The following is a 111653-nucleotide window of genomic DNA, read 5'->3' as shown; positions in this document are numbered from 1 at the left end:
GGTCGCGCGGCAGCAGCCGGGCGTCGACGGTGCTGCCCTCCAGGCCCAGCTTGGCCGCGACCGCGCCCACGGAGACGGCGTTGTCCCCGGAGATGACCTTGGCCCGGACGTTCTGCTCGGCGAAGTAGCGCAGGGTGTCACCGGCGTCGGGCCGCAGCCGCTGCTCCAGGACGACCAGCGCGGCCGGCTTGGCGTCCACGGCCGGCTCGGAGTCGTCCAGGTCGCGTGCCGTGCGGGCGAGGAGCAGGACGCGCAGGCCCTGTTCGTTGAGCCGCCCGGTCTCGGCGAGGGCGCCGTCGTCGGGGGCGAGCAGCACATCGGGCGCCCCCAGCAGCCACGTACTGGACTCGCCGTTGCCCTCGCTGAAGGTGGCGCCGCTGTACTTGCGGGCGGAGGAAAAGGGGAGCGACTCGGTGCAGCGCCAGTCCTGGGTGTCGGGGTAGGCGTCGATGATCGCCTGGAGGGAGGCGTTGGGGCGCGGGTCGGACTCGCCGAGGGCGCCCAGCACCTTGCGTATGTACTCCTCGTCATGGCCGCCGAGGGGTCTCAGCTCGGTGACGTCCATGCCGCCCTCGGTGAGGGTGCCGGTCTTGTCGAGGCAGACGGTGTCGACGCGGGCGAGGCCCTCGATGGCGGGGAGCTCCTGGACGAGGCACTGTTTTCGGCCAAGTCGGATGACGCCGATGGCGAAGGCGACGGAGGTGAGCAGGACCAGGCCCTCGGGGACCATGGGGACGATGCCGCCGACGGTCCGGGCGATGGAGTCGTCGAGGTCCTTGTCCTTCACCACGAGCTGGGTGACCACCAGGCCGAGCGCGGCCGGGATCATCATCCAGGTCACGTACTTGAGGATGGTGGAGATGCCGGAGCGCAGCTCGGAGTGGACGAGGGTGAACCGGCTGGCCTCCTCGGCGAGCTGGGCGGCGTAGGCCTCGCGGCCCACCTTGGTGGCCTGGAAGGCGCCGCCGCCCGCGACCACGAAGCTGCCGGAGAGGACCTGGTCCCCGGGGCGTTTGACGACCGGGTCGGCCTCGCCGGTGAGCAGCGACTCGTCGATCTCCAGGCCGTCGGCCTCGACGCACACGCCGTCCACGACGGCCTTGTCGCCCGGTCCGATCTCGATCAGGTCGTCCAGCACGATCTCGGCGGTGGTCACCTCGGCGGCCACCCCGTCGCGCCGGACGGTGGGCCGGGCCTCGCCGATGACGGCGAGCGAGTCCAGGGTCTTCTTGGCGCGCCACTCCTGGACGATGCCGATGCCGGTGTTGGCGAGGATGACGAAGCCGAACAGGCTGTCCTGGATCGGCGCGACGAACAGCATGATCAGCCAGAGCACGCCGATGATCGCGTTGAACCGGGTGAAGACGTTGGCCCGGACGATCTCGACCATGGACCGGCTGCTGCGCACCGGGATGTCGTTGACCTGCCCCCGCGCGACCCGCTCGGCCACCTCGGCGGCGGTGAGCCCGCCGGTACCCACCGGAGCGGGCAGCGCGTGTTCGGAATCGACTTCGGTGCCCGCGTCGATGTGCGTCATGCATTCGACGGTACGTGCGGATTTACGGCTTCACCCGCCGAGTGCGCGGAAGATCCGACCTGGGGAGGACGGGCAACGGGGCGAAATGGTGCCGTGGTTGTACGCCGTGGCTACTGGGACGCGGCGGCGGCCCGCTTGATGGCCGCGTCCCGCTTGCGGACGTACCAGATGCCGATCAGGCCGAGACCGGCGCCGGCCAGGCAGGTCCACAGCCACCAGGTGTGCCCATGGTCCTCGAACCAGCCGTAGAACGGCAGCTGGACCAGGAAGAGGACGAACCAGATGATCGTGCCGCCGACGATGGTGGGAACGACGGGCCCCTCCAGGGGCTCGGGCGCCTCGTGCTTGATGGGTCCCGTGAAGAATCCGGCCATGGGGGACAGCTTACGAGTCCGTACGACTCCTTTCGGTCTACGCGCGGAGATGGCTGTTCGGAGCTTTATATGTTCATACTGAAACGGTTTGTGTCTGACCACTTCTCTTCGTAGGAACCACCAAGCACATGCCCGCATCCGGCGCCCTCGACCGCTACTTCAAGATCTCCGAACGCGGCAGCACCCTGCCCCGTGAGATCCGTGGCGGCTTCGCCACCTTCTTCGCGATGGCCTACATCATCGTGCTGAACCCGATCATCCTGGGCAGCGCGAAGGACATGTACGGCCACCAGCTCGACAACGGTCAGCTGGTCACCGCCACCGCGCTGACGGCGGCCTTCACCACCCTCCTCATGGGCGTCATCGGCAATGTGCCGATCGCGCTGGCCGCGGGCCTGGGGGTGAACTCGGTGGTCGCGCTCCAGCTCGCGCCCCGGATGTCCTGGCCGGACGCCATGGGCATGGTGGTGCTGGCGGGCTTCGTGGTGATGCTGCTGGTCGCCACGGGTCTGCGCGAGCGCGTGATGAACGCGGTGCCGTTCGGGCTGCGCAAGGCGATCTCGATCGGTATCGGCCTGTTCATCATGCTGATCGGCCTGGTGGACTCCGGCTTCGTCTCCCGCATCCCGGACGCCGCCCAGACCACCGTCCCGCTCCAGCTCGGCAGCGACGGTCACCTCAACGGCTGGCCGGTGCTGGTCTTCATCGTGGGCACGCTGCTGACGTTCGCGCTCATCGTGCGCAAGGTCTCCGGCGCCATCCTGATCTCGATCGTCACCATGACCGTCCTCGCGGTGATCATCGAGGCGGTCGCGGACATCCCCGCCTGGGGTCTGACCACCCCGAAGTGGCCCGGCAACCCGGTCGCCACCCCCGACTTCGGCCTGGTCGGCGAGGTCAGCCTGTTCGGCGGCTTCGACAAGGTTGGGATGCTGACCGGCATCCTGTTCGTCTTCACGGTCCTGCTGTCGTGCTTCTTCGACGCGATGGGCACGATCATGGGCGTCTCCGACGAGGCCAAGCTGACCGACGCCCAGGGCCAGATGCCCGGCATCAACAAGGTCCTCTTCGTCGACGGCCTCGCGGTCGCGGCGGGCGGTGCCAGCTCCTCCTCGGCCACCACGGCCTTCGTGGAATCCACGGCCGGCGTCGGCGAGGGCGCCCGCACCGGCTTCGCCAACCTCGTCACCGGCGGCCTGTTCACCGCGGCGCTGTTCCTGACGCCGGTCGCCACCATGGTCCCGTCGCAGGCGGCCACTCCGGCGCTGCTCGCGGTCGGCTTCCTGATCCTCGCGAACTCCGTCAAGGAGATCGACTGGGCCGACTACACGATCGCGATCCCCGCCTTCATCACGATGGTGATGATGCCGTTCACCTACTCGATCACCAACGGCATCGGCATGGGCTTCATCACCTTCGTGGTGCTGCGGCTCGCGGCCGGGCGCGGCAAGGAGATCCCCGCCGCGATGTACGTGGTCGCCGCCGTCTTCACCTTCTACTACCTGATGCCGGCGCTGGGCCTGACCTGAGCCGCGGGCGTCAGGTGACGCCGTAGAACTTCTCCGTCTCCTCGACGGCGGTCTGGAACCGCTCGTCGAAGTCGTCCCGAATGAGCGTCCGGACCACATAGTCCTGGACGCTCATTCCTCTTTTGGCCGCATGGTGCCGGAGCCGTTCGAGCAGCTCCCCGTCCATCCGCAGGCTGAGCACGCTGGTCCCCATGGAACGAGGGTCACCTCACGCGGCCGGGCCGCGGGTCACTTTCCGGAATCGGCTCACTCGTATGGGTGATGCCAGGATTCAGTGGCCAGGGTCACGGGCATTCTGGCGTACCCCGAGTGGTCTTTAGTCAGGGTAATGAGTTAACCTAAAGAACATGTCGGACCTTACCCATGGCGACGACGCTGCCGCCGTGAACTCCCTGCGATCCGCTGTCATGCGGCTGTCCCGCCGGCTCAAGCACCAGCGGGTCGACGAGTCGCTGAGCCCCACTGAGATGTCGGTGCTCGGCACCCTGTCCAACTGCGGCCAGGCCACCCCGGGCGAACTCGCCCGCAAGGAGCATGTCCAGCCGCCGTCGATGACCCGCATCGTCGCCTTGCTGGAGGCCAAGGGGCTGGTCCGGCTGGAGCCGCACGCCGAGGACCGGCGCCAGAAGGTCGTCACGAAGACGGAACAGGCCGAGGCGATGCTCGCCGAGAGCCGCGCCAAGCGCAACGCCTTCCTGGCCGCCCTGGTCGACGGCCTGGACGAGGACGAGTGGGCGAAACTCCGCGCCGCCGCCCCCGTACTGGAGAAGCTCGCGCACCTGTAAGCAAGGCCCACGAAGGAGGCGACCCCCTTTGAGTACGGGATCCGGAGCAGCTTCCGCCCCCGCACCGACCGCCCTCGACACCCCCCGCAAGTCCTCGATGTTCAGCTCGCTGAGCGTCCGCAACTACCGCCTGTTCTTCATCGGGCAGGTCGTCTCCAACACCGGCACCTGGATGCAGCGCATCGCCCAGGACTGGCTGGTGCTCAGCCTCACCGGCTCCGCGACGGCCGTCGGCATCACGACGGCCCTCCAGTTCCTCCCGATGCTGCTCTTCGGCCTCTACGGCGGTGTCCTGGTCGACCGCCTGCCCAAGCGCCCCACGCTGCTGGTCACGCAGACGGCGATGGCGCTCACGGGCCTGGCGCTGGCCTTCCTCACCCTCACCGGCCATGTCGAGGTCTGGCACGTCTACGTCGCCGCCTTCGCCGTGGGCCTGGCGACGGTCATCGACAACCCGGCCCGGCAGACCTTCGTCACCGAGATGGTCGGCAGCGACCAGCTCCAGAACGCGGTCAGCCTGAACTCGGCGAACTTCCAGTCCGCGCGGCTGGTCGGCCCCGCGGTGGCCGGCCTGATGATCACGGGGGTGGGCACCGGCTGGGCCTTCCTCTTCAACGGCCTGTCCTTCGTCGCGCCCATCGCCGGCCTGCTGCTCATGCGCGCCCGCGACCTGCACGTCGTCGAGCGCGCACCCCGCGGCAAGGGCCAGCTGCGGGAGGGGCTTCAGTACGTCGCCGGGCGCCCGGAGCTGATCTGGACCATCGTCCTGGTCGGGTTCGTCAGCACCTTCGGCTTCAACTTCCCCGTCTACCTCTCGGCCTTCGCCGACGACGTCTTCCACGCGGGCGCGGGCTCCTACAGCCTCTTCAACACCCTGATGGCCGTGGGCTCCCTGTCCGGCGCCCTGCTCGCCGCCCGCCGCGGCACAGCGCGATTGCGGGTCCTGGTAGCGGGTGCGGTGGCCTTCGGCACCCTGGAGATAGTGGCGGCCCTGGCCCCATCCCTGTGGCTGTTCGCCCTGCTCATGGCCCCGATCGGCATGTTCGGCATGACGGTCAACGTCACCGCCAACAGCAGCGTCCAACTCAGCACGGACCCGGCGATGCGGGGCCGGGTGATGTCCCTGTACATGATGGTCTTCATGGGCGGCGCCCCCTTGGGGGCGCCCATCGCGGGCTGGATCACCGACGCGTACGGCGTCCGGGCGGGCCTGGCGGCGGGCGGCGCGATCGCCGCTCTGGCGGCGGTCGTGATCGGCCTGGTCCTGGCCCGGGTCGGCAACCTCCGCCTGACGGTGGGCTGGAACCACGGGCATCCGGTGGTGCGCTTCGTGCCGAGGGAGCGGGAAGAGCTCGCGACGGTGGCGTAGGAGCGCGGCGGTGAGACTGGGGGTATGAGACTCTTCGCCGCGCTGCTCCTGCCGGAGGATGTTTCCCGTGAACTCGCAGCCGAGGTGGACCGGCTGAAGCGGCTGCCCGGCGCGGATGCGCTGCGCTGGACCGGCCGCCCCGGGTGGCACTTCACCCTCGCCTTCTACGGGGAGGTCGACGACGGGCTCGTAGAAGGGCTGTCGGACCGGCTGGCACGGGCCGCACATCGCACCGCGGCCTTCCCGCTGGCCCTTCACGGGGGCGGGCAGTTCGGGCACGGGCGGGCGTTGTGGGTGGGGGCCGAGGGGGAGCCGGACGTGCTGCGGCTGCTGGCCGACCGGGCGGAGGCCGCGGGGCGTAAGGCGGGGGTGGCGATGGGGGAGCATCGGCGGTACAAGGCGCATCTGACGGTGGCGCGGAGCCGGAACGCGGTGGACGTGAGGCCGTGTGTCGAGGCGCTGGGCGCTTTCCGCAGCGATGGCTGGACCGTCGGGGAGCTGGTGCTCGTGCGGAGCCATCTGCCGCGCTCCGGGGTGCGGGGGGAGGAGCCGCGGTACGAGGCGGTCGCCCGTTGGCCGCTCGGGGCGGCCGGTTAGGCTCGTGGTGTGGACCCGAAAACCCGGAACCGGATCATGGCCGGTGCGCTTGTGCTGATGTTCGTCGTCGTGGCTGTTGCGGCGGCGCTCGGCAGGTAGGTGCTTGGTGGGGAACTGCGGTCGGCTTCCGGCCGCGGGCCGGTGGGGGCTGGTCGCGCAGTTCCCCGCGCCCCTCAGGGAGTCTCCCTCACCTGCGTTACCAGGCGAAGGCCTCCGGAGACGGCCCCGGACCAGGGAAGATCTCGTCCAGGCCCGTCAGCAGTTCCTCGCCCAGTTCGAGCTCCGCTGCCCGCAGTGCCGAGGCGAGCTGGTCCGCCGTACGCGGGCCGACGATCGGGCCCGTGACGCCGGGGCGGGTGAGGAGCCAGGCCAGGGCTGCCTCGCCGGGCTCCACGCCGTGCTTGTCCAGCAGGTCCTCGTAGGACTGGAGCCGGGCGCGGGCCGCCGGGTCCGCGAGGGTGTCGGCGGCTCGGCCAGAGGCGCGTCGGCCGCCCTCCGCCTCCTTCTTGAGCACCCCGCCCAGCAAGCCGCCGTGCAGCGGCGACCAGGGGATCACCCCGAGCCCGTAGTCCTGCGCGGCCGGGATGACCTCCATCTCGGCGCGCCGCTCGTACAGGTTGTACAGGCACTGCTCGCTGACCAGCCCGTACGAGCCGCGGCGGGCGGCCGTCTCGTTGGCCTGGGCGATCTTGTAGCCGGGGAAGTTCGAGGACCCGGCGTAGAGGATCTTGCCCTGCTGCACCAGGACGTCGATGGCCTGCCAGATCTCCTCGAACGGGGTGTCCCGGTCGATGTGGTGGAACTGGTAGACGTCGATGCGGTCCGTGCCCAGCCGCTTCAGCGAGGCGTCCACGGCCCGGCGGATGTTCAGCGCCGAGAGCTTGTCGTGGTTGGGCCAGGCCGGGCCGTCGGCGCCCATGTTGCCGTACACCTTGGTGGCGAGGACGACCTTGTCGCGGCGGTCGCCGCCCTTGGCGAACCAGCTGCCGATGATCGACTCGGTGCGGCCCTTGTTCTCGCCCCAGCCGTACACATTGGCGGTGTCGAAGAAGTTGATCCCCGCGTCCAGCGCCGCGTCCATGATGGCGTGGCTGTCCGCTTCATCGGTCTGCGGTCCGAAGTTCATGGTGCCGAGGACGAGCCGGCTGACCTTGAGTCCCGTGCGTCCGAGCTGCGTGTACTTCATGGTCCACCAGCCAACGGCGTGGAGTGGACTCTAGGCAAGCGGATACCGGCCGCCACGCCGCCTGGCCTGCCCGGGGGTGCACCGCAGCAGCCGCACGACGCTGAGCCGGCCGCCGCGCAGGGCGCCGTAGCGGTGCAGCGCCTGGACCGCGTACGTGGAACAGGTCGGTGTGTAGGGGCAGCGGGGCGGGGTGGTGGGGCTGATCTCGCGGCGGTAGCGGACGACCGCGGAGTAGAGGAACCGGGCCGCACGACCCCGGGGTGCGGGGGCGCTGGGGTCGGGGTGGCGGTCCGTGAACAGGGTCAGCGGCATCAACAGCGCTGTCAGCGCGGCGACTTCACGGCAGGGCGCGGTGACGGTGGACCACCACAGATGGGTGTCGAGACACCCTTCGAGACAGCCGCAGCAACGATTCTTCCGTCGCTTCATTCGGACCCGGGCCGCAGAACGGCGAACACGGCCCGTGCGCGGGTGCCGTCCGTCGCGGTCCAGTGCCCGGAGACATGCCCGAGTGCGTCGGAGGGCGGAAGGTCGGACCCGCCGAGCCGCCGGTTCAGACGCAGCACGGAACCGTCGGCGGTGGTCAGTTCGGTGCCGCTCTCGTCGTCCACGGCCCCTCCGTGCGCCCGGAGTTCGCCGGTACCCGCGTAGGAGCGGGCGATCTCATGGTCCGGGGTGTTGTCGACGCTCTGCGCCTGCGCCTGGGCGCGGCCGTCGACCAGGGCGAACAACTCGGCGACCAGCACCGGGTCATGGATGCCGTCGTAGGCCCATCGCTGCCCCAGCACCCCGTGCTCCATGGTCCCGATGAGCGCGTCCTCGGCGCCTTCCAGCGGGGCGCCACGGTAGGTGAGGGGGACGAGATAGGCGACCCCGTCCCCATCGACCGCCACCATGAACTCGATCCCGACCTCACCCGCCGGATCGTCCAGCCGGAAGCCACCGGCCTTCGTCAACTCCGGTGTGCCGTCCCCGACATACCAGGGGCGGGTGGGCAGCCACTCGGTGAGCAGCTCGACCTTGGAGGGCTTGAGAGTCGTGTGATGGATGATCGCCATGCTGCGGATTCTGTCAGTCAGCCGCGGGGGAACTCATCGGTCTTCAGGGTGAGGCCGAGGGGTGTGGTGGACATGTCTACGTCCGAGCCGAAGGTGACGGAAGTTTCGGTGAGGTATTCGCCGTCCTTGGGCTGAGTGTAGAGATGGCACTTGCCCTGGTAGGGATCGGCGATGAGGTAGACGAGGACGTCGGCGAGGGCGTAGGCGGTCTTCTTGGGGCCGTAGTCGTTGTGCGCCGTCCCTTTCGAGATGACCTCGGCCACGAACTCGACGTCCTCGCAGTTCCACAAGCCCTTGGGGCCCTTCTCGGCGGCCTCCTTGACGAGCGTCACGTCGGAGGCGAAGCCGTTGAGATGGCCCGGGTAGTCGACCCGGACGTCCGACTTCACGCGCTTGCGCGGGTACTTGGTGCGCAGTTGCTCGACGATGTCCAGGATGATTTCCCAGTGGGTGTCCCGCTGTGGCGACATGAAGATGGCCCCCTCGACGATCTCGACCTTGTATCCCTCGGGGGTGGTCCGCTCAAGCGACTCGAACAACTCGTCCAGAGTCAGCTCGCCGTCTTCCTCGGCCATCTCGATCCTGTCTTGTACGACGGTCATCGTGGCGCTCCTCCCCGGCTGCCCCACGGAAAGGTGCAGCCGCGCAGTACAACGATACGCACGGTGACCAAGAGACGCCCGGAATCGGTCAACCTGTTCCGGCCACGTACGTCTGTCCGATCCCCCACGCCTCCCACATCGCCCCCGCGAACGCCCCGGCGATCCGGTGTTCACCGCTCGCGTTGGGGTGGGTGCCGTCGTAGGTGTCGAGGTTGATGTCGTACGACGAAGGCGGTGAGGTCAGCAGCAGCGGTGAGCGGGGTTCGTCCAGGTCCGCCACCGCCTTCGCCAGGAGTTCGTTGAAGAGGGTCACCTGCTCGCCGAAGTCCGGCTCGTCCACGGCGCGGATGTTCGGGATGACCGGCAGTACCGCCATGCGGACGCGCGGGTTGGCCTCGCGGGCGTTCGCTATGAAGAGGCGTACGTTCTCCGCCGTCTGCTCGGCGTTGGTGTAGAAGCCGAGGTCGATCAGACCCAGGGCGACCAGGAGGACATCCGCGCGGCAGGAACGGGTCGCCTCGCCGATCAGGGGTGCCATGTGGAGCCAGCCCTCGCCCCAGCCGGCCAGGTGGGCGCGGGGGAAGTCGGGGTCGGCGTACTCGTACGACGTCGCCGTGTCCGTCGCCTTGTCGTACAGCTCCTCGCGCGGGCCGACCAGCGTGAAGGGGCCGCCGTACGTATCGCGCAGGTGCTGCCACAGCCGGTAGCGCCAGGTGTGTTCGCCCGCGCTTCCGATCGTCTGGGAGTCACCGACGGGCATGAACCTGAGCATCCGCTCATGATGGACGATCGGTGGGGCGGGCGGGAGCCGGTGCGGTGTGAGGCCGGACACGCCCCGCCGAACTCCGGGCGGGATGGCAGGCTTGACGGCATGCGCCGACCCTTCGCCGTACTCGCCGCCGCCCTTCTCGTGGGCGCTTTCGCCGTGCCCGCCTCCGCCGCCGACGGCGACGACGGCTTCACCATCAAGGACCCGCGCATCACCGAGTCCAGCGGACTCGCCGCCTCCCGGCAGCACCCGGGCATCTACTGGACCCACAACGACAGCGACGACGGCGCCTATCTCTACGCCGTCGACAGCGCCACCGGCGAGACCGTCGCCACCGTCACCCTGACCGGCGTCGGCACCCCGCGCGACGTCGAGGCCATCTCCGTCGGTCCGGACAACGAGCTCTGGGTCGGCGACATCGGCGACAACCTCGGCGGCACCTGGCCGCACGTCTGGATCTACCGGCTTCCCGAGCCCAAGGAGCTGCGGGACCGGACGGTCCGGGCCACCCAGTACGTCGTGCAGTACCAGGGCGGGGCGCGGGACGCCGAGTCGCTCGTCGTGCATCCCAAGACCGGGCGCGTCTACATCGCCGACAAGAAGGAGGAGGGCGGGCAGCTCTTCGAGGGGCCCGCCGAGCTCTCCGCCTCGGGTACGAATGTCTTCAAGCCCGTCGCCCGCATCGACAACCTCCAGGCCACCGACGCCACCCTCTCCCCGGACGGCCGCAAGCTCGTCGTCCGCAGCTACTTCGGCGCCTTCGCCTACGACTGGAACAGCGGCGACATCAAGAAGACCGGCCGGCTGAGCGTGCCGTTCCTGGGGCAGGGCGAGTCCGTCACCTATACCGCCGACGGCGGCAGGCTCATGTACGGCGCCGAGGGGGCGGAGAGTTCGGTGGAGCCCGAGGACGCGCCCGACAGCGGCGGGTCCTCGGGCTCGGACTCGTCCTCGGGGGAGGGGAGTTCCGCCGCCGGTGACGGCGGATCGGGCGGGGGCGACGGGAATGTCAGGACCGGGGCTCTCGCGGTCGCCGCCGTCCTGGCCGCCCTCTTCGGCGTCAGCCGCCTACGACGTCGTAGCCGCTAGTCCTCCTGCGCGCGGCGCTGTGCGACCAGCACCTCCAGCCCGTCCAGGATCCGTTGCAGGCCGAACTCGAAGTGGTCGAAGCCCGGACCCCACGTGTCCTCGTGCAGGGCGGACAGCAGCGGGAAGCGTTCGGGCGTCATGACCTTCTCCAGCATGGGCGTCTGCGCCTGCCAGAACTCCGTGTCGGTCAGGCCCGTCCGGCGCTCCGCCTCCTGCTGGTACAGCTGGGTGCGGGCGGCGCCCACGACGTAGCCGTCGATCATGATGACGGCCGAGACCGTCTCCGGGTCGCTCAGGCCCATCGGCTTGATCCGGGCGAGGATCTTCTCCATGCCGTCCAGGGCGCTCGGGCCGAGGAGCGGGCGGGACTGGTTGACGTGCAGCAGCCAGGGGTGGCCGCGGTAGAGCGCGAGGGTCGCGCGGGCCAGCGCCTCCAGGGTGGAGCGCCAGGTGCCGTCGCCGAAGTCGCCCGGGTTCTCGGAGGGGCGCTGGACGCGGTCCAGCATCAGGTCCAGTAGTTCGCCCTTGCCGGGGACGTAGCGGTACAGCGACATGGTGCCGGTGCCCAGCTCGGCGGCGACCCGGCGCATGGAGAGCGCCTCCAGCCCTTCGCTGTCCGCGACCCGGACGGCGGCTTCCACGATCCGGTCGAGGCTCAGGGTCGGCTTGGGGCCGCGGCTGGGGCGCCGACCGGTGTCCCACAGCAGCTCCATGGTGCGGGCGATGTCCCCGCTGCCACTGGTCTCCGTACCGTCCTTGCCGCTCGTCATGGTGCTCAGCTTAGGTCCTCCGGAAAAAACTGGGTACGTCGTACGCGTAATCGGGTACGGTGTACTCAGTTACCGAGAAGGGGGACCCATGAGCGACGGATACGCCGTACGGGCCGAGGCCCTGGAGAAGCGCTACGGCGACAAGCGCGCCCTCGACGGCTTCGACCTGGTCGTCCGCGAGGGCACCGTGCACGGACTGCTCGGCCCGAACGGCGCGGGCAAGACCACCGCCGTGCGCATCCTGTCCACACTGCTGAGGCTGGACGGCGGACACGCCACCGTGGCCGGGCTCGACGTCGCCCGGCAGCCCCGGGAGGTCCGGGCCCGGATCGGGCTCACCGGGCAGTACGCCGCCGTGGACGAGGTGCTCACCGGGCGGCAGAACCTGGAGATGTTCGGCCGGCTGTTCCACCTCGGCGGCCGGCGCGCCAAGTCCCGCGCCACCGAGCTGCTGGAGCAGTTCGACCTCACCGACGCCGCCGAGAAGGGCGTGGGCAAGTACAGCGGCGGTATGCGCCGCCGTCTGGACCTCGCCGCGTCGATGATCCTCGCCCCGTCCGTCCTCTTCCTCGACGAGCCGACGACCGGGCTCGACCCCCGCAGCCGGGGCGAGGTCTGGGAATCGGTGCGGGCGTTGGTGGCGAGCGGCACCACCGTATTGCTGACCACGCAGTATCTGGAGGAGGCTGACAAGCTGGCCTCGCGCATCACCGTCATCGACCAGGGGCGGTCCATCGCCGACGACACCCCGGACGGGCTGAAGAACCGCGTCGGCGGCGACCGCGTCGAGGTCGTCGTCGCCGAGCGGTCCGACATCGCCCGGGCGGTCAAGGTCGTCGCCCGCGTCTCCGACGGTGAACCCGAGGCGGACGAGGCCGAGTTGCGGGTGCACGCCCCCGTCACCGACCGGGTCGGCGCGCTCACCGAGGTGGCGCGCACCCTCCAGGACGAGGGCGTCCCGGTGGAGGACATCGGACTGCGCAGGCCGAGCCTCGACGACGTCTTCCTGCGCCTGACCGGACACCGCACCGAGAAGGAGACGGCGGCATGAGCACGGTGGAATTCGACGCGGGGCACAGCCGGGCGTACTGGGCGCTCGCCGATGTCTGGAACATCGTCCGCCGCGGCCTCACCCACTACCAGCGCCAACCGGTCAACATCGCCTGGCAGTTGGGCTTCCCCATCCTGTCCGTCCTGCTCTACGGCTATGTCTTCGGCAGCGCGATGACGGTGCCGGGCGGCGGGGACTACAAGGACTTCCTGATGCCGGGCATGTTCGTGATGACCATGGCCTTCGGCTTCATCAACACCGCGACCCTGGTCGTCTACGACTCCACCAAGGGCGTCATCGACCGGTTCCGCTCGATGCCGATGGCCTCCTCCGCGGTGGTCGCCGGACGCGGGGTGACCGATCTCCTCGCCGCCTGCGCCGAGTTGGCGATCATGATGCTCACCGCGATCGCCATGGGCTGGCGTCCGGACGGCGGCCTCGGTTTCCTGGCCGCGTTCGGGCTGCTGCTGTGGCTGCGGTTCGCGCTGATCTGGCTCGGGGTGTGGCTCGGCCTTCTCGTGCCCAACCCGGAGGCGGCGGGCGGTCTGTTCGCGGTCGCGTTCCCGCTGACGATGATCTCCAGCATCTTCGTCGCGCCGCAGCTGATGCCCGACTGGCTGGGCTGGGTCGCGGCCTGGAACCCGATCTCCTCCACCGCCGCGGCCACCCGCGACCTGTTCGGCACCCCGGTCGGCGGCGGCGACTCCTGGGTCGAGAACCACGCCCTGCTGATGGCGGGCGTCTGGCCGGTCGTCCTGACCGCGATCTTCCTGCCGCTGGCGGTACGGAGGTTCCAGAAGCTCAGCCGGTGAGAGCCGGTGGCAGTCGGTGGCATGGAAAAGGGCGCCCACTTCGCGTGGGCGCCCTTCATCGTCGTACGGAAGCCGTACGGATGCCGCCTACAGCTTCTCGATCACGTAGTCGACGCACTTCGTCAGCGCCTCGACGTCCGCCGGGTCGATCGCCGGGAACATCGCGACGCGCAGCTGGTTGCGGCCGAGCTTGCGGTAGGGCTCGGTGTCGACGATGCCGTTGGCGCGCAGCGCCTTGGCGACGGCGGCCGCGTCGATCTCGTCCGAGAAGTCGATCGTGCCGATGACCTGCGAGCGCTTGGCCGCGTCGGTCACGAACGGCGTCGCGTACTTCGACTCCTCCGCCCAGCCGTACAGCCGCGTCGAGGAGTCCTTCGTCCGGGCCGTGGACCAGGCGAGCCCGCCCTGGCCGTTGATCCACTCCAGCTGCTGGTTGAGCAGGAAGAGGGTGGCGAGGGCCGGGGTGTTGTACGTCTGGTTCTTGCGGGAGTTGTCGATCGCCGTCGGCAGGCTGAAGAACTCCGGGACATGGCGGCCGGAGGCGTGCACCCGCTCGGCCCGCTCGATGGCGGCCGGGGAGAAGACGCCGATCCACAGACCGCCTTCGGAGGCGAAGGACTTCTGCGGGGCGAAGTAGTAGACGTCCGTCTCGGCGATGTCCACGGGCAGACCGCCGGCGCCGGAGGTGGCGTCGACCAGGACCAGGGAGCCCTCGTCGGCACCGGCCACGCGCTCGATGGGCATCGCGACACCGGTGGAGGTCTCGTTGTGGGTGAACGCGTAGACGTCCACGCCCGCCTCGGCCCGCGCCTCGGGGTGGGTGCCCGGGTCGCTCGCGATGACCGTCGGCTCGGCGAGCCAGGGAGCGAGCTTGGCGGCCTTGGCGAACTTCGAGCTGAACTCACCGAAGTTCAGGTGCTGCGACTTGTTCTCGATCAGGCCGTGCGTCGCGACGTCCCAGAACGCGGTGGAGCCGCCGTTGCCGAGGACGACCTCGTAGCCCTCGGGCAGGGAGAACAGCTCGGAGATGCCCTCACGCACCTGGCCGACCAGGTTCTTCACCGGTGCCTGGCGGTGGGAGGTACCGAGCAGAGACGTACCGGTCGCGGCCAGCGCGTCCAGCGCTTCCGTCCGCACCTTGGAGGGGCCCGCGCCGAAACGACCGTCGGCGGGCTTGATGTCAGCGGGAATCTGGATCTCAGCCACGGAGGTGAGATTAGCCGGTGCGGGAAACCTGGTCGAAATGCAGTCCGTCGGCTGAGACGCGACGTTTGGAATGCTGTCCGTATGACGGATCTAGAGGCTGATCTGCGCAAGGCCGTCCGGGGCGAGGTCGGTTTCGATGTCACCGCCCGGGCGCTGACCACCATGGACGCCTCCAACTATCGGCGTGTCCCGCTCGGCGTGGTCGCGCCGAGGGACGCCGATGACGTGGCCGCGGTGCTAGACGTCTGCCGTAGCCATGGCGTGCCGGTCGTCCCGCGCGGGGGCGGTACCTCCATCGCCGGACAGGCCACCGGAACGGGTGTCGTCCTGGACTTCACCCGGCACCTGAACCGTCTGCTCTCCCTCGACCCGGAGACCCGAACGGCCGTCGTCCAGCCGGGGCTCGTGCTGGACCGCCTCCAGGAGGCCGCCGCCCCGCACGGACTCCGCTTCGGCCCCGACCCCTCCACCCACAGCCGCTGCACGCTCGGCGGGATGATCGGCAACAACTCCTGCGGCTCGCACTCGGTGGCCTGGGGGACGACCGCGGACAGCGTGCGCGAGCTGGACGTCGTCACCGCGCGGGGAGAGCGGCTGCGGCTGGGAAGGGGCTGGGCCGGGGCGCCGGAGGGGCTGCGGGCGCTGGTGGAGGGGGACCTCGCGCTGCTGCGGACCGGATTTCCCGAGCTGCCCCGCCGTATCTCCGGATACGCGCTGGACGCGCTGCTGCCCGAGAACGACGTGCAGGTGGCCCGCTCCTTCTGCGGCTCCGAGGGCACGCTCGGGGTGCTGACCGAGGCGGTCGTGGACCTGGTGGCGGCACCACGCGCGCGTGCCCTCGCGGTGCTGGGGTACGCCGACGAGGGCGCGGCAGCCGAAGCCGCGGCTGGGCTGCTGCCGTACGGCCCGCTCACGGTGGAGGGCATGGCCGCCGACCTGGTGCCCTCGCCGGTGGCACTGCCCAGGGGCGGTGCCTGGCTGTTCGTGGAGACGGGCGGGGAGTCGGCCGCGGAGGCACGCGCGCGTGCGGAGGAGATCGTGCGGGCCGCCGACGTCGTGGACGCCCGGATCGTCACCGACCCCGCCGGACAGCGCGCCCTGTGGCGGATCCGCGAGGACGCCAGCGGTACGGCGACCCGGATGCCGGACGGCAGCGAGGCCTGGCCCGGCTGGGAGGACTGCGCGGTGCCGCCCGCCCGACTCGGCCCGTACCTACGGGACTTCCGCGCCCTGCTGACCGCACACGGCCTGCGCGGCACGCCGTACGGCCACTTCGGGGACGGCTGCATCCACGTCCGGATCGACTTCGATCTGCTCACGTCGGCGGGCGTCGGCCGCTTCCGCAGCTTCTCCGAGGAGCTGGCGGATCTGGTGGTGGCCCACGGCGGCTCGCTCTCCGGAGAACACGGGGACGGACAGGCGCGGGCGGAGCTGCTCCCGAGGATGTACGGCTCGGAGCTGGTGGGCCTGTTCGAGCGGGCCAAGGCGGTATGGGACCCGGACGACCTGCTGAACCCGGGCATGCTGGTCCGCCCGGCCCCCCTCGACGCGAACCTCCGCTTCTCGGTCCTCCCCCGGGAACCGGTCGACGTGGCCTTCGGTTACCCCGCGGACGGCGGCGACTTCTCCGCGGCCGTCCGCCGCTGCGTAGGCGTAGCCAAATGCCGTACGACATCTGCGACCGGCCCCGCCGTCATGTGCCCCTCCTTCCGCGCGACGGGCGAGGAGGAGCACTCCACGCGCGGGCGCGCGCGCCTGCTGCACGAGATGCTCGCGGGCGAGGTGGTGACCGACGGCTGGCGCTCCCCGGAGGTCCGCGACGCTCTCGACCTGTGCCTGTCCTGCAAGGGCTGCCGCTCGGACTGCCCGGTCGGCGTCGACATGGCCACGTACAAGGCGGAGTTCCTGCACCACCACTACGCCGGGCGCCGCCGCCCGGCCGCCCACTATGCGATGGGGTGGCTGCCGGTGTGGCTGCGGTGGGTCTCGCGGACGAGGGCGGCGGGGCTGGTCAACTCCCTGGCCTCTGTGGGCGTATTGGCGTCCCTGGGCAAGCGGTTGGGCGGGATCGCGGCGGAGCGGGGGATTCCGCGGGTGGCGGGGGAGACGTTCAGCCGATGGTGGCGGCGTCGGGGCGCGCGGCCTGCTGCTGACGGCCCTCTGGTGGTGCTGTGGCCGGACACCTTCACCGAGCATCTCTCGCCCTCCGTCGGCCGGGCGGCGGTACGGGTGCTGGAGGCGGCGGGGTTGCAGGTGACGCTGCCGCCGACGCTGCGGTTGCGGGGGCGGCCGGTGGGGGACGGCCGTACGCGATCGGCGGCCTCGCTTCTGCTCGCCGGCCGGGGCAGGGTGTGCTGCGGTCTGACGTACATCTCCACGGGCCAGTTGGACCGCGCCCGCACGGTCCTGCGCCGGACGCTGGACCTTCTGGAGCCGGTACTGGCCACGGACGCGTATGTGACGGTCCTGGAGCCGAGTTGCGCGGCTGCCCTGCGCGCGGACCTTCCGGAGCTGCTGCACGACGACCCTCGCGCGGCTGCTCTGGCGGCTCGGGTCCTGACCTTCGCGGAGACGCTGGAACGCCTGGCCCCGGAGTGGAATCCACCGGTCGTGGACCGCCCGATCACCGGCCAGACCCACTGCCACCAGCACGCGGTCCTGGGCGACGCCGCCGACCGCCGACTGCGTCAAGCCACTCTGCTCTCCGGCGAACCGAGCGGCGGGTGTTGCGGTCTCGCCGGTAACTTCGGCTTCGAGAAAGGGCACTTCGAGGTGTCGAAAGCGTGCGCGGAGGAGCAGTTGCTGCCCGCGGTGCGGGCGGCGGGCGAGGACGCGGTGGTCCTGGCGGACGGGTTCTCGTGCCGGACCCAGCTGGAGCAGCTGGCGGGGGTGCGGGGGCGCCATGCGGCGGAGGTGTTGGCGGATGAGCTGCGAGGAGATGGAGGAGATGGCTGAACCGGTCCGGGTGGCCGTCCTCTCCGACATCCACGGGGTGCTGCCCGCGCTGGAGGCGGTGCTGGCGGAACCGGAGGTGGCGGACGCGGAGCGGATCGTGGTGCTGGGGGACACGGCGGCGGGACCCCAACCGGCCGAGGTCCTGGACAGACTGGTGGCCGAGGGCGACCGGGTGCGGTGGATCTCGGGGAACGCCGACCGTGAACTGGTCGAGTACCGCAGGGGCGAGCGGACCGGGATCCCGGACCCGATCGGCCCGTACGCGGCGGAACGGCTGCGCGCGGACCAGGTGGACTTCCTCGCGGCCCTCCCCAGGACCCTGACACTGAGGGTGCGTGGTCTGGGCGAGGTCCTCTTCTGCCACGCGACTCCCCGGGACGACGAGGAGACGGTCCTGGTCGACTCCCGCCCGGCCCGCTGGGCGGAGGTGTTCTCCGACCTCACCGACAGCACCCGCACAGTGGTGTGCGGCCACACCCACATGTCCTACGCCCGCCTCGCCCACGGCCGCCTGGTCGTGAACCCCGGCAGCGTCGGCATGCCCTACGGCCGCCCGGGCGCCCACTGGTGCCTCCTCGGCCCCGGCACCGACCTAAGGGTGACGGCGTACGACATCCCGGCGGCGGTACGGGGGCTGGTGGCGGAGTGCGCGTACCCGGAGATCGCGGAGTGGGCCGACTACTACCTGCACGCGCGTGCGACGGACGGGGAGGCGCTGGAGGCGCTGGGGGCGTCAGGGCCTAGGGACGGGCGCTGACCGCTCTCGGGCTCCCGCTTCTCACTCCGTGGGACAGCTCCGAAACGGGTTCACACACCTGACTGAGTCCATTACCCTGAACTCGGAAGTACATCGCGATGCACGAAAACGAACCTCAGGACCGCCAGTGAGCACCCCCGACACCGCTGTCTCCGCCTCAGCAGTTGCATCCGTGCCGGTCGGCGCGCCGCCGCACCGCTGGGGCTCGCTCGGTCCGGTCGGCCTGGTCTTCGCCGGCGGGATCTCGGTGCAGTTCGGCGGAGCCCTCGCGGTGAGCCTGATGCCGAGGGCGGGCGCGCTGGGCGTGGTGACCCTGCGGCTGCTGGTGGCGGCGGCGGTCCTGCTCGTGGTCTGCCGCCCCCGCCTGCGCGGCCACTCCCGCACGGACTGGGGGACGGTCGTGGTCTTCGGCATCACCATGGCCGCGATGAACGGCCTCTTCTACCAGTCGGTGGCCCGCATCCCGCTGGGCCCGGCGGTGACGCTGGAGGTACTGGGCCCACTGGCGCTGTCGGTCCTTGCCTCCCGTCGGGCGGTCAACCTCATCTGGGCCGGTCTGGCCCTGGCGGGCGTCTTCCTCCTCGGCGGGGGCGGCTTCAGCAGCCTGGACCCCACAGGCGTGGCCTTTGCCCTGGCTGCCGGAGCCATGTGGGCGGCCTACATAGTCTTCAGCGCCCGCACGGGCCGCCGCTTCCCCCAGGCCGACGGCCTGGCGCTGGCCATGGCGGTGGCGGCGGTGCTGTTCCTCCCGCTGGGCGTGGTGGAGTCGGGCGGCAAGCTCCTGGACCCGGTGACGATCGCCCTGGGCGCGGCGGTGGCGATCCTCTCCTCGGTGCTCCCGTACACCCTCGAACTCCTCGCGCTACGCCGCCTCCCCGCCTCCACCTTCGCCATCCTCATGTCCCTGGAACCCGCCATCGCGGCAACAGCAGGCTTCCTCATCCTCGACCAGGCCCTCTCCACCACCGAGGCCCTGGCCATCGCCCTGGTCATCGCGGCCAGCATGGGAGCGGTCCGCACCCAGATAGGCCGAGGCAAGGCAAAGGCTCCGGGCGTGGCGCCCGAGGCGTGACGGTTGTCGGAGCGCGGTGAGGTGGGTTGAGGCTAGAGTCGGACGCGTGCCTGTGAAGGGAACGGCGACATGAGTCTCCAGCACACGGAACCAGAGGGCGACCGGCCTTTGATCCCCCGTCCGGAGCGCACTCCAGATGCCTTGCGTGCCGCCTGTGCTGTTGTCGCCCCCCGGCTTCTGACCGCATACGACCAGGCCAAGGACAGGGCGCTGGCGGAGGCCGTGGAGCACGGCTCGCTCAAACCCGTCCACGCCTACCTCGATCACTGGGCCGCGTTGGTCGAGATCGAGCGCTACCCGGAGACGGCCAAGGCGTACCACCACGCCGAATACCTCGCCCACGTGTCGACCACACCCGAGGATGCACGTGGGTATCTGACCACCGCCAGCGGAATCTACCGCGCCGCTGCGGAGGCGGTACGCGCCGAGTGACCTGGCACTGGGAGTACGTTCCGGACGAGGAGTCCGTGGCGGCTGGAGCTCCGCAGGCGTTCATCGCCGAAGTGGAGAAGAAGGCCGACGAACTGGTTCGGGCGGCCGAGGCCCTCCATCTCCACGGGCTTGCCTACGAGGGTGCGGACGAAGGGGCGAAGCACGCGTTCGTGACCGGGGGCTTCTTCGCCTACATGGTCACCCCGCGCTCGCAGCTCGTCACCATCTGGCAGGTCACGTCCGACCCGATGTGACCCCCCAGCGGTGAATCAGGCGGGCAGGGCGTGCAGCTTTTCGCCGTGCAGGGCGAAGACGTGCTTGCCGTCGGTGGCGACCAGCCAGGAGTGGTAGTCGCCGGACTTGTCGTTGAAGGTCCAGAGCAGGTCGCCGGTCTTCGCGTCGATGGCGTGTACGCCGCCCTGTTTGTCGAGGTCGGTGGCCGCGTAGAGGGTGCCGCCCGCCTTGGCGAACTGATGGGGCTCCTGGACGTCCGCGTCGGCCAGGGACGTGGACGTCCAGATCTCCTTGCCGGTCTGTGGATCGACGGCCCAGAGTGTTGTGGCGCTGTCCGCGACGTAGAGGACGTCCTCCAGGACTGCCGGTGCCTTGAATGAGGTGTACTTCTCCGTCTTCAGGGACCACTTCTCGGTTCCGTCGGAGAGGTCGAAGGCCTGGAGCTTCTCGCGCTGCGGGATGATCACCAGACCCTCGTGCACGGCGAAGAAGCCCCAGTTCGTCAGGTCCGTCTTCTGCGTCCACACCTGCTGGCCAGTGGCGGTGTCGCGCACCGTGAGGTTCTTCTTGAAGTCGGTGTAGACGAGGTAGCGGCCCTGCACGACGGCGTGCACACCGTTCTCGCGGGTGCCGAGGTCCCGCTGCTCCTTCCACGCCACCTTGCCCGTACTGCTGTTGAGCGCGGCGATCACGTTGGTGTGGGACGAGTAGTCGTCCTCAAGCACCTCGGCGATGACGTACACCTGCTTCTCGTCCACCGCGACCGGCTTGGGCTGCCGGTACTCCTTGCCCAGGTGACTGCGCCAGGTCTCCTTCCCCGTGGCCGGGTCGTACCCGCGCACCGTCCCGTCGTACATGCCGCTCGCCAGGTACAGCGTGCCGTTGCCGAGCAGGAGCGGCGCACCGGGTGTCGCCCCGTCCTCCTGCGACCACCGCTCCTTGCCGGTCGCCGCGTCGAGGCCGGCGAGCGGATCACCGGTCGCTATGACGACGCCGTCCGTGGCCACGAGTTCGTCGTTGTCCCCGTACGTCTGCGCCGAGGTCGACTTCGTCCACAGCGGCTCGGGTGCCTGCCCGTCCTTCGGCGCGGCCCCCTTGGACGGGGTGCGGCCGTCCGGCGTCTCGGAGTCGTCGCCGACGACCGCGTCCTCCTCACGACAGCCGACGGCTCCGACCCCCAGCGCCGCCAGCGCGAGCGAGCCCCCGGCCAGCCGCAACACCCGCCGCCGGTCGGGCCTCTCGTCCGATGCGCTGTGATTCTTCGTCGACATCCCGTGGTCCCCCGTGGAGTAGTGCCAGCAGTGGAGTGCGTCCTGCGGTTGGGAACCGTAACCGCGGTCAGGCGGCAACCCGTACCTCGGGACCCGACAGGGACAACACTGTTGAACGGCCGGTACGTTGATCGCGCCCCGTGGCGGTCAGGCAGGAACCACTAGGCGGCGAGCATGACGGGCGCGGTCCGGGTGGTCCGCCGCGGCTGCTGCTTCGCGGGGCGGGTGGCGAAGACGCAGAGGCGTAGGACCAGGAAGCGGGCGACTCCGGCGAGGGCGGAGGCGCTGAGGTAGACGATCTGTTCCGTCAGCATTCCGGCGGTTGGCCGGGCCAGGTGCAGGATCGTGACGGCGAGGCTGGTGGCCAGGTAGGCGGCGGTGGCCGAACCCGCCGACTGCCAGTGTTCCCGCCATCCCGCGCGGCGGCCCTTGCCGAAGGTGAAGCGGGCGTGCAGCTCGGTGCAGAGGAGGGTCGAGGCGATGGTGATCAGCGCGTTCGCGGCCACCCATGGCAGCACCCCGGCCAGCAGCGCCACGGCGAGGCTGGAGAGGATTCCGACGCCGCCCCCGAGGGCCACGAACCGTACGAAGGAGGCGACCGGGCCGGGGCCGGCCTGAGTCGCCGCCTCGGACTTCGTCTTACGTGTCGAAGATGAGAGCGGCGACTTCATGGCGGCGTCCTTCCAGGTGGTGGGTGGGGGCGTCGTTCAGAGGCTGGTGGCGGTGATGTCGCCGTAGCTGGTGGTGGCGCGGAAGGTGAGACCGGTTTCGCCGTTGTTCTTCAGCGAGTTGCTGATACGGCCGTATCCGGTCCCGGCGTCGAGCGCGGCGGAGACGCCTCGCGCGGCGCCGACGGTGATGTCGCCCTGCTCGGTGCGGAGGTTGACGTTGCCGGTGGCGGCCTCGGCGATATGGAGGTTGCCGCGCTGGGTGCGGAGTTCGGCGGGGCCGTTGAGGCGGCCGATGGTGATGTCGCCGTCGGCGAGGGTGAGTTGGGCGGTGGCGGCCTCGTCGAGCTTGACCGGGCCCTGGGCGCTGTCGTAGCTGACGTCACCGAGGCGTCCGACGCCGCGCAGTTCGGCGGCGGCGGTGGTGGCCTGGACGGCGGAGCCGGTGGGCAGCTGGACGGTGATCTCGACGGACCCGCTCGGGCCGAGGAGGCGGTTCTTGCTCTCCGGGATCTCGATCCGCAGCACGCCCTCGCTGTAGCCGACCTCGACCTGCTCGGCCGCCTTCACGTCGCGGTTCTTGGACGGGTCGGCGGGGCGGATCTCGACGGTGGTGTCGGTGCGGTCGGCGGCGATGAGCTGGATACGGCCGGCGGGGATGTTCAGGACGGTGGAGATGGCGGAGGGGGTGTCGAACTTCTGCATGGTGGACTCCTGCGGTTGCGTTGTCGCGCTGTTTCCGATGAAAGAAAAGCTACGTTGCGTTCGAGGTTCTGGCAACGAGGTTGTTGCGCGTGGATGACAACTTTGCAGGTGAATGCAGGAAAATCGTTGCAATGGTTTGGAGTTCAATGCAACGCAGGTCGACGGGTCATTGCAATGAGATGGGCGTGAACGCACTGAGGGCCGCCCACTTCCGGGAAGTGGGCGGCCCTCAGCGGGGTGGGTGAGCCACGCCTACGGCAGGAGTGACGTTCGGGCGAACCAGCTCCGCGTCTCCTCTGCGGCCAGGACCCGGACCAGCTCCGCCGTGCCCGGGAGGTGCGGGAAGAACCGGTCGGCGTTCCAACTGCGCTGGTAATCCGGCTCGTCGAGCACAAGCAGGCGGCGTCCCTCCACCACGGGTATGTCGTCGGGCAGGCCCTCGTTCCAGATCCGCTCGCCGTCCGCGGCGAAGAGCTCGAAGGCCCCGGTCGCGATGGTCTGGGTGCGTCCCTGGGCGGGCTCGGGGTCCGTGGCCAGGCGGACGCTCTCCGCCGAAGGCGCAGCGCCGGGCACATGGCCGCCGCCGACGAGCACGTGGGCGAGCAGCGTGTGCAACTGGAAGTTGTCCCCGATGCCGCCGATGCGTACCTCGAACCCGGTCCCGGTGGGCTTGTGCAGCACCACAAGGGGCTCGTCGTCCAGAACCGCCAGCGCGTAGGCCAGGCGCTTGAGGTCGTGCCGCTCCAGGGCCGCAAGGTCGCGGCAGGCAGGAAGCAGTGCGGATGCGTGCCGACGGCGCACCTCGGCACTGCGGCACAGTACGGCCAGCGCGGGCGGCTGCCACTGTTCGAGCGAGCACCAGGCCAGCGCGAGCCGTGTGGCCTCGTACTCGTCGCCGCCGAGGCGGGCCGGCAGCGCGTCGTCAATGATCTTGGTGTCCGGCTCCGGCAGTTCGTCCTCGGCCGCGCCGGTGGCGGTCCAGCGGCGGGCGAACTCCAGGGCGTCGAGCAGGTCCTGGTTGACGCTGTCGAGGATCGGCTCGGCGCACGCCAGCGGATCGGCCCCGCGCTCGACGCAGAAGCCGGCCGCCATCGCCAGCATGGGCCGCGGGCCGACCGGCGGGAAGGCAGGAAGCAGTGCCGCCAGCCGGGGCCCTGCCTCGATACGTTCGCCGTCCGACGCCGACTGCACGTCGTTCATCATGGCGGTGAAGGCCTGTCCAGTGCCCTCGCTGTCACGAGCCGCCACCGCCTCCTCCAGTGCGGACACGGTGGCGGAGAGGTTCGAAGCCTCCGGCTTCCTCTTGAAGAACATCGGCATACCTTAGGCCTGAGGTCTGACAGGCGTCATCAGGCCGAGTTGCCGAGTCAGCCGAAGATGCCGTCGGCGGTCGCGGTGATGAACCGGGCGAAGCTCTCGCGGGAGAGGGTGAGGGCTCCGTGGGTGGGGTTCTTGGAGTCGCGGATGGCTATGTGGGGGGTGGCGTCGGCGACTTCGACGCAATCACCGCCGGTGTCGCCGCTGTACGAAGACTTACGCCAGGTCGCGCCCGTCAGGTTGGTCTCCATAGCGTTCCTCCATCACGCGGGCGATGAGGGCCGCCGAGTCGTCCACGGAGAGGGCGGCCGCTTGCAGATGATCGTAACGGACCGAACCCTCCTTGACTGCTTCAGGATTGGCCGTCATGTGCCCCTGGACGAAGTCCTCGGTGTAGACGATGTCCGGGTCGCTGTCGAAGCGCAGAAGGTTGAACGAGCCCATGAGGCCTGTGTGGGCGCCCGCCTCGAACGGCAGCACCTGGATCTCCAGCCACCGCTGCTTCTGCATGGCCAGGATGTGCGTCAACTGCTCGCGCATGACCTCCAGGCCGCCGACCTTCTGGTGGAGTACCGCCTCGCTCAGCACCACCCATGTCACCGGCGGCTGGTCGCGGTCGAGGATCCGCTGGCGATCGAGCCGGGCGGCAACCTTGCCATCGAGGTCGCCCTCGTCCCGCGTGCCGAGCACTGCCCGCGCGTAGCCCTCGGTCTGGAGCAGTCCGTACACCAACTGTGCCTGGTACGTGCTGATGTACCCGGCCTTCGCCTCCATCTCCGCGTACGGCTGAAACCAACTGGGCAACTGGCTCCGCAAAACCAGCCCCACCAACCGCGAGAACTCCCCGTCCGTCCCCAGCGCCGCATCCACCCGCTCCGAGAACTCCCTCGTCGGCACCTTGAGCGTGGTTTCGATCTGGCCGATCAGTGATCCCGTGCAGAACAGGATCGACCCGAGTTGCGCGAGTGTCAGCCCCGCCGCCTCGCGCCTCCGGCGCAATTCGTAGCCGTAGTAGTCCAGCGGCGACGCGCTCGGATCAAGCTGCCGGATGTTAGACACAGCGACCACCTCCAATCACCGAGCGTAGCCATAAGGCTGCGTACAGAAACCGGAGTTGTGGAAAAAGAAATCATGCAAGCGTGCTTGATTGATTCCTGGCCCGCTGCCATGCTCCTCCCCATGGCCGACCCGACGCCCGTGTTCGACGACCTGCGTGCGGAAAGCGATGAACTCGACCGGCTGGTGGCCGAGTTGAGCCCGGACCAGTGGTCCCTCGCGACGCCCGCGCCAGGGTGGAGCATCGCTCACCAGATCGCCCACCTCGCCTGGACCGATCACGCCGCCCTGCTTGCCGTCACCGATGCCGACGCCTTCGCCAAGGAGGTCGAGAAGGCGCTCGCCTCGCCAGAGAGCTTTGTGGACGACGGTGCGGAGGAAGGTGCCAGGAAGCCGCCCGCCGAGATCCTCGCGGAGTGGCGCACCGGACGTAAGGCACTCGCCGACGCCCTGAGCGCCGCCCCCAAAGGCGCCCGCTTCCCCTGGTACGGCCCACCCATGGCCGCCGCCTCCATGGCCAGCGCCCGTCTCATGGAGACCTGGGCCCACGGCCAGGACGTCGCGGACACCCTGGGTGTGGTCCGCACACCCACCGGTCGCCTCCGGCATGTGGCCCGCATCGGTGTGCGCGCCCGCGACTACGCCTTCGGGGTCAACGGACTCACCCCGCCCGCCGAGGAGTTCCGCGTCGAAGTCGTCGGGCCGGACGGCACGACGTGGGCCTACGGTCCCGACGACGCATCCCAGCGCGTCACCGGCCCCGCCCTCGACTTCTGCCTGCTCGTCACGCGGCGTGCTCATCGCGCCGACCTCGCCGTACGGGCCGATGGTGAGGACGCCGAGCGCTGGCTGGACATCGCCCAGGCCTTCGCCGGCCCACCCGGCGCCGGGCGCGGCGCCAGTGCCGCCAAGGGGGACGGCCAGTGACCCCTCGTACCCTCCGCATCGGCAACGCCTCCGGCTTCTACGGCGACCGTTTCGACGCCATGCGCGAGATGCTCACCGGTGGCGAACTCGACGTCCTGACCGGTGACTACCTCGCCGAACTGACCATGCTGATCCTCGGCCGGGACCGGCTGAAGGACCCCGGCGCCGGGTACGCGCGTACCTTCCTGCGGCAGTTGGAGGAGTGCCTCGGGCTCGCCCACGAGCGGGGGGTCCGGATCGTCGCCAACGCGGGCGGGCTCAATCCCGCCGGACTCGCCGACGCCGTACGGGAGTTGGCTGCTCGCCTCGGTCTGTCCGTCCGCGTCGCGCACGTCGAGGGCGACGACCTCACCGCCGCCCACCCGGGCAGCCTCGCCGCCCACGCCTACCTCGGCGGCTTCGGCATCGCCGCCTGTCTGCGGGAGGGCGCCGACGTCGTCGTCACGGGGCGGGTCACCGACGCCGCCCTGGTCACCGGCCCCGCCGCCGCCCACTTCGGCTGGGCCCCGACGGACTACGACCGGCTCGCGGGCGCCGTCGTCGCGGGGCATGTACTGGAGTGCGGGGCGCAGGCCACCGGCGGGAACTACGCCTTCTTCGGCGAGCGGCCCGTCCGCGAACTCCTGCGGCCCGGCTTCCCGCTCGCCGAGATCCACGAGGACGGCACCGCCGTCATCACCAAGCACCCCGGCACGGGCGGCTTCGTCGACATCGGCACCGTCACCGCCCAGCTCCTCTACGAGACCGGCGGCGCCCGGTACGCCGGGCCCGACGTCACCGCCCGCCTCGATACGGTCCAGCTGTCCTCGGACGGCCCCGACCGCGTCCGTATCGCCGGAGTACGCGGCGAGGCCCCGCCCCCCACCCTCAAGGTCGGCGTCAACCGGCTCGGTGGGTTCCGCAACGAGGTCACCTTCGTGCTCACCGGGCTCGACATCGAGACCAAGGCCGAGCTGGTGCGCGCGCAGATGACCGACGCGCTCGCGCTCGCCAAGTCGCCGCCCGCCGAGGTGCGGTGGGAACTCGTCCGGACCGACCGCCCCGACGCCCCGACCGAGGAACTCGCCAGCGCCCTGCTCCGGCTCGTCGTCCGGGACCCGGACCAGGCGGCGGTCGGGCGGGCGCTCAGCGGAGCCGCCATCGAGCTCGCCCTCGCCAGCTACCCCGGGTTCCATGTGCTCGCACCACCTGGGAAGGGCGCTCCCTATGGGGTCTTCGAGGATGTGTACGTCCCCCATGGCGACGCCGCACATGTGGCCGTACTCCATGACGGGCGGCGGGTAGCTGTGGCGCCGCCCCAGGACACGCTCGTACTCGATGACGTGGCAGAGCCCGACCCGCCCGAGCCGCTCCCCGATGGCCCCTTCACCCGTGCCTTCACCCGCGCCCCGCTCGGCCGCATCGCCGGAGCCCGCAGCGGCGACAAGGGCGGCAACGCCAATGTCGGCGTCTGGGTCCGTACCGACGCGGCCTGGCGCTGGCTCGCGCACGAGCTGACCGTCGACCGGTTCCGCCAACTCCTCCCGGAGTGCGAAGGGTTGACCGTCCGCCGCCATGTCCTCCCCGAACTCCGCGCGCTCAACTTCGTCGTCGAGGGCATCCTCGGCGCCGGAGTCGCCGCACAGCACCGTTTCGATCCCCAGGCCAAGGCGCTCGGCGAGTGGCTGCGCGCCCGGCACCTGGACATTCCGGAGGCCCTCCTGTGACCGTCCTGTCCTCCGCGCTGGATGTGAAGAGCCCGGACCACCGGGCCAACCGCGAGGCCATGCTCGCCAAGCTCTCCGACCTCGACGCCGAGCACGCCAAGGCGCTCGCGGGGGGCGGGGAGAAGTACATCGCGCGGCACCGCAAGCGCGGCAAGCTCCTTGCGCGGGAGCGCATCGAGCTGCTCCTCGACCCGGACACGCCGTTCCTGGAGCTGTCTCCGCTGGCCGCCTGGGGGAGTGACTACGCCGTCGGCGCGTCCCTCGTCACCGGTATCGGGGTTGTTGAGGGTGTGGAGTGTCTGATCACCGCCAATGATCCGACCGTGCGTGGTGGTGCCAGCAATCCGTGGTCGCTGAAGAAGGCCCTGCGCGCCAATGACATCGCGCTCGCCAACCGGCTGCCCTGCATCAGCCTGGTGGAGTCCGGTGGCGCCGATCTGCCGTCGCAGAAGGAGATCTTCATCCCCGGGGGCGCGATCTTCCGGGACATCACGCGGCTGTCGGCGGCCGGGATTCCGACCGTCGCCGTCGTCTTCGGCAACTCCACCGCGGGTGGCGCCTACGTCCCGGGCATGTCCGACCACGTGATCATGGTCAAGGAGCGCGCCAAGGTGTTCCTCGGCGGGCCGCCGCTGGTCAAGATGGCGACCGGTGAGGAGAGCGACGACGAGTCCCTCGGCGGTGCCGAGATGCACGCGCGTGTGTCGGGGCTCGCGGACTACTTCGCCGTCGACGAGCAGGACGCGCTGCGGCAGGCCCGGCGGGTCGTCGCCCGGCTCAACCACCGCAAGGCGTACCCGGATCCGGCGCTCGCCGAGCCGCCCAAGTACGACGCCGAGGACCTGCTCGGCATCGTCCCGGGGGATCTGCGCACGCCCTTCGACCCGCGTGAGGTCATCGCCCGGATCGTCGACGGCTCCGACTTCGACGAGTTCAAGCCGCTGTACGGCGCCAGCCTGGTCACCGGCTGGGCGAGCCTGCACGGCTACCCGGTCGGCATCCTCGCCAACGCCCAGGGCGTGCTCTTCAGCGAGGAGTCCCAGAAGGCGGCCCAGTTCATCCAGCTGGCGAACCAACGGGACATCCCGCTGCTCTTCCTGCACAACACCACCGGCTACATGGTCGGCAAGGAGTACGAGCAGGGCGGGATCATCAAGCACGGCGCGATGATGATCAACGCGGTCTCCAACTCCCGCGTCCCGCACCTCTCCGTGCTCATGGGCGCCTCCTACGGCGCGGGGCACTACGGCATGTGCGGGCGGGCCTACGACCCGCGGTTCCTGTTCGCCTGGCCCAGCGCCAAGTCGGCCGTCATGGGCCCGCAGCAGCTCGCGGGCGTCCTGTCGATCGTCGCCCGGCAGTCGGCCGCCGCCAAGGGGCAGCCGTACGACGACGAGGCGGACGCGGCGCTGCGGGCCATGGTGGAGCAGCAGATCGAGTCCGAGTCGCTGCCGATGTTCCTGTCCGGGCGGCTGTACGACGACGGCGTCATCGACCCGCGCGACACCCGCACCGTCCTCGGCCTGTGCCTGTCCGCCGTCCACACGGCGCCCTACGAGGGCGCGCGCGGCGGCTTCGGCGTCTTCCGGATGTGAGGGACCACCAGTGATCACTTCTGTACTCGTCGCCAACCGCGGCGAGATCGCCTGCCGTGTCTTCCGCACCTGCGGTGAGTTGGGAATCCGGACGGTCGCCGTGCACTCGGACGCCGACGAGAACGCCCTCCACGCGCGCGTGGCCGACGCGGCCGTACGCCTCCCGGGCGCGACGCCCGCCGAGACGTATCTGCGCGGCGACCTGATCGTGAAGGCCGCCGTCGCGGCCGGCGCCGACGCCGTGCACCCCGGCTACGGCTTCCTCTCGGAGAACGCCGACTTCGCGCGGGCCGTCCTGGACGCGGGCCTGGTCTGGATCGGTCCGCCGCCGGAGGCGATCGAGGCGATGGCGTCCAAGACGCGCGCCAAGGAGCTGATGGGGCTCGCGCCCCTGGGCGAGGTCGCGCAGAGCGACCTGCCGGTGCTCGTGAAGGCGGCCGCGGGCGGCGGGGGGCGCGGCATGCGGATCGTGCGCTGCCTGGAGGAGCTCAGCGCCGCCCTGGAGAGCGCGCGCGCCGAGGCCGCGAGCGCCTTCGGCGACGGTGAGGTCTTCGTCGAGCCCTATGTGGAGCGCGGTCGCCACGTCGAGGTACAGGTGCTCGCGGACGCGCACGGCACGGTGTGGGCGCTGGGCACGCGCGACTGCTCCCTCCAGCGCCGCCACCAGAAGGTGATCGAGGAGGCGCCGGCGCCCGGGCTCTCGGAGCGGCTCGCGGAGGAGCTGCGCGCGCTGGCCGTACGCGCCGCGCGCGCCGTGCACTACGTCGGCGCCGGCACGGTCGAGTTCCTCGTCGCCGACGACACGGCGCACTTCCTGGAGATGAACACCCGCCTCCAGGTCGAGCACCCCGTCACGGAGGCCGTCTTCGGCATCGACCTGGTCGCCCTCCAGCTGAGCATCGCCGAGGGCCACCCCCTCGACCCCGAGCCGCCCCACGCGCGCGGCCACGCGGTCGAGGCCCGCCTCTACGCCGAGGACCCGGCCCGCGACTGGGCCCCGCAGACCGGCACCCTGCACCGCCTCGCCGTACCCGACGGCGTCCGCCTGGACAGCGGCTACGGCGACGGCGACGAGATCGGCATCCACTACGACCCGATGCTCGCCAAGCTGATCGCGCACGCCCCCACGCGCGCGGGCGCCCTCCGCCAACTCGCGGGCGCCCTGGAGAAGGCGACGATCCACGGCCCCACCACCAACCGCGACCTCCTCGTCCGCTCCCTGCGCCACGAGGAGTTCACGACGGCGAGTATGGACACGGCCTTCTACGACCGTCACCTCACCACCCTGACCGAACCCGCCCCCGACCCCCACGCCCCCCTGGCCGCAGCCCTGGCCGAAGCCGCCCGCTCCACCTCCCGCTTCGGCGGCTGGCGCAACGTCCCCTCCCAGCCCCAGACAAGGCGCTACGCGCGGGGCGACGAGGAACACGAGGTCCACTACCGCCACACCCGGACCGGCCTGGAGGCGGACGGCGTGCGCGTCGTGCACGCGGCCGCGGATCTCGTCGTACTCGAAGTGGACGGAGTACAGCGCCGCTTCGAGGCGGCGCGCTACGGAGACCAGGTCCACGTCAACACCACGACCCTGACCCAACTGCCCCGCTTCCCCGACCCGACGGCCCAACTGGCCCCTGGCTCCCTGCTGGCTCCCATGCCGGGAACGGTGGTCAGGATCGCCGAGGGACTCACGGCGGGATCCGCCGTAGCGGCCGGAGCCCCCCTCCTCTGGCTGGAGGCGATGAAGATGGAACACAAGATCACAGCACCCGTCACAGGAACGCTCAGCGCGTTGGACGTGGCCACGGGCCAGCAGGTCACGGTCGGCCAATTGCTGGCGGTAGTGGAAGAAACCTGAGGGGCGCGGGGCTGCATCGATATGCGGCTCCGCCGCGCGAGCGCGACCAGCCACGACGAAGGAGCCACATGAGCACGATCGAGACCGAGGAACACAAAGCGCTCCGAGCAGCCGTATCCGCTCTGGGAAAACGCCACGGCCGTAACTACGACCGCGAAGAACTCTGGTCCGAGGCAGCCAAACTCGGCTACCTCGGCGTCAACCTCCCTGAGGCATACGGAGGCGGAGGCGGCGGCATCGCCGAACTCTCCATCGTCCTCGAAGAGCTGGGCGCGGCAGGCTGCCCCCTCCTCATGATGGTCGTCTCGCCGGCCATCTGCGGAACAGTGATCGCCCGCTTCGGAACAGAGGCCCAGAAGCGGGAATGGCTCCCCGCCCTCGCCGACGGCACCCGCACCATGGCCTTCGGCATCACCGAACCCGACGCCGGTTCCAACAGCCACCGCATCACCACCACCGCCCGCCGCGACCCGGACACCGGGGACTGGCTGCTCACCGGCCGCAAGGTCTTCATCTCCGGCGTCGACATCGCGGACGCGACCCTCATCGTCGGACGCACCGAGGACGCCCGCACCGGCAACCTCAAGCCCTGCCTGTTCATGGTCCCGCGCGACGCCGAAGGCTTCTCGCGCCGCCAGATCGACATGGAACTCAACGCCGCGGAGAAGCAGTTCGAGCTGACCCTGGACGACGTACGACTGCCCGCCGAGGCGCTCGTCGGCGACGAGGACGCGGGCCTCCTCCAGCTCTTCGCCGGACTCAACCCCGAGCGGATCATGACGGCCGCCTTCGCGATCGGCATGGGCCGCTACGCCCTCGCGCAAGCGATTACGTACGCCCGCGAACGCACCGTCTGGAAGGCCCCCATCGGCGCCCACCAGGCCATCGCCCACCCCCTCGCCCAGGCGCACATCGACCTGGAACTGGCCCGCCTGATGATGCAGAAGGCGGCCCTGCTCTACGACGCGGGCGACGACGTCGGGGCCGGTGAGGCGGCCAACATGGCCAAGTACGCGGCTGGGGAAGCCTGTGTGAAGGCCGTCGACCAGGCCGTGCACACCCTCGGCGGCAACGGCCTCACGCGGGAATTCGGGCTCGCCCGATTGATAACTGCCGCACGCGTGGCTCGTATTGCACCGGTGAGCCGGGAGATGATTCTCAACTACGTCTCCCACCAGACCTTGGGTCTGCCCAAGTCGTACTGACCGGCACAGCGTTGTGCGAGGAGGCCCCATGTTCCGCAGCGAGTACGCAGACGTGTCCCCCGTGGACCAGCCCATCCACGAGTTCGTCCTGGGCCGCGCCGAGGAGTTCGGCGAGCTGCCCGCCCTGATCGACGGCACCGACGGCACCACCCTGACCTACGCCCAGGTGGACCGGTTCCACCGCAGGATCGCCGCCGCGCTCGCCGAGGCCGGGGTCCGCAAGGGCGATGTGATCGCCCTGCACAGCCCCAACACCGTGGCCTTCCCGACCGCCTTCTACGCCGCCACGCGCGCGGGTGCCTCGGTCACCACCGTGCACCCGCTCTCCACGCCCGAGGAGTTCGCCCGCCAGCTCGGCGACAGCCGGGCCCGCTGGATCATCACCGTCTCACCCCTGCTGGAGGCCGCCCGGCGGGCCGCCGAACTCGCGGGCGGAGTCCAGGAGATCTTCGTCTGCGACAGCGCGCCGGGACACCGCTCGCTGATCGACATGCTCGGCTCCACCGCCCCCGAGCCGGAGATCGACATCGAACCCGGCGAGGACATCGCCGCGCTGCCGTACTCCTCGGGCACCACCGGCGTGCCCAAGGGCGTGATGCTCACCCACCGGCAGATCGCCACCAACCTCGTCCAGCTCGACGCGGCCGTCACCGCGGGCCCCGGCGAACGCGTCCTCGCCGTCCTGCCGTTCTTCCACATCTACGGCCTGACCGCTCTGATGAACGCGCCCCTGCGCAAGGGCGCCACCGTCGTCGTGCTGCCCCGCTTCGACCTGGAGACCTTCCTCGCGGCCATCCAGAACCACCGCATCACCGCGCTGTACGTGGCCCCGCCGATCGTCCTCGCCCTCGCCAAGCACCCGGCGGTGGAGAACTACGACCTGTCGTCCCTGAAGTACCTCATCTGCTCCGCCGCCCCGCTGGACGCCCAGCTCGCCGCGGCCTGCTCCCGGCGCCTGAACCTGCCCCCGATAGGCCAGGCGTACGGCATGACGGAACTCTCCCCGGGCAGCCATGTCGTCCCCCTGGACGCCATCGGCGAGGCGCCCCCGGGCACGGTCGGCCGGCTCATCGCGGGCACCGAGATGCGGATCGTCTCCCTCGACGACCCGGACAAGGACCTCGGCGTCGGCGAGTCCGGCGAGATCCACATCCGCGGCCCGCAGGTCATGAAGGGCTACCTGGGGCGCCCCGACGCCACCGCCGCGCTCATCGACGCGGACGGCTGGCTGCACACCGGGGACGTCGGCCATGTCGACTCAGGCGGCTGGCTGTTCGTCGTTGACCGGGTCAAGGAGCTCATCAAGTACAAGGGCTTCCAGGTGGCCCCCGCCGAACTGGAGGCGCTGCTGCTGACCCACCCGGGCATCGCCGACGCCGCCGTCATCGGGGTGTACGACGACAACGCCAACGAGGTGCCCCGCGCGTATGTCGTCCGCCAGCCGCTCGCCGACGACCTGACCGAGAGCGACGTCATGATGTACGTCGCCGAACGCGTCGCCCCCTACAAGCGGGTCCGCCAGGTCACCTTCATCGAGGGCGTGCCCCGGGCGGCCTCCGGGAAGATCCTCCGGCGCGAGCTCAGGGAGCGCACATGACGCTGATCGGCCGTACCCACGCGCGGGGCGTCGAGATGCTCATCCTCGACTCGCCGGACAACCGCAACGCCCTGTCGGCGGCGCTGGTCGGCGAACTCGCCGACGCGCTGACCGACTGCGCCAAGGACACGGACGTCCGTGCGGTCGTCCTCACCCACACCGGCAACACCTTCAGCGCCGGCGCCGACCTGCGCGACCCGCCGCACCCGGACGCCCTGGTCGGCCTGCTCCGGCAGATCGTGGAGCTGCCCCGGCCGGTCCTCGCGCGGGTCACCGGCCACGTACGCGCGGGCGGCCTCGGCCTGCTGGCCGCCTGCGACATCGCGGCCGCCGCGCACACGGCGAGCTTCGCGTTCACGGAGGTACGCATCGGGGTGGCGCCCGCCGTCATCTCGCTCCCCCTGCTCCCGCGCACCGACCCCCGCGCCCTGGCCCGCTACTACCTCACCGGCGAGCGCTTCGACGCCCCCGAGGCTGCCCGCATCGGCCTGCTCACCGCCGCCGGGGACGACGTCGACGCCGTACTGGAACCCGTCCTCGACGGCCTCAGGCGCTCCGCCCCCGAGGCCCTGGCCGAGACGAAGCGGCTGCTCACGGCTAGGGTGCTGGAATCATTCGACCGGGACGCGGGCCGGCTCACCGCGCTCTCGGCCCGGCTGTTCGCCTCCCCGCATGCCCGCGAGGGGATGACGGCCTTCCTGGAGCGACGGGATCCCTCATGGGTGGTGTGAGTACGGCGGAACGCGACCGCGTTCCCAAGCAGGACCGCAGCCGGGCCACCCGGCAGCGGCTCCTGGAAGCCGCGGTGTCCTGCCTCGCCGAACACGGCTGGGCGGGCTCCACGGTGTCCGTCGTCGCCGAACGCGCGGGCGTCTCCCGGGGCGCCGCGCAACACCACTTCCCGACCCGCGAAGACCTCTTCACGGCGGCCGTCGAGTACGTCGCCGAGGAACGCTCCACCGCCCTGCGCGCCCTGTTCCCGGAAGGCCCCGCCGAGGACCGGCGGGCCGTGGTGGCGGCCCTGGTCGACCTCTACACCGGCCCGCTCTTCCGGGCCGCGCTGCATCTGTGGGTCGCCGCCTCCAACGAGGAGCAGCTGCGCCCGAGGGTGACCGAGCTGGAGGCCCGCGTCGGCCGCGAGACGCACCGTATCGCCGTGGACCTGCTCGGCGCGGACGAGTCCGAGCCCGGCGTACGCGAGACCGTGCAGGGCCTGCTGGACATGGCCCGCGGACTGGGCCTCGCCAACCTGCTGACGGACGACAAGGCGCGGCGCGAGCGGGTCGTGGCCCAGTGGGCCGCCCTGCTGGACCGCACGCTCAAGGACTGAGCGGCCCGCTCAAGGACTGAGCCGCTCCACCCGCCAGCTTCCGTCCGCCTGGGTGACGTACCGCAACCGGTCGTGCAGCCGGTTCTCACGGCCCTGCCAGAACTCCACCGACTGCGGGGCCACCCGGAAACCGCCCCAGTCCGGCGGCACCGGCACCTGCTCGCCCTCCGGGTAGCGGGCGGTCAGCTCGGCGTACGAGGCGTCCAGATCGGCCCGGGTGGGGATCACCGCGGACTGCTCGCTGGCCCAGGCGCCGAGCTGGGAGCCGTGCGGGCGGGTCCGGAAGTAGGCGGCCGTCTCGTCCCGCCCGGTACGCCGCGCGATGCCCTGCACGATGACCTGGCGGGCCATCTGGTGCCAGGGGAACAGCAGCGAGACGTACGGGTTCTCGGCCAGGTCACGCCCCTTGCGGGAGCCGTAATTGGTGTAGAAGACGAAGCCCTGCTCGTCGAACTGCTTCAGCAGCACCGTGCGCGAGCTGGGGTGGCCCTCGGCGTCCGCGGTGGAGACGACCATGGCGTTCGGCTCGAACAGATGAGCCTCGCTCGCGGCCTGCTTGAACCAGCGCGCGAACTGCTCCACCGGAGTGGCGGGCAACTCGTTCTCGGCGAGGCCCGCGGCCCGGTACTGCTTGCGCATCGCGGCGGGATCCGGCGGTACGGCGTCTCGGTCGGTCACGCGGTCATCTTGCCGTATCCGCACGGCCCGTTCGGCACGGTCCGTCCGGCACGGTGTCCTTCATCACTGCGTGGCACTCAGTGCCGCAACTACTCCCCAAAGGTGGCACTCGGGGATATCGTTCTGGTGCCGCCTCGGTTGGGTGACCGCCAGCCGGGAATCACTGGGGTACCGCCCAGGACCGCGAGTCCTTCGAGCCACGACCGCGGATCCACCGGGCGCGAGCCGCCCCTGCCGCACCAGACCCGACACGGTCCGCACCATCCCCCGACAACACCATCTGTCGCACGAATCACGAGGGAGCCGCCTGATGTCCGACTTCGTACCCGGACTCGAAGGAGTCGTCGCGTTCGAGACGGAGATCGCCGAACCCGACAAGGAGGGCGGCGCACTCAGGTACCGGGGCGTCGACATCGAGGACCTCGTCGGCCACGTCTCGTTCGGCAACGTCTGGGGCCTGCTCGTCGACGGGGCCTTCAACCCCGGACTGCCGCCCGCCGAGCCGTTCCCGATCCCGGTGCACTCCGGCGACATCCGCGTCGACGTGCAGTCCGCGCTGGCCATGCTGGCGCCCGTATGGGGCCTGAAACCCCTGCTCGACATCGATGCCGAACAGGCCCGCGACGACCTCGCGCGCGCCGCCGTGATGGCCCTGTCCTACGTCGCCCAGTCCGCGCGCGGACAGGGCCTCCCCATGGTTCCGCAGCGCGAGATCGACAAGGCGCAGTCCGTCGTCGAGCGCTTCATGATCCGCTGGCGGGGCGAGCCGGACCCCAAGCACGTCGCCGCCGTCGACGCCTACTGGACCTCCGCCGCCGAGCACGGCATGAACGCGTCCACGTTCACCGCGCGGGTCATCGCCTCCACCGGCGCCGACGTGGCGGCGGCGCTCTCCGGCGCCGTAGGAGCCATGTCCGGACCGCTGCACGGCGGAGCCCCCTCCCGCGTGCTCTACATGATCGAGGAGATCGAGCGCACCGGCGACGCCGAGGCGTACGTCAAGCAGGCCCTCGACAAGGGCGAGCGGCTCATGGGCTTCGGACACCGGGTCTACCGCGCCGAGGACCCGCGCGCGCGAGTGCTGCGGCGCACGGCGCGCGAGCTGGGCGCGCCGCGGTTCGAGGTGGCCGAGGCACTGGAGAAGGCCGCGCTCGCCGAACTCCACGCCCGCCGCCCCGACCGGGTGCTGGCCACCAACGTCGAGTTCTGGGCGGCGATCGTGCTCGACTTCGCCCAGGTGCCGGCGCACATGTTCACATCGATGTTCACCTGCGCGCGCACCGCGGGCTGGTCGGCGCACATCCTGGAACAGAAGCGGACCGGACGCCTGGTACGGCCGTCCGCCCGCTACATCGGTCCGGGCTCCCGGGACCCCCGGGAGATCGAGGGCTACGGGGACATCGCGCACTGAGAGAGCCGGAAGGGCGCCCCGCCCCGGGCGCCCTTCCGCACACTCACGCGGGCGTCAGCAGCCCCGAGTGATGACGCTCAGCCACCAACGGATGCGCCCGCAGCTTGCCCTTCAGCTCGTTGTAGCCGTACTCCGCGAAGAGCGGGTTGCCGGGGTCGGCGGTGATGCCCGGCGCACTGGAGGCGTACGGGAAGGGAACCGGCTCCACGCGCGCGTCCAGCCGCGGGTTGTAGAAGAACGGCACCGAGAACCGCTCGGTGGCCCCCGGCGGGGAGACGACCCGGTGATTGGTGGCGATGAGATAGCCATGGGTGGCCACCTCCAGCAGCTCACCAAGATTGACGACGAAGGCGCCGGGCAGCGGCGGTACGTCGTGAAAGAACCCATCGGCCCGCTGCACCTGAAGCCCACCGACCTGGTCCTGAAGCAGCAGCGTCAGAAAGCCGTAGTCCTTGTGGGCGCCCACACCCTGATCGCCACCGTCCGAGGCGCTCCCCGGATACCGGACGAGCTTGAGATGCGGGTGGGCGTGCTCGCCGAAGATGGGGTCGTAGAAGTCGGCGGGCGCCCCGATGGCGACGAGCAGCTCACGCAGCAGCCGCTGAGCGACGGCACTGAGCCGCTCGACCCAGGCGAGCGCGGCGGCACGCAGCTCGGGAAGCGCGGCGGGCCACTGATTCGGCCCCTGAAGCCACCAGTACGGCGCGTCTGCGGGCCCCGGAACCCGGGCGGCCCGCTCGGCCCCGATATCGAGCTGATCCCGCCAGTCCCGCGCCCCACCCGTCCGCTCGTCCCCGGTGCGGGTGTAGCCGCGGAAGTGGGGCGAGTTGATGTTGTCGAGCGCGAGCCGCTCGGCCTCGGGCAGGGCGAAGAACCTCCGCATGGCGGACAGAAGCCGCTCGGTCTCCTCGGCACCGACACCATGCCCGACGAGCTGGAAGAACCCCACGTCATGGGCGGCACTGTGCAGCCGCGCATGCAGATCAGGGGCGGTGAGATCAATGATCGGAAGCTGCTGGTACGACGACATGACTGTGTCCCGCGAAGAAGAGAGGGAGGGAAAGGGGCTCTGGATCAGACAGAGCGCCGACAGCCCATGCTCGTGACGCGGACGAAGTCCACGTGGCGGCGTCGAACGAGCGAAATCATGCCCCCAGCGTACTGCGCACCGAAGATTTCCCCGATGGCACACATCACACCCGAAGATCCTCCGCCCCGGGAATGCGGCCGGGAACGCAGACGACCCGCGAGCTCGGGTCCTCCGCCAGGGCGGAAGGGCCGGCCGGACGTACCGGCGAGCTCGCGGGTCGGGTGACTGCTTGGGATTGGGCCGGCTGCGCGCATCTTTCACGCACTGGTCCGGCACCGCACTTGCGGGGTGTCGGGCCGCTAGCCCGCAGCCACCTCACGCGTCCGGTTTCCATACATCTGCCGAACCACCTCCCTTCTTGTGTGCACCACACACTAGGAACCGCCGGCGACCGGATCAACCGCTTTTTCCTGAGGTTGAGGTGTACGCGGCATGGGAAGGTGGCGGGGATGGATGATCTTCGGGTCGAGGTGGTTGCCGGCGAGCGCATGCTGGAGCAGTGGCGGTACGTCCACAACGTCATCGTGCCGCCGGACGAGCTGAGCGCCGATGAGGTGCGGGAGCGCAGTGGGCGGCATCGGCTGGAGAACGCGTATCTCGGGGACGTGCTGGTCGGGTGCTCGACCGTGCGGCCGCCGGATGGGGAGGGTGCGGTCGCGATCGTCATCGCGCGGGTGCTGCCCGAGTTCCGGGGGCGGGGGTTCGGGCACGCTCTGTACGAGCACTGTCTCGCCCATGCGCGGGGGCTCGGGGCGCGGGGGATCCGGACCGTCGTGCTGGCGGCCAACGGTGACGGGGTGCGGTTCGCCGAGGCGCGGGGGTTCGTCGAGGTGGAGCGGTATGTCGCGCCCGAGGACGAGACTGAAGTGTGGCTCACATTCGGGCTTGAGGATTGAGTGGTACGACGTCTCCGGCAAGCAACGATTCCCTCAATCTTGCGGGAAGCCGATGTGCGCTGCGTCACGTTCGAGTTGAATGATTGTTAGTGGGCGAACCGCCGCACCGTATGCGTGCGGACGCGGCTTGGCAGGGGGTCCAGGTGAGTGCTTCCCGGCGTAGTGGGACCACCGACGAGCTGGGGCCGGACGAGCCAGAGGGTCCCGGCCCCGAGGGCTCGGGCGGCTCCGACCTGCTCGCCGCGTTGCTGGACGGCATGGACGCGGCCTTGTGCGCCTTCGACGCGGGCGGCGTCGTCACCCACTGGAACCGTGAGGCCGAGCGCATCCTCGGCTGGACCGCCGCCGAGGCCGTGGGGCGGCAGGGGTTCGCCGACTGGGCCGTGCGCAGTGCCGACGCCGAGGAGGTCGAGGGGCGGCTGATGTCCGCCATGGACGCTCCGGGGCGGCAGGTGCACGAGTTCGCGCTGCTCACCAAGGACGGCGGTCGGGTGCTCGTGCGGACCCAGTCCGCGGCCGTACGCGGGCCCGACGGCAAGCCCGCCGGCGTGTACTGCGCGTTCAGCGAGGTGCACGCCCAGATCGACCTGGAGCGCTCCATCGCGCTCAGTGAGGCCCTCTTCGAGGACGCCTCCTGGGGTGTCGTCCTCGTCGACGCCGACCTGCGTCCCGCCGTCGTCAACGCCCACGCCGCCCGCGCCCTGGGTATCGGCCGTACGTCCGCCCTGGGCCGTCCGCTGGGCGAACTGCTCGCGCAGGGCGTCGAGGAGCTGGAGAGCGCGCTCACCCATGTCCTCGCCGAGGGCGCGCCGCCCGCGCCCGCCGAGATCTGGGTCAGTGTGCGCACCCCGGAGGGCGAACAGCGGCGCTGCTGGCGCTGTGGGTTCGTCCGGCTGGCCTCGCCGCTGGCCGAGGAGCCGGTGCCGCTGGGTGTGGGCTGGCTCTTCCAGGACGTGACCGAGGCGAAGCAGGGCGAGCAGGAGGCGGCGCTGCTGCGGTTCCGCACCAACCAGCTGCACCGGGCCGCGCGGGCCGCGGCGGAGTGCGAGGACCCGGCGGAGGCGGCCACCGTCCACCTGGACTTCGCGCTCGCCGGGTTCGCCGACCACGCCTTGATCGACCGGGTCGCGGGCGGCTCGCTCGGCGACGCGGACGCGGCCGGGCAGGTCCGCCTGGTGAGGGCGGCGGCGACGCCTTCGGGGCCGCCGGGACCCAGCCTGCCGACCGGCGCCGCGGGCCTGCCCGTGCGTTACCCGGAGGGCCATCCGGCGCTCCAGTGCGTGGCCCGCGCGGGGTCGGTCCGGGCCAGTGTCGGCACCGTTCCGCCGGAGCAGGCCCGTCTGTGGGCCGAGGCCCGCCGGTGGCCGTCCGACTCGGTGCACGCCCTGTGCGCGGTCCTGCGCAGCCGGGGCCGGACCCTGGGCGTCGTCACGTTCCTGCGCGGGGGCGGCCGTAGTCCCTTCGAGCGCTCCGATGCGACGTACGCGGAGGATGTGGCGGCGCGCATCGCTACCGCCCTGGACCTGGCGAGCGCTCTGTGAGGGTTCAGCGCTGGTAGAAGATCCGGTCGCCGTACTGCTCCATCACGCGCCCGTTCCACTCGTGGCCGCCGTCCACATTGCCGGAGCGCAGCAGCGGTGGCTCGATGCCGCGGTCGGCCAGGGCGCCGGCGGCCGTGGCCATGACGGCCTGCATCAGGGCGGCGGTGACGACCGTGGACGCGGGGGCGAACGGCGCCGGAACGGTGTCCAGGGTCAGCTCGGCGTCCCCGACGGGGATCTTGGAGTCGAGCACCAGATCGCAGTGGTCCTTCAGGAACGTCCCGGAGACATGCCGCGATTTCGTCTCGGAGGCGTACGCCACCGATGTCACCCCGATGACCTTCACGCCCAGCGCGCGGGCGTTGAGGGCCATCTCCACGGGCAGGGCGTTGCGTCCGGACAGGGAGATGATCACCAGGACGTCTCCCGCGCGGAGCGGTGAGCTGTCCAGTACGGCCGCCGCGAGCCCGTCGACCCGCTCCAGGGCGGAACCGAGCGTGGCGGGCATCACGTCCACGCCGACGACTCCCGGCACGGCCAGGAGGTTCATCAGGGCGAGGCCGCCCGCGCGGTATACGACGTCCTGCGCGGCCAGCGAGGAGTGCCCGGCGCCGAAGGCGAACAGCCGCCCGCCCCCGGCGACGGCGTCGGCGAGCAGCGCGCCGGCCGAGTCGATGTTCTCGGCCTCCTCGTCGCGGACCCGCTGGAGCAGCCCGATCGCGGCGTCGAAGAACTGGCCGGACAGCTTGCGGTCGCTCATGCGCGGGCCCCTTTGCCGTGCGAAGTCCGTTGGTGTTCGGGTGCCGGTCGTGTGCCGGTCGTGATCTGTGTCGCGGATCACCGTGCGGTCTGGACCAGTGCGGTGTCAATACGGCGTGGGGCGCGGGCCGGGGGGCGTGTTCGCGCGCAAGGCGCGGATCGGCGTGGATCGGCGCGGATCGGTGTGGCCGAGCGCGAAACCCCCTGGTTTCAACGGCGCGGCACGGTTGTCAGCGCTATGCGTCAGAATTGAAGCCAGGGCCAGCGCACGCGCCGCGAAGCTGTCGCGCTTCCGGCAGATCTCATCGAGGGGCACGTATGTCCGGACTGATCGACACCACGGAGATGTATCTCCGCACCATCCTCGAACTGGAAGAGGAAGGTGTGGTCCCGATGCGTGCCCGGATCGCCGAGCGGCTCGACCAGAGCGGGCCGACGGTCAGCCAGACGGTGGCGCGGATGGAGCGTGACGGCCTGGTGTCCGTCGCCTCGGACCGCCATCTGGAGCTGACCGACGAGGGCCGCCGCCTGGCCACCCGTGTGATGCGCAAGCACCGGCTCGCCGAGTGTCTGCTCGTCGACGTGATCGGCCTGGAGTGGGAGCAGGTGCACGCCGAGGCCTGTCGCTGGGAGCACGTGATGAGCGAGGCCGTCGAGCGCCGCGTCCTGGAGCTCCTCCGTCACCCCACCGAGTCGCCCTACGGCAACCCGATCCCCGGCCTGGAGGAGCTCGGCGAGAAGGACGGCGCCGACCCGTTCCTCGACGAGGGCATGGTCTCGCTGGCCGAGCTGGCTCCGGGGCTGGAGGGCAAGACCGTCGTGGTGCGCCGGATCGGGGAGCCGATCCAGACGGACGCGCAGCTGATGTACACGCTCCGGCGCGCGGGTGTGCAGCCCGGTTCGGTGGTCAGCGTGACCGAGTCGGCGGGCGGGGTGCTGGTCGGCAGCGGTGGTGAGGCGGCCGAGCTGGAGGCGGACGTCGCCTCGCACGTGTTCGTCGCCAAGCGCTGAGCCCACCGTCACCTCGATGGCAACTCCTGGTGTTCCAGGGGTAGTTGAGGCGACCCCCGGAACGCGCCGAATCCAAGATTCAGTCCGTCGAATCGCAGCGCTCGGGCGCCGCGCGTGCGAGGCTGTCGCGTGAGGCATATGACCTGAGGGGGCGGAGGATGTGCCGCAGACGTGTGGAGGGCCCCGGCGCCTTGCGGCGCCGGGGCCTGTCCTCCCCTGTTCCGACCCGGAGCCCCGAGCTCCCAGGGTCGTTCCCCTCGGACCGTTTTCCCCGAGCGGTCCGCCTCCCGTTGAAGATCTCCCCTCGGCTGCGGTGGTCAATCCTTGAGGGAGGTCACTCGAACGAGGGGTGTTACCCGGCGAGACGGCGTTTTCGAATGGGGGTTCGATAACCTGGGAGTGACGGGTCGCGCGGGACGTGCGCTCAGATAAATGCACACAAAGGCACGGCAGGCGGAGCTAGGGGGGTGCCAGGACCTATGGCGCGGCGCATCGACGTGACCGGGAAGGGCGGGGTACGCCTCGCGGCCTGGGAGTTCGGCGACCCACCCAAGAGCGACCGCCCGCCCGCCGGGGGCGAGCCGGAGCAGTCCGGACACGGCGTGCTGTTACTGCACGGGCTGATGGGCCGTGCCTCGCACTGGGCGGCCACGGCCCGCTGGCTCTCCGAACGGCATCGCGCGGTCGCCCTGGACCAGCGCGGCCACGGCCGCAGCGACAAACCGGCCGAGGCGGCCTTCACCCGCGAGGCGTATGTGGACGACGCCGAGGCCGCCCTCGAACAGCTCGGCCTCGGCCCGGCCGTCCTCGTCGGCCACGCGATGGGCGCGCTGACCGCGTGGCAGCTCGCCGCGAAGCGGCCCGACCTGGTGTCGGGCGTGATCATCTGTGACATGCGGGCGTCGGCGCTGGGTGCCGCCTCGCAGCGTGAGTGGGCGGACTGGTTCAAGTCCTGGCCCGTGCCCTTCGCGACCCTCGCCGACGTCCGGAAGTGGTTCGGGGAGGACGATCCCTGGGTGGAGCGGCCCAACCCCGCGCGGGGGGAGTTCTACGCCGAGGTCATGCAGGAGTGCGAGGACGGGTGGCGGCCGGTCTTCGAGCACGAGCAGATGCTGAAGTCCCGTGAGACATGGGTGTACGACGCGCACTGGGAGGAACTGGCGCAGGTCCAGTGCCCCACGCTGGTCGTGCGGGGGCTGGACGGGGAGCTGGGGCGTGCCGAGGCGCAGGAGATGGTGCGGGTGCTGCCCAAGGGGGAGTACGCGGAAGTCTCCGACGCGGGGCATCTTGTGCACTATGACCAGCCGGAGGCTTGGCGGGGGGCGATCGAGCCGTTTCTTGACGCGGTTCGGTTGGTTTGAGCGGCGCGCTCGGAGGGGTGCGTGACCTTGTGTCGCGGCCGTGGGCGCGTGGGGGCTTGTCGCGCAGTTCCCCGCGCCCCTCAGGGAGTTCCAGCTCCCTCAGCCTCTACTCACCGCCGTCAAGATCTCGGGCAGTCTCGCCGCCGTCCGTGGCGCCGCCAGCCTCAGTCCCGCGACCGTGATCGCCGCCCCGTATGCCGTTCCCGCCGGCAGGAGCAGCCACCGCCAATCGTCGCCGTTCGCCGTGATGTTCAGCCAGATCGTCAGGGCGATGACCGGGGCGCAGAGCAGGGCCGCCGCGACCATGCCGCCGAAGATGGAGATCCAGGCCAGGCCCACCTGCCCGGGGGCCACGTTCTTGTAGCCCTCCTGCGGGATGGAGTACGGGAAGCGGGCCGAGGTCCACGCGCCGGTCGCCAGCATCGCGCCGAGCAGCGCGAAGGAGAGACCGAGCGCCTCGGGAAGCCGTGACCAGTCGCCGAGCAGGGCCGCGGTCAGGACCGTCACCAGCGTCGCGTACGGCAGGGTGATCACCAGCAGCGCCAGGGCACGCGCGCGGAGTTCGGCGTAGGCGTCCCGCGTGTCCGAGATCGTCATCGCGACCATCCAGAACGCGGAGGTGTCCTGGCCGAACTGGTTGTACATCTGGATCCCGAGCATCCCGGCCGCGAAACACGCGAAGTAGAGCGAGCCGGTGCCCTGGAGGGCGTTGAACAGCGGCACGATCATCCCGATGGCCAGCGAGGTCACCCAGGCCGCCTTGGTCTTCGGATCCCGCCAGATGTACCGCAGGCTGCGCTCCATGACGGTCCCGGTCCGCCCGGCGGGCAGCAGCCTGCCGAGCCCCGTGGACTCCCGCACGGCGGTCTCCGCCGCCGCCTGGAGCGTCGACCCGTCCGGCTCGGTCATCAGCCGGGTCAGGTGCCGTGACCATACGGCGATCAGGGCGGCCAACGCCCCGGCCGTCAGCGCCAGTTGCAGCAGGGCCACGCCGTAGGACCCCTCGCTCGCCGCGTCCACCGCGCCGATCGCCGACGCCGGCGGCACCCAGCGCAGTACGTCCGCCGCCGGGTCGAGCTGCCCGAGCCCGGACGAACCGAGGCGCTGCGCACCGAAGTTGACGAGCTGCGCGCCGATCGCGATCACCAGGCCGCTCAGCACCGCGAGATCCCGGCCCTTGCGGCTGGTCAGCAGCCGGATGTTGGCGGCGGCGACGGCCCGCGCCAGGGCCACGCACACCAGCAGCGCCAGGACGACTCCGACGACGCCCACCACGTAGGCCGTCGCGCCGTGCGCCACCGCGATCACCGAGCCGGTCAGCAGGCAGAGCGTGAACAGCGGGCCGATGCCGACCAGGGAGGAAGCGAGCAGGGCGCGCACCAGGGGGCGGGGGCGCAGGGGGAGCATGACCAGGCGGGTCGGGTCGAGGGTCTCGTCGCCGCCGGGGAAGAACAGCGGCATCACCGCCCAGCCGAGCGCCAGCACCGCGACCAGCAGGACGACCACGGACGCGGCGTGGGCGTGGCCGCGCAGCGCGATCAGGCCGATCAGCTGGGCCGCGGCGAACAGCAGCGTGAGGACGGCCGAGGCGACGTACGCGGCGCGGCGGCCGGAGGACTGGCGCAGCCCATTGCGCAGCAGGGAGAGTTTCAGCCGCACCAGGACCGGAGTGATCGTGGGCGCGCTCATCGCGCCCCGCCGCCCAGCCAGTCGAGGTCGGATGCCGCGTCGCGCCCCTGTGCCCCCACCAGTTCCAGGAACGCCCGCTGGAGGGAGGGCGCGTCGCCGCGGACCTCGGCGAGCGGGCCGTGCGCCCGGATCCGGCCCGCCGCCATGACGGCCACCCAGTCGCACAGCGACTCGACCAGCTCCATGACGTGGGAGGAGAAGACGACGGTGGCGCCGGAGCCGGTGTACCGCTCCAGGACCCCCCGGATGGTCTGCGCGGAGACCGGGTCGACGCCCTCGAACGGCTCGTCGAGGAAGAGCACTTCGGGGTTGTGGAGGAGAGCGGCGGCGAGCCCGATCTTCTTGCGCATACCGGTCGAGTAGTCGACGACCAGCTTGTGCTGGGCCCCGGCCAGGTCCAGCACGTCGAGGAGCTGCGTGGCCCGCTTGTCGACCTCGGCACCCGGCAGCCCGCGCAACCGCCCCGAATAGGCGAGCAGTTCCCGCCCCGACAACCGCTCGAACAGCCGCAGCCCCTCCGGCAACACCCCGATCCGCGCCTTCACCGCCACGGGATCCCGCCAGACGTCGTGCCCCACGACCTCCACGGCCCCCTGATCGGGCCGCAGCAACCCGGTGACCATGGAGAGCGTGGTGGTCTTCCCCGCCCCATTGGGCCCGACCAGACCGATGAACTTCCCGGCGGGCAGCTCAAGATCGATACCGGCAACAGCGACTTGCTGCCCAAACCGCTTCCAAAGCCCACGGACCACAACGGCGTACGTCATGAATGCCAACCTAAGGGGCGCGGGGCTGTATCCAATATGCGGCTCCGCCGCGTGGGCGCGACAAGCCACAGCGATCCCGCACCCGCAAACGGCGACGGCGAGGCAGAGAAGTAGGCGCTAGCGATCCCGGCCGCACGCATAGGCAAGCGGCGAGATCAACTCCTCCGCATCCGGCAGCCACCGATTGGCGGGCGTGGGCCGGCAGGCCCACTGCACAGCCCCCCGAGACCCGAACCGCGTAGGCGGCGCAGCCACATAGCTGCCCTCCCCGAGCGCGACGAGATCGAGCGACGACGGCGTCCAGCCGAGCTTGCGCACCAGATCAGGCACCTTCACCGACGCCCCCGGCAGCACGAAGAAGTGCATCCGACGATCCGGCGTCAACGTCACGGGCCCGAGCGTCAACTCCATCCGCTCCATGCGGGCCAGCGCGAGAAACCCCGCCGTCTCGGCGACGGAGATCGCGTCGAACGTGCGCCCCGTGGGCAGCAGGATCGAGGACAGCGGCTGTTTCGACCACATCCGGCGGGCAACGGTCGCACTGCCCGTCGCCTGCGTGCCCCAGTCCGCCCGCGAAGGATGCGCCCCCGGCGCAGAGCACGCGGCGTCGCCGCACGAGCAGTGCTGCACCCCGTCGACGGCTTCCAGCCAGGTACCGGGAAACACGTCCCAGTGGCGCTCCTCGGCGTAGCGTACGGCGGTCTCCAGCAGCGATTCCCCGCGCTGCTTCGGAATCTGAGCGGCTTCAGTGGCCTCGATCGTCTCTTCCACGCTCAACACAACTCCCGCACCCACCTCGGGTTACGCCCGTAGCGTGCGCGGGGGAGGAGCATCGATTCCGCAACTGGGGCGCATGGATGCATGTATGGGGGCGCGCGGGAGGATCCGTGGCGATACCTGGGTAGCCACAAGCGGGGTCGGCTTCGTGCCTTACCCCGGCAATCCTCGCATGCCTCGCATTTTCGGTATGTCCGCGGGGCATTGATCTTCACGGCCGGATTCGTTCGGTGCGAAGACAAGTCAACTCGGTGCGTGGGCAGGGCACCGCAGCCACAGGGGGTACGCCATGGCCGCAAGGCCTCTCGTCGCGCGGCAGCCGAACGAACGGTTGCAGGCGCTCATCCAGGAAGCGGGCTGCTCGAACGCCGGGCTCGCCCGCCGGGTCAACATGTGCGGTGCCGAGCACGGTCTTGACCTGCGCTACGACAAGACGTCCGTGGCCCGTTGGCTGCGCGGTCAGCAGCCGCGCGGGCGCGCCCCGGCGATCATCGCGGAGGCACTCGGCCGCAAACTCGGCCGTACGGTCACGATCGACGAGATCGGGATGGCCAACGGCAAGAACCTCGCCTCCGGTGTCGGTCTCCAGTTCTCGCCGACGGTACTGGGCGCCATCGAGCAGGTGTGTGAGCTGTGGCGCAGTGACGTGGGCCGGCGGGACTTCCTGTCCGGCTCGTCCGTCGCCGCGTCCGCGCTGGTCGAGCCCAGCCGGGACTGGCTGATCTCCGCGCCCGACTCCCAGGTCGCGCGCTCGGCGGGCCCGCGCGTGGGCCAGTCCGACGTCGCTGCCGTGAAGGCGATGACGCAGGCGCTGGTCGACCTGGACCACCAGTACGGCAGCGGGCATGTGCGCCCGGTCGTCGTGCACTATCTGAACAGCGTCGTCTCGGGGCTGCTGGCCGGGTCGTACCGGGAGGCCGTGGGGCGTGAACTGTTCGCCGCGGTGGCCCGGTTGACGGAGCTGGCGGGCTACATGGCGATCGACACCGGCCAACCCGGCCTGGCCCAGCGGTACTACATCCAGGCCCTCAGGCTCGCCCAGGCGGCCGGGGACCGCGGCTACGGCGGATACGTACTGGCCGCGTCCATGAGCCATCTGGCGGCGCAGCTCGGGAACCCGCGTGAGATCGCGCAGCTGGCGCGGGCCGCGCAGGAGGGGGCGCGGGGGCGCGTGACCCCGCGCGCGGAGGCGATGTTCCACGCCGCCGAGGCCCGGGGACACGCGCTCATGGGCGACGTACGAGGGGCGCAGGTGGCGTCCGGGCGGGCGGTGAGCGCGCTGGAGGCGGCGGATCCGGCCTCCGGGGACGACCCGCCGTGGATCGCCCACTTCGACGGGGCCTATCTGGCCGACGAGTTGGCGCACTGCCACCGTGATCTCGGGCAGGCCGAGGCCGCGGCCCGGTGCGCCGAGGAGTCCCTCGCGGGGCTGCCGGAGGGCAAGGCGCGACGGCGGGCGATCGGCTACGTGCTCCTCGCCACAGCGCAGGTGCAGCAGCGCGAGGTCGAACAGGCCTGCCACACCGGCCTGAAGGCCGTCGAACTGCTGGAGACCCTGCGCTCCAACCGCGGTGCCGACTACCTGGAGGACTTCCAGCAACGGCTTGAGCCGTACCGGGAGGAGCCGGTGGTAAGGGAGTTCGGGGCGCGGCTGGATCTCCAGGCGGCGTGACGAGGACCAGCGCGCGTGGCCGGGATACGCGGCCGTGAACACACGGGAAACAAAGGCACCGAGAGGGAGAGGAGGACGGGGACGGGGAATGGGGGACCGCGCTGTTACGGCGGTCACAGGGACGTACGTCACGTTCTGAGCTGCGTGGCACGCCGCTCTTGGGACCCGGTAGCGTGAGCCGACGATTCCGAAGGTCCCCCATTCGTAGGAGTCCCGGTGACGCAGAGTGGACAGGGCGAGGAGCCCTCGGCGCGGCCCGCGCGCGAAGGCATCGTGCTGCCCTCAGACGGAGGGGAGCCGCTGCTCCCGGGTATGACGGGCAGCCCAGTCGGCCCCCAGCACCCGGTTCAGCCGACCCCGCCGCCCGCCCCGGCGGCCCCGTCGGGCGGTCAGGCGTGGAGCGGCTCCTGGGGCCCCGAGCAGCACCAGCCGCCGGCGGCCCCGCCCCCGGCACAGGGCTGGACGCCGCCGCCCGCGCAGCCCTGGTCGAGCGGCGAGCAGCCCGCGGCCGCCTGGGGCACCCCGGACGCCACGTCCCAGCCCCTCCCCCCGGAGACCCCGGCGCAGTACTACGGCACCCCGGCACAGGGCTACGCCCCCCAGAACGCGGGAGCGGTCCCGCCCGCGGCTTCCTACGGCGCCGACGCGCTTCCGCCCGCTGCCTCCTATGGCACCGACGCGCTACCGCAGGCGGCCGCCCACGGCGCCGACGCCCTCCCGCCCGCGGCCCCCTACGGTGGCTCCGGTGAGTTCCCGGCCGCCGCTTCCTACGGGGACGACGGCGCCACCCAGTACATCCCCCCGGTCGTCGACGACGGTGCGACGCAGTACATACCGCCGGTCGGTGGCGGGGCGCTGCCGCCCGAGGTGAACCCGGAGACGCCCGGCGAGAGCACCACGGTGCTGGGCCGGGTCCCGCGCTCCGCGGCGCCGGGCCCGGACGCCGACGCCACGCAGCTCATCCCGCCCGTACCGGCGGGCGGCGGCGAGCGGCAGCCGCCCGCCGAGTTCGACAACCTCTTCCGCAGCGAGCCGGGCGGTGAGCCCCCGGCCGCCTCCACCCAGCAGATGCCGCGCTTCCAGCAGCCGCAGCCCCAGCCGTCCTACGGCGGCGGCGACCGGCAGCCGCAGTTCATCCCCCGGCGCGAGACGCACGACGACGAGCCCCGCCGCGGCAGCGGCCGTACCGGATCGCGGGTGCCGCTCTTCGCGGCCGTCGGCGTCGGGATCGCCGTCCTCGGAATAGGCGCGGGCGCGATGATGGGCGCCGGTGGCGGGGACGAGGACGACAACAAGACCGTCGCCGCCACCGCCCCGGCGAGCCAGTCCGCGTCCGCCTCCCCGTCGCCGTCCGTCGACCCGGTCAAGGCCCAGGCCGTGGAGCTGGACAAGCTGCTCGCCGTCAGCGGCAACAGCCGGACCATGGTCATCAACGCGGTGGCCGACGTGAAGGCGTGCACCAACCTCGGCCAGGCCGCCAAGGACCTCCGGGACGCCGCCAAGCAGCGCAACGACCTGGTGACCAAGCTGGGCACGCTGGCCGTGGATAAGCTGCCGCAGAACACCGAGCTGACCGCGGCCCTGACCAAGGCCTGGCAGGCGTCCGCGTCGGCGGACAACCACTACGCGACCTGGGCCGACCAGGTCGCGCAGCGCCGGGGCAAGCTCTGCAAGAAGGGGCAGGCCGGCGGCACTCCCCAGACCCAGGCGGGCAACCAGGCGAGCGTGACGGCCAGCACCGAGAAGACCAAGGCCGCGGGCCTGTGGAACTCGATCGCGAAGACGCACGCTCTGACCGAGCGCCAGCCCACCCAGCTCTAGGGCCTGTCGTAGGGCGCGGACGGGGCGGTCAGCCCAGGTCGGCCTGTTGCAGGGTCTTCGTCACATCGATGAAGCCCTTGCGGGCCGACACCAGCCGGCCGTCCCGGACGACCTGGAGCGTCACATCGGCGTTGACCAGCTGGGGGAAGCCGACCGAGGCGAGGCTCTCGGAGTACTCCCAGTTCAACTTGGGCGTGAGTCCGCCGGTGCCGATCTCCAGACCGTCGTCCAGAGCCCGGCGGACCGAGCGGGCGGTCACCTCGCCGTCGCCGATGGAGTCCACGACGGCCTTGAAGACGGTGTAGGCGATCCAGGTGGTCTGCACTCCGGCGTCCGCCGGGTCGATGCGGTTGTCGCCGAAGGCCTGCGCGCTGATGACCTTCTTCATCGCGTCCCAGCGCGGGTCGCTGGCCACCGGGTACCAGCCGGTGATGTACGCCCCCTCGTACGGGCCGGACTTGCCGCCGGAGGCGTCGATCACGGTCTGGTCGACACTGCCCAGCACGGTCGCCGTACGGACGTTCCCGGACTCCTCGCGGCCGCGCCGGAAGGAGTCCATGAAGGTGCTGGTGCGGTCCCCGAGGGCGGGCACCACACAGCCGGGGCGGGCCGGGTCGGCGGTGGTGTACTCCAGCGCCTGCTGCGAGTGGGCCGAGTACTCGGTGGCGTCCTCCGCCGCCAGCTGGTCGCCCGCCTCGGTGTGGCCGCCCGCGGACAGCCCGGAGTTCAGCAGTGCGGGCAGCTCGTCGCCGGCGATGCTGTCAGGCCGGACCAGGGCGACGGGCCCGCAGTTCTTGGCCAGCTCCCGGCCGAGGCCGGCCAGCAGACTGGGCTGGCCGCCGTTGACCGGGTAGGAGAGCGGGCTGGTGAACTCGGCGCCGGTGACGCCGTAGCCGCCGATGTACGGGATGCCCGCGCTCTCCAGCGTGGGGAAGAAGGAGTCGCCGTACTGGCTGTAGGAGCCGACGACGGCGACCACGTTCTCGTCGACGGCGCGCTCGGCGCACTTCGCCGCGGCGACGCTGTCGTTGTGGTCGTTGCAGTTCAGGACGCGCAGCTTGCGGCCGTTCAGACCGCCCTGGGAGTTGATCCAGCGCGCGTACGCCAGGGCGAGCGCGGGCATGCCCGGTTTGTTGGTGGCGGTCGTGTCCTGGGGTGCCCAGGTCATCACGGTGATGGTGCCGTCGTCAGCCCCGGCGCCCCCCGTGACACCGGGGATGACCCCGCAACCGACAGCGAGCGACGCACACGCGATCAGGGCCGCCGCTTTACGCACGGTGGCTCTGACGGGTTGCGCGAACGCGGGGAGATGGGTATTGCGTATGCGACGCCTGCCGGTCATGGACACGCACGATTCCGTCACATCACTAACCGGGGAGTCATCCGTGGTCAACAGAAGGTGACCACAAGGTGAATTACGGGGGTCCTCGAACTCCGTTCGACAGAGAACGTACGATCGATGACCGTGCAAGGTTCGGAGAACTCTTCCCGTCGCGGCCGTCGCTCCTCCACCATGGGCGGCATGCCACTGAACGACATGCCCTGGTGGCGCTGGCGCAGCAATGTGCGCTCCGCGCTGCACATGCTCTCCGACCCGGTGTTCCAGAGGGACGTCTGGCTGGCCGGTGTCGACGGCTACGGAGACGTCACCGATGCCGTGTACCGCCTGGTCGAGGACACCTGGCTGGACAACTGGTCCGCCGAGAAGTACGTCGGCACGATCTTCCGCGACTCCCAGGAGGCGGCGCTCGTCGACACCGCCGTACTGCGGGTGCTGCGGATCATGCACCAGGTCGGGCCCGACGCCCCGGTCGCCGCGTACCTGGAACACCAGGGGTGGCCGGACGCGGTGCGCGCGGCGCGGGACGCGCATGTGCGGATGGCGGCGAGCGACGGGGACGAGGCGGACGCCCCGCCGCGCACCCTGGAAGTGCTGCGGATCATGACGAGGTCCGCGTAGCGGGACGGCCGTGATCGGCGGGTGCCGTCTGTGGGACCCTGTGCTGCATGAACGAGCAGTCCGACCGAGCCGCGGTCACCCCCGACCAGTACGTCCTGACCCTGTCCTGCCCGGACAAGCAGGGCATCGTGCACGCCGTGTCGAGCTACCTCTTCATGACCGGCTGCAACATCGAGGACAGTCAGCAGTTCGGGGACCACGACACGGGTCTGTTCTTCATGCGCGTCCACTTCTCGGCGGAGTCGCCGGTGACGGTGGACAAGCTGCGGGCGAGCTTCGCGGCGATCGGTGACTCCTTCCAGATGGACTGGCAGATCAACCGGGCCGACGAGAAGATGCGCATCGTCCTGATGGTCTCCAAGTTCGGGCACTGCCTGAACGACCTGCTGTTCCGGGCGCGGATCGGGGCGCTTCCGGTGGAGATCGCGGCGGTGGTGTCCAACCACACGGACTTCGCCGAGCTGGTGGGCTCGTACAACATTCCGTTCCACCACATCCCGGTGACCAGGGACACCAAGGCGCAGGCCGAGGCGCGGCTGCTGGAGATCGTGCGCGAGGAGAACGTCGAGCTGGTCGTCCTCGCTCGCTACATGCAGGTGCTCTCGGACGATCTGTGCAAGCAGCTCAGTGGGCGGATCATCAACATCCACCACTCCTTCCTGCCGAGCTTCAAGGGTGCGAAGCCGTATCACCAGGCCCACACGCGGGGTGTGAAGCTGATCGGTGCGACGGCGCACTACGTGACGGCGGATCTCGACGAGGGGCCGATCATCGAGCAGGAGGTCGAGCGGGTCGGCCACGGTGTGACGCCGGACCAGTTGGTGGCCATCGGGCGGGATGTCGAGTGCCAGGCGCTGGCGCGGGCCGTGAAGTGGCATGCGGAGCGACGGATTCTGCTGAATGGGCGACGGACGGTTGTGTTCGCCTAGGCGTCTGCGGGGTTCTGTTTCGTAGGCGGCCGTGGGTGATTCGTGGTTGCTCGCGCAGTTCCCCGCGCCCCTGAAAAGCCCGGGTCCACTGGTCCGACGTCCAGGGGCGCGGGGAACTGCGCGACCAGCCCCCACCCACCCGCAGCCGCCCACGAACCGACAACCAGCTCCTACAGACGGCTCAACGACGCCACCGAGAACAGCACATCCCGAATCGCGTCACCGTCACCGACCTGCCCCGCCGCAGCCTCCGCAGGAGACACGTGGCCCGCGGCCAGGTGGCAGAACTCCGCCCCGTCCAGCGCCACGTGCGCGACCTCCCGCTCGACGGAGCCCACCGCCGCCAGTGAGTCCAGCGGGATCAGCCACTCGCCCCCGCCCGACCCCTCGATCTCCAGCCGCAGGCTACGGCCCCGTCCGGGCGCCGCCAGCCCGTCGCGGCGGCGTCTGGCCAGCGTGGCGGGCAGCATCCGGGCCGCCAGGTCGATCATGTCGTGCAGATGTCGGCCCGAGGGCGGCTCGTACGGATAGTCCACGGCGTCCGCGATGTCCCCCGCGTGCACCCAGCACTCGAACGCCCGGTCCAGCATCGCGTCGTGCAGCGGCAGTTCGAAGTCGCCGTAGGAGACGGGCAGCGCGCCCGCCTGGCCGCCCGTGAAGGAGACCGTACGGACCAGGTCGTGGCTCTGCCCCCGCCAGGGCGCCCGCACCGAGCGGGTGGGCGGGAAGTGCGAGGCCCGCCAGTACGCCTCGGTCCGGGCGGACGGGGTGGGGCGGTCGGCCGGGACCTCGCCCAGCGGGTCGTCCAGGCCCAGGGCGACCGCGACCAGGCCGTCGACGGTGAGCAGATGCGCGATCACCCCGGCGACCGTCGTACGGCGGCTGGTCGGCTTGTCGGCCCGGAACCAGCGCAGCCGCACGGGCGCGTGCCACTCGGCGTCCCCGAAGTCCTGCAGCAGCGCGTCCAGACGCGCCGTCTCGGCGTCGTACGCGGCCGCCCAGCCGGGGACCGGGATGCGCGGCGGGCGGCGCTCCAGGCAGCTCTCCAGGACCCGGGTGCGCAGGGCGGGGTCCAGGTCGAGGCTCTCCGCCGGGTGCAGCAGACCGACGGCCTCGCGCAGCCTCAGCGCCTCGTCGGCGCAGGATCCGCAGTCGCCGAGGTGCGCCTCCACGGCAAGCGCCTCCTCCGGCGAACAGGCGGCCAGCGCCCACGCGCCGAGCAGGGACTTCAGCACCGGGTGCGCCAGGACGAGCGGCGCCGGCCGGTCCAGGTCGGGCAGGGGCCTGCCGGTGTCCTCGACGGAGGCGCGGGGCAGCGGTATGCGGGGCGGCCGGCCGGGGCCGGGGCGCGGGCTGTCGCCGCCGCCGTCGGCGGGGCCGCCGGGAGCGGACGCGCCGGGGTTCTGCCCGGCGCCGCCCTGCTGCCGCTGATCGTCCTTGTGCTCCTTCTTGGGCTCGCCGTCCCCCTCGTGGTCGTCGTACGCCTCGAACCGGCCCAGGTCGTTCACACCGCACCCCCGAGTCCCGGCGGGGCGCCGGCGTCGTGGGCGGTGGCGAGCAGTTGCAGGCCGAGACGGAGCCGGCGGCGGGCCTCGTCCTCGGTCACCCCGAGGTCGGCGGCGGTCTGGCGGTAGTCGCGGCGCTGGAAGTAGGCCAGCTCCAGGGCGGCGCGCAGGGGCACCGGCATGGCCTGGACGATGTAGTCGGCGCGGGCGGCGACCGAGGCGTGGCGCACCTTGCGCTCCAGGTCCTCGGGGGTGCCGTGGCCGCCCCGGGCGAGCGCGGCCGTCTCGGTGGCGCGCAGGCGACGTACGGCGAGGCGGTGGGCGAGATCGGCCACCCAGGAGCGCAGCGGGCCCTGCTTGGGGTCGTAGGCGTCGGGGTGCTCCCAGACGTGGGTGAAGACCTCGCGGGTGACGCTGTCGGCGGCGTGCTCGTCGCCGAGGACGGTGTGGGCCAGGCCGTGCACAAGGGAGGCGAACCGGTCGTAGAGCTCGCCGAGGGCGGCCGCCTCACCGCGTGCCAGGCGCTGCTGCATCTTGCGGTCCCAGCGGGGCGGTGCGTCCTTCTTCGCCATGCGGCCCCCTCCCGTCACACTGCCTGTGCCCTGGTCAAGACTGCTCCCACCGTCTCCTCGAATGTAGTCGGCACCTCTGACAGCGCACGCCCCTTTGTCGCAATGTGCGCCCCCTGGGAGGCCCCGGGTGATAGTGAACGGTCGCCTACCCGGTCCAGAACTGATCGAACAGGACTGGAGACGACAGAAACAAGCCTCTTTGTGACTTCTTCTGTTTCTGGCCCGGAGTTTCAGGGCACTGCCGCTGGGCAGCCGCGCTGCATGGAAGCGTAGGGAGAGCTTCCGTTTGCGGGGGGTCCGGCGAGCGAAGGGCATGGCGGTGGCGTTCAAGGTGACCTGCGAGGAGCAAGGCGGGTGGGCCGTGCTGCGCGTGTCGGGCGAACTGGATCTCGTGACCTCGCCCGCGCTGCGTCAGCGCATACACGACAAGGTGGCCGAGGGCCGCCACAGCCTCGTGCTCGATCTGTCCGAGGTCTTCTTCTGCGACTCCAGCGGGGTCGGCGTGCTGATCGCCGCCCGCCGGCTGGTGCGCTCCTGCCGGGGCCGGCTGCGCCTGATCCTGCCCGCCCACGGCGCCGTCGAGGGCTCCCACGTCAACCGCGTCCTCGGCGCCCTGGGCGTCCGGCGCCTGTTCGACGTCCACCCCGACCTGGACTCGGCCACCGACGAGGCGACGGGGCCGCTGTCGGCCTAGGGCCTGCCGTTCGGCCACGCCGTTGTCCCAAAATTCCCTCGGTCTTGGCACAACCATCATTTTCTCGCTCGCGGACGGCCCCCGGCGTCGTACGCTCCGTGCCAGAAGCACCCCACGTGACGTAAAGGCGGCACGAAAAGACATGGTCAGCAGCGAGTACGAGCGCAGGATCGCCGCCCGGTTCGCCACCTTCGACCAGGACGGCAACGGCTATATCGACCGCGCGGACTTCAACGCGGCGGCCAAGGCCGTGCTGGCGGAGTTCGGTACGGCGGCCCGGTCCGACAAGGGCCAGGCGGTGTACATCGGCGCCGAGGCGTTCTGGCAGGGCATGGCGGGAATAGCGGACCGGGACGGTGACCAGCGCATCACGCGGGACGAGTTCGTGGGCGGCGCGGTCAAGCGACTGCGCGACAACCCCGACCGGTTCGCCGAGATCGCCCGCCCCTTCCTGCACGCGGCCCTCGCCGTGGCCGACGGGGACGGCGACGGTGCGGCCACCCTCACCGACACCGTGCGCGTACTGACCGCCCTGGGCGTGAACGCCGACATCGCGCGGGCCGCCGCGGACACGCTCGACGCCGATCACGACGGCCGGGTGGAGGAGTCCGAGGTCGTGACCGCCTTCGCCCGCTACTTCACGGTGCCCGAGTAGGCCCGGCGCTCGCCGAAAAGCGTTCCCTGAGCTTGTACTTGAGTACCTTGCGCAGCGTGTCGTTGCGCGGAAGGGCGTCCACCACCTCCAGCTGCTCCGGCAGCTTGTGCACGGACAGCCCTTCCGCGCGCAGATACGCGGTGAGCCGCGCCAGGCTCAACTCCTCCGCCCCCGGCGGCTGTTCCACGACGGCGCACACGCGCTCCCCGCGCTCGGCGTCGGGCAGCCCGATGACGGCCGCGTCCGCGACCGCCGGGTGCCGGTGCAGCAGATCCTCGATCTCCTGGGCCGAGATGTTCTCCCCCTTGCGGATGATCACGTCCTTCAGCCGCCCGGTGAGCACCAGATGCCCGCTGTCGGTGAGACGGCCCAGGTCGCCGGTGCGCAGGAACCCCTCCGGGTCGAAGGCCGCCGCGCTCTGCGCCGGGTCCAGATAGCCCCGGCACACCGCCTCGCCGCGCAGCCGCACCTCCCCGTCGACGATCCGGATCTCCATCCCCGCGGGCGGCCGCCCCTCCGTGGTGGCGAGCAGCTCCGGGTCGTCGTCCGGATCGCCCATCGTGATCATCGGCACCTCGGTCATGCCGTAGCCATGGGTCAGCTGTACGTCCATCTCCCGCACGACCGCGTGATACAGCTCCGGCGGCTTGGGCGCCCCGCCGCCCGCGAGCAGCCGGAGCGTCGGGACCACCTTGGTGCCGGGCTGTTTGCGCTGCTCGGTCAGGAACATCGAGTAGAAGGCCGTCGACCCGCCCGCCATCGTCACCCCGTGCCGCCGGAAGCCCGCGAGCGCCTCCGGCAGCGCGAACTGCTCGAACAGCACCGCCGGGAAGCCGTACAGCAGCAGCATCACCATGTAGTCGGGGCCGCCTATGTGGGCGTAGGGGAAGGCGATCGAGCCGACGTCGGCGGGGTCCGGGCGCAGGGCGTGGGCGAGGCAGGAGCCGCCCGCGATCAGCGAACGGTCCGTGTGCAGCACGCCCTTGGGGTCGGAGGTGGTGCCCGAGGTCCAGTAGATCCAGCGGACGGAGGTGCCCTCGGCGGGCGGTTCGGGCAGTACCGCCGGATCGCCGTCCGGGAGGCGGTCGTACGCCTCGAAGACGCCCTTCGCGCCGAGCCGGTGCGCCATCCCGGTGTGGTCGAAGCCGCGCCAGGTGCCCGGTACGGCGAAGTACTCGGCCTTGGACTCGCGCAGCGCGAAGCCGACCTCGCGGTCCCGGTAGAAGGGGATGACCGGGGACTGCACGGCGCCGAGGCGGGCCAGGGCGAAGGAGAGCAGGACCGTCTCGATCCGGGTGGGCAGCTGCCAGGCCACGACGGTGCCGGGGCGCACCCCCAGGTCGTACAGACCGGCCGCCACCCGCTCGGCACGCGCGCGCAGCCGGCCGAAGCTCAGGGAGCGGTCCTCCTGGAGGAGGAGCGGCCGGTCGGGGGTGCGGGCGGCGCGGCGGTCGAGCAGGTCCCACAGGGTCCGGGCGGAGCTCAGATCGTGTGCGGTCTCGGTCACGGTGGCGTCGGTCACGGCGGCGGGCCCCTTTGCTGACGATGCGTCAGATGGTGGACAGAGCGTAGGGCGCCCCGCCTTGTCGGTCCAGGGGTGCGGGGCTAGCCTGAACTGACGGATCGTCAGATTGGTGGCCGCCGTATGGACCTCTCGTACACGCCCGAGGAGGAGGAGTTCCGGGCGCGCCTGCGGCAGTGGCTCGGCGAGGTGCTGCCGAAGCTGCCCGAGGCGCCGGACCCCTCCGACTGGCCCGGCCGACGCGCCTACGACCTCGGCTGGCAGCACATGCTCCATGACGCGGGGTACGCCGACGTGCACTGGGACGCCTCGCCGACCACCCGGTTGATCTACCTGGAGGAGACCGAGCGCGCGGGCGCGCCCTACGTGGGCGCGAACTTCGTCGGGCTGCTGCACGCGGGCCCCACCATCGCCGCCGAGGGCACCCCCGCACAGCGGGCGCGCTGGCTGCCGCCGATCCTGCGCGGCGCGGAGGTCTGGTGCCAGGGCTTCAGTGAACCCGGCGCGGGATCCGACCTAGCGGCGCTGCGCACGCGCGCGTGGCGCGACGGCGACGACTATGTGGTGACCGGATCCAAGATCTGGACCTCGCACGCCGAAGTCGCCGACTGGTGCGAGCTGTTGGTGCGCACCGACCCCGAGGCGCCCAGGCACCGGGGCATCACCTGGCTGGCGATGCGCATGGACGCCCCGGGCGTCACCGTACGGCCGCTGCGTACCCTCGCCGGGTCCACCGAGTTCGCCGAGGTCTTCCTCGACGAGGTGCGGGTGCCGGTGGCGAACCGGGTCGGCGCGGAGAACGACGGCTGGCGCGTGACGATGGTGACGCTCTCCTTCGAGCGCGGCACGGCCTTCGTCGGCGAGGTCGTCGCCTGCCGCCGCGTCCTGCGCGAACTCGCCGCCGAGGCCAGAGAGAACGGCCGCTGGGACGATCCGGCGCTACGGCGCAGGCTCGGCCGCCTCAACGCCGAGTTCCGCGCGCTGTGGCGCCTCACGCAGTGGAACGTGAGCGAGGCGTCGGTGAGCGGGGTGCCCGGGGTGGGCGGTTCGGTTTTCAAACTGAGGTACTCGCACGCCCGCCAGGAGCTCTACGACGCCGCCGCCGACGTCCTCGGGCCCGACGCCCTCGATCTCGGCCGGGGCTGGGTGCTCGACCGGCTGTCGTCGCTGTCGTACACCATCGCGGCCGGGACCTCGCAGATCCAGCGGAACATCGTGGCCGAACGGATCCTCGGGCTGCCGAAGGGGCGGTGAGCATGCGGTTCCAACTGAGCGTGGAACAGCGGGCGTTGAAGGCCGGCATGCGGGAGCTGCTGGAGCGCCGGTGCGGCCCCGAGGCGCTGCGCGCGGCCGTGGACGCACCGGGCCTCGACCGGGCCCTGTGGCGGGAGCTGGGAGAGGCGGGGTTCTTCGCGCTGCGGCTGCCCGAGTCGGACGGCGGGGTCGGACTCGGGCTGCCGGAGGCCGTGTTGGTCTTCGAGGAGGCGGGCCGGGCGCTGCTGCCCGGCCCGCTGGCCGCCACGCAGCTGGCGGCGGGCTCGGTGCCGGGCGCGGCCACCGGGGAGGCCGTCGTGACGGCCGTGGACGGCGTCCTGGTGGAGTGGCTCGACGCGGCGGACGTGGTGCTGGGCGATGCCTCCGGCGCCCTGCCCCTGCGCTCCGTGGACCCGCTGACGCCGCTTCACCGCGTGCCCGCGGGAGCGGCCCCCGCGGACCCGCCGGCCGTCCTCCTCACCGCCGCCGAGCAGCTCGGCACCGCCACGCGCGCGTGCGAGCTGGCCGTGCAACACGCCCGGACCCGTGAGCAGTTCGGACAGCCGGTCGGGGCCTTCCAGGCGGTCAAGCACCTGTGCGCCGACATGCTGGTGCAGGCGGAGACCGCCCGTGCCGCCGTGTACGCCGCCGCGGTGACCGGTGACCCCGCCGACATCGCCGCGGCCCGCCTGCTCGCCGACGAGGCCGCCGTACGCGGCGCCCGCGACTGCCTCCAGGTGCACGGCGGAATGGGCTTCACCTGGGAGTGCGAGGTGCAGCTGCATCTCAAACGGGCCTGGGTCCGGGCGCAGCGTGGCGGTGGCGGGACGGAGAGTGAGGAGCTGCTCGCCGCCGAGTTGGCCGACTGAGGGGCGAGAAGGGCTTCTGGGCTGCGGATCTGGTACCGGGTCAGCCTTCGGTGTCGCGGATTGTGGCATACCGGAACTACGGAGCGTTGATATCGGGTTGTGTCCTACGTGTGACTCGTCACGTCCTGGAGTCGGCGCCCCGCTCCGGTACCTTGTGTGGGATGCGAGTGGTTCCGAGCACGAGCCATGCCGGAGTTGCCCCTGAGGCGGCTCCGGATCCGGCGATGCGTGCCGGTTCTCGCAGGGCGGGCGCGGTTCCGGCCCCCGCCTGTTCGACTCCCCGGCACGAGCGTCGCACAGTATCCCGCACGGGTACTCCTTCGCGCTGGAATATGCCCGAAGCGCTTGTTGGGGTGACTGTACGTCAACCATGCTTTCTCGTAAGGGATTCACGTTCCGTGACCCTGGCTCCGGCCATTGTTCTGGTCATGCAAAAAATGGCTACGATCGTGGCCCTCGTGAGGCGCGGGGCTATGAGTCCGCCGGTTCGGATGGTGTGAGCGGTGCAGGTGCTTCAAGTGCAGCTGGAGATCCGGCCCGACCCCGCTGAAGTGGGGCGAGCCCGGCGGTGGGCCCGCTCCAGGCTCGCCGGTTCCGGGATAGGGGCCGATGAGTCGCTGTCGGAGACCCTGGTCCTGCTCGTGTCCGAACTGGTCACCAACGCCGTGGTGCACACCGGCTGCCCGGCCGTGCTGCGGCTGTTCCTGCCCGGGGCCGCGGCCGGCCCCGAGGCGGTCACCGTCCGTCTGGAAGTGGTCGACGCCAGCGGCCGGGCCCCGGTGCCGCGTTGTGCGGGCGGCGGGGAGACCGGCGGCCGGGGCCTCGCCCTCGTCGACGGACTGGCCGACCGCTGGGGCTGGATGCCCGAGGGCCCCGGCAAGCGCATCTGGTGCGAACTCGACCGCTGTGCCGAACAGCGCGAACCCGCCGCGGCCTACGGCGGCGGAGCCTTCGAAGGGCTGGCGTTCGAGGCGGTGTGAGGCGCCCATGGCCGGGCGGCGGTGGTACGGCGCCCGCGGGGTACGCGGAGCCGATCGCGGGCCATGAGCCCCTTTCCTTTGCGCCGGACGCGGCGCGATGCGCCGGGACATGCTTCAGTGTGCGCCTGCCGCATATGGGGCGTAAGTAATAAATCTCCGAACAGGTGTTGACGACGCGTGTCCGTTTGATCACGCTTGTGGTCAGCGATTCGCCGTGAGGGGACGACGAGGGTTTCGGTGACGGGAGCCCTCGACGAGTGCGGGTCGCGATTCGGCGTCGGCTCCCTCAGGGCCCGGGGGACAGTCGGGGCGGGTGCGCCGGAGTGGGATGGCGGTGCGCGCTTCCGTGCTCGGGGCGGGCAGATCGCGCGCCGCCAACCGCACTTCAGAGGTTCACAGCACCGCGACCGGAGCCACCGGGGCGCCTGTCGCGCCGACGAACGGCTCGGGCGTCGCCGACAACAGGAAGGTGTGGCGGCCCTCTTGTCCACAGGCTGTGGACAACTCTTCGAGATTCCAGTTCTGGCCCTGCGGCATCCCCATCTCCACCAGGTCGAGCGCGTGCACGGGCAGCCACAGGTCCTCGATCTCCGGCGGGAAGATCTCGAAGGTGAGGGTGTCGTTGGCGACGGCGGCCACATCGCGCGCGTGGAACCACTCCGGAGTGCGGATCGACAGACCCGGAGACGGATAGCCGTAGCCGTGCTTGTCCCCGGCGAGGTACACCCGCATCTGCCCGGTGCGCACGAGCACGATGTCGCCGGCCCGCACGCGCGTGCCCGCGAACTCCTCGGCCGCCTCCAGGTCCTCGGGCGTCACGGCGTGCCCGCCGTCGAGCCGCTCCACGCCGCGCGCGCGTGCCACGTCGAGCAGCACCCCGCGCGAGACGATGTGCCGCGCCGTCGCCATCCCCGCGAAGGAGGCGCCGCCGTGCGCGGTGATGCTGTCCGCGGGGCGGCCGTTGTAGAGGCGGCCGGAGTGCGAGACATGGGTGAGCGCGTCCCAGTGGGTGCCCGCCTGAAGGCCCATCGTCACGGCGTCGTCGCTGCACGCGACCGTCCCCGGGCCGAAGATCTCCTGGTTGATCTGCACCATCGCGTGCAGCGGATTGATCCGCCCGGGGATCATCCCGCTCTGCACACCGTCCTGGCCGAGCGGCAGCGCGAGCGGGATCCGCCGCCCGCCGCGCACGCAGGCAGCCGCCTCGCGGACGACGTCGTCGGTGATCAGGTTGAGGGTGCCCAGTTCGTCGTCGGCGCCCCAACGGCCCCAGTTGTTCACGCGCTTGGCGATCTCGTGGAACGCGTCCGGCAGTGACATCGGTCCCTCCCCGGGGCTTGTCTCCGACTGTCCGGCGGGACATAAAATCTAACGGTCCGTCAGAAACCGCGGGAAGGGGCCGGGCGTGGGGAACTTCTTGGCAGGCAAGGTCATCGCCGTGACCGGCGCGGGACGGGGGATCGGCCGCGCGGTGGCGCTGGCGGCGGCGGCCGAGGGGGCGCGCGTGGTCGTCAACGACTACGGCGTCGGGGTGGACGGCGCCGCACCGACGAGCGACGTCGCCGAAGGGGTCGTCAAGGAGATCGAGGCCGCCGGGGGAGCGGCCGTGGCGGTCGCCGACGACATCTCCGCCATGGCGGGCGGGCAGCGGGTCGTGGACGTCGCCGTGTCGTCGTACGGGCGGCTCGACGGGGTCGTGTGCGTCGCCGGGATCCTGCGGGAGCGGATGCTGTTCAACATGACCGAGGAGGAGTGGGATCCGGTGATCGCCACCCACCTCAAGGGCACGTTCACGGTGTTCCGCGCGGCCTCGGCGCTGATGCGGCAGCAGCGCTCCGGGACCCTGATCGGATTCACCAGCGGCAACCATCAGGGCTCGTACTCGCAGGCCAACTACAGCGCGGCGAAGGGCGGGATCATCTCGCTGGTGCGCAGCGCCGCGCTGGGCCTGAGCAAGTACGGGGTGACGGCGAACGCGGTCGCGCCGGTCGCCCGGACCCGGATGTCGGCGAAGGTCCCCATGGAGCTGACGGAGATCGGGGAGCCGGAGGACGTGGCCGCCCTGGTCGTCTATCTGCTGTCCGACCGGGCCCGGGACCAGGGCATCACCGGGCAGGTGTACACGATCGCCGGGCCGAAGCTGGCGGTCTGGGCACAGCCCAGGGAACTGCGCGCCGCGTACGCCGACGGGTCCTGGACACCGGAACGGATCGCCGAGTTCCTGCCGGGGACGGTGGGGACCGACCCGATGCCGCTGCTCCGGCCGCCGAACGCCTCGTAGAGGGGGACTTGTCGTGGACTTCGGATTCTCAGCCGCGGACGAGGCGTTCCGCGTGGAGGCCAGGGCCTGGCTCGCCGCGCACGCCGATGCGGCACAGGACCGCCGCGGTTGGGAACGGACCCTCGGTGCGGCAGGCTGGATCGGCCTCTCCTGGCCGGAGGGCGGCTACGGAAACCGGACCGCCACGCTCACCCAGCAGGTCGCCTGGGCCGAGGAGTACGCCCGCTCCGGCGCGCCCCCCAGGTCGGGGCACATCGGGGAGAAGCTGCTGGCGCCCACCCTGCTCGCCCATGGCACCGAGGAGCAGAAGGCACGCTTCCTGCCCCCGGTGGCCGCAGGGGAGGAGCTGTGGTGCCAGGGGTACAGCGAACCCGGCGCCGGGTCGGACCTGGCGGCCGTACGGACGGTGGCCGCGCGGGACGCCACGGGCGCGTACCGCGTCACCGGGCAGAAGATCTGGACCTCGCTCGCCCACGAGGCGGACTGGTGCTTCGTCCTGGCCCGCACCGAGCCGGGGTCCCGTCGGCACCACGGGCTGAGCTTCCTGCTCGTGCCCATGGACCAGCCCGGCCGGATCGACGTCCGCCCGATCCGGCAGCTGACCGGCACCAGTGACTTCAACGAGGTCTTCTTCGACGGCGCGCACGCGCGCGTGGAGCACGTCGTCGGCGGGGAGGGCAACGGCTGGCGGGTGGCGATGAGCCTGCTCGGCTTCGAGCGCGGGGTGTCCACGCTGGCCCAGCAGATCGGCTTCGCGCGGGAGTTGGAGCAGGTCGTGCGGGCCGCGGTCGACACCGGTGCCGTCGCGGATCCCGTGCTGCGGGACCGGATCGTCCGGCTGTGGGCCGAGCTGCGCACGATGCGCTGGAACGCCCTGCGCACCCTGGGCGGCGCCGGGGACGCGGGCGCCGCCAGCGTGGCCAAGCTGCTGTGGGCCGGGTGGCACCAGCGGCTCGGGGAGCTGGCGGTGCAGGTGCGCGGCGCCGGTGCGGCGGTCGGTCCGGCCGACTGGACGCCTGCCGCGCCCTACGAACTCGAGCCGTTCCAGCAGCTGTTCCTCTTCTCCCGGGCCGACACCATCTATGGCGGCTCGGATCAGGTCCAGCGCACGATCATCGCCGAGCGGGTGCTCGGCCTGCCCAGGGAGCCCAAGGGGGTCGTCTGATGCGCGGAGTGCTGTTCGACGGCAAGCGGACCGAGGTCGTGGACGATCTGGAGGTGCGCGAACCGGGGCCGGGCGAGGTGCGGGTCGCCATCGCGGCGGCGGGCCTGTGCCACAGCGATCTGAGTGTGGTGGACGGGACCATACCCTTCCCCGTTCCTGTGGTGTTGGGCCACGAGGGTGCCGGGGTGGTGGAGTCCGTGGGTGTGGGGGTCACCCATGTCGGGCCCGGGGACCATGTGGCGCTGTCCACCCTCGCCAACTGCGGTGCGTGCGCCGAGTGCGACCGGGGGCGGCCGACCATGTGCCGGCAGGCGATCGGGCGGCCGGGGCAGCCCTTCACGCGGGACGGGCGCCCGGTGTACCAGTTCGCCGCCAACTCCGCCTTCGCCGAGCGGACGGTCGTCAAGGCCGTGCAGGCCGTGCGGATCCCGGGGGAACTTCCGCTGACGTCCGCCGCGTTGATCGGATGCGGGGTGCTGACCGGGGTGGGGGCCGTGCTCAACCGGGCGCGGGTGGACCGGGGCGAGAGCGTGGTGGTGATCGGTACGGGGGGAATCGGGCTCAATGTCATTCAGGGGGCGCGGATCGCGGGTGCCCTGCGGATCGTCGCCGTCGACTCCAATCCGGCGAAGGAGGAGATGGCGCGGAGGTTCGGCGCGACCGACTTCCTGACGTCGACGGAAGGGGTACGGGACCTCCTGCCCAACGGCGCCGACCACGCCTTCGAGTGTGTCGGACGCGTCGAGCTGATCCGGGCGGCCGTCGACCTCCTCGACCGGCACGGCCAGGCCATCCTCCTCGGCGTCCCACCGGCCACCGCCGAGGCGTCGTTCCGCGTCTCCACGCTCTACCTGGACAAGTCCATCCTCGGCTGCCGCTACGGCTCGTCCCGCCCCCAACGCGACATCGCCCTCTACGCCGACCTGTACCGCGAGGGCCGACTCCTCCTCGACGAACTGGTCACCCGGACCTACCCGGTGGAGGACTTCGAGAAGGCGGCGGCCGACGCGGAGGCGGGCCGGGTGGCGCGGGCGGTGCTCACCTTCTGAACGGCCGTGTTCCGCTGCTCGGTTAGGGTGCCACCATGACGACGCTGGACCGAGACGGAGTGATCACGCCGCGCCTGCGGCTGCGAGATGTCCTGCTGCGCGGCTCGCTCTTCGGGCTCTTCGCCGCCGCTCTGGTGGTCGTCGCCGGTCTGCTCTTCGTCGGCGACCATTCCGACCGGGAGGAGGGCTTCGTAGTGTTCGGCTTTCTCATGCTGATCTTCGGCGCGGGCTTCCTTCTCATGGGACTGTTCTTCTGGCTGGTGTCCCGCGACGACATCCGGCGGTTCCGTGACTGGGGGACCATCACCACTCAGGCCGACTCGATCACCATCATCGGCCCCTCCTTCGTGCGAGTCGGCCTGCTCGGCCTGATCCTGGGCCTTGCCGGTCTCGCCATCGCCGGCCTGGTCGAGCAGGCGTCCTACGGCAGCTGGATCTACGGCGACTGACGGGCCGCGGCTGCCTGCACACCCTGAACTGCCTGCACGCCCTCGGCGCGGAACGTCCTCCGGTACGCCGTAGGCGTCACCCCGAGTGCCGCCTGCAAGTGCTGTCGCATCGACTGTGCCGTGCCGAAGCCCGCGTCCTGGGCCACCTGGTCCACGGACAGGGCGGTGGATTCCAGCAGGTGGCGGGCGCGTTCCACGCGTTGCTGGGTGAGCCACTGGCCGGGGCTGATGCCGACCTCCTCGCGGAAGCGGCGGGTGAAGGTGCGCACCGACATGGACTCCTGCGCCGCCATGTCCCGTAGTTGGATCGGCTCGTGCAGCCGGCCGAGCGCCCACGCGCGGGCGCCGGTCGTCGTCGACTGCTGCGGATCGGGCACCGGGCGGTGGATGTACTGCGCCTGGCCGCCGTCGCGGTGCGGGGGGACGACCGTACGGCGGGCGATCTCGTTGGCGACGGCGGTGCCGTGGTCGCGGCGGACCATGTGCAGGCACAGGTCGAGCCCGGCGGCGACCCCCGCCGAGGTCAGCACGTCGCCGTCGTCGATGAAGAGCACGTCCGGGTCGACGTCGATCTCCGGGAAGAGGCGCTGGAGATGGTCGGTCTCCGCCCAGTGCGTGGTGGCCCGGCGGCCGTCCAGGAATCCGGCGGCGGCCAGCACGAACACCCCAGTGCAGATGGAGGCGAGCCGGGTGCCGGGGCGGATGTGGGCCAGCGCGGCGGCCAGGTCCTCGGTGAGCGTGCCCCGTTCGAAGACCGGGCCGAGTTCGTAGGAGGCCGGGACGATCACCGTGTCGGCGGTGGCCAGCAGTTCGGGGCCGTGCTCCACCAGCACCGCGAAGTCGGCGTCCGTGACCACCGGGCCCGGTGGCCGGATCGAGCAGGTCAGCACCTCGTACAGCGGGCGGCCCGCGCGGTCCTTGGGGCGGCCGAAGATGCGGTGCGGAATGCCCAGCTCGAAGGGGAGCAGGCCGTCGAGGGCGAGCACGACGACACGATGCGGGCGGTACGCGGGCGGCTCCGGGTCACTGCTCATGGCCCGATCCTAACGAATGCTGTCCTTCGGGCCACTCGATGCGACGGATTCCAGCCGCGATCCTCGATGACGTGACCCAGACAACCGAGGCCGCGACCGCGGCGGACGACACACAGGCCCGCCGCAAGCGCCGTATCCACCGCGCCTGGTTCGTCGCCGCCGTCACCTTCGTGACGATCATCGGCGCTGCCGCCTTCCGCTCCCTGCCGGGACTGCTCATCGACCCGCTGCACGAGGAGTTCGGCTGGTCCCGCGGCACGATCAGCGCCGCGGTCTCCGTCAACCTGGCCCTCTACGGACTGACCGCGCCCTTCGCGGCGGCGCTGATGGACCGGTTCGGCATCCGCAAGGTCGTCGCGGTCGCGCTGACCGTGATCGCCATCGGCTCCGGGCTCACGTACTGGATGACCGCGGCCTGGCAGCTCCTGCTGTGCTGGGGCCTGCTGGTCGGCCTCGGCAGCGGCTCCATGGCGCTGGCCTTCGCCGCCACGGTCACCAACCGCTGGTTCACCGAACGGCGCGGCCTGGTCACCGGCATCCTCACCGCCGCCTCCGCCTCCGGACAGCTGATCTTCCTGCCCGTGCTGTCCTGGATGGTCGACGAGCACGACTGGCGCCCGGCCGCCGTCACCGTCGCCCTCGCCGCCCTCGCGGTCGTCCCCTTCGTCTGGCTGCTGCTGCGCGACCACCCGGCCGACGTGGGCCTGAAGCCCTACGGTGCGAAGGAGTTCGTACCGAAGCCGCCGCCCACGACGGGCGCCGCGCGCCGGGCCGTGAAGGTCCTGTTCGACGCGGCCCGCACCGGTCCTTTCTGGCTGCTCGCCGGGACCTTCGCGATCTGCGGCGCCTCCACCAACGGCCTGATCCAGACCCACTTCGTGCCCGCCGCCCACGACCACCACATGCCGGTCCAGGCCGCCGCCTCCCTGCTCGCGGTCATCGGTGTGTTCGACGTCATCGGCACGATCGCCTCCGGCTGGTTCACCGACCGCTACGAGGCCCGCAGACTGCTCGCCGTGTACTACGCCCTGCGCGGCATCTCCCTGCTGTTCCTGCCGATGCTGCTCGCGCCGAGCGTGCGCCCGCCGATGATCTTCTTCATCGTCTTCTACGGTCTCGACTGGGTCGCCACCGTCCCGCCCACCGTCGCCCTGTGCCGGGAGCACTACGGCGAGGACAGCGCGATCGTCTTCGGCTGGGTCCTCGCCTCCCACCAGGTGGGCGCCGCGCTGGTCGCTTTCCTGGGCGGGGTCGCGCGGGACGTCTTCGGGTCCTACGACGTCGTCTGGTACGCGTCGGGCGCGCTGTGCGCGGCGGCCGCGCTGATGGCGCTGGTGATCCGCAGACGCCCGGCCGCCGCGCCGGCAGTCGCCTAGCTGTTGGCGTTGTTACGGCGGTGGCGGACCGCCAGCACCAGCAGGCCGCCCAGGGCTGCCGCCGCGGCCGCCGCGCCCGCGATGAGCGGGGTGCCGTCGGAGCCGGTGCTCGCGAGGTTGCCGGTGGGCGCCTCGGTCGTGGTCGTCGGGGTGGCGGTCGGCGTCGTACCGGTGCCGCCCGCCGCCTGGCCCTCGTGCTCGTTGCCGCCGTCACCAGGGGTTTGCGAGGCGGAGGCGCTGGGGGTCGGAGTCGGCTCCGGCTCGTAGTCGCTCGGGAAGTCGATGCGGATGAAGTCCGTGTTGTTGGCGAGGTTCTTGTCGTACGCGGGCGTGATGTCGTAGACGGAGCTCGCCTTCACCTCGCCCTTGGTGTCCTCGGCGTCCTTGTCGAACTTCAGCGAGAACGTGTACAGGTGCTCCTCGCCCACGTCGAGCGTGCCGTCCTCGGGCCAGCAGACGTACCGGGGCTTGCCGGGCACGGGCGGGCCGCTCGGGCCGTCGATGTGGAACGGCGAGCAGTCCGCGGGGACCTTGGTGGCGGTGGCGCCGGGCGGGATGGTCACCAGCAGGCCGGGCAGATCGTCGCTGACCTGGTTCTGGATCCAGCCGGGGCCGTCGTTGCGCAACTTCGCGGTGACCGACTGCCCGTTGCCGGCGAGCGCCTCGGTGTACTCGCCGACCGCCACGAGGTCGGCCGAGCTGTCGGCGTCCAGGGTCAGTCGCCGGTAGCTGTCGGAGAAGCCCTCGCCGGGCGCCTCGCCGGTGGCGCTCGTGCCGTACTCCACGGCCTCCATCAGGGCGTGCGGCAGGGCCTTGAAGCGCACGGGGGTGGTGAGCGTGCCGCCGGGCTCGACGACCGCGTCCAGCTCGCACAGCGCCTGGCGGACCTGGTCCCCGACGGTGGAGTACGTGCAGCCCTCGACCGGCTCGGGGAAGTCCAGACCACGGGTGAGCCGGATCCGGAACGCGACGCCCTCCGCGGGCGCCGTGCCGTTGTTGGTGACAGTGACCGTCCGGTCGTACACCTCGCCCGGCTTCGGCGAGGCGTCCGGCAGCGTCGAGACCGTGAGCTCGGGCGCGGTCTCCTCGGCGTGGGCCGCCGGGGCGACGGCCGCGGGGACGGCGGCGACGATCGCGGCAGCGGCCACGAGGGCCGACGAACGGCCAAGATGCAGGCGCACGGGGGTCTCCTCGGTACGGCGACTCGATACGGCGGACGGACAGAACCGGAACGGCGCGTGCCGCCCGGTCATGTCCTGGACACCTGGAGGACCCCGAGGGTTGTACGGCGGGACAGTGGAGCTCAGACGAACCGGCCCCGATGGAACAGCAGCGGCGCCGCCTCCTCGCCCGCCCCGAGCGCGTCCACCCGGCCGACCACGATGAGGTGGTCGCCGCCGGTGTGCACGGCGTGGACCGTGCAGTCGACCCAGGCGAGGGCGCCATCCAGGCGCGGTGAGCCGGAGACCGGTGCCGCGTCGTGGCCGACCCCGGCGAACTTGTTGCCGCCGCTGACCGCGAAGCCACGGCACAGCTCACCCTGGTGGGCCCCGAGGACGTTGACGCAGAAGACACCGGCGCGGGCGATGCGCGGCCAGGTCGTCGACGTACGGCCGACCATGAAGGAGACCAGGGGCGGGTCGAGGGAGAGGGAGGAGAAGGACTGGCAGGCGAAACCGGCGGGGGAGGTCTCGCCGTCGGCGGCGGGTGCGGTGACAACGGTCACACCCGTCGCGAAGTTCCCGAGCACCCGGCGGAACTCGGCCTGGCTCACCGGCGCCCGCTCGTCCTCGCCGACACACCGCAGCCGCGGCCGCGGCTGCGGCTGCGGCTGCGGCTCCACGCGCGGGGCGTCGACGGGAGCCGGCGCGGACCTGAGGTAGCGGACGGCTGCTGCGGCCATCCCTGCGTGTCCCATCACGCTTCCCATTGAAGCTGACGGTGCGTCAGATGGGAAGCCCTGTGCGAGGGCGCCGAACACGCGTGCGTACGCTGCGCGCATGGGGTGGGGAAACGGGCAGAAGGACCGCGGGAACAACAGGTCACGGGAGCTTTACGCGGCCGCCGCGGTGGCCGCCGGGCAGCTTCCGCCGGTCTGGCTGGCCTGGTGGATCGCGGACACGTCCGGGGACACCTACGGCCGAGGGTTCAACTCCCTCGGCATGGCCTGCGTGCTGATCCTCGCGCCGCTGGTACTGCCCGTGCTCGGGCTCGTCCAGGCGATGGCACAGCCCCTGCCCGCCGGGCTCCTGGCCGACTTCGCCGCCGCACGCGCGCGAGGGCCGCGCTGGGCCTGGCACGTGACGTGCGCGGTGCTGCTCGGGGTCGCCTGGGCGGCGCCGGCCACGCTCCTGTGGGGCTGGTCCTTCCTCGGCACCGCCCTGCTGTTCGGCGCGGTCGGCGTCCTCCCCGCCCTCGCCATGACGTACGTCCGCCGCCGCCCCCGGTGGGGGTTCTGGGGCGTCTGGTGCCGCTCGGGACTGGCCTCCTTCGTGGTCTTCGTCCTCGTGGGCATCGGCGGCGCGGCGGCTACGGCCGCGGGGCTGCTCAAGGGGTACGAGCCTCCTGTGCTCTCCGCCGGACAGCTCACGGGAGTGTGGCGGGGCGCCGAGGGCGCGGTGCTGCGCCTGCATCCGGGCGGACGGGCCGAGTTCACCGACCTGCCCAGCGAGATCAGCAGCGAGAAATGGTCGGACGGGCGGTACTTCGCCGTGTGCGACGGCACCGGCAGCTGGTCCTTGAGACGGGAGAACTCCGAGGGCTGGGACACGGACCGCGACGGCGTAGAGCTCAGCCTCGACGGCGGATGCGGGCAGCGGACGTACTGGAGCATCGGCGGCACCGAGCGCGATCCCGAACTGTTCGTGCTCTTCGGCGACCCGGACGCGGGTGACCTGTGGATCCTGGAGCCTCAGCGGCCCTCGTAGCGGGGACTCCTGCGCTCCACGAAGCTCGCCACGCCCTCCCGGGCGTCCTCCGTCGTCATGTTGATCTCCTGCGCCGCCGCCTCCGCCGCGAACGCGGTCGCCCGGTCGCTGTCGAGGGAGGCGTTGACGAGCTGCTTGGTCAGGGCGAGGGCCCGGGTCGGACCGCCCGCCAGGCGCTCGGCCCACTCCAGGGCCGTCTTCGCCAACGCCTCGTCCGGGACGACCCGGTTGACCAGCCCCAGCCGCTCCGCCTCCGCCGCCGACAGCGCGTCGCCGAAGAACATCAGCTCCTTGGCCCGCTGGGGTCCGATCAGCCGGGGCAGGAGATAGGCGCCGCCGCCGTCCGGGACCAGGCCCCTTCTGACGAACACCTCGATGAACCGGGCCGATTCGGCGGCCAGGACCAGATCGCAGGCGAGGGCCAGATGCGCGCCGAGCCCCGCCGCCGTGCCGTTCACGGCGGCGATCACCGGCTTCTCGCAGTCGAGGACGGCGGCGATGAGGCGCTGGGCGCCGAGGCGGACCGTGCGGGCCACGTCACCCGCCGCCGGCTTCTTCGCGGCCGAGCCGGTCCGCAGGTCCGCACCCGCGCAGAAACCACGGCCGGTCCCGGTCAGGACGACCGCCCGGACCGCCGCGTCCCCGGACGCCTCGGCGAGCAGGTCGATGAGGCGTTCCCGCTGGTCAGGGGTGAGGGCATTGAGGGCCTCGGGGCGGTTGAGCGTGATGCGGCAGACCTGATTGTCAGTGGTGTGCTGTACCAATGAATCGACGGAACTTCCGGGCACACGGGGGGAATCGGACATGTCAGCGACACACCACCAGCGCGTCCAGCGCCACCGCGCCCTGCCCCTGTTCCAGCACCATCAGCGGGTTGATGTCCAGCTCCGCGATCTCGTTCCCCAGCTCCAGCGCCATGCGCTGCACCCGCAGCACGACTTCGACGAGCGCGTCCGTGTCCGCCGGCGGCCGCCCCCTGACCCCGTCGAGCAGGGCCCGCCCGCGCAGGTCGTGCAGCATGTCCCGGGCCTGCTCCTCCCCGAAGGGCGGCACCCGCACGGCGAAGTCGCGCAACACCTCGACCAGCACCCCGCCGAGCCCGACCGTCACGGTCGGCCCGAACAGCTCGTCATGGGTGAGCCCGACGACCATCTCGACGCCCCGTTCGACCATCTGGCAGACCAGGACGCCGTCCAGGGAGACGTCCTCGTAGCGGGCGATGTCCGTCAGCTCCCGGTAGGCGTCGCGGACCTGGCTGGCCGAGGTGAGGCCGACCTTGACCAGGCCCAGCTCGGTCTTGTGCGCGATCCGGGCGCCGGACGCCTTCATCACCACCGGGTAGCCGACCAGACCCGCTGCCCGGACGGCCGCCGCCGCACTGGTCACCAGCTGTTCGCGCGGTACGCGGATGCCGTACGCCCGCAGCAGTTGCTTCGCCGCGTGCTCGCTCAGCTGCTGGCCCGGACGCATCAGGGCCTGGGCCTTGCGGAAGGAGGGCGACGGGGTGCGCGGGGCGCGGTCGAAGGGGGAGCGGTAGCCGGAGACGAAGCGGTGGTGGTCGAGGTAGGCACGGACGGCGGTGATGCAGTTGGCGACCGTGCGGAAGGTGGCCACCCGGGAGGAGCCGAGCAGGACCTCGCGGTAGGCGGGTTCGGTGCCGACCGGCGAGCCCCACACCACGCAGACCAGCTTGTCGGTGTGCTCGGCCGCGTCGACCAGGTCCCGCACCAGCCGGTCGCTGAGCGGCGGGAAGGGCCCGGTGACCGGGCAGATCAGGACGCCCACCGACGGGTCGTCGAGGATCGCGTCGATGATCTTCCGGCCGCGCCAGTCGCCCACCGGATGGCCCCCGTTGTCGACCGGGTTGGCCACGCTCAGATACTCCGGTATCCACTGGTGCAGCTCGGCCTGCTTGGCCTCCGAGAGCACCGGCAGCCGCAGCCCGGCCTCGGTCGCCAGGTCCGCGAAGTGAGCACCGGTACCGCCCGAGATCGAATACACGACGACCCCGTCGGCGCGCGGCGGCCGGGCGCGTGCCAACAGGGTGGCGGTGTCCTGGAGTTCGTCGAGTCCGTCGACGCGGATCACCCCGTACTGCCGCATCGCCGCGTCCACCACCGCGTCGGCGCCGGTCAGTTTGCCGGTGTGTGAGGCGGCCGTGCGGGCGCCGGTCTCGGTGCGGCCGACCTTGACCGCGACGACGGGCACCTTGCGACGGGCCGCCCGGTCGGCGGCCAGCAGGAAGGAGCGGCCGTCCTTCAGCCCTTCCACGTAACAGGCGATGGCGCCGACCTCGGGGCGCTCGGCGAAGTAGGAGAGGAAGTCGGAGGTCTCCAGGTCGGCCTCGTTGCCGGTGGGCGCCCAGTGGGAGAGGCGGACGCCCAGTTCCTGGAGGGCGAAGACGGGGCGGCCCTGGTGCCCGGACTGGGTGATCAGGGCGATGGCCGGTCCTTCGAGGTCGGTGCGGAACTCCTCGAAGGCGTTGAGGTTGGTGTTCGGGCCGAGCAGCCGCAGCCCGGACCGACCGACGGCCGCGGCCAGCCGTTCCTGCGCGGCGGCGCCCGCCGCGCCGGTCTCCGCGAACCCGGAGGCGAAGACGACCGCGAATTTGACCTTGGCCTCGGCCAGTTCCTCGAGCACCGGAAGGGGGTCGGCGACCAGCAGCACCGCGAGATCGACCGGCTCGGGCAGGTCGGCGACGGAAGGAGCGCAGGGGATGCCGAAGACGGCGGGGCGGCTCGGGTGCACCGGATGGAGCCGGGCGCCGACCCGCTCGGACCAGGCGAGCAGCTGCCGGGTGACACCGGTGTTGGGGCGGCCCTCGGTGTCCGAGGCGCCGATCACGGCGACCGACTCGGGCCGGAAGAAGCGGTCCAGATCGGGTACGTCGGAGTACAGCGGACGTCCGCTGACGTCGAGATCGTCGACCTCGGCCGGCCGGCCGTGGACGGCGGGACCGGGTTGCTCGCCACAGGCGATGACCCGGGCCCGGCGGGAGTCGGTGGTGAGGGTGCCGTGGGTTGATCCAAGCATCGGTCCGCCCGCTCCTGTGTGACAGCGATTAACTGACGCAGTGTCAGATTACTGAACTGACACGCCGTCAGGAACGGCTGTGCAGGCAAAGTTGACGGACGAACCGGTTCCGGTGCTCCTCGGCTTCAGGGTTTCGCGGTGTTCCTCACCCTCAGGTTCTCAGCTGACGGGCAGCCTGGACACCCGCTCGGCGCCCTGTCTCACCACGGCCTTCGCGATCTTCTCGGCGTCCATGGCCAGTTCCCGGAGCATGCCGCTGATGGGGTTGGTGAAGCCGGTGAAGTACAGGCCGGGGGCCTGGGACGGGGTGCGGGGGCCGTGCACGGCGGGCTTCCCGCGGGTGTCGAGGACGTCGAGATGGCCGACGAGGCCCTCCAGGGCGCGGACGTAACCGGTGGCGGCGACCACGGCGTCCGGCTCGATGAAGGTGCCGTCGGCGAGGGCCACCTTGCCGTCGTCGAAGCCGTCGACGGCGGCCACGACCTCGACCCGGCCCGCGCGGACGGCCTCGATCAGGCCGACGTCCTGCACCGGGACGGCCCCTTCGAGCACCCGGCTGTACAGGCCGGTGTCCGGGCGGGGCAGCCCCCGCTCCGACAGGTCCGGCACGCTGAGCTTGGCCAGCGGCCGGGAGAGCCGGTCGACCAGGCCGACCGGCAGCCGCCGGCACAGCACGCCCGAGTACTGGGCGGCCCAGCCGGCCGTGGAGCGGCGCACGATGTGCGGGGCGGTGCGCACCGCGAGCCGTACCCGGGAGGCGCCGCCCTCGACCAGGTCGACGGCGATCTCGGCGCCGGTGTTGCCGACGCCGACAACCAGGACGTCGCGGCCCGCGTAGGGCTCGGGGTTGCGGTAGGCGGAGGCGTGCAGGAGCTCGCCGGTGTAGGTCTCGCGGCCGGGCCAGTCGGGGAGCCGGGGGGTGTGGTTGTAGCCGGTGGCGACGACCACCGCGGAGCCGGTCAGCTCCCGCCCGCCGGTGGCGTGCAGCAGCCAGCCGTGGCCGTCCGGGGCGCGGTCGACGCGGGAGACCTCCACGCCGGTGACGATCTCCAGCTCATGGTGCTCGGCGTACTTCTCCAGGTAGCGCAGCACGTCGTCCCGGGACACCCAGCGTCCGAACCGCCGTGGCATCGGCAGGCCGGGCAGGCCCGACAGCCGGCGGGTGGTGTGCAGGTGCAGCCGGTCGTAGTGGCCGCGCCAGGAGGCGCCGACGCGGTCGGACTTCTCCAGCACGACGGCGCGTATGCCCCGGGCGCGCAGGGCGTACGCGACGGCGAGCCCGCCGGGACCGCCGCCGATGACGTACACCGGGCGGTCCGGTCCGGCAGGGGAGTGCGCTGTGGAGTCGTCCATAGCGCGAGCGTAATCACGGGCCCCGTTGATGGGTCTCGGTCAAGACCGGAATTGGTTGCGGATTGATCACGCCTGTAGGAGGGATGGGTGGGACCGGTGGCGTACGGCGTCTGGTTGTGGACTTTCGGAGGAGGGACGCCCTAGTCGTCCGCCGCCACCACCAGGGTCAGGGTCTTGCCGGGGCGGTCGATGAGGATCAGTTCGTGGAAGTCGCAGTGGACGGCTCCGTAGTCGTGGCGGGCGTCCTCGGGGAGGGGGCCCAGGAGGTAGGTGCTGGTGGCCGTGGTGATCGGGGTGTGCACCTGCTCCTGGATGCGCTGGGTGAGGGCCTGCGGGACCGGGCCGTGCTGGTCGGCCCAGGTGCGGACGACCGCGCCGGCCGCCGCCGCGTCGACGCGGCGATAGGCGTCGGGGGTGATGCGGTCGAGCCACCACTGGCCGTGCCGGGGCCAGTCCAGGACGCCGCTGCCGTCGTAGGTGTCACGGAACTGCGGGTGGGCGATCAGGGCAGCCAGCAGGGCGTGGTCCTCGGGCGCCTCGGACGGCAGCCGGAATCGCTTGAGGTCGATCCAGCGGTAGCCGTGGGCGGAGGCCTTCGCGAACTTGAAGTCGCGGAAGTTGATGAACGGGCTGTCCAGATGGACCAGGGCGGGCGGTGCGGCGTGCATTTGCCGATCATAGTAGGACGAGCCGGGCATGCGGCCGTGGGCGGCTCCACGGCGCCGTGGGTGTTGGCGTGCGGGTCGCCGCACCTCTTCCGGCCCCGATCCATCTGACGTACCGTCAGATCCATGGACACGATCTGGCTCAGTGGCGCGGAATGGCTGGCCGTGCTCCGCATAGGCCTCGGTCTGTGGTGGCTGGAGAGCTGGCGGCACAAGGACAAGAGGACGTGGTTCGAGGGCGGCGGCATCGCCTGGGCGGCGGACGTGGCCGCCAAGCACCGCTGGACCGCGGTCCGTTCCGGCTTCGACGTCGTCGTCGCACCGCGGCCGAAGACCATGGCGTACGTCGTCGCCTACGCCGAACTCGCCCTGGGGCTCGGCCTGATCGCCGGATTCCTCACCCCGGTCGCCCTGGTCGCCGGGCTGCTGCTGAACGGGCTCTACTTCGCGCTGATGATCCACGACTGGGCGGAACAGGGCCAGAACTCGATGATGGCGCTGATCTCGGTGGTCGCGCTGTTCGGCATGTCCTGGCAGACCTGGTCGCTGGACGACGCGCTGGGGCTGTTCTGATGACCGCCGCCCCGGGAACCGGCCCGCACCCCGCCCGTTTCGACCTGCCCGAACCCGATGCCTTCAGCCGCCCCTACTGGGACGCGGCGGCCGAGGGGCGACTGCTGATCCGGCGCTGCGGGACCTGCGGCCGGGCGCATCACTACCCGCGGGAGTTCTGCCCGTACTGCTGGAGCGAGGACGTCGGCTGGGAGACGGCGAGCGGCCGGGCCACGCTTTACACCTGGTCGGTCGTCCACCGCAACGACCTGCCGCCCTTCGGTGAGCGCACCCCGTACGTCGCCGCCGTGGTCGACCTCCCCGAGGGCCCGCGGATGATGACGGAGATCGTGGAGTGGACCGGCGCGGCCGGGGACGCGCCGCTGCGGGCGGGGATGGAGCTGGAGGCGGGGTTCCGGGACGGGGTGCCGGTGTTCCGGCCGCGAAACCGGCCTCGGCCCCTCGGCTGAGACCGGCTCCCCTGGCCCCTAGAAGAACGCGCGCGGGTCGGCGTGCAGGCGCTTGTCGAGGCGGATGGTGATGAACTCGTTGTTGTCCGCCTTGCCCGCCGTGCGGCCGGAGGAGAAGGGGAAGTTGTTGTCGTTCAGGACGGCGAGGGTGCGGTCGTCCAGGAGGGCGACGTCCTCGATCGTCTGGAACGGGAAGGTGAACGTCTCGCCGAAGCCACCGAGCTTCCTGGGGTTGGCGAGGTTCATGAGGTCGGCGACGAGGGTCTTGTCCATCACGCCGTCATGATCGCGGTCGCGGGTGTCGGCGAGGTAGATGCGCTTGACCTTGGCCGTCTCGCCCTGGCCGCCGTCCCGCTCGATGACGAGGAAACGGTGCCTGTCGACGGCGATGGCGTCGCCGATGGCGTGCGCCGGGGACTCCAGGCGGTACGTCCAGCGCTTGCCGGTGTACTGGCCCGACCTCAGGTCGAACTGGTTGAAGCGCAGGTCACCGGGGGTGTCACCGGAGACCGTGCCCTCCAGCAGCGGGTACAGGTACCGCCCGTCCACGGAGCGGGCCATGCCCTCGAAGCCCTTGCTGCCGCCGAGGTTGGGCGTGCCGCCGTTCAGGAACGGGTTCTCCGGTGCCTTGACGCCCTCCAGGGAGACCGGCGCTTCCAGGAGCTTGCCGGTGCGGGAGAAGTGCAGCAGGAACGGGCCGAACTCGTCCCCGAGCCAGAGGGTGCCGTCGTAGGACCGCACGATCGACTCGACGTCGAAGTCGGCGCCGGTGAGGGTGCGGTCGGCGCGGGTGAGCGGGAACGGCACCTTGTGGTCGGGGTCGGTGAGGTGGAAGCCGCCGAGCACCTTGACCTGGCCGGTGCGGGTGTCCGGCTCGACCCGGTGCACGCGCAGCAGGAAGTCGGCGCTGGTGGCCTTGGAGCCGTAGCCGTTGTCCGACAGCACGTCATACGTGCCGTCGTGCCGGTTCACGACACCGCTGAAGCCCTGCACGGGCTGGTCGGCGAAGGGCGCGGCGATGCCGTTGAACGGGCCGGCGCCTATCGCGGCCCCGGACGGCTCGCTGCCCGGCACGAAGGTCTCCGCCGGGAGGGCGGCCCAGCCGGTGAGGGTGGCCTGCCCGAAGTCGTCCCCGCGCTCACCGGCGAGGGCGGCGGGCGCGGTGAGTCCGGCGGTCAGCGCGACGGCGCTGAGCATGATCGAGAGTCTTCTCATGGCGGGCACGGTAGGGACACCTGGTGACGTGCGGGACAACGCCGGGCGACGTCGGCCGGTGGGGAACGGGTACCCGCCGCGGAAGGTCGACAATCGGTGCATGGAACTTCATGATCTGCTCAGGTCGCTGCGGGTGTGGGACCCGGAGGCGACGGCGTTGTCGCCGTTCGACCCCGAGGCGGCGCCCGACGAGCCGTTGCCGCTGTTCACGGCGTGGTTCGCGGACGCGGTGGCGGCGGGGCAGACCGAGCCGCACACCATGTCGCTGGCGACCTCGGACGAGGCGGGCCGGCCGGACGTACGGACCGTGATGCTGCACGGCGCCGACGCGGACGGCTGGTCCTTCGCCACCCATGTGACCAGCCGCAAGGGACGACAGCTCAGCGCCCGCCCGTACGCGGCCCTCGGCTTCTACTGGCCGGTGCTGGGACGGCAGGTGCGCGTACGAGGGCCGGTCACGGCGGCCGCGTCCACGCTGAGCCAGGCCGACCTGCACGCCCGCTCGACCGGCGCCCTGGCGGCGGCGCTGACCGGCCGCCAGAGCGAAGTCCTCGGCTCCCTCGCGGAGTTGGAGCGCGTCTCGGCCGAGTCCTGGGCCCGCGCCCAGCGCGAACCGGCCGCGCCCGTCCCCACCTGGACCCTCTACCGCCTCCGCCCGGAAGAGGTGGAGTTCTTCCAGGGCGAGGAGCGGCGTCGGCATGTACGGCTGGACTACCGCCGTACGGAATCGGGTTGGGAACGGGAACTGCTCTGGCCGTAGAAGCCGTAGAAGCCATAGGAACCGTAGAAGCCCTACGGTCTCGCGGAGAAGTCGTGCACCTCGAAGTCCGCCACCGCACGGTAGCCGAGCCGCTGGTAGAGGACGTTGGTGGTGTTGTTGGACAGGTCCGTGAAGAGCAGGACCTCCTCGGCGCCGGAGCGGACGGCGGCGCGGCTGACCTCGACCGTCACCGCCCCGGCGTAACCGCGTCCGCGCAGGTGGGGCGGGGTGTAGACGGGGGCGATCCGGACCTGCCCGGCGACCATCGGGGTCACCCCGCACATGGAGACGGGGGTGCCGTCCGGGTCCTCCCAGAAGGTGATGCCGCCGTAGGCGATGCGATGGTCGGCCCAGGCTTCCAGGTCACCGGCCGCATGGTCGCCGACGCTCTCCACGAACTCGCCGTACCACTTGATCAGTTGGTCCCGGTCCTGCTTGCCCGCCACCCGCGCGGCGCCCGCCGGTACCGGCTGCGGCATCATCAGCATGCCGAGCCGGTACAGCCGTTGCCGCTGGCGCAGGGCGGCCGTCGCACCGGTGTGGCGCTGCCAGGAGCGGACGAATCCGGTGACGGTCTCGCGGGTGCCGATGATGCCGGGCACCGGGTGGCCGACGGCGACCAGATGGGCGGCGAGGGCGTCGGTCTCGTCGGCGGTGAGCGGGGTGACGTTCAGCCGGTAGGGCGGGGTGCGGAAGTATGCCCCGCGCACCTGGCCGTCGCGTTCCATCACCCCGAACACGGGCGGTTCATCACCGCCGTAGGCGTTCAGGCCGCGCATTCGCAGGGACTCCGTGACCGTCAGGGCGACGGTGTGCAGATCGGGGCGCGACCGCAGAAAGCCTCCCGCGTGGGAGAGGAAGCGGTCGAGGTCTTCGGTGACGTACCAGTCGTCCGAGCGCATGTCTCATGATCCCGTGTCTGTACGGGACTTGGCCATGCCTTGTCGGGGTGAACGCACGACCGTCACATCGACGCGACGGCAACTCCTCTACACCGGGTCCGGATCGGGGTCGCCGGCCAGCCGGGCGTGCAGATGCATGTCCCGGTACGCGTCATGGCGGCCCGCTTCCCACATCGCGCCCCTGAGGGTGCCCTCGTAGGGGAAACCGCAGCGCTCGGCGATACGGCAGGAGGAATCGTGCCCGACCGCGTGGTCGAGTTCCAGTCGGTGCAGGCCCAGATCGGTGAGCGCCCAGCGGGCGACGAGAGTCAGCGCACGGGTGGCGATTCCCCGGCCGCGCTCCTCGGGCAGGACCCAGTATCCGACGCGCGCTGTGTTCATCACACGGCTGATGACGTTGACGCCGAGATGCCCGAGCGGCCGTCCGGTGGCCGCGTCCGCGACGCAGTACGGCGCCGCCGTGCCCTCCGCCGCGGACCGTGCCGAGGCCCGGATCTGCTCCCGGGCGCTGTCCGCGTCGGTGGTGAAGTTCAGCGGGGTGTTCCAGCGCGCGAACTCCGGGTCCGTCCGCCCGCGCAGCCACGCCTCGACATCCGCCTCCGACTCCGGGTCCCAGGGCCGCAGCCACAGGTCCTGGGTCCGCAGCGGGGGAAAGGGGTGCGTGGTGGCGTGCCGATCATCAAGGGTCATGCACCGATTGTCGGCCGGACCCGGGTTCCCGGGCCGTGGGCGGCCGCCAGGGCCCGATCCGAACGACAGGCCCTAGCCGATCAGGCGGCGCCGCCAGTCCAGCGGTGTGACGGTGATGGCCTCGCGGGTGTCGCCGTTCCAGTCCGTGCGCAGGCCAGCCGCTTCGAGGGCGGTCACGACCTCGTGGCCGACGGCCGCCGTGGTGTCGGGGGAGTTGTCGAAGCCGCCGTAGAGGAGCATCAGGCCCTGGCCCGCGGCGGCGGAGTCCGTGCACTGGCTGTGGAAGTAGACGTAGCCGCGGGCGTCGGGCTCGCCGGCGCCGTGGATCTCGGACTGGCCGCAGCTGCGGCAGCAGGTGAAGTTCTCGCGGGCGGTGATTCCGGCGGCCCGCAGTGCGGTGAAGGCGCGGGTGAGGCGCTCGGGGTCGGTCTCGCCGTGCCAGGTGGCCTGCTCCGCCACGCGCTCCAGCCACAGCCGGTCGGCCAGGGCCCGGGCCTGCTCCGGTGACACGGGTCGGCGACGGCCGCTGACCAGGTACTCCTCGGTGAGTTCGGCCAGTTCGGCACGGGTGGCGTAGCCGCCGGCCAACGCCTCGCGGACGCGGTCCTCCAGCGTCCGGCGATCCTCGTCGGCGAGCGTGAGCGGCGGCACCTTGGGCTCGGGGCCCAGGTCCAGCAGGGACCAGGTCAGACCGCCGCCGTCCCATCCGGGCTGATGGCGCGCCCAGCCGACGATCGCCGCGAGCACGGTCCCGGGGTCGTCGGCAAACGTCTGGAAGTGCCGCTCGGCGGAACCGGCGCGGTGCTCCAGGGTGTAGTCGCCACCGGCCTCGTGCCAGACCTGGATGTAGACGTCGGGGAGGTCCGGTATCTGCTGGACCACCAGGAACTGGTCCCTCTTGCCGCCGATCCGCCGGACCAGCCCGGCCAGTTCCTCCGCGGACGGGCGGATGTGCCGCCTCCGGTTCTCTTCCTCCACCACGATTTCGAGCATGCGCAGACTGTGGCACACACCTCTGACATCCGGACCGGGCGGGATGTGATCGCCGCTACCGGCCCAGGACGACCGTCCCCGACGAGCAGAACCACCCGCCCGTCCCGGATGCCACCGCGAGGCGCGGCACGTGGCCGTCGGCGCCCCGGACCTGCCGCGCCGCGCCCTCGCCCCGCAACTGCCGTACCGCCTCCACCAGCAGGAACAGGCCCCGCATCCCCGGATGCTGGGCGGAGAGCCCGCCGCCGTCGGTGTTCAGCGGGAGTTCGCGGGACTGGATGAAGGCGCCGCCCTCGCCCTTCTTGCAGAAGCCCAGGTCCTCCAGGGTGACCAGCGGCATGTAGGTGAAGGCGTCGTAGATCTGGGCCAGGTCGATCTCCGCGGGGCGGACGCCCGCCCGCTCGAAGGCCAGGCGTCCGCTGACCGCCGCCGGGGAGACCGTGAAGTCCGGCCACTCGGACATCGTGGCGTGGGAGACGTGTTCGCCGGTGCCGAGGACCCACACGGGCTGCTTGCGGCAGTCCCGGGCGTACTCCTCCGCCGCCAGCAGGACGGCCGCGCCGCCGTCGGAGCGGATGCAGCAGTGCAGCTTGGTGAAGGGGTCCGCGATCATCGGCCCCGACAGGACGTCGTCGACCGTGATCGGGTCGCGGAACATCGCCTCGGGGTTCAGCGCCGCGTGCTGTCTGGCCTGCACCGCCACCTCGGCCAACTGCTCGATGGTCGTGCCGTGTTCGATCATGTGGCGGCGCGCCGCCATCGCGTACTTGGCGATGAGGGTGTGGCCGTAGGGGACCTCGTACTGGAGGGGCCCGCGGGCGCCGAAGGACAGGTTCCCGGTCCGGCGGCCCGCCCTGATGTCCGCGCGGGCCGTGGAGCCGTAGGCCAGGAGGACGGCGTTCGCGTGTCCCGCGGCGATCGCGTCCGCCGCGTGGGCCGCCATGACCTCCCAGGTCGAGCCGCCGACGGAGGTGGAGTCCACCCAGGTCGGGCGCAGGCCCAGGTACTCGGCGACCTCGACCGGCGCGAGCACCCCGGTGCCGGCCGAGGCGAAGCCGTCGATCAGGGCGCGGTCGAGACCGGCGTCCGCGAGCGCGCGGCGGGCCGCCTGGGCGTGCAGTGTGTAGGGGGTCGCGTCGTCGACCCGGCCGCAGTCGGAGAGGGCCACCCCGACCACGGCGACTTTGCGGTTTCCGGCAGTCATGACTGGTCTCTCCCGTCAGTGCATCCCTCTGTGCATCTGGACCCGGCCCTCCTAATATGACGGACCGTCAGATTCGGAGGAAGGGGCAGCCATGGATGCCGGGTTCACCGCCGAACAGAACGAGATCCGCCGGACTCTCCGTGAACTGCTGCACAAGCGCTGCGGACCCGAGGAACTGCGCGCCGCCGTCGACAGCCCCGCCGGGCACGACCCCGTCCTGTGGACCGCCCTCTCCGACCAGCTCGGCCTGCCGGGTCTCGCCCTGCCCGAGGCGTACGGCGGGGCCGGCTGCTCGGCGACCGAACCGGCCCTGGCGGCGGAGGAACTGGGCCGTGCGCTGGCCCCCAGCCCCTTCCTGGCCACCGCGGTCCTGTCCGCCCCGCTGATCCTCGCCCTCGGCACCGAGGCCCAGCGCGCCGACCTGCTGCCCCGTATCGCCGACGGCCTGCTCACCTGTGCCCTCGCCGCCCCCGCCCGCTGTCTGGCGCTCACCGGCGACAACCGCGGGGACTGGGCCGGAGGAGGGCGCGCGGGCGGCGTACAGGCCCGCCGGGCGGGGGACGGCTGGCGCCTGTACGGCGAGATCGAGCAGGTCCTCGACGGCCACAGCGCCGGAATCCTGCTGGTCGCCGCCCACACCGGCGGCTACGCCCGCTCCCGCACCGACCTCTTCCTGGTCCCCGGCGACGCCGGCGGACTCCGCCGGACACGGCAGACCGCCCTCGACTCCACCCGCCCCCTGGCCCGGCTCCAACTCCGGGACGTCGAGGCGACGTTGCTGGGTGAGGGCGACGCCGACGTCCCCGCCGCCCTCACCCGCCTCGGGAGCACCACCGCCGCGGTCCTGGCCTGCGAGGCGGTGGGCGCCGCCGACCGGGCCCTCGAACTGACCGTGGACTACGCGAAACAACGCGAACAGTTCGGCCGCCCGATCGGCTCCTTCCAGGCCGTGAAGCACCGCCTGGCCGACGTATACGTCCAGCTCCAGGCAGCGAGGTCCGCCGCCTATTACGCGGCGTGGGCCGCGGGCCACGGGCAAGCGGCCGGGGCGGCCGGGGGCCAGGAGGTCGCCGGAGACGTGGTGCGTCGGCGGGAGGCCGGGTTCGTGGGTGTCCCCGGGCGCGATGGATCCGCCGTGCGCCCGGGGGCGGTCGTGGGGGTCGGGGGCCGGGAGGCGGCTGGGGCTGGTGCGGGCCAGGAGGCCGCCGGAGGCGCGGTGGGCCAAGGAGGCGCGGGCGCCGTCGGCCCCCCTGCCCCCGCCGGATCCACCACCCCCCACCAGCCCTCCCACCCCCAGGACCGCGTAGGCGTCCTCGCGCTGGCGCAGGCGCTGGAAGCGCTGCGCTCGGCCGCCGGTGAGGCGATTCAGCTGCATGGAGGGATCGGGTTCACCTGGGAGCACTGCGTGCAGCTGTACTTCAAGCGGGCCGCGGGTGACGAGTTGCTGTTCGGGCCCGTGCACCGGCTTCGGGCGTACGCGGCTGACGCGGCGCGACTCTTCGAGGCGAAGGACGTGACGGTGTGATCGGGGTGCGGATGGTGCAGAAGGTGTCCTCGACGCGCGGCTTCGCCAAGGTCGCCCCGCATGTGATCCCGGCGCTCGACCGGGCCGTGCACCGGCTCACCCGGGGCCGGGTGCTGCTCAGCGCGCAGCTGCTGCCCGGGGTGATCCTGACCTCCACCGGCGCCCGCAGCGGACTGCCCCGCCGGACCCCGCTCGCCTGTATGCCGGAACCCGAGAAGGGGACCTGGATCCTGATCGGCTCCAACTTCGGCCGGCCGGGGCATCCCGCCTGGACCGCCAACCTGCTCGCCCATTCCGACGCCGAGATCAGTTGGAAGGGCACCGATATCGCCGTGACCGCGGAGCTTCTCCAGGGTGAGGAGCGGGCGGCCGTATGGCAGGCGGCGCTCGCCTTCTGGCCGCCGTACGCCACCTATCAGGCGCGGGTGGAGCGGGAGATCCGGCTGTTCAGGGTCGTACGCAAACCCTTGCCGTAGATGTCACAGCGTGTGCTGGACCAGCAGGAACGCCCCGATGCCGAGCATCGCCGCCCCGGAGGTCCGGGTCACCGCGCGGGCCGCCGCGGGGCGGGCACCGAGTACCGCTCGGGCGCCGAGGCCGACCGCCAGGTACACGGCGGCGCAGCACGCCATGTGGAGCAGGCCGAGGGTGGCCGTCTGGGCGGGCACCGGCAGTCGGCCATCGCCCGTGACCAGGAACTGCGGCAGCACCGACAGATACAGCAGCAGCCCCTTCGGGTTCAGGCCGCTGATCATCGCCCCGCGCAGGAAGACGCGGTCCCCCGTGGCCGCCGCCTCCCCGGGCACCCCCGGCCGCCGCAGCACGCTCCACCCCAGCCACACCAGATACGCCGCTCCGGCCACCGTCAGCCCGGTCAGCAGCGCGGGCCGGCTCGCGACCAGGACGGCGAGGCCCGCCGCCGCCAGCACCGTGTGCAGGGCGTAACCGCTCACCAGACCCGCCACCGCCCGCGTCACCGCGCCGCCGCGCAGCCCCGCCGAGATCACATACGCCCAGTCGGCGCCCGGCACACAGACCAGCAGCAGATCCAGCGCGAGGAAGGAGATGAGGGTTCCGGATTCCATGAAGGGGACATTAGGCTGGAATGGCCCGAAAGTGTTGTCGAAGTTTGCTCGGCACATCCTGAAGTGGGGCAAGATTTACCCCATGGACGACGTGGACCGGAAAATTCTTGCCGAGCTTCAGCAGGACGGGCGGCTGACCGTGACCGAGCTGGCCGGACGGGTGCGGCTGAGCGTCTCGCCCTGTCACCGGCGGCTCAGGGAGCTGGAGCGGTCGGGCGCGATCAGCGGCTACCGGGCCGTCGTGGAGCCGACCGCCGTGGGGCTCACGTTCGAGGCGCTGGTCTTCGTCTCGATGCGGCAGGAGGACCGGGACACGGTCGTCGAGTTCGAGCGGGCCATCGGCGAGATCGAGCACGTCCTGGACGCCCAGCGGCTGTTCGGCGAACCGGACTATCTGCTCCGGGTCGCCACCGCCGACCTCGCCGCCTTCCAGCGGCTCTACGACGAACGGCTGGCCACCCTTCCCGGGGTGCAGCGGCTGACCTCGACGCTGGTGATGAAGCACGTGGTACGGGACCGCCCGCTCCCCGCATAGCTCCGTACAGCACAGCAGGCGGCGTCCACGCGTACGTGGACAACCGCCTGCCAGACAGGACTTGGGGCCTGGAAAGAGAGGTGGGCGCGGCTACTTCGTGGGCTTCTTGCCCGTCACGCCCAGATGGACCAACAGCGCCAGGTTCGGCTTGAGTTCGGCCTGCTTGACGCCCCAGGTCTGGAAGCCCTTCTGGTGCGAGGCCACCGCCGCGAGCATCGCGACGATCGAACCCGCCACCGCGGCCGGGTTGACGTCCTTGTCGACCTTGCCCTTGGCCTGCAACTCCGCGACCGCGTCCGCGAGGGAGTTGTTCACCGAGTTGAGGATCTTCATCCGGAGCTTGTAGAAGCGTTTGTCGCCCTCGGCGGCACCGAGGTCGACCACGCGCAGGATCGCGTCGTTCTTCTTCCAGAACTCCAGGAATCCGTCGACGAGTTCCTGTGCGGTCTGCCAGCCGGACTTGCCGACCCAGGAGCGGCCCTCGAGGAGTTCGGTCAACCCGGCGCCCTCGGTGGCCATTTGCTCGGCGATCTCCAGGACGGCGCCCTCGACGTCCGGGAAGTACTGGTAGAAGGTGGCGGGCGAAGTGCCCGCCTTCCGGGCGACATCGATGACTTTGACGTCCCGGTAGGGGGAGGAGCTGAGCATCTCGCTGAGGCAGTCGAGCAGCTTCTGCCGGGTCGCCTGCCCACGCCGGCCGGCCACGCGGCCGTCGACGGTACGCACTTGTCCTGTCATGCCGTCAGCTTACCGAGGGGTGATCGGAGCGCGATTCGGCCGACTGCAAATGGGGTGCACGAGTGCCGAGAGCCTGGTGTGCCTGGTCTGCGGGGTGCGTAAGGGGCCGTTACTTTGGCGACATGGCCGAAAACAGGGCATCCGGGGATGCATCCGGGTTTGCGGAGGGCGTCCCCTGCTGGGTGGACGCCCAGCTCCCCGACGTCGAGGCGGGCAAGCGGTTCTACGGTGAACTCTTCGGGTGGGACTTCCCCAAGGAGGAGGAGCCGTACGCGCTGAAGGACGGGGAGCGGGTCGCCGCGCTCGTCCCCAAGGTGGACGGGCGGATGCCGACCGTCTGGACCGTGTACTTCGCGACCCCGGACGCCGTGGCCCTGGTCCGGCGGATCCGGGAGGCGGGCGGGCAGATCGTCACCGCGCCCGTGGAGACCGGGGCCGGGGAGGGGACGACCGCTCTGGTCACCGACGCCGAGGGCGCCGTCTTCGGGCTCTGGCAGGGGGAGGGGCACCCCGGCTTCGGCCGCCGCCACGAACCCGGCGCCTTCGCCTGGGTGCAGCTGTACGCCCGGGACACCGAGGCCGCCAACGACTTCTACGGCCCGCTCTTCCACGAGGCCCTGTTCGGCCCCGACGCCGAGCCCGACTTCGGCCGCGCCCCCGTGTCCGACGTCTTCCCCGCCGTGATGCCGCCGCACTTCCTCGTCCACTTCGGCGTGGCGGACTGCGCGGAGTCCGTCGGCGAGGTGCTGCGGCTCGGCGGACGCGTCCAGGCGCCACCCTTTGAGACGTCGTACGGCACTGTGGCCGTCGTCACCGACAATCAGGGGGCCTCGTTCGCGCTGCTTCAGCGCTCCGAGCGAGAATCCGGCGCTTAAACTGAGGCTTTTGTCAGGAGACACCCCGATTCGACCCCTGGTTCGCAACCGCGCCCGGGTACAGGAAGAATCGGGGTGCGTGCCGCCATGGCGGTGCGGTGGTGAGACGCTGCACGGGGTCGCGTACATACGTGGGTGACGCGGCCCGTACGGGGAGGTGGCAGGGAAGTGGTGGATCAGCTGACACAGCACGATCCGCGGCGTATCGGGCCGTTCGAGGTGCTGGGACGGCTGGGCGCCGGCGGCATGGGGCTGGTCTATCTCGCGCGCTCGGCGTCCGGCCGACGGGTGGCGATCAAGACGGTCCGTACGGAGCTCGCCGAGGACCAGCTCTTCCGGGTCCGCTTCACGCGCGAAGTGGAGGCGGCCCGCGCCGTCTCCGGCTTCTACACCGCGGCCGTCGTCGACGCCGACCCGCGCGCCGCCGTGCCGTGGCTGGCCACCGCCTACGTCCCCGCGCCCTCCCTCGAAGAGATAGTGAACGAGTGCGGGCCGCTCCCGGCCCAGGCGGTGCGCTGGCTGGCGGCGGGTGTGGCGGAGGCCCTCCAGTCGATCCACGGCGCCGGACTCGTCCACCGTGACCTCAAGCCGTCGAACGTCCTGGTCGTCGAGGACGGCCCCCGGGTGATCGACTTCGGTATCGCCTCCGGTGTGTCGAACACCCGTTTGACCATGACGAACGTCGCCGTCGGCACTCCCGCCTACATGTCGCCCGAGCAGGCGAAGGACTCCCGCAGCGTCACCGGCGCCAGCGATGTCTTCTCGCTCGGCTCGATGCTGGTCTTCGCGGCGACCGGCCACCCGCCCTTCCACGGCGCCAACCCGGTCGAGACGGTCTTCATGCTGCTCAGGGAGGGCCCCGACCTGGAGGGTCTGCCGGACGAGCTGCGCCCGCTGATCGAGTCCTGTATGCAGATGGAGGCGACGGGCCGCCCCAACCCCGCCGACCTCCAGTCCCAGCTCGCCCCCCACCTCTTCGGCTCCGGCTCCGATGACAGCGGTACGGCGTCGGCGTGGCTGCCCGAGCGGGCGGTGAGCCTGATCGAGGCGCGGCGCAACGGCCGCCCCCCGGCCAAGCCCACGACCGGCGCCGGGGGCCGCAGCGGCGGCCGGATGGTCCCGCCGCCGCCCGCCCACGACCCGGTCGTCCCCGCGCCGGTGCCGGTCGGCGCCCCCGACACCGGGCCGGTGCGCCTGGCCGGCGCCCAGGTGCCGATCGGACCGGGACCGCGCGTCGCCGACGCCCGCGCCGCCGCCGTGAAGGCGCCGCCGCCGGAGGCGGGCCTGGTCGCCTCCTGGGCCAAGCCCCGGCCGGGCGTCAACGGCACCGACTCCGCCGTCGGCCCCGCGGTCCCCCCGGCGCCCGCCGCGCCCCCGGAGACGGCGAGCGGCTGGCGGCCCTGGCGGTTCCGGATGTCCAACGACGTGTGGGGCACCCCGGCGGTCTCCGGTGACCTGGTCTACGTCACCTCCTTCGAGGTGCACGCGCTGGACGTCGGCACCGGCCGCCGTCGCTTCAAGACGAGAGACGTCGCCTGGTCGATGGCGGTCGCGGACGGCCGTATCCACGCCTCCGACGGACCCACCCTGTTCGCGCTGGACTGCCGCGAGGGCGGCGATCTGTGGCGGCTGCCGACGGACGCCTGGGTGTACTCCCTCAAGGCCGAGCGCGGCACCGTCGTCACCGGCACCCGCGGCGGCGGGGTGCAGGCGTGGGAGGCGTCCACCGGCCAGAAGCTGTGGGAGCTGGCCGGCGCCCAGAGCGACTTCGAGTCCCCCGAGGCGGGCCCCGCGCTGCACGAGGGCACGGTCTACGTCTGGCAGGACGCCCGGCTGCGCGCCCTGGACGCCCGCACGGGTGACGAGCGCTGGTCGTACCCGATCGGTGACGCGGCCTCCTGCGGCGGGGTTCCGGTACGGATCGCGCCGGCCCCCGACGGCTATGTCTACGTCTCGGCCGGCACCCGGGTGCTGGCCCTGGACGTCGCCTCGGGACAGGTCCGCTGGCACTTCGAGGCCCCGGCGGTCTTCCTGTGCCCGCCCGCCTTCGTGCCGGGCCCCGCGGTGACGGGCGGCGGCGTCTACCTCGCCGACTACCTCGGCACGGTGTACGCCCTGGACGCCACCGACGGCCGCGACCGCTGGCGGATCGCCACCGAGTCGCGGTCCTCGATCGAACCGGTGCTGGTGGCCGCGGGCCATGTGCATGTGGGAAGCGGCAAGGGCCTGTACACGCTGGACGCGGTCACCGGAACGCCCAAGTGGCGCTTCCAGGCGGGCGGCGACATCGTGGGCGCGCCCTCGGTAGCCGAGGGCCGTATCCACTTCGGCTCCACCGACCACCTGCTGTACACCCTCAAGGCGGACGACGGGCGGCTGCGCTGGAAGCTGGCCACCGGTGGTGAGATCACCGGCTCGCCGGTCGTCCAGGACGGCGTCGTCTACGCGTGCAGCAAGGACCGTTGTGTCTACGCGCTGGACGCGGAGAAGGGCACGGGCACCGCGCGTACCGCTTGATGTCAGGGGCGCGGGACGGCCGTCGTGCCGGTGCACGGAAGGGGGCCGGACGGCGGCCGTCGCTGCCGGGAGCGGACCTGGCGCCGCTCTCACCCCAGACGCTACGCCGGGGACGTCACGGTCGCCACGCGGTGACATGACCGTGACAGGTGCTCGTTAGAGTGCCGGTATGGATCTTCGGGGGCGCAAGCTCAAGTTCACAGCAGTAACGGCAATGGTGGTCCTGGCGCTGACGGGCTTCTCGTCCGGCCGCGGCCACGGCGGCGGAGGCGACGGCGACTCGGGTGGTGGGTGCAGCAGCTCCAGCCAGAACCATGACAGTTCGTCGGGCTCGCGCGACGACGATGACGACGACACCGGCTCGGGCTCGGGTTCGGGCGACGCCGGGACGCTCGCGGAGGAGGCGACGGTGCGGCTGGTGAGCTGCGCGAGCGCGGCGAACCCCTACGCGGTCGTCGAGGTCACCAACCCCAACAGCACCGCCGACGACGTCACGGTCGTCGTCACCTTCCTGGACGCACAGGACTCCGTGGTCGACATGCAGACCGTGGACCAGTCCGTCCCGGCCAACGACACGGTGGAGGTCCAGGTCGACCTCACCAGCACGGCCGCGGCGGCGGACATCTCCCGCTGCGAGGCCGAGCTGATGCCCCAGGCCTGACCGGCCGGCGATCACCTCACGCGGTACTCCCCGGTGCGGCGGGCGGCGAACAGCTCCGCCTGCCGCCCGGCGGACAGGTTCCCCAGGGCGATGAGCTGCGGCGCCCGGCCGAGGACCTGGGCGCGCGCGGCCTCCTGGGCGGCCCACAGGGCCCGCACGGTGCCCTGCACGGCCGCCGCCGGATAACCGGCGAGAACGGCGGCGCACCGGACCGCCGCCGCCACATCCCCGCCGTCCTCCGTGATTTCGGAGACGAGTCCCATCTCCTGGGCGCGCCGGGCGGAGATCCGCTCGGCGGTGCCCATCAGCATCATCCGCGCGAGCTCCCCGGCGGGCATGCGCGTCGCCATCAGCATCGACTCGTACGCGCTGACCATGCCGTAGGAGGTGTGCGGGTCGAAGAACTCCGCGGTCGGGTCGGCGACGAGGAAGTCGCACTCCGCGAGCAGATAGAAGGCCCCGCCGCAGGCCATGCCGTGCACGGCGGCGACGACCGGTTTCCACAGGTCGTTGGACTTGGGCCCGATGCCCAGGAGCGGATCGTCCTGCATGTAGGGCGAGTTCGGCTGCGGCACCACGGCGTCCCGGTCGATCCCCGTGCAGAAGGCCCGCGCCCCGGCGCCGGTGAGCACGAGGGCACGCACGGAGTCGTCGAACCGGAACGCCCGCCAGGCGTCGCCGAGTTCGCGTGCCGTCCTCAGGTCGAGGGCATTGAGCCGGTCGGGCCGGTCAAGGGTGACGACGGCGACGCCACTGTCCTTGTCGATGGCGATGTCCAGGCTCACGGCCGCTCCAGAACCCACTGCGGCAGCCCTTCCGGACCGAACACCACCTGCACCCGCGCCCCGATGCGCACCCGGTCCGGCTCCACCGCGTCGAGCGGATCACCGGCCCGCGTCACCAGATTGCCGACCATCCGGATGCGGGGCGCGTCGACGAGCTCGACGAGCACGACGTTGTACGGCGCCAGCGCCGCGTAGTCGGGCAGCAGGGGCGGATGGGGGACGACGTAGGACCAGATCCGCCCGTGTCCGCTCACCGGCCGCCAGTCCGTCTCGAAGGACTGGCAGTGCGGGCAGCAGGGGCGGGGCGGGAAGCGGGGCTCGGCGCAGTCGGCGCAGATCTGGACGCGGAGTTCGCCCTCGGCGGCGTACCGCCAGAAGGGGGCGCCGTCGGCGTCGGTCACGGGGGCCAGCATCCTTCGATCAACTCCTCAGGAGCAGCGCGGAGGTGGGGACTCCCTCGCCCGCGGTGACGAGGCAGGAGGCGGCGCCCGGGACCTGGGCGGTACTGGTCCCGCGGAGCTGTTTGACGCCTTCGGTGATGAGGTTGAAGCCGTGCACGTACGCCTCGCTCAGCCCGCCGCCCCCGGTGTTCAGCGGCAGCCGCCCGCCGATCTCCAGGGCCCCGCCCTCGGTGAACGCCCCACCCTCGCCGCGCCCGCAGAAGCCGTAGCCCTCCAGGGAGAGCGGGACGAGCGCGGTGAAGGCGTCGTAGATCTGGGCGACGTCGATGTCCTGCGGGGTGAGGTCGGAGTGCTTCCACAGATGCCGGGCGGCGGTCCAGGCGGGCCCGGTGAGCGGGTCGTCGTTCCAGTAGTTGACCATGCCGTGATGCTGGGCGGGCAGTCCCTGGGCGGCGGAGTGGACGTAGACGGCCCGCCGGGCGCAGTCCCGGGCCCGCTCCGCGCTCACCACCACACACGCCAACGCGCCGTCGGTCTCCAGGCAGTTGTCGTAGAGGCACAGGGGCTCGCTGATCCAGCGGGAGGTCATGTACATCTCGCGGGTCAGGGGGCGGTCGTACATCACGGCCGCCGGGTTCTGGTTGGCGCGGTTGCGGCAGGCGAGGGCGACGTTGAAGAGGTGGTCGCGGGTGGTGCCGTACTCGTGCATGTGGCGGCGGGCGAGCATGGCTATCTCGTCGACCGGGCGGAGCAGTCCGTAGGGGCGGGTCCACTGGGCGGGCGTGGGGAGTTGGACGTCGGTATTGGTCCAGGGCCGCCGTCCCGACCCCCGCTTGCGGGAGCGCCACGCGACCCCCACGGTGGCCTGTCCCGAGGCGATGGCGGCGGCGAGATGGGCGACCGTGGCGCACGAACCGCCGCCGCCGTAGCCGACCTTGCTGAAGAAGGTGAGGTCGCCGAGGCCGACGGCCTTGGCCAGCTCCACCTCGTCGGTCTCCTCCATCGTGTAGGAGGCGAGCGCGTCGACCTCGCCCGGGGCGATCCCGGCGTCGTCCAGCGCGGCGAGCACCGCGCGACAGGCCAGGGTGCGCTCGTCCTCGGGAAGTTGCCTGGCGAACGAGGTCTGTCCGATCCCGACGATCGCGGTGGCGTCCTTGATTCCGGCCATACTCCCGCCCCTCCCGTCTGCTGACAGGCCGTCAGGCTACAGCTAATCTGACGGACAGTCAGCTAGAGGTTGGGGGCTGTTGTGCGCGGTGACGTGGAGTGGGGCGACATCCCGGGACTCGTCCGCGGTGCGGCCGAGCGGTACGCCGACACCGAGGCGGTCGTGGAGGGCCGCACCCGGATCTCGTACGGCGAACTCGGCGCCCGGGTCGAGCGGTCGCAGGCCGCCTGTACGGCCGCCGGGGTATGGCCGGGCGACCGGGTCGCCGTCTGGGCGCCGAACACCCTGGACTGGATCGTGGCGGCGCTGGGCGCGGTGTCGGCGGGGGCCGTGCTGGTCCCGCTGAACACGCGGTTCAAGGGCATGGAGGCGGCGGATGTGCTGCGCCGCAGCGAGGCGCGACTGCTGTTCGTGACGGGGACGTTCCTCGGGACGTCGTACGTGGCCTCGCTGCGGCGGGCGATGGTCGAGGGCCCGGGGCTGCCCGCGCTGGAGCGGGTGGTGGTGCTGGCGGACGACGCCCCGGCGGACTTCTGGACCTGGAAGGACTTCCTGGCGGGCGGGGAGGGCCTGGTGGCCGGGCCGGTCGACGTGGGCCCGGAGGCGCCCTCGGACATTGTCTACACGTCCGGGACGACGGGCCGCCCCAAGGGCGCGGTGATCACCCACGCGCAGACGCTGCGGGCCTACGAGGTGTGGAGCGACCTGGCGGGACTGCGGACGGGCGACCGCTATCTGATCGTGAACCCCTTCTTCCACACCTTCGGCTACAAGGCCGGGGTGATCGCCTGTCTGATGCGCGGGGTGACGATGATCCCGCAGCCGGTGTTCAACGTGGACACGGTGCTGGCGAACGTGGCGGCGGAGGGGGTGACGGTACTGCCGGGCCCGCCGACACTGCTGCAGTCCCTGCTGGACCACCCCTCCCGCCGCTCCTTCGACCTCTCGTCGCTGCGGCTGGTGGTGACGGGGGCGGCGGTGGTGCCGCTGCGGCTGGTGGAGCGGCTGCGCTCGGAGCTCGGGGTGGCGACGGTGCTGACCGCGTACGGCCTCTCGGAGGCGAGCGGCATCGTGACGATGTGCCGCCGCGGCGACGACCCGTCGGTGATCGCGTCGACGTCGGGCCGGGCGATCCCGGGCACGGAGGTACGGGTGGACGCGCCCGCGGGGGAACCGGGTGAGGTCCTGGTCCGCGGCTTCAACGTGATGCGCGGCTACTGGCGGGACGAGGCGGCCACGGCGGAGACGCTGACGCCGGACGGCTGGCTGCGCACGGGCGACGTGGGCGTCTTGGACGCCCAGGGCTGTCTGCGCGTGACGGACCGGATCAAGGACATGTACATCGTCGGCGGCTTCAACGCGTATCCGGCGGAGATAGAAGGGTTGTTGGGCCTGCATCCGGACGTGGCCGAGGTGGCGGTGATCGGGGTGCCGGACGCGCGGCTGGGCGAGGTCGGCAAGGCGTACGTGGTCCGGCGGCCGGGCGCGCTGCTCACGTCCGACGACCTGATGGCCTGGTCCCGCCGGGAGATGGCGAACTACAAGGTGCCGAGGTCGGTGGAGTTCGTGGCGGAGCTGCCGAGGAACGCGAGCGGGAAGGTGGTGAAGGGGGAACTGCGGGGCACCGGCGGGTGACCGGTGCCCCGTCCTGGCGCTCCCGCGGCTCAGCCGAAGGCGCGGACGGCCTGGTAGTAGGTCCAGGCGGTGCTGTTGCAGGCGGTCTTGGTGGCGCCGCCGTAGTTGTTGCACACGCGCTTGAGGTCCTCGTAGAAGGCGCTGTCGAGGCGGGACTTGTTGGCGCTGAAGGTGCCCGCGGCCTTGTAGTTGCGATAGCCGAAGTCGTGGCGGGCGCAGGAGAGGGAGAACGGGAAGCCGAAGGGGTTGTCGGGCGAGGAGGAGCAGTAGTCCGTGGACCAGTCGAACCCGTAGGCGGACCAGGATCCCTGGTTGGCCCGGGCGGCGGCCCAGAGGCTGTAGCTGCCGGAGCTGGTCTGGGTCCAACTGGACAGGACCTGGGGCTTGTCGGCGGGAGCGGCGTCGGCCGCGGTCGCGGTGGCGACGACGGTGACGATCGCGAGGGTCGAGGTTGCAAGTGCGGTACCGAGTCTGCGGTGCATCCCACACCTCCATGAGGCTGCCGCCCGCTCGTCGGGCGACAGGTTCATGTCATGAGAATGCGCCCGTTCTATGCGCGTTGAAAGCGCGCGGCGCCAAATAGCCTGTAAACCATGGGAGGTGAAGGGTGATCAGGCAGTGAACGGGGAGGGTGATGTGGGGCAGGAACAGCGGTTGCCCGGGCTCGCGCGGCAGGCGGAGCGGCTGATCGACCTGGGCGTGCACGAGATCGCGGGGCTGACGGCGCCGGAGGTGCGGTCGTACGCGGAGGGTGTCGCCGCCGCGGAGGGCGCTCTGCTGGCGGTCCACCCCGACCGCGCCCCGGTGTCGGCGTTGACCCCGCTCCTGACCCGCGAGGGCAAGCCGGGCTTCGTCGTGATCGACATGCCGGACGTGGACGAGTTCACCCCGTACGAGGTGGAGCTGCCGGAGTCCCCGCTGTACGTGGTCACCGGGCTGGACCGGGGCGATCACCTGGCGAACTGGACCCCGGAGGAGGCGCTGCCGGCGCTGCGGAAGGAGTCCCGCACCCCGCTGGTCCTCTCGGAGGGCATCCACTGGATCCTCCAGCAGCCGGCGGTCCTGGAACGCAACCACTGCTTCATGACCATCGCCTCCCGCCTGCGCAAACCCAACGGCGCCTACGACGCCCGCACCCCGGCGATCTGGATCAGCAACGGCACGGGCCGGGACGGCCGCGAACGCCGTGACGCGCCGAAGGTGGGGTGGTGCTGGTGGGGGAATCGGCATACGTGGCTGGGGTTCGGGTCGGCGGTCGAGCGGAGGGGGTAGCGGCGCTCAGGCTCGTGACATGCCTCGGCCGCGACGGCTCCCCCTCCGCGCCGCCGCGGCCGATCCCCGTGGGATGAGGCTTACTTCTTGCCGTCCAGGTCCAGCGCGGGCGGCGCCGGCATGGAGTTGTTGAGCGTCGTGATCGTCTCGCCCTTGGCCGGCTCGCTCGGCATGGAGTTGTTGAGCGTGGTGATCGCCTCGTCCGAGACGGCCTCGCTGGGCTCGGAGTTGTTCTCCGCGGAGACGGTCTCGTCCTTCTTCTGCTCGCTCATGGGCTTGTGTTCCTCTGTTCGGTGATGAGTGAGGAACGCCCGTCCGGTAACTCCCCCGAGGATTACCGGACGGGCGTTCGGAGCCGCAGACTAACCGGCCGGGCCCCGCGTCGAACTGCCTGCCCCCCGTGGCGACGGTTCGACTGAGTACGAGTCTGTCGGTTGGAGATAAACGAACGCTGAACGCCGTCGATCCCCAGGTGAGGGACGCGCCCGCTACGCCGCCGCGGCCGACGTGAGCAGCGCGCGGACCTCCTCGGCCTCCGGCGCGGTGGTCTGTTCGTAGAGGTTGAGCGCCTCGCGCCAGCACGCCCGCGCCCTGTCCGCCTGGCCGAGCGCGGACAGCGAACGCCCCAGCAGCGTCAGGACGTTGCCCCGCATACGGTCACCGCCGATGCAGCCCAGCGCGAGAGCCTGCTCCGCGTGCTGGGCGGCGCGCGCGGGACGGCGCTCGGCCGCGTGCACCTCGGCGATGCGGAACTGGGTGACGCCCTCCCAGAGCCGCTGCCGATGGTCGTTGAAGAGGCCGAGCGCGTCGGAGAATTCGGTCAGCGCGTCCGTGTGACGGCCCGCCCGGGTCAGCGCGACGCCCAACTGGAAGTGGCCGTTGGCCAGGCGCACGGTCCGGCCGGCCTCGATGTGCACGGCCAGACCGCTCTGGGCGATCTCCACGGCCTTCGCGATATTGCCCATGCCGAGGTGAGCACGGGACAGGTTGCCCAGGACGGTCGCCTCGAAGGGCCGGTTCCCCGCCGCCCGCAGACCTTCCAGGGCCTGGTCGAAGAGCACCTTGCCGTCGGCGAACCGGCTCTCGTGCAGGCAGATGAGCCCTCGGTTGTTGGCGACCCAGCTCACGGCGATGGAGTCGTGTGCGCGCGCCGCGAGCTCCATGGCGACGCGCGCCTCCTTCTCCGCCTCCCGGACCCGGCCGGAGACCAGCAGCACATCGCTGAGCACCGTGCGGGCCCTGCCCTCCGCCCGTTCGTGGCCCGCGACCCGGGTGGCCTCGCACGTGGCCTCGGCCGTCATCTCGTACTGATGCGAGTTGGCGCCCGACTCGGTCAGGTCCTTCGCCGCCCACAGCAGGTCGACGGCCCGCCGCAGCCGCTCCGTCCCCGCCGCCTGCCGGACGCAGGCCAGCAGCTGTCCGGCCTCCGTATACAGCCAGTCGAGGGCTGTCGCCGCCTCGGTGAAGCGGAGCCCGGGATACCGGGTCGGCTCCAGGTGGTCGGTCAGCCGGTCCTCGCCGTGCTCGATCGCGTACACCTGCGCGGTCGTCGCCAGATAGAAGTCCAGCAGTCGTGACAGCGCCTCGTCCCGCTCACCCGGCGGCCACTCGTCCCTCTCCGCACACGCACGCGCGTAGAGCCGGACCAGGTCATGGAACCGATACCGCCCCGGCGCCGCGGATTCCAGCAGCGAGGTGTCCACCAGGGACTCCAGGAGCTCCTCCGTCTCCTCCATCCCGAGGTCGAGCAGTGCCGCGGCCGCGGCCAGCGAGATGTCCGGCCCGTCCGCCAGTCCCAGCAACCGGAACGCCCGTGCCTGTGCCGGCTCCAGCTGGCCGTACCCCAGCTCGAACGTCGCCTTGACCGCCAGGTCCCCGGCCTGCAGTTCGTCCAGGCGCCGCCGCTCGTCCCCGAGCTTCGCCGCCAGCACCGAGACGGTCCAGGTGCGGCGGGCCGCGAGACGCGACGCCGCGATACGGATCGCCAGCGGCAGGAAGCCGCACGCCGCCACCACGTCCAGCGCCGCCTTCCGCTCCGACGCCACCCGCTCCTCGCCCACGATCTTCGTGAACAGGGACAGCGCCTCGTCGGGGGACATCACGTCCAGGTCGACCAGGTGAGCCCCGGCCAGATCCACCATCCGCACCCGTGACGTCACCAGCGCCGCACAGCCCGACGTGCCGGGCAGCAGGGGACGTACCTGCGCCGCGTCCCGCGCGTTGTCCAGCAGGACCAGGACCCGGCGGCCGTCCAGGACCGAGCGGTACAGCGCCGCCCGTTCCTCCAGGGAGTCCGGGATCGCCGAGTCCGCCGTGCCCAGGGCACGCAGGAACGAGCCCAGTACCGTCTCCGGCTCCGCCGCCCGCGCGCCCGCGCCCTGCAGGTCCACGTACAGCTGGCCGTCCGGGAAGGCGGACCGGGCCTCGTGGGCCACATGCACCGCCAGCGTCGTCTTGCCCACGCCCCCGATGCCGGCCAGCGCCGACACGGCCATCACCCGGCCCTCCGCCGACGCCAGCACCTCGCTCAGCTCCGAGACGAAGGAGGAGCGGCCGGTGAAGTCGGGGACCGTGGCGGGGAGTTGCGCCGGGCGGACCGGGACGACCGAGGGTTCGGTGAGCGGTGCCGACGGTTCCGCGAGGCCCGGGTCCGCCTGGAGGATGCGCTGTTGCAGCTCCCGCAGGCCCGGACGGGGGTCGACGCCCAGCTCGTCCGCCAGCAGGCGCCGCGTGTCCGCGTACACCGCCAGCGCCTCCGCCTGGCGCCCGCTGCGGTACAGCGCGAGCATCAGCAGCTCGCGCAGGCGTTCCCGCAGGGGGTGCGCCGCGGTGAGCGCCGTCAGTTCCGAGACCGCCTCCGCGTGGCAGCCCTGCTCCAGGTCCATGTCCAGGCGGGACTCCAGGAGTTGGAGCCGCCATTCCTCCAGGCGGACGCGCTGCGCCTCGGCGTAGGGGCCGGGCACGCCCGCCAGGGGCTCACCGTCCCACAGGGCCAGCACCCGGTTCAGCACGTCCCGGGCATGGCACAGATCCCCGGTCCCGCGCGCCTTCTCCGCCTCCGTCGCCAGCTCCTGGGCGACCGGCAGGTCCAGCGCGCCGCTGCCGAGGCCCCGGACCGCGTAGCCGCCGGACTCGCTCACCAGGACGCCCGGGTCCAGGACCTTGCGCAACCGGGACGCGTACGTCCGCAGCGCTGCCAGCGCCTGCGACGGTGGCTCCTCGCCCCACAGCGCGTCGATCAGCTCGGCCGCCGTCGCCGTACGGCCCTCTCGCAGCAGCAGGGCCGCGAGCAGGGCGCGTTGCTGCGGGGAGCCGGTGTTGAGCGGTTCCTCCCCGCGCCAGGCGCGCACCGGGCCGAGCACGCTGAAGCGCAGCGCCGTCGACTCCGGTGAGTCGACCTGGCCACCACGCCGCTGCTCCGGCACCCGCGGTACACCGTCCATCGCACCGTCCCCCTGCAGAACGTCATGACAACCAGGCCAGTTTGCCTTGTTCATGGCGGATGCGTCAGCCGTGCGAGACCGCACTCACAGCCAGACGTGCCACACACCACAAGGTCCTCACAACCCCTTCGCACGGTTCCGCACGGAACCCAATTACTGACGGACCGTCAGATCGGCGCTACCGTGAGGCCTATGGAGACCAAACCGACCCTTCCCCCGATCATCTCCGTCGACGACCACACGGTGGAGCCCCCGCAGGTGTGGCAGGACCGGCTCCCGAAGAAGTACCTCGACATCGGGCCCCGTATCGTTCGCGCGCCCCTCAAGGAGATGACCTTCCTCGGCGGCCGTTTCAAGCCCGTCATGGGCGAGCGGGGCGGCGACGGGCCGATCGGCGACTGGTGGGTCTACGAGGACCTGCACCGGCCCCTCACCCGGCTCGACACCGCCGTCGGCTACGACCGCGACGAGATCAAGCTGGAGGTCATCACCTACGAGCAGATGCGCAAGGGCTCGTACGACGTCCCGGCCCGCCTCGCCGACATGGACGTCAACCACGTCCAGTCCGCGCTCTGCTTCCCGACCTTCCCGCGCTTCTGCGGCCAGACCTTCACCGAGGCCGGCGACCACGAACTAGGCCTCCTCTGCATCCGCGCCTACAACGACTGGATGGTGGAGGAGTGGTGCGGGCCCAGCGCCCGAGGGCGGCTCATACCGCTCACCCTCATCCCGCTCTGGGACGCCGAACTCGCCGCGGCCGAGGTCCGGCGCAACGCCGCCCGCGGCGTCCGGGCCGTCGCCTTCTCCGAGATACCCCCGCACCTCGGGCTCCCCTCCGTCCACACCGACGCCTGGGACCCCTTCCTCGCCGCCTGCGACGAGACCGGCACGGTCGTCGCCATGCACATCGGCTCCAGCAGCCGCATGCCCTCCACCTCCGCCGACGCCCCGCCCGCCGTCGGCTCCACCATCACCTTCGCCAACTGCTGCTTCTCGATGGTGGACTGGCTGATGAGCGGCAAGTTCGAACGTTTCCCGAACCTCAAGGTGATGTACGCCGAGGGCCAGATCGGCTGGATCCCCTACATCCTCGAACGGGCTGACGTCGTCTGGGAGGAGAACCGGGGCTGGGGCGGGGTCGCCGACAAGGTGCACCGGCCGCCGTCCGAACTGTTCGCCGAGCACGTCTACGGCTGCTTCTTCGACGACGCCTTCGGGCTCAGGAACCTGGACGCGATCGGTCTGCACAACGTCCTCTACGAGACCGACTACCCGCACTCCGACTCCACCTGGCCGAAGTCCCGCGAGGTCGGCGAGGCCCAGATGGGGCATCTGGACGCGGAGGTGGTCGAGAAGATCGTCCGGGGCAACGCCATCGAGCTGCTCCAGCTCACCCCCGAAGGGCTCTGGACACCATGAAGTACGGCATCCAGCTCCCGATCCAGTCCCAGAGCACCCTCTACGCCGAGCCCTGGGAGGCCGCCGCCGGCCCCGAGGACCTGCTCGCCATCGCCCGGGCCGCCGATCGCGCCGGCTTCTCCTACCTCGCCTCCTGCGACCACATCGCCATCCCGCGCCGCCTCGCCCCGGCGATGAGCACGATCTGGTACGACCCCGTCGCCACCCTCGCCTACCTGGCCGCCGCCACCGAGCACGCCCGGCTGCTCAGCCATGTCGCCGTGGTCGGCCTCCGGCACCCCCTGCTCACCGCCAAGCAGTACGCCACCCTCGACCACCTCTCCGGCGGACGGCTCGTCCTGGGCGTGGGCGCCGGACACGTGGAGGAGGAGTTCACGGCGCTGGGCGTGGACTTCGCGCACCGGGGCGCCGTACTGGACGAGTGCGTGGACGCGTTGCGTGCCGCGCTCGGGCCGGAGGAGTTCCCCGAGCACCACGGCAAGCTCTACGACTTCGAGGGACTCGGGCAGTTGCCGCGGCCCGCGCAGGAGCACGTCCCCCTGTGGGTCGGTGGCTCCTCGCCCGCCGCCGTCAGAAGGGCCGCCCTCAAAGGGGACGGCTGGCTGCCGCAGGGCGACCCGCGCGACCGCCTGCCGGGGCAGCTCGCCCGCATCCGCGACCTGCGCGAACAGGCCGGACGGCAAGGCCCCTTCACCATCGGCGCGATCGCCGAACCCCTCTACATCGGCACCCCGTCCTGGCACGTCGGCCGTCGCACGCTCACCGGTGCCCCGGCCGTACTCGCCGAGTCGCTGCGGGCGTACCGCGCGATGGGCGTGGACCAGATCCAGGTGCGGTTCCGCAGCCGCAGCCGGGACGAACTCATCGACCAGATCGCGGCGTTCGGCGCCGACGTCGGACCCGACCTGTGAGGAGTCAGCCCATGGGCAAGCTCGACGGGCGCGTCGTCATCGTCACCGGCGCGGCGCGCGGCCAGGGGGAGCAGGAGGCCCGGCTGTTCCGGGAGGAGGGCGCCGAGGTGGTCGTGGCGGACGTCCTCGACGAGCCGGGCGAGGCCCTCGCCAAGGAGATCGGGGCGCGGTACGTCCATCTCGACGTGGGGGAGGAGGACGAGTGGCGGGCCGCCGTGCGGGTCGCGAAGGAGGCGTACGGGCGGATCGACGGGCTCGTCAACAACGCCGGCATCCTGCGCTTCAACTCCCTGGTCGACACCCCCCTCGACGAGTTCATGCGGATCGTCCGGGTCAACCAGGTCGGCTGCTTCCTCGGGATCAGGACCGTCGCGCCCGAGCTGGAGGACGGCGGCACGATCGTCAACACCGCCTCCTACACCGGGCTGACCGGAATGGCGGCCGTCGGGGCGTACGCGGCCTCCAAGCACGCCATCGTCGGGCTCACCCGGGTCGCCGCGCTGGAGCTGGCCCCCCGGGGCATCCGCGTCAACGCCATGTGCCCCGGCGCCATCGACACCGCCATGTCCAACCCGGCCCAGCTGGACCCGGCGGCGGACGCGGAGGAGACGGCACGGGCCCTGGACGGGCTGTACCGCAAGCTCGTACCGCTCGGGCGGATCGGACGCCCGGCGGAGGTCGCCCGTCTCGCGCTGTTCCTGACCTCGGAGGACTCGTCCTACATCACCGGGCAGCCGTTCGTGATCGACGGCGGCTGGCTGGCGGGAGTGTCGGTCGTCTGATCCCCGCCATCCGACCACCATCTGACTATCCGTCAGCTATTGACGCCTCATGCCCGCGGTGCCACAGTCAGCAGGCATGTGACATCTGACGGACCATCAGAAACCAGCAGACCTTCCTAGACCGGGGACGGTGAACCGCCTTGGAATTCGGGCTCTTTGTACAGGGATACGTCGGCAAGCGAGCAGAGACCGACCCGCTCGCCGAGCACAAGGCGCTGATGGAGGAGACCGAGTACGTCATCCAGGCGGACAAGTCCGGCTTCAAGTACGCCTGGGCCTCCGAGCACCACTTCCTGGAGGAGTACTCGCACCTGTCCGCGAACGACGTCTTCCTCGGCTACCTCGCGCACGCCACCGAGCGGATCCATCTGGGCTCCGGGATCTTCAACCCGCTGGCCCAGGTCAACCACCCGGTCAAGGTCGCCGAGAAGGTCGCCATGCTCGACCATCTCTCCGGCAACCGCTTCGAGTTCGGCAGCGGACGCGGCGCCGGGTCGCACGAGATCCTCGGGTTCCTGCCCGGCATCACGGACATGAACCACACCAAGGAGATCTGGGAAGAGACCATCGCCGAGTTCCCGAAGATGTGGCTCCAGGACGAGTACGCCGGCTTCCAGGGCAAGCACTGGTCACTGCCGCCGCGGAAGGTGCTGCCGAAGCCGTACGGGAAGTCCCACCCGGCGATGTGGTACGCCGCCGGGTCGCCCCCCTCGTACTCCATGGCCGCGAAGAAGGGGCTCGGGGTGCTGGGGTTCAGCGTACAGAAGGTCTCCGACATGGAGTGGGTGCTGGAGCAGTACAAGACGGCGATCGTGGACGCGGAGCCGATCGGTGACTTCGTCAACGACAACGTGATGGTGACGACGACCGCGATCTGTGCGCCCACGCACGAGGAGGCGGTGCGGATCGCGGTGAGCGGGGGGCTGCACTATCTCCCGTCGCTGGTGTTCCGGTACCACGACACGTTTCCCCGGCCCGAGGGGTTTCCGGTGTGGCCGGAGACGCTGCCCGAGTACACCGAGGAGTTCGTCGAGGTGCTCATCGAGGAGGAGCTCGTCATCTGCGGGGATCCGGACGAGGTGCTTCGGCAGTGCAAGCGGTGGGAGCAGGCGGGGGCGGATCAGTTGAGCTTCGGGTTGCCGGTCGGGGTGCCGAAGGAGGAGACCTTGCAGACGATCCGGCTCATTGGGGAGCACGTGATTCCGAAGATCGATACGGATCCTGTGCATCGGACTACGCGGTTCCGGAGGGGTGTCTGAGCTAGGTAGGACGACCCACCGCAGTCCAAGGGAGTGACCCCTGTGCTCGATCACGTCATCAAAGGTGCGTCCGTCGTCGATGGGACCGGTGCTCCCGCCTACACCGCCGACGTCGGTATTCGGGACGGGCGTATCGACGTCATCGCCCCCCGTGTCACCGAACCCGCCCGGTCCGTCGACGACGCCTCCGGGATGGTCCTCGCCCCGGGGTTCGTCGACCCCCACACCCACTACGACGCCCAGCTCTTCTGGGACCCGTACGCCACCCCCTCCCTCAACCACGGAGTGACGACGGTCGCCGGCGGGAACTGTGGCTTCACGCTCGCGCCCCTCAACCCGGCCCGCCCCGACGATGCCGACTACACCCGCCGCATGATGTCCAAGGTCGAGGGGATGTCGCTGGTCGCCCTGGAGGAGGGGGCGCCCTGGAGCTGGCACTCCTTCGGGGAGTACCTGGACGCGCTGGAGGGGCGGATCGCCGTCAACGCCGGGTTCATGGTGGGGCATTGTGCGTTGCGCAGGTACGTCATGGGGCCGGATGCCGTGGGGGGTCAGCCCAGCCCCGAACAGCTCGACCACATGGTCCAGTTGCTGCGTTCCGCCATGGCGGCCGGGGCCTGGGGGCTGTCCACCACCCAGTCGTCCACGCACTCCGACGGCGACGGGCAACCGGTGGCGTCCCGGCACGCGTTGCCCGAGGAACTGCTCGCGCTCTCCAGGGCCGTGGGCGAGCACGAGGGGACGCAGATCGAGGCGATCGTCGCCGGTTGCCTCGACCAGTTCAGCGACGCCGAGATCGATCTGTTCGCGGAGATGAGCGCGGCGGCCGGGCGGCCCCTGAACTGGAATGTGCTGACCATCGACGCCGCCGTGCCCGAGCGGGTGCCCCGGCAGTTGCTGGCCAGTGAGCGGGCCCGGAAGGCGGGCGGGAGGGTCGTCGCCCTCACCATGCCGATCCTGACTCCGATGAACATGTCCCTGGGCACCTTCTGCGCGCTGAACCTGATACCGGGCTGGGGGGAGGTCCTCGCACTGCCCGTTCCCGAGCGGATCGCCCGGCTCCGGGACTCCGCGGTCCGCGCGGAGATGCTGCGGCACGCGTCCTCCAAGGAGGCCGGCGTCTTCCGGCGGCTCGCGGACTTCGGGCGGTACGTCATCGGCGACACCTACAGCGAGGCGAACCGCGGGCTCACCGGCCGCGTGGTGCGGGACATCGCGGCCGAGCGGGGCCTGGACCCCTTCGCCTGTCTCGTCGAGATCTGCGCGAACGACGAGCTGCGGACCGTCCTGTGGCCCATGCCGCCCGACAACGACCCCGCCTCCTGGGCGCTGCGGGCCCAGACCTGGCAGCACGAGGACGTGCTGCTCGGCGGCTCGGACGCCGGGGCCCATCTGGACCGGATGTGCGGGGCGCCGTACACGACGAGGTTCCTCGGCGACTGTCTGCGGGGGCGGAAGCTGGTCCCGCTGGAGCAGGCGGTGCGGATGCTGACCGATGACCCGGCGCGGCTCTTCGGGCTGCGGGAGCGGGGGAGGGTGCAGGAGGGATTCCATGCCGATCTGGTCCTGTTCGACCCGGACCGCATCGACGCGGGTACGGCCACCCTGGTGCACGACCTGCCGGGTGACAGCCCGCGTCTCGACTCCCGGGCGATCGGGGTGCGCGCCGTCTGGGTCAACGGCGTCGAGGCGATCCGGGACGACGTGGTGACCGGCTCGGTGCCGGGGAAGGTGCTGCGGTCCGGACGGGACACGCGCACGGTGAGCACCCGGTGAGCCGGGGCCTGTTCATCGGCGGGTCCTGGGCCGAGCCCGAGGGCGGCTACTACGACGTCCTCGACCCGGCGACCGAGGAGACCGTCGGCCCGGCTCCCGAGGCCACGCCGGATCAGGCGCACGCGGCCTGCGCGGCGGCCCGCGAGGCGCTCGGGCCCTGGTCGCGCACGGCGCCCGAGGAGCGGGCCGCGATCCTCGGCCGGGCGGCGGAGCTGATCCGGGACCGGCTCGTGCCGTACGCCGAACTGGCGCGGGCCGAGACCGGCGCCACGACCGGCACCGCCCGAGCGATGCAGGTCGGAGTGGCCGCCGCCCGGTTCCGGCGGTACTCACGGGTCGAGCCCGCTGAGTGGGCGATCGCGCCCCAGATCAACGAGGCCGGGCCTATGGGCCGGGCCGGGGTGATGGGTGCGCTGGCCGTACGGCAGCCCGTCGGGGTCGTCGCCTGTATCTCCTCGTACAACAACCCGTGGGCCAACGCCGCCGGGAAGATCGCGCCCGCGCTGGCGATGGGGAACACGGTCGTGGTGAAGCCCGCCCCGCAGGACCCGCTGTCCGTCTACCGCATGGCGGAGGCGCTGGAGGCCGCTGGGGTGCCGCCGGGTGCCGTGAACGTGGTCTCCGGGGCCTCGGCGGAGGTCGGGGAGGCCGTCGTCGCCTCCCCGGACGTCGACATGGTCAGCTTCACCGGCTCCACGGCCGTGGGCCGCCGTATCGCGGAGGTGTGCGGCCGAGAGATGAAACGCCAACTGATGGAGCTGGGAGGGAAAGGCGCGGCACTGGTCCTGGACGACGCCGACATCCCATCCGCCGTGTCCGGCATCGGCACGACCTTCTCCTTCTACAGCGGCCAGATCTGCACGGCACCGACCCGGGTACTGGCCCACCGGTCGGTGTACGACCGACTGGTCGAGCAACTGGCGGCCTACGCGGGCCGGTTGAAGGTCGGCGATCCCCGGGAGCCGGACACGGTGGTCGGCCCGGTGATCTCGGCGGCACACCGGGACCGGGTGGAGTCGTACGTCGAACTGGGCCGCAAGGAGGGCGCGGTGGTGGTGGCGGGAGGCGAACGCCCGCCCCTGGCCACGGGCTTCTACATCGCCCCCACCCTGCTCGCCGACTGCACGAACGACATGAGGGTCGCGCGGGAGGAGATCTTCGGTCCGGTCGTCTGCGTGATCCCCTTCGAGGAGGAGGAAGAGGGCATCGCCCTCGCCAATGACACGGACTACGGCCTGATCGACTACGTCTGGTCCCGCGATGTCGCACGGGCCTTCCGCGTCGCCCGCCGCCTCCGCGCCGGAGGCGTCGGCGTCAACACGGTCGGCCGGAACATGGAGGCGCCCTTCGGCGGGTTCAAGAAGAGCGGGGTCGGCCGGGACGTCGGCTCCTACGCCCTGCACGCCTACAGCGAGGTGCAGTCGATCGTCTGGCCGGGCTAGCGCGCCTCCCTCAGCCGTCCAGGTCCACCCGTACGGTCAGCAGCTGGGCGCCGATCACCCGGACCGCCGCGCTGTTGAGGCGGGGCAGGGTCCGCAGCCGCGCCACCGGGTCGTCGTCCGGCAGCAGATGGGCCGTGCCCGTGTGCCAGCGGCCGTGGACGCGGACCCGCACCTTCGGGTCGGCCATGATGTTGCGCACGTACTGCGAACGCTCGCCGAACTCCGAGACCAGCCAGAAGGAGTCACCGACGCGCCGCCCGCCGACCGGGGTGCGGCGCGGCAGGCCCGAGGTGCGGCCCGTGGTCTCCAGCAGGGTGTGGTTCGGCAGCCGGCGCATGACGGCGTTGAGCCGGCGCTGAAAGGCGGTGACGGCCCGGTACTTGCGCTCGATGCTGCGGGGCATGGTCGGTCGGGCTCCTGTCGTCGGCCATTCGGTTGTTCATCTGTGTCCCTTTTAATGGTGCCCTTGACGGTGTCATGACCGAGGGGCGGGTGGCCGTGCGCGTGATGACCTGGAACCTCTGGTGGCGGTTCGGGCCTTGGCGCGAACGTCAGAAAGCGATCCTCTCCGTCCTGCGCGACCTGCGCCCCGACCTCGTCGGCCTCCAGGAGGTCTGGTCCGCCGACGGCGAGAACCTCGCGGAGTGGCTGGCCGGCGAACTGGGCCTGCACTGGACCTGGGCCCCCTCCCCGGCCCCCGAGCGCTGGCGCCGCCGGATAGCCGACCCGACGGTCGACATCGGCAACGCGGTCCTGAGCCGCTGGCCGGTGGAGGAGCGCGAGGTCTTACGGCTGCCGGTCCCGCCCGACCTGGACGACGGCCGCCTCGCCCTGTACGCGCGAACCGGCCCCGTCTCCTTCATCACCGCACACCTGACCTCGGCCCCGGACACCTCCGCCGTACGCGCCGAACAGGCGGCCGCCCTGGCGGAGTTCGCCCGCCGGGACGGCACCGTGATCGTGACCGGCGACTTCAACGCCGAGCCGGACTCCGAGGAACTGAGCCTGTTCCGCCGCGACTTCCGCGACGCGTGGACGACGGCGGACCCGGCCACCCCGTCGACGACCTGGGACTGGGACCCGGCGCTCCCGTACCGCCTGGGCGGGAGGCGGCAGCCAGCGAGGATCGACTACGTCCATCTGGGCGGCCAGGGTTCGGTGCGGGCCGTGAGCCGGGCCGGCGACCACCCGGTGGACGGCGTCTGGCCCTCCGACCACGCGGCTGTCGTAGCCGAACTGACGGTCACCGATCCCACCTGAGGGGCGCGGGGAACTGCGCGACCAGCCCCCATCGGCCCGCACGCGGGAATCCCTCAGTCCCGCCCCAGAAAAATCGGATTCGAGAACGCCGCCAACGCCCCGGGCAACGGCCCCACCACAGCCTCATGCCGCAACTCCACCCGCACATACGCCGCGTACGAGGCCGTGGTCCCCCACTCCACGACCCCCGCCCCCGACACCGGCAGCGGCCCGCTCGTGAACAGCACCCCTTGATCCGTCACGAACCGCACATGACACCGAGGCGCACCCGCGACCTCCACCCGCACGGTCACCGGAGTGTCGCGCCCGACCCGCAGCCGCTCCCCGATCCCCGCATGCTCGCCCCGCCCACCCGAGGCCGTGAAGGCCAGCGACACATTCCCGGATTCGGCGACATACGACCGCCCCGCCCGGATCCCCTCCAGCACGGCCTCCCGGGTCAGGTCATCGGCGAGCACCACGGTCTGCGGCGACCCCACGGGGTCGGGAGCCCGGTGCGCGTCGGAGTTCCCCATCGCCGGGATCCAGTCCCGCCCCGACCGCACCGACGCCACCAGCATCCCGTCCCAGTCGGCCAGCGCCACCTCGTCGTCGGGGGTGTACGGCCCGTTCCACACCTCGACCGCGTCCGCCTCCCCGAAGCCGAATTTCCAGTTGCAGCCGATGCAGGTGGCGTGCGGATGGGCCGGTACGACCAGCCCGCCGGCCTTGCGGATCTGCCGGGCGAACTTCCCGAACCGGTTGTCGCGGGCCCGATACCGCCAGTCGACGAAGGTGCCGGGATCCGTGCCCAGGGCCAGGACGTGGCCGTTGCGGGTGGTGACCTCCTCGCCCAGCAGCACCAGCAGGTCGTCGCCCGCGACCTCCGCCCAGTGCGCGTGCGCGGAGTGCGTGTTGTGCTCCGAGCTGTTGATGAAGTCCAGGCCCGCGGCCCGCGCCAGCGAGGCGATCTCCGCGGGGGTGCGGCGGCCGTCGGAGTACCAGGAGTGCAGATGGCAGTCGCCGCGGTACCAGTCCCGGCCGCGCCCCCGGGCCCGCTGCGGCGGGTACACCGGCTCGGCGACGGGGCCCGGCTCGCCGTAGGAGAGCGTGATCGTGAGCTCGTAGGCCAGGCCCTGCGGGGCGACCGTGTAGGGGCCGAGGACGATGTGCCAGGTGCCCTCGTTCACCGGGCCGGGGAGATACGCGGGGGTCGCGTCGTCGGCGCGCAGGAAGAACTCCGTGCGGGCGCCGCCCGACCAGCCCCGGAAGCCCCTGCCGCCGAGGTCGGTGCCGCGTTCGTCGAAGATGCCGATGTCCAGGGCGTTGCCGGGGGTTCCGGCGGGGACCGCGGGGCGGTCGTAGGTGTAGGCGACCTTGATCTCCCGCACCCCGTCCGGTACTTCGACGGGGACGTACACGAAATCGGGCGATCCGGGCGGCAGGGTCCCGCGGACCGTGCGGGTCGCGGTGTGGTGCATGTCGTCCGCCCCTCTCGCGAAGGTCACGCTCCCCAACGTAAGCGCCGCCGCGGCGCCCGTCACGAACAGGGCGCGTCTTCCGAGCCTTGCGTCGTCGTCACACATGCCCGGGAGTGTGCACGGTGGGTATGAACTCGCAAGGAAGGGAAGGAAATCCGAGGGAATCGCGGCCGGAAGGCGCTGATCCGGCGGCCGAAAAGGTGCCGACCAGTCGGTATCGACTTCTCACGCCGACCCCGGTACAGATGGGTCATGAGAATCGCCGTCACGATCTTCCTGACCGACGAGACGATCACCCCGACCCGGCTCGCCCGCGAGCTGGAGCAGCGTGGCTTCGCCGGGCTGTATCTGCCCGAGCACACCCACATCCCGGTCGAGCGGACCACGCCCTATCCGGCGGGCGGTGAGCTGCCGCCCGAGTACGGCCGTACCCTCGACCCCTTCGTCGCGCTCGGCCAGGCCGCCGCCGTGACCGAGCGGCTCGGCCTCGGCACCGGGATCACGCTGGTCGCCCAGCACGACCCCGTCGCGCTGGCCAAGCAGATCGCCACCGTCGACCATCTCTCCGACGGGCGGCTCACCCTCGGCATCGGCTTCGGCTGGAACGTGGAGGAGGCCGCCGACCACGGCGTCGACTGGCGCACCCGGCGGGATCTCGTCCGCGACCGGATGGCGCTGATGCGCGCGCTGTGGACGGAGGAACCGACCGCCCACGAGGGCGAGTTCGGGTCGGTACGGGCCTCCTACGCCTACCCGA

The 111653-nt window shown here is 71.4% G+C and carries 108 protein-coding genes (2 of these 108 cut by a window edge); 59 read left to right on the top strand and 49 right to left on the bottom strand.

Translation table 11 applies throughout. From position 1 onward, the window contains the following. Positions 1-1537 carry the 5' portion of a cation-translocating P-type ATPase gene (locus tag STRCI_RS18640; RefSeq protein WP_269660096.1) on the bottom strand. It extends 857 nt beyond the left edge of the window, so only the first 1537 of its 2394 coding nucleotides appear in the window; it begins with the start codon at positions 1535-1537; the stop codon falls past the left edge of the window. 110 nt (positions 1538-1647) lie between these two features. Further along, a complete protein-coding gene (locus tag STRCI_RS18635; RefSeq protein ID WP_269660095.1) occupies positions 1648-1911 on the bottom strand; it encodes a DUF2530 domain-containing protein in 264 nt (87 codons plus the stop codon). Between the two features lie 128 nt (positions 1912-2039). Between STRCI_RS18635 and STRCI_RS18630 the strand changes: the two genes are divergently transcribed. Next, entirely contained in the window at positions 2040-3440 is a 1401-nt protein-coding gene (locus STRCI_RS18630; RefSeq protein WP_269660094.1) for an NCS2 family permease, read from the top strand. Positions 3441-3450: 10 nt separating this feature from the next. Here STRCI_RS18630 and STRCI_RS18625 read toward each other — a convergent pair whose 3' ends face one another. Further along, positions 3451-3633: a ribbon-helix-helix protein, CopG family gene (locus STRCI_RS18625; RefSeq protein ID WP_269660093.1), complete on the bottom strand. Its 183-nt coding sequence runs from the start codon at positions 3631-3633 to the stop codon at positions 3451-3453. A 154-nt stretch (positions 3634-3787) separates the two neighbouring features. Between STRCI_RS18625 and STRCI_RS18620 the strand changes: the two genes are divergently transcribed. Genes STRCI_RS18620 through thpR form a run of 3 tightly spaced genes read left to right on the top strand, consistent with a single transcriptional unit; the run spans position 3788 to position 6191 of the window. After that, entirely contained in the window at positions 3788-4225 is a 438-nt protein-coding gene (locus STRCI_RS18620; RefSeq protein WP_269660092.1) for a MarR family winged helix-turn-helix transcriptional regulator, read from the top strand. A gap of 28 nt (positions 4226-4253) precedes the next feature. After that, a complete protein-coding gene (locus STRCI_RS18615) occupies positions 4254-5594 on the top strand; it encodes an MFS transporter (RefSeq protein WP_269660091.1) in 1341 nt (446 codons plus the stop codon). 24 nt (positions 5595-5618) lie between these two features. Next, the gene (gene thpR / locus STRCI_RS18610; protein ID WP_269660090.1) at positions 5619-6191 is read left to right on the top strand and encodes an RNA 2',3'-cyclic phosphodiesterase; all 573 of its coding nucleotides are present in this window, start codon (positions 5619-5621) and stop codon (positions 6189-6191) included. Positions 6192-6387: 196 nt separating this feature from the next. On the opposite strand, the gene STRCI_RS18605 is transcribed toward thpR, so the two are convergent. From STRCI_RS18605 to STRCI_RS18585, 5 genes are all read right to left on the bottom strand, one after another. After that, a complete protein-coding gene (locus STRCI_RS18605) occupies positions 6388-7377 on the bottom strand; it encodes an aldo/keto reductase (RefSeq protein ID WP_269660089.1) in 990 nt (329 codons plus the stop codon). A 30-nt stretch (positions 7378-7407) separates the two neighbouring features. Next, positions 7408-7806 carry a membrane protein insertion efficiency factor YidD gene (yidD, locus tag STRCI_RS18600; protein ID WP_269660088.1) on the bottom strand — a complete coding sequence of 133 codons (399 nt, stop codon included), beginning with the start codon at positions 7804-7806 and terminating at the stop codon, positions 7408-7410. Then, positions 7803-8435: a maltokinase N-terminal cap-like domain-containing protein gene (locus STRCI_RS18595; RefSeq protein WP_269660087.1), complete on the bottom strand. Its 633-nt coding sequence runs from the start codon at positions 8433-8435 to the stop codon at positions 7803-7805. Before STRCI_RS18595 ends, yidD begins: the two co-directional genes overlap by 4 nt. Positions 8436-8452: 17 nt before the next feature. After that, positions 8453-9037 carry a Uma2 family endonuclease gene (locus STRCI_RS18590; protein ID WP_269660086.1) on the bottom strand — a complete coding sequence of 195 codons (585 nt, stop codon included), beginning with the start codon at positions 9035-9037 and terminating at the stop codon, positions 8453-8455. 88 nt (positions 9038-9125) lie between these two features. Then, entirely contained in the window at positions 9126-9809 is a 684-nt protein-coding gene (locus STRCI_RS18585; protein ID WP_269660085.1) for a GDSL-type esterase/lipase family protein, read from the bottom strand. Positions 9810-9908: 99 nt separating this feature from the next. Here STRCI_RS18585 and STRCI_RS18580 point away from each other — a divergent pair, with 99 nt between their 5' ends. Further along, positions 9909-10895 carry a WD40 repeat domain-containing protein gene (locus STRCI_RS18580; protein WP_269660084.1) on the top strand — a complete coding sequence of 329 codons (987 nt, stop codon included), beginning with the start codon at positions 9909-9911 and terminating at the stop codon, positions 10893-10895. Here the strand turns inward: STRCI_RS18580 and STRCI_RS18575 are convergent. After that, entirely contained in the window at positions 10892-11665 is a 774-nt protein-coding gene (locus STRCI_RS18575) for a TetR/AcrR family transcriptional regulator (protein ID WP_269660083.1), read from the bottom strand. The genes STRCI_RS18580 and STRCI_RS18575 overlap by 4 nt on opposite strands. 88 nt (positions 11666-11753) lie before the next feature. On the opposite strand from STRCI_RS18575, the gene STRCI_RS18570 reads away from it, so the two are divergent. Beyond that, positions 11754-12716 carry an ATP-binding cassette domain-containing protein gene (locus tag STRCI_RS18570; protein WP_269660082.1) on the top strand — a complete coding sequence of 321 codons (963 nt, stop codon included), beginning with the start codon at positions 11754-11756 and terminating at the stop codon, positions 12714-12716. Further along, positions 12713-13528, top strand: coding sequence for an ABC transporter permease (locus tag STRCI_RS18565; protein ID WP_269660081.1), 816 nt, complete (start codon positions 12713-12715; stop codon positions 13526-13528). The genes STRCI_RS18570 and STRCI_RS18565 overlap by 4 nt, the downstream gene beginning before the upstream one ends. Positions 13529-13615: 87 nt before the next feature. Here the strand turns inward: STRCI_RS18565 and serC are convergent, their stop codons facing one another. Continuing rightward, the gene (gene serC, locus STRCI_RS18560; RefSeq protein ID WP_269660080.1) at positions 13616-14734 is read right to left on the bottom strand and encodes a phosphoserine transaminase; all 1119 of its coding nucleotides are present in this window, start codon (positions 14732-14734) and stop codon (positions 13616-13618) included. Positions 14735-14815: 81 nt separating this feature from the next. Here serC and STRCI_RS18555 point away from each other — a divergent pair, with 81 nt between their 5' ends. The 5 genes from STRCI_RS18555 (at position 14816) to STRCI_RS18535 (ending at position 20204) form a co-directional block, all read left to right on the top strand. Beyond that, positions 14816-17689, top strand: coding sequence for an FAD-binding and (Fe-S)-binding domain-containing protein (locus STRCI_RS18555; protein WP_269660079.1), 2874 nt, complete (start codon positions 14816-14818; stop codon positions 17687-17689). Beyond that, positions 17673-18446, top strand: a complete 774-nt coding sequence (locus tag STRCI_RS18550) for a metallophosphoesterase family protein (RefSeq protein WP_418953467.1) — start codon at positions 17673-17675, stop codon at positions 18444-18446. The genes STRCI_RS18555 and STRCI_RS18550 overlap by 17 nt, the downstream gene beginning before the upstream one ends. Positions 18447-18573: 127 nt before the next feature. Beyond that, positions 18574-19518, top strand: a complete 945-nt coding sequence (locus tag STRCI_RS18545) for an EamA family transporter (protein WP_418953353.1) — start codon at positions 18574-18576, stop codon at positions 19516-19518. A 69-nt stretch (positions 19519-19587) separates the two neighbouring features. After that, positions 19588-19950 (top strand): DUF6247 family protein, encoded by a 363-nt coding sequence (locus STRCI_RS18540; protein WP_269660077.1) that lies wholly within the window; start codon positions 19588-19590, stop codon positions 19948-19950. Positions 19951-19985: 35 nt separating this feature from the next. Next, the gene (locus STRCI_RS18535) at positions 19986-20204 is read left to right on the top strand and encodes a hypothetical protein (protein WP_269660076.1); all 219 of its coding nucleotides are present in this window, start codon (positions 19986-19988) and stop codon (positions 20202-20204) included. A gap of 15 nt (positions 20205-20219) precedes the next feature. Here STRCI_RS18535 and STRCI_RS18530 read toward each other — a convergent pair whose 3' ends face one another. The 6 genes from STRCI_RS18530 to STRCI_RS18505 all read right to left on the bottom strand — a co-directional run bounded on the left by STRCI_RS18530 (position 20220) and on the right by STRCI_RS18505 (position 25204). Beyond that, positions 20220-21455 carry an outer membrane protein assembly factor BamB family protein gene (locus STRCI_RS18530; protein ID WP_269660075.1) on the bottom strand — a complete coding sequence of 412 codons (1236 nt, stop codon included), beginning with the start codon at positions 21453-21455 and terminating at the stop codon, positions 20220-20222. A gap of 161 nt (positions 21456-21616) precedes the next feature. Continuing rightward, on the bottom strand, positions 21617-22126 hold the full coding sequence (locus STRCI_RS18525; protein ID WP_269660074.1) for a GtrA domain-containing protein: 510 nt from the start codon (positions 22124-22126) through the stop codon (positions 21617-21619). Between the two features lie 36 nt (positions 22127-22162). Beyond that, on the bottom strand, positions 22163-22828 hold the full coding sequence (locus tag STRCI_RS18520; RefSeq protein ID WP_269660073.1) for a DUF4097 family beta strand repeat-containing protein: 666 nt from the start codon (positions 22826-22828) through the stop codon (positions 22163-22165). Between the two features lie 252 nt (positions 22829-23080). Continuing rightward, positions 23081-24142 carry a hypothetical protein gene (locus STRCI_RS18515; protein WP_269660072.1) on the bottom strand — a complete coding sequence of 354 codons (1062 nt, stop codon included), beginning with the start codon at positions 24140-24142 and terminating at the stop codon, positions 23081-23083. Positions 24143-24195: 53 nt separating this feature from the next. Then, positions 24196-24396, bottom strand: coding sequence for a DUF397 domain-containing protein (locus STRCI_RS18510; protein ID WP_269660071.1), 201 nt, complete (start codon positions 24394-24396; stop codon positions 24196-24198). Continuing rightward, positions 24362-25204, bottom strand: a complete 843-nt coding sequence (locus tag STRCI_RS18505; protein ID WP_269664581.1) for a helix-turn-helix domain-containing protein — start codon at positions 25202-25204, stop codon at positions 24362-24364. Before STRCI_RS18505 ends, STRCI_RS18510 begins: the two co-directional genes overlap by 35 nt. Positions 25205-25324: 120 nt before the next feature. Here STRCI_RS18505 and STRCI_RS18500 point away from each other — a divergent pair, with 120 nt between their 5' ends. The 8 genes from STRCI_RS18500 to STRCI_RS18465 all read left to right on the top strand — a co-directional run bounded on the left by STRCI_RS18500 (position 25325) and on the right by STRCI_RS18465 (position 35416). Then, positions 25325-26128 (top strand): TIGR03084 family metal-binding protein, encoded by an 804-nt coding sequence (locus STRCI_RS18500; RefSeq protein WP_269660070.1) that lies wholly within the window; start codon positions 25325-25327, stop codon positions 26126-26128. Positions 26129-26187: 59 nt separating this feature from the next. Next, positions 26188-27834 carry an acyclic terpene utilization AtuA family protein gene (locus STRCI_RS18495; RefSeq protein ID WP_418953466.1) on the top strand — a complete coding sequence of 549 codons (1647 nt, stop codon included), beginning with the start codon at positions 26188-26190 and terminating at the stop codon, positions 27832-27834. After that, complete coding sequence (locus STRCI_RS18490; protein WP_269660068.1) at positions 27831-29429, top strand: acyl-CoA carboxylase subunit beta; 1599 nt, start codon at positions 27831-27833, stop codon at positions 29427-29429. The genes STRCI_RS18495 and STRCI_RS18490 overlap by 4 nt, the downstream gene beginning before the upstream one ends. 10 nt (positions 29430-29439) lie before the next feature. Beyond that, positions 29440-31284: an acetyl/propionyl/methylcrotonyl-CoA carboxylase subunit alpha gene (locus STRCI_RS18485; RefSeq protein ID WP_269660067.1), complete on the top strand. Its 1845-nt coding sequence runs from the start codon at positions 29440-29442 to the stop codon at positions 31282-31284. Positions 31285-31352: 68 nt separating this feature from the next. Further along, positions 31353-32489 (top strand): acyl-CoA dehydrogenase family protein, encoded by a 1137-nt coding sequence (locus STRCI_RS18480; protein ID WP_269660066.1) that lies wholly within the window; start codon positions 31353-31355, stop codon positions 32487-32489. A 28-nt stretch (positions 32490-32517) separates the two neighbouring features. Further along, complete coding sequence (locus STRCI_RS18475; protein ID WP_269660065.1) at positions 32518-34086, top strand: 4-coumarate--CoA ligase family protein; 1569 nt, start codon at positions 32518-32520, stop codon at positions 34084-34086. After that, on the top strand, positions 34083-34817 hold the full coding sequence (locus tag STRCI_RS18470) for an enoyl-CoA hydratase family protein (RefSeq protein WP_269660064.1): 735 nt from the start codon (positions 34083-34085) through the stop codon (positions 34815-34817). The genes STRCI_RS18475 and STRCI_RS18470 overlap by 4 nt, the downstream gene beginning before the upstream one ends. Then, complete coding sequence (locus tag STRCI_RS18465; RefSeq protein ID WP_269660063.1) at positions 34805-35416, top strand: TetR/AcrR family transcriptional regulator; 612 nt, start codon at positions 34805-34807, stop codon at positions 35414-35416. The genes STRCI_RS18470 and STRCI_RS18465 overlap by 13 nt, the downstream gene beginning before the upstream one ends. A gap of 9 nt (positions 35417-35425) precedes the next feature. Here the strand turns inward: STRCI_RS18465 and pdxH are convergent, their stop codons facing one another. Further along, positions 35426-36094 carry a pyridoxamine 5'-phosphate oxidase gene (gene pdxH / locus STRCI_RS18460; protein WP_269660062.1) on the bottom strand — a complete coding sequence of 223 codons (669 nt, stop codon included), beginning with the start codon at positions 36092-36094 and terminating at the stop codon, positions 35426-35428. Between the two features lie 310 nt (positions 36095-36404). On the opposite strand from pdxH, the gene STRCI_RS18455 reads away from it, so the two are divergent. After that, a complete protein-coding gene (locus STRCI_RS18455) occupies positions 36405-37505 on the top strand; it encodes a citrate synthase 2 (RefSeq protein ID WP_269660061.1) in 1101 nt (366 codons plus the stop codon). Positions 37506-37548: 43 nt separating this feature from the next. Here STRCI_RS18455 and STRCI_RS18450 read toward each other — a convergent pair whose 3' ends face one another. Then, positions 37549-38535 (bottom strand): isopenicillin N synthase family dioxygenase, encoded by a 987-nt coding sequence (locus tag STRCI_RS18450; protein ID WP_269660060.1) that lies wholly within the window; start codon positions 38533-38535, stop codon positions 37549-37551. Positions 38536-39044: 509 nt separating this feature from the next. Here STRCI_RS18450 and STRCI_RS18445 point away from each other — a divergent pair. After that, on the top strand, positions 39045-39491 hold the full coding sequence (locus STRCI_RS18445; protein WP_269660059.1) for a GNAT family N-acetyltransferase: 447 nt from the start codon (positions 39045-39047) through the stop codon (positions 39489-39491). A 143-nt stretch (positions 39492-39634) separates the two neighbouring features. After that, a complete protein-coding gene (locus tag STRCI_RS18440; protein WP_269660058.1) occupies positions 39635-41032 on the top strand; it encodes a PAS domain-containing protein in 1398 nt (465 codons plus the stop codon). Between the two features lie 4 nt (positions 41033-41036). Here STRCI_RS18440 and STRCI_RS18435 read toward each other — a convergent pair whose 3' ends face one another. Then, positions 41037-41792, bottom strand: coding sequence for an SIS domain-containing protein (locus STRCI_RS18435; RefSeq protein WP_269660057.1), 756 nt, complete (start codon positions 41790-41792; stop codon positions 41037-41039). Between the two features lie 317 nt (positions 41793-42109). On the opposite strand from STRCI_RS18435, the gene STRCI_RS18430 reads away from it, so the two are divergent. Both STRCI_RS18430 and STRCI_RS18425 read left to right on the top strand, forming a co-directional pair. Then, positions 42110-42802, top strand: coding sequence for an iron-dependent transcriptional repressor DtxR (locus STRCI_RS18430; RefSeq protein WP_269660056.1), 693 nt, complete (start codon positions 42110-42112; stop codon positions 42800-42802). A 479-nt stretch (positions 42803-43281) separates the two neighbouring features. Then, positions 43282-44163, top strand: a complete 882-nt coding sequence (locus tag STRCI_RS18425; RefSeq protein WP_269660055.1) for an alpha/beta fold hydrolase — start codon at positions 43282-43284, stop codon at positions 44161-44163. A gap of 99 nt (positions 44164-44262) precedes the next feature. Here STRCI_RS18425 and STRCI_RS18420 read toward each other — a convergent pair whose 3' ends face one another. The 3 genes from STRCI_RS18420 to STRCI_RS18410 form a co-directional block, all read right to left on the bottom strand. Continuing rightward, the gene (locus STRCI_RS18420) at positions 44263-45852 is read right to left on the bottom strand and encodes a transporter (RefSeq protein ID WP_269660054.1); all 1590 of its coding nucleotides are present in this window, start codon (positions 45850-45852) and stop codon (positions 44263-44265) included. Then, entirely contained in the window at positions 45849-46619 is a 771-nt protein-coding gene (locus STRCI_RS18415) for an ABC transporter ATP-binding protein (protein ID WP_269660053.1), read from the bottom strand. Before STRCI_RS18415 ends, STRCI_RS18420 begins: the two co-directional genes overlap by 4 nt. A gap of 117 nt (positions 46620-46736) precedes the next feature. After that, positions 46737-47399 (bottom strand): bifunctional DNA primase/polymerase, encoded by a 663-nt coding sequence (locus tag STRCI_RS18410; RefSeq protein WP_269660052.1) that lies wholly within the window; start codon positions 47397-47399, stop codon positions 46737-46739. A 286-nt stretch (positions 47400-47685) separates the two neighbouring features. On the opposite strand from STRCI_RS18410, the gene STRCI_RS18405 reads away from it, so the two are divergent. Beyond that, complete coding sequence (locus STRCI_RS18405; RefSeq protein ID WP_269660051.1) at positions 47686-49068, top strand: NsdA family TPR-like regulatory protein; 1383 nt, start codon at positions 47686-47688, stop codon at positions 49066-49068. 216 nt (positions 49069-49284) lie between these two features. Next, positions 49285-50889, top strand: coding sequence for a hypothetical protein (locus STRCI_RS18400; protein ID WP_269660050.1), 1605 nt, complete (start codon positions 49285-49287; stop codon positions 50887-50889). Positions 50890-50917: 28 nt separating this feature from the next. Here the strand turns inward: STRCI_RS18400 and STRCI_RS18395 are convergent, their stop codons facing one another. Beyond that, on the bottom strand, positions 50918-52231 hold the full coding sequence (locus tag STRCI_RS18395) for an ABC transporter substrate-binding protein (RefSeq protein WP_269660049.1): 1314 nt from the start codon (positions 52229-52231) through the stop codon (positions 50918-50920). Between the two features lie 117 nt (positions 52232-52348). On the opposite strand from STRCI_RS18395, the gene STRCI_RS18390 reads away from it, so the two are divergent. Both STRCI_RS18390 and purU read left to right on the top strand, forming a co-directional pair. Next, on the top strand, positions 52349-52849 hold the full coding sequence (locus STRCI_RS18390; protein WP_269660048.1) for an SCO4402 family protein: 501 nt from the start codon (positions 52349-52351) through the stop codon (positions 52847-52849). Between the two features lie 47 nt (positions 52850-52896). After that, entirely contained in the window at positions 52897-53778 is an 882-nt protein-coding gene (gene purU / locus STRCI_RS18385) for a formyltetrahydrofolate deformylase (RefSeq protein ID WP_269660047.1), read from the top strand. 170 nt (positions 53779-53948) lie between these two features. Here the strand turns inward: purU and STRCI_RS18380 are convergent, their stop codons facing one another. Beyond that, complete coding sequence (locus STRCI_RS18380) at positions 53949-55286, bottom strand: maleylpyruvate isomerase N-terminal domain-containing protein (RefSeq protein WP_269660046.1); 1338 nt, start codon at positions 55284-55286, stop codon at positions 53949-53951. Continuing rightward, positions 55283-55855, bottom strand: a complete 573-nt coding sequence (locus STRCI_RS18375; protein ID WP_269660045.1) for a sigma-70 family RNA polymerase sigma factor — start codon at positions 55853-55855, stop codon at positions 55283-55285. Before STRCI_RS18375 ends, STRCI_RS18380 begins: the two co-directional genes overlap by 4 nt. 313 nt (positions 55856-56168) lie before the next feature. Between STRCI_RS18375 and STRCI_RS18370 the strand changes: the two genes are divergently transcribed. Both STRCI_RS18370 and STRCI_RS18365 read left to right on the top strand, forming a co-directional pair. After that, the gene (locus STRCI_RS18370) at positions 56169-56549 is read left to right on the top strand and encodes an STAS domain-containing protein (RefSeq protein WP_269660044.1); all 381 of its coding nucleotides are present in this window, start codon (positions 56169-56171) and stop codon (positions 56547-56549) included. A gap of 142 nt (positions 56550-56691) precedes the next feature. Beyond that, complete coding sequence (locus STRCI_RS18365) at positions 56692-57204, top strand: EF-hand domain-containing protein (protein ID WP_269660043.1); 513 nt, start codon at positions 56692-56694, stop codon at positions 57202-57204. Here the strand turns inward: STRCI_RS18365 and STRCI_RS18360 are convergent. Then, entirely contained in the window at positions 57188-58711 is a 1524-nt protein-coding gene (locus tag STRCI_RS18360; RefSeq protein WP_269664580.1) for a class I adenylate-forming enzyme family protein, read from the bottom strand. The genes STRCI_RS18365 and STRCI_RS18360 overlap by 17 nt on opposite strands. 138 nt (positions 58712-58849) lie before the next feature. Here STRCI_RS18360 and STRCI_RS18355 point away from each other — a divergent pair, with 138 nt between their 5' ends. From STRCI_RS18355 to STRCI_RS18345, 3 genes are all read left to right on the top strand, one after another. Beyond that, on the top strand, positions 58850-59980 hold the full coding sequence (locus STRCI_RS18355; RefSeq protein WP_269660042.1) for an acyl-CoA dehydrogenase: 1131 nt from the start codon (positions 58850-58852) through the stop codon (positions 59978-59980). Between the two features lie 2 nt (positions 59981-59982). Then, positions 59983-60849, top strand: coding sequence for an acyl-CoA dehydrogenase family protein (locus tag STRCI_RS18350; protein WP_269660041.1), 867 nt, complete (start codon positions 59983-59985; stop codon positions 60847-60849). Between the two features lie 503 nt (positions 60850-61352). Continuing rightward, the gene (locus tag STRCI_RS18345) at positions 61353-61829 is read left to right on the top strand and encodes an ATP-binding protein (RefSeq protein WP_269660040.1); all 477 of its coding nucleotides are present in this window, start codon (positions 61353-61355) and stop codon (positions 61827-61829) included. Positions 61830-62222: 393 nt separating this feature from the next. On the opposite strand, the gene STRCI_RS18340 is transcribed toward STRCI_RS18345, so the two are convergent. Then, positions 62223-63149, bottom strand: coding sequence for a cyclase family protein (locus STRCI_RS18340; protein WP_269660039.1), 927 nt, complete (start codon positions 63147-63149; stop codon positions 62223-62225). An 85-nt stretch (positions 63150-63234) separates the two neighbouring features. Here STRCI_RS18340 and STRCI_RS18335 point away from each other — a divergent pair, with 85 nt between their 5' ends. The 4 genes from STRCI_RS18335 to STRCI_RS18320 are packed head-to-tail and all read left to right on the top strand — an operon-like array spanning position 63235 to position 66773. Continuing rightward, a complete protein-coding gene (locus STRCI_RS18335; protein WP_269660038.1) occupies positions 63235-64110 on the top strand; it encodes an SDR family oxidoreductase in 876 nt (291 codons plus the stop codon). 13 nt (positions 64111-64123) lie between these two features. Continuing rightward, positions 64124-65275, top strand: a complete 1152-nt coding sequence (locus STRCI_RS18330; protein ID WP_269660037.1) for an acyl-CoA dehydrogenase family protein — start codon at positions 64124-64126, stop codon at positions 65273-65275. Then, positions 65275-66324, top strand: a complete 1050-nt coding sequence (locus tag STRCI_RS18325) for a Zn-dependent alcohol dehydrogenase (RefSeq protein ID WP_269660036.1) — start codon at positions 65275-65277, stop codon at positions 66322-66324. Before STRCI_RS18330 ends, STRCI_RS18325 begins: the two co-directional genes overlap by 1 nt. Before the next feature lie 35 nt (positions 66325-66359). After that, entirely contained in the window at positions 66360-66773 is a 414-nt protein-coding gene (locus STRCI_RS18320; protein ID WP_269660035.1) for a DUF6336 family protein, read from the top strand. Here STRCI_RS18320 and STRCI_RS18315 read toward each other — a convergent pair. After that, positions 66761-67807 (bottom strand): GlxA family transcriptional regulator, encoded by a 1047-nt coding sequence (locus tag STRCI_RS18315; RefSeq protein WP_269660034.1) that lies wholly within the window; start codon positions 67805-67807, stop codon positions 66761-66763. The two genes, STRCI_RS18320 and STRCI_RS18315, sit on opposite strands and share 13 nt — an antisense overlap. Positions 67808-67878: 71 nt before the next feature. On the opposite strand from STRCI_RS18315, the gene STRCI_RS18310 reads away from it, so the two are divergent. Next, positions 67879-69183, top strand: coding sequence for an MFS transporter (locus tag STRCI_RS18310; RefSeq protein ID WP_269660033.1), 1305 nt, complete (start codon positions 67879-67881; stop codon positions 69181-69183). On the opposite strand, the gene STRCI_RS18305 is transcribed toward STRCI_RS18310, so the two are convergent. Next, positions 69180-70364 (bottom strand): COG1361 family protein, encoded by a 1185-nt coding sequence (locus STRCI_RS18305; RefSeq protein WP_269660032.1) that lies wholly within the window; start codon positions 70362-70364, stop codon positions 69180-69182. The two genes, STRCI_RS18310 and STRCI_RS18305, sit on opposite strands and share 4 nt — an antisense overlap. 122 nt (positions 70365-70486) lie before the next feature. After that, the gene (locus STRCI_RS18300) at positions 70487-71086 is read right to left on the bottom strand and encodes a flavin reductase family protein (RefSeq protein WP_269660031.1); all 600 of its coding nucleotides are present in this window, start codon (positions 71084-71086) and stop codon (positions 70487-70489) included. A 97-nt stretch (positions 71087-71183) separates the two neighbouring features. Between STRCI_RS18300 and STRCI_RS18295 the strand changes: the two genes are divergently transcribed. Further along, positions 71184-72110, top strand: a complete 927-nt coding sequence (locus tag STRCI_RS18295; RefSeq protein WP_269660030.1) for a hypothetical protein — start codon at positions 71184-71186, stop codon at positions 72108-72110. Here STRCI_RS18295 and STRCI_RS18290 read toward each other — a convergent pair. The 4 genes from STRCI_RS18290 to STRCI_RS18275 form a co-directional block, all read right to left on the bottom strand. Beyond that, positions 72095-72916: an enoyl-CoA hydratase/isomerase family protein gene (locus STRCI_RS18290; protein ID WP_269660029.1), complete on the bottom strand. Its 822-nt coding sequence runs from the start codon at positions 72914-72916 to the stop codon at positions 72095-72097. The two genes, STRCI_RS18295 and STRCI_RS18290, sit on opposite strands and share 16 nt — an antisense overlap. Position 72917: 1 nt before the next feature. Continuing rightward, positions 72918-75143, bottom strand: coding sequence for an acetate--CoA ligase family protein (locus STRCI_RS18285; RefSeq protein WP_269660028.1), 2226 nt, complete (start codon positions 75141-75143; stop codon positions 72918-72920). Between the two features lie 159 nt (positions 75144-75302). Then, positions 75303-76496 (bottom strand): flavin-containing monooxygenase, encoded by a 1194-nt coding sequence (locus tag STRCI_RS18280; RefSeq protein ID WP_269660027.1) that lies wholly within the window; start codon positions 76494-76496, stop codon positions 75303-75305. Between the two features lie 140 nt (positions 76497-76636). Beyond that, complete coding sequence (locus STRCI_RS18275) at positions 76637-77164, bottom strand: hypothetical protein (RefSeq protein WP_269660026.1); 528 nt, start codon at positions 77162-77164, stop codon at positions 76637-76639. A gap of 123 nt (positions 77165-77287) precedes the next feature. Here STRCI_RS18275 and STRCI_RS18270 point away from each other — a divergent pair, with 123 nt between their 5' ends. Both STRCI_RS18270 and STRCI_RS18265 read left to right on the top strand, forming a co-directional pair. Continuing rightward, positions 77288-77734 carry a DoxX family protein gene (locus STRCI_RS18270; RefSeq protein WP_269660025.1) on the top strand — a complete coding sequence of 149 codons (447 nt, stop codon included), beginning with the start codon at positions 77288-77290 and terminating at the stop codon, positions 77732-77734. Beyond that, positions 77734-78183 (top strand): Zn-ribbon domain-containing OB-fold protein, encoded by a 450-nt coding sequence (locus tag STRCI_RS18265; protein WP_269660024.1) that lies wholly within the window; start codon positions 77734-77736, stop codon positions 78181-78183. The genes STRCI_RS18270 and STRCI_RS18265 overlap by 1 nt, the downstream gene beginning before the upstream one ends. A gap of 18 nt (positions 78184-78201) precedes the next feature. On the opposite strand, the gene STRCI_RS18260 is transcribed toward STRCI_RS18265, so the two are convergent. Then, the gene (locus STRCI_RS18260; protein ID WP_269660023.1) at positions 78202-79398 is read right to left on the bottom strand and encodes an esterase-like activity of phytase family protein; all 1197 of its coding nucleotides are present in this window, start codon (positions 79396-79398) and stop codon (positions 78202-78204) included. 100 nt (positions 79399-79498) lie between these two features. Between STRCI_RS18260 and STRCI_RS18255 the strand changes: the two genes are divergently transcribed. Next, on the top strand, positions 79499-80158 hold the full coding sequence (locus STRCI_RS18255; protein ID WP_269660022.1) for a pyridoxine/pyridoxamine 5'-phosphate oxidase: 660 nt from the start codon (positions 79499-79501) through the stop codon (positions 80156-80158). A gap of 32 nt (positions 80159-80190) precedes the next feature. Here the strand turns inward: STRCI_RS18255 and STRCI_RS18250 are convergent, their stop codons facing one another. The 4 genes from STRCI_RS18250 to STRCI_RS18235 all read right to left on the bottom strand — a co-directional run bounded on the left by STRCI_RS18250 (position 80191) and on the right by STRCI_RS18235 (position 83947). After that, entirely contained in the window at positions 80191-81060 is an 870-nt protein-coding gene (locus STRCI_RS18250) for a GNAT family N-acetyltransferase (protein WP_269660021.1), read from the bottom strand. Between the two features lie 87 nt (positions 81061-81147). Beyond that, positions 81148-81750 carry a GNAT family N-acetyltransferase gene (locus tag STRCI_RS18245; protein WP_269660020.1) on the bottom strand — a complete coding sequence of 201 codons (603 nt, stop codon included), beginning with the start codon at positions 81748-81750 and terminating at the stop codon, positions 81148-81150. 72 nt (positions 81751-81822) lie between these two features. Beyond that, complete coding sequence (locus tag STRCI_RS18240; RefSeq protein ID WP_269660019.1) at positions 81823-82743, bottom strand: DUF6891 domain-containing protein; 921 nt, start codon at positions 82741-82743, stop codon at positions 81823-81825. 55 nt (positions 82744-82798) lie between these two features. Further along, complete coding sequence (locus STRCI_RS18235) at positions 82799-83947, bottom strand: thiolase C-terminal domain-containing protein (RefSeq protein WP_269660018.1); 1149 nt, start codon at positions 83945-83947, stop codon at positions 82799-82801. Positions 83948-84038: 91 nt separating this feature from the next. Between STRCI_RS18235 and STRCI_RS18230 the strand changes: the two genes are divergently transcribed. Then, positions 84039-85472 carry an acyl-CoA dehydrogenase family protein gene (locus tag STRCI_RS18230; RefSeq protein ID WP_269660017.1) on the top strand — a complete coding sequence of 478 codons (1434 nt, stop codon included), beginning with the start codon at positions 84039-84041 and terminating at the stop codon, positions 85470-85472. Beyond that, positions 85469-85948: a nitroreductase family deazaflavin-dependent oxidoreductase gene (locus STRCI_RS18225; protein ID WP_269660016.1), complete on the top strand. Its 480-nt coding sequence runs from the start codon at positions 85469-85471 to the stop codon at positions 85946-85948. Before STRCI_RS18230 ends, STRCI_RS18225 begins: the two co-directional genes overlap by 4 nt. 3 nt (positions 85949-85951) lie before the next feature. Here the strand turns inward: STRCI_RS18225 and STRCI_RS18220 are convergent, their stop codons facing one another. After that, the gene (locus tag STRCI_RS18220; RefSeq protein WP_269660015.1) at positions 85952-86557 is read right to left on the bottom strand and encodes a LysE family translocator; all 606 of its coding nucleotides are present in this window, start codon (positions 86555-86557) and stop codon (positions 85952-85954) included. An 82-nt stretch (positions 86558-86639) separates the two neighbouring features. Between STRCI_RS18220 and STRCI_RS18215 the strand changes: the two genes are divergently transcribed. Continuing rightward, positions 86640-87092, top strand: coding sequence for an Lrp/AsnC family transcriptional regulator (locus STRCI_RS18215; protein WP_015659723.1), 453 nt, complete (start codon positions 86640-86642; stop codon positions 87090-87092). Positions 87093-87182: 90 nt separating this feature from the next. Here STRCI_RS18215 and STRCI_RS18210 read toward each other — a convergent pair whose 3' ends face one another. Further along, on the bottom strand, positions 87183-87830 hold the full coding sequence (locus STRCI_RS18210) for a TetR family transcriptional regulator (RefSeq protein WP_269660014.1): 648 nt from the start codon (positions 87828-87830) through the stop codon (positions 87183-87185). 122 nt (positions 87831-87952) lie between these two features. Between STRCI_RS18210 and kbpA the strand changes: the two genes are divergently transcribed. The 3 genes from kbpA to STRCI_RS18195 all read left to right on the top strand — a co-directional run bounded on the left by kbpA (position 87953) and on the right by STRCI_RS18195 (position 91883). Then, positions 87953-88705: an AfsK-binding protein KbpA gene (gene kbpA / locus STRCI_RS18205; protein WP_269660013.1), complete on the top strand. Its 753-nt coding sequence runs from the start codon at positions 87953-87955 to the stop codon at positions 88703-88705. Positions 88706-88873: 168 nt separating this feature from the next. Beyond that, on the top strand, positions 88874-91222 hold the full coding sequence (locus STRCI_RS18200) for an outer membrane protein assembly factor BamB family protein (RefSeq protein WP_269660012.1): 2349 nt from the start codon (positions 88874-88876) through the stop codon (positions 91220-91222). 169 nt (positions 91223-91391) lie between these two features. Next, complete coding sequence (locus STRCI_RS18195; RefSeq protein WP_269660011.1) at positions 91392-91883, top strand: hypothetical protein; 492 nt, start codon at positions 91392-91394, stop codon at positions 91881-91883. An 11-nt stretch (positions 91884-91894) separates the two neighbouring features. On the opposite strand, the gene STRCI_RS18190 is transcribed toward STRCI_RS18195, so the two are convergent. From STRCI_RS18190 to STRCI_RS18180, 3 genes are read right to left on the bottom strand one after another with little or no spacing between them, the layout of a single operon-like run. Continuing rightward, entirely contained in the window at positions 91895-92668 is a 774-nt protein-coding gene (locus tag STRCI_RS18190) for an enoyl-CoA hydratase/isomerase family protein (RefSeq protein ID WP_269660010.1), read from the bottom strand. Continuing rightward, positions 92665-93081, bottom strand: a complete 417-nt coding sequence (locus STRCI_RS18185; RefSeq protein ID WP_269660009.1) for a Zn-ribbon domain-containing OB-fold protein — start codon at positions 93079-93081, stop codon at positions 92665-92667. Before STRCI_RS18185 ends, STRCI_RS18190 begins: the two co-directional genes overlap by 4 nt. A 7-nt stretch (positions 93082-93088) precedes the next feature. After that, positions 93089-94237 (bottom strand): lipid-transfer protein, encoded by a 1149-nt coding sequence (locus STRCI_RS18180; protein WP_269660008.1) that lies wholly within the window; start codon positions 94235-94237, stop codon positions 93089-93091. A gap of 81 nt (positions 94238-94318) precedes the next feature. Between STRCI_RS18180 and STRCI_RS18175 the strand changes: the two genes are divergently transcribed. Further along, positions 94319-95872 (top strand): FadD3 family acyl-CoA ligase, encoded by a 1554-nt coding sequence (locus STRCI_RS18175; protein ID WP_269660007.1) that lies wholly within the window; start codon positions 94319-94321, stop codon positions 95870-95872. A 29-nt stretch (positions 95873-95901) separates the two neighbouring features. Here STRCI_RS18175 and STRCI_RS18170 read toward each other — a convergent pair whose 3' ends face one another. After that, a complete protein-coding gene (locus STRCI_RS18170; RefSeq protein WP_269660006.1) occupies positions 95902-96354 on the bottom strand; it encodes a phospholipase in 453 nt (150 codons plus the stop codon). Between the two features lie 154 nt (positions 96355-96508). On the opposite strand from STRCI_RS18170, the gene STRCI_RS18165 reads away from it, so the two are divergent. Continuing rightward, positions 96509-97144: a DUF5701 family protein gene (locus STRCI_RS18165; protein ID WP_269660005.1), complete on the top strand. Its 636-nt coding sequence runs from the start codon at positions 96509-96511 to the stop codon at positions 97142-97144. A gap of 80 nt (positions 97145-97224) precedes the next feature. Here the strand turns inward: STRCI_RS18165 and afsS are convergent, their stop codons facing one another. Next, complete coding sequence (afsS, locus tag STRCI_RS18160; RefSeq protein ID WP_269660004.1) at positions 97225-97416, bottom strand: regulatory protein AfsS; 192 nt, start codon at positions 97414-97416, stop codon at positions 97225-97227. Positions 97417-97632: 216 nt separating this feature from the next. Further along, positions 97633-100587: an SARP-family global regulator AfsR gene (afsR, locus tag STRCI_RS18155; protein ID WP_269660003.1), complete on the bottom strand. Its 2955-nt coding sequence runs from the start codon at positions 100585-100587 to the stop codon at positions 97633-97635. A gap of 192 nt (positions 100588-100779) precedes the next feature. On the opposite strand from afsR, the gene STRCI_RS18150 reads away from it, so the two are divergent. The 6 genes from STRCI_RS18150 to STRCI_RS18125 all read left to right on the top strand — a co-directional run bounded on the left by STRCI_RS18150 (position 100780) and on the right by STRCI_RS18125 (position 108176). Further along, entirely contained in the window at positions 100780-102006 is a 1227-nt protein-coding gene (locus STRCI_RS18150; protein WP_269660002.1) for an amidohydrolase family protein, read from the top strand. Next, positions 102003-102917, top strand: coding sequence for a TIGR03619 family F420-dependent LLM class oxidoreductase (locus STRCI_RS18145; protein WP_269660001.1), 915 nt, complete (start codon positions 102003-102005; stop codon positions 102915-102917). The genes STRCI_RS18150 and STRCI_RS18145 overlap by 4 nt, the downstream gene beginning before the upstream one ends. An 11-nt stretch (positions 102918-102928) precedes the next feature. After that, positions 102929-103699: an SDR family NAD(P)-dependent oxidoreductase gene (locus STRCI_RS18140; RefSeq protein ID WP_269660000.1), complete on the top strand. Its 771-nt coding sequence runs from the start codon at positions 102929-102931 to the stop codon at positions 103697-103699. Positions 103700-103839: 140 nt separating this feature from the next. Continuing rightward, a complete protein-coding gene (locus STRCI_RS18135; protein ID WP_269659999.1) occupies positions 103840-104958 on the top strand; it encodes an LLM class flavin-dependent oxidoreductase in 1119 nt (372 codons plus the stop codon). Between the two features lie 42 nt (positions 104959-105000). Continuing rightward, a complete protein-coding gene (locus tag STRCI_RS18130; protein WP_269659998.1) occupies positions 105001-106734 on the top strand; it encodes an N-acyl-D-amino-acid deacylase family protein in 1734 nt (577 codons plus the stop codon). Further along, positions 106731-108176, top strand: a complete 1446-nt coding sequence (locus STRCI_RS18125) for an aldehyde dehydrogenase family protein (RefSeq protein ID WP_269659997.1) — start codon at positions 106731-106733, stop codon at positions 108174-108176. The genes STRCI_RS18130 and STRCI_RS18125 overlap by 4 nt, the downstream gene beginning before the upstream one ends. Before the next feature lie 10 nt (positions 108177-108186). Here STRCI_RS18125 and STRCI_RS18120 read toward each other — a convergent pair whose 3' ends face one another. Then, positions 108187-108579 carry a nitroreductase/quinone reductase family protein gene (locus STRCI_RS18120; protein WP_269659996.1) on the bottom strand — a complete coding sequence of 131 codons (393 nt, stop codon included), beginning with the start codon at positions 108577-108579 and terminating at the stop codon, positions 108187-108189. 74 nt (positions 108580-108653) lie between these two features. On the opposite strand from STRCI_RS18120, the gene STRCI_RS18115 reads away from it, so the two are divergent. Next, positions 108654-109436, top strand: coding sequence for an endonuclease/exonuclease/phosphatase family protein (locus STRCI_RS18115; RefSeq protein ID WP_269659995.1), 783 nt, complete (start codon positions 108654-108656; stop codon positions 109434-109436). 53 nt (positions 109437-109489) lie between these two features. Here STRCI_RS18115 and STRCI_RS18110 read toward each other — a convergent pair whose 3' ends face one another. Beyond that, positions 109490-111001: a CehA/McbA family metallohydrolase gene (locus STRCI_RS18110; RefSeq protein ID WP_269659994.1), complete on the bottom strand. Its 1512-nt coding sequence runs from the start codon at positions 110999-111001 to the stop codon at positions 109490-109492. Between the two features lie 147 nt (positions 111002-111148). On the opposite strand from STRCI_RS18110, the gene STRCI_RS18105 reads away from it, so the two are divergent. Next, a protein-coding gene (locus STRCI_RS18105; protein ID WP_269659993.1) for an LLM class F420-dependent oxidoreductase crosses the window boundary here: on the top strand, positions 111149-111653 show its 5' portion. It continues 341 nt past the right edge of the window; only the first 505 of its 846 coding nucleotides appear in the window; its start codon is at positions 111149-111151; the stop codon falls past the right edge of the window.

Origin of the sequence: Streptomyces cinnabarinus (assembly GCF_027270315.1) — a bacterium.
GTDB lineage: Bacteria > Actinomycetota > Actinomycetes > Streptomycetales > Streptomycetaceae > Streptomyces > Streptomyces cinnabarinus.
This window is presented reverse-complemented; position numbering and strand designations above follow the sequence as displayed.

Bases quoted from the DNA above. Each gene is read 5' to 3' on its own strand.
- STRCI_RS18635 (WP_269660095.1), bottom strand. From the start codon at position 1,911: ATGGCCGGATTCTTCACGGGACCCATCAAGCACGAGGCGCCCGAGCCC.
- STRCI_RS18630 (WP_269660094.1), top strand. From the start codon at position 2,040: ATGCCCGCATCCGGCGCCCTCGACCGCTACTTCAAGATCTCCGAACGC.
- STRCI_RS18625 (WP_269660093.1), bottom strand. From the start codon at position 3,633: ATGGGGACCAGCGTGCTCAGCCTGCGGATGGACGGGGAGCTGCTCGAA.
- STRCI_RS18620 (WP_269660092.1), top strand. From the start codon at position 3,788: ATGTCGGACCTTACCCATGGCGACGACGCTGCCGCCGTGAACTCCCTG.
- thpR (WP_269660090.1), top strand. From the start codon at position 5,619: ATGAGACTCTTCGCCGCGCTGCTCCTGCCGGAGGATGTTTCCCGTGAA.
- STRCI_RS18605 (WP_269660089.1), bottom strand. From the start codon at position 7,377: ATGAAGTACACGCAGCTCGGACGCACGGGACTCAAGGTCAGCCGGCTC.
- yidD (WP_269660088.1), bottom strand. From the start codon at position 7,806: ATGAAGCGACGGAAGAATCGTTGCTGCGGCTGTCTCGAAGGGTGTCTC.
- STRCI_RS18595 (WP_269660087.1), bottom strand. From the start codon at position 8,435: ATGGCGATCATCCATCACACGACTCTCAAGCCCTCCAAGGTCGAGCTG.
- STRCI_RS18590 (WP_269660086.1), bottom strand. From the start codon at position 9,037: ATGACCGTCGTACAAGACAGGATCGAGATGGCCGAGGAAGACGGCGAG.
- STRCI_RS18585 (WP_269660085.1), bottom strand. From the start codon at position 9,809: ATGCTCAGGTTCATGCCCGTCGGTGACTCCCAGACGATCGGAAGCGCG.
- STRCI_RS18580 (WP_269660084.1), top strand. From the start codon at position 9,909: ATGCGCCGACCCTTCGCCGTACTCGCCGCCGCCCTTCTCGTGGGCGCT.
- STRCI_RS18575 (WP_269660083.1), bottom strand. From the start codon at position 11,665: ATGACGAGCGGCAAGGACGGTACGGAGACCAGTGGCAGCGGGGACATC.
- STRCI_RS18570 (WP_269660082.1), top strand. From the start codon at position 11,754: ATGAGCGACGGATACGCCGTACGGGCCGAGGCCCTGGAGAAGCGCTAC.
- STRCI_RS18565 (WP_269660081.1), top strand. From the start codon at position 12,713: ATGAGCACGGTGGAATTCGACGCGGGGCACAGCCGGGCGTACTGGGCG.
- STRCI_RS18555 (WP_269660079.1), top strand. From the start codon at position 14,816: ATGACGGATCTAGAGGCTGATCTGCGCAAGGCCGTCCGGGGCGAGGTC.
- STRCI_RS18550 (WP_418953467.1), top strand. From the start codon at position 17,673: ATGGAGGAGATGGCTGAACCGGTCCGGGTGGCCGTCCTCTCCGACATC.
- STRCI_RS18540 (WP_269660077.1), top strand. From the start codon at position 19,588: ATGAGTCTCCAGCACACGGAACCAGAGGGCGACCGGCCTTTGATCCCC.
- STRCI_RS18530 (WP_269660075.1), bottom strand. From the start codon at position 21,455: ATGTCGACGAAGAATCACAGCGCATCGGACGAGAGGCCCGACCGGCGG.
- STRCI_RS18525 (WP_269660074.1), bottom strand. From the start codon at position 22,126: ATGAAGTCGCCGCTCTCATCTTCGACACGTAAGACGAAGTCCGAGGCG.
- STRCI_RS18520 (WP_269660073.1), bottom strand. From the start codon at position 22,828: ATGCAGAAGTTCGACACCCCCTCCGCCATCTCCACCGTCCTGAACATC.
- STRCI_RS18515 (WP_269660072.1), bottom strand. From the start codon at position 24,142: ATGTTCTTCAAGAGGAAGCCGGAGGCTTCGAACCTCTCCGCCACCGTG.
- STRCI_RS18510 (WP_269660071.1), bottom strand. From the start codon at position 24,396: ATGGAGACCAACCTGACGGGCGCGACCTGGCGTAAGTCTTCGTACAGC.
- STRCI_RS18500 (WP_269660070.1), top strand. From the start codon at position 25,325: ATGGCCGACCCGACGCCCGTGTTCGACGACCTGCGTGCGGAAAGCGAT.
- STRCI_RS18495 (WP_418953466.1), top strand. From the start codon at position 26,188: ATGCGCGAGATGCTCACCGGTGGCGAACTCGACGTCCTGACCGGTGAC.
- STRCI_RS18480 (WP_269660066.1), top strand. From the start codon at position 31,353: ATGAGCACGATCGAGACCGAGGAACACAAAGCGCTCCGAGCAGCCGTA.
- STRCI_RS18475 (WP_269660065.1), top strand. From the start codon at position 32,518: ATGTTCCGCAGCGAGTACGCAGACGTGTCCCCCGTGGACCAGCCCATC.
- STRCI_RS18470 (WP_269660064.1), top strand. From the start codon at position 34,083: ATGACGCTGATCGGCCGTACCCACGCGCGGGGCGTCGAGATGCTCATC.
- STRCI_RS18465 (WP_269660063.1), top strand. From the start codon at position 34,805: ATGGGTGGTGTGAGTACGGCGGAACGCGACCGCGTTCCCAAGCAGGAC.
- STRCI_RS18455 (WP_269660061.1), top strand. From the start codon at position 36,405: ATGTCCGACTTCGTACCCGGACTCGAAGGAGTCGTCGCGTTCGAGACG.
- STRCI_RS18450 (WP_269660060.1), bottom strand. From the start codon at position 38,535: ATGTCGTCGTACCAGCAGCTTCCGATCATTGATCTCACCGCCCCTGAT.
- STRCI_RS18445 (WP_269660059.1), top strand. From the start codon at position 39,045: ATGGATGATCTTCGGGTCGAGGTGGTTGCCGGCGAGCGCATGCTGGAG.
- STRCI_RS18435 (WP_269660057.1), bottom strand. From the start codon at position 41,792: ATGAGCGACCGCAAGCTGTCCGGCCAGTTCTTCGACGCCGCGATCGGG.
- STRCI_RS18430 (WP_269660056.1), top strand. From the start codon at position 42,110: ATGTCCGGACTGATCGACACCACGGAGATGTATCTCCGCACCATCCTC.
- STRCI_RS18425 (WP_269660055.1), top strand. From the start codon at position 43,282: ATGGCGCGGCGCATCGACGTGACCGGGAAGGGCGGGGTACGCCTCGCG.
- STRCI_RS18420 (WP_269660054.1), bottom strand. From the start codon at position 45,852: ATGAGCGCGCCCACGATCACTCCGGTCCTGGTGCGGCTGAAACTCTCC.
- STRCI_RS18415 (WP_269660053.1), bottom strand. From the start codon at position 46,619: ATGACGTACGCCGTTGTGGTCCGTGGGCTTTGGAAGCGGTTTGGGCAG.
- STRCI_RS18405 (WP_269660051.1), top strand. From the start codon at position 47,686: ATGGCCGCAAGGCCTCTCGTCGCGCGGCAGCCGAACGAACGGTTGCAG.
- STRCI_RS18395 (WP_269660049.1), bottom strand. From the start codon at position 52,231: ATGACCGGCAGGCGTCGCATACGCAATACCCATCTCCCCGCGTTCGCG.
- STRCI_RS18390 (WP_269660048.1), top strand. From the start codon at position 52,349: ATGACCGTGCAAGGTTCGGAGAACTCTTCCCGTCGCGGCCGTCGCTCC.
- purU (WP_269660047.1), top strand. From the start codon at position 52,897: ATGAACGAGCAGTCCGACCGAGCCGCGGTCACCCCCGACCAGTACGTC.
- STRCI_RS18375 (WP_269660045.1), bottom strand. From the start codon at position 55,855: ATGGCGAAGAAGGACGCACCGCCCCGCTGGGACCGCAAGATGCAGCAG.
- STRCI_RS18370 (WP_269660044.1), top strand. From the start codon at position 56,169: ATGGCGGTGGCGTTCAAGGTGACCTGCGAGGAGCAAGGCGGGTGGGCC.
- STRCI_RS18365 (WP_269660043.1), top strand. From the start codon at position 56,692: ATGGTCAGCAGCGAGTACGAGCGCAGGATCGCCGCCCGGTTCGCCACC.
- STRCI_RS18355 (WP_269660042.1), top strand. From the start codon at position 58,850: ATGGACCTCTCGTACACGCCCGAGGAGGAGGAGTTCCGGGCGCGCCTG.
- STRCI_RS18350 (WP_269660041.1), top strand. From the start codon at position 59,983: ATGCGGTTCCAACTGAGCGTGGAACAGCGGGCGTTGAAGGCCGGCATG.
- STRCI_RS18340 (WP_269660039.1), bottom strand. From the start codon at position 63,149: ATGTCACTGCCGGACGCGTTCCACGAGATCGCCAAGCGCGTGAACAAC.
- STRCI_RS18325 (WP_269660036.1), top strand. From the start codon at position 65,275: ATGCGCGGAGTGCTGTTCGACGGCAAGCGGACCGAGGTCGTGGACGAT.
- STRCI_RS18320 (WP_269660035.1), top strand. From the start codon at position 66,360: ATGACGACGCTGGACCGAGACGGAGTGATCACGCCGCGCCTGCGGCTG.
- STRCI_RS18315 (WP_269660034.1), bottom strand. From the start codon at position 67,807: ATGAGCAGTGACCCGGAGCCGCCCGCGTACCGCCCGCATCGTGTCGTC.
- STRCI_RS18300 (WP_269660031.1), bottom strand. From the start codon at position 71,086: ATGGCCGCAGCAGCCGTCCGCTACCTCAGGTCCGCGCCGGCTCCCGTC.
- STRCI_RS18295 (WP_269660030.1), top strand. From the start codon at position 71,184: ATGGGGTGGGGAAACGGGCAGAAGGACCGCGGGAACAACAGGTCACGG.
- STRCI_RS18290 (WP_269660029.1), bottom strand. From the start codon at position 72,916: ATGTCCGATTCCCCCCGTGTGCCCGGAAGTTCCGTCGATTCATTGGTA.
- STRCI_RS18285 (WP_269660028.1), bottom strand. From the start codon at position 75,143: ATGCTTGGATCAACCCACGGCACCCTCACCACCGACTCCCGCCGGGCC.
- STRCI_RS18280 (WP_269660027.1), bottom strand. From the start codon at position 76,496: ATGGACGACTCCACAGCGCACTCCCCTGCCGGACCGGACCGCCCGGTG.
- STRCI_RS18275 (WP_269660026.1), bottom strand. From the start codon at position 77,164: ATGCACGCCGCACCGCCCGCCCTGGTCCATCTGGACAGCCCGTTCATC.
- STRCI_RS18270 (WP_269660025.1), top strand. From the start codon at position 77,288: ATGGACACGATCTGGCTCAGTGGCGCGGAATGGCTGGCCGTGCTCCGC.
- STRCI_RS18265 (WP_269660024.1), top strand. From the start codon at position 77,734: ATGACCGCCGCCCCGGGAACCGGCCCGCACCCCGCCCGTTTCGACCTG.
- STRCI_RS18260 (WP_269660023.1), bottom strand. From the start codon at position 79,398: ATGAGAAGACTCTCGATCATGCTCAGCGCCGTCGCGCTGACCGCCGGA.
- STRCI_RS18255 (WP_269660022.1), top strand. From the start codon at position 79,499: ATGGAACTTCATGATCTGCTCAGGTCGCTGCGGGTGTGGGACCCGGAG.
- STRCI_RS18250 (WP_269660021.1), bottom strand. From the start codon at position 81,060: ATGCGCTCGGACGACTGGTACGTCACCGAAGACCTCGACCGCTTCCTC.
- STRCI_RS18245 (WP_269660020.1), bottom strand. From the start codon at position 81,750: ATGACCCTTGATGATCGGCACGCCACCACGCACCCCTTTCCCCCGCTG.
- STRCI_RS18240 (WP_269660019.1), bottom strand. From the start codon at position 82,743: ATGCTCGAAATCGTGGTGGAGGAAGAGAACCGGAGGCGGCACATCCGC.
- STRCI_RS18235 (WP_269660018.1), bottom strand. From the start codon at position 83,947: ATGACTGCCGGAAACCGCAAAGTCGCCGTGGTCGGGGTGGCCCTCTCC.
- STRCI_RS18230 (WP_269660017.1), top strand. From the start codon at position 84,039: ATGGATGCCGGGTTCACCGCCGAACAGAACGAGATCCGCCGGACTCTC.
- STRCI_RS18220 (WP_269660015.1), bottom strand. From the start codon at position 86,557: ATGGAATCCGGAACCCTCATCTCCTTCCTCGCGCTGGATCTGCTGCTG.
- STRCI_RS18215 (WP_015659723.1), top strand. From the start codon at position 86,640: ATGGACGACGTGGACCGGAAAATTCTTGCCGAGCTTCAGCAGGACGGG.
- STRCI_RS18210 (WP_269660014.1), bottom strand. From the start codon at position 87,830: ATGACAGGACAAGTGCGTACCGTCGACGGCCGCGTGGCCGGCCGGCGT.
- kbpA (WP_269660013.1), top strand. From the start codon at position 87,953: ATGGCCGAAAACAGGGCATCCGGGGATGCATCCGGGTTTGCGGAGGGC.
- STRCI_RS18195 (WP_269660011.1), top strand. From the start codon at position 91,392: ATGGATCTTCGGGGGCGCAAGCTCAAGTTCACAGCAGTAACGGCAATG.
- STRCI_RS18185 (WP_269660009.1), bottom strand. From the start codon at position 93,081: ATGCTGGCCCCCGTGACCGACGCCGACGGCGCCCCCTTCTGGCGGTAC.
- STRCI_RS18180 (WP_269660008.1), bottom strand. From the start codon at position 94,237: ATGGCCGGAATCAAGGACGCCACCGCGATCGTCGGGATCGGACAGACC.
- STRCI_RS18170 (WP_269660006.1), bottom strand. From the start codon at position 96,354: ATGCACCGCAGACTCGGTACCGCACTTGCAACCTCGACCCTCGCGATC.
- afsS (WP_269660004.1), bottom strand. From the start codon at position 97,416: ATGAGCGAGCAGAAGAAGGACGAGACCGTCTCCGCGGAGAACAACTCC.
- afsR (WP_269660003.1), bottom strand. From the start codon at position 100,587: ATGGACGGTGTACCGCGGGTGCCGGAGCAGCGGCGTGGTGGCCAGGTC.
- STRCI_RS18150 (WP_269660002.1), top strand. From the start codon at position 100,780: ATGGAGACCAAACCGACCCTTCCCCCGATCATCTCCGTCGACGACCAC.
- STRCI_RS18145 (WP_269660001.1), top strand. From the start codon at position 102,003: ATGAAGTACGGCATCCAGCTCCCGATCCAGTCCCAGAGCACCCTCTAC.
- STRCI_RS18140 (WP_269660000.1), top strand. From the start codon at position 102,929: ATGGGCAAGCTCGACGGGCGCGTCGTCATCGTCACCGGCGCGGCGCGC.
- STRCI_RS18120 (WP_269659996.1), bottom strand. From the start codon at position 108,579: ATGCCCCGCAGCATCGAGCGCAAGTACCGGGCCGTCACCGCCTTTCAG.
- STRCI_RS18115 (WP_269659995.1), top strand. From the start codon at position 108,654: ATGACCGAGGGGCGGGTGGCCGTGCGCGTGATGACCTGGAACCTCTGG.
- STRCI_RS18110 (WP_269659994.1), bottom strand. From the start codon at position 111,001: ATGTGTGACGACGACGCAAGGCTCGGAAGACGCGCCCTGTTCGTGACG.